The following is a 96,745-nucleotide window of genomic DNA, read 5'->3' as shown; positions in this document are numbered from 1 at the left end:
CCKGAGCACTGGGACGACATCCTCCTGGTGGTCACGGAACTGGCAGCCAACGCGGTCCAGTACGCGCCGGGCCCCTTCGAGATGCGGTTGCGCCGGACGTTCGACGGGGTGCATGTGGTGATGCACGACACAAGCACCACCACGCCCGCACCCCGGCCCTTCCGGCCCAGCCGCGGCGGGGGCGGGATCGGCTGGCATCTGATTCACACGCTGTGCGACCAGGTCAGCGTCGTCGGCACCGACCACGGCAAGGACATCCATGTCTTCCTGCCCTGGTGATCGCCGTCGGGCGAACCTGCGCGGCCACCGGCGTGCGCCGCGCAGGTTCGCCCGACGGCGATCAGGAGACCGGGCCGGTCAGCCCCCGGTAGTACTCGCCGACCGCCGTGAGGTACCCGGGGTCCATGGTCTCGCTGTCGGTCCTGAACCGGGGCGCCGCCTTCACTTCCGCCCTCGTGCAGGACACCGTTATCCTCCGCTCGCCGGTGTCGACGGCGGTGATGACGCCGACCGGCACGAGAAGGCTCCGGCCGAACACCCAGACGCCGGTGTCGACGACCAGGTGCCGCATGGAGTGGTGGTCGGCCTGCCGGTCCACATGGCCGATGGTGCCGTCGTTCGCGACGACGGTGTATCCCGTCAGGTCCAGATCCTGCCCCTGGGCGGGACCCAGCTCCGGCGCGTATGACCAGATGCTGTCTATGGGCACGCTGCTCCTTGCCTCCCCGGTGGACGACTCTCCCGGAGCGGGCGGGTTCGTCGTCGGCCCGACCGTCTCCACAGCAGCCAACTACCCGGCTGGAGCCGGTGCATTCGGCGGGCGCCGCCACAAAACCGGCCCCGGGCGGCGGGCCGGTGTGCGGGGCACCGCATGACACGGCGATGCGGGGGTAGGCGGCCGCACGTGCGGCCGTACCCGGCCGCCGGCTCGTCTGGAGGTATTCGTGTCCGTGGTTCCGAACCCGCTGTCCGTCGAGGTGACCGTGCCCCGGGAGGACGCCGTCCTCCTGGCGGTTCAGGGGTACCTGGACGCCGACACCGCGAAGGAGTTCCAGCATCACCTGGCCAACCAGTTCCACCACGGGCGCCGGCACTTCCTGCTGGACCTGTCGGCGGTCCCCTTCATGGACTCGTCCGGCATGAACATCGTCCTGCGTGTCTATCAGGAGGCCCGTGATCTGCCGGGAAGCGTGCACATCATCTCCCCTCCCCCCGCAGTGCGCCGCGTCCTGGACCTGACCGGCGTGAGCATCACGGTTCCGTTGTCCGAGAGCGTCGAGGAGGCGCTGGAGCGCGTCGATTCTCTGTCCGGCGCACCGCGGGAACCCGATTTTTGAGAGGCTCGGGGCGTCGTTAGAGTGGTCGCCCGGCAAGGTCACAGCACCGTCTCGGCACCTTCACGGGCTCGGTGCGGTAACGATGATGAGGAGACACAGGTGCCTGAGCGCGAAGCGGGCGAACCGCTCGGAACGCCGACGCTCGAGGTCAGGGACTTCCTGCGGCAACGGCGTGAGCAGATCGCCCAGCGGTGGGCGGACGAGCCTCTGTTCCGTGCGGTGTTCACCCTCTCGCGCGACGAGGCGGTGGAGGCCGGCAAGGCAGTCGTCGACGCCCTGGCCCAGGTCGCCGACGCACAGCGGGTCGAGGACTCCGACGCCGCCGGGTTCACCGGTGTCCGTGAGCAGCTGGCGCGGATGACCGCGGCCCGCAGCCGCGCGGGGCTGTCCGCCACGCAAGTGTCGAACGAGCTGGCCGCCCTGTGGCCGCCGGTCGAGAATCTCCTCGCCGCCGACCTGGAGCAGGCACCGTCCGAGGAGCTGCGGGCGTGCACGACCACGCTGAGCGTGCTCATGGGCACCCTGCGCGTGGTGGCCATGCAGACGGCCCTGAGCGAGGGGCAGGCACTCATCGACCGGCAGCGGCTGCAGCTGCTGGAGGTGGCGACGCCGGTCATCAGGCTCTGGGACGGAATCGTCGCGGTCCCGCTGATCGGGACGCTCGACAGTGCCCGCAGTCAGGTCGTGATGGAGACACTGCTGAACGCGGTGGTCGACCAGCACGCCCGGTTCGCGATCCTCGACATCACCGGGGTGCCGACGGTCGACTCGCTGGTGGCGCAGCATCTGATGAAGACGGTCGCGGCGGCCCGGCTGATGGGTGCGGAGTGCATCGTCTCCGGTATTCGTCCGGCGATCGCGCAGACCATGGTCCACCTGGGTCTCGACCTCGGCTCGGTGCTCACTCGGGCGAGCCTCGCCGACGCGCTGGGCTACTGTCTGCACGAGCTGGGGGTCGACGTCGTGAGCACGACGACCGGCAGTGCGGTCCGCCGGTGAGCGAGGCGTTCTCCCGCCCGGTCGCGGGACATGTGCCGGTACTGAGGCTCGGCGATGTGCTTCTGGTGACTCTCCAAGGAGACCTGCACGACAGCACGGCCCAGCAGCTCCAGCAGGACCTGTCGGAGACCATCGCGAGCAGCGGGGTCACGGGAGTGGTGATCGACATCTCCGGCGTGGAGATCGTCGACTCCTTCCTGGGACGGGTGCTCGCCGAGATCGCGGCACAGTCGTCGCTGCTGGCCGCGCGGACCGTCGTGGCCGGGATGCGACCGGCGGTCGCCATCACCCTGGTGGAGCTGGGGCTGACGTTGCCGGGGCTGCGCACCGCGCTCGACACCCAGGCGGCGATGGCACTGCTCGAGCAGCCCGTCGTGCTGTCCCGCGCGGGTGGTGCGCGCCGGGAGCACCGATGACGCCGACCGCCTCGGGGGTCGAGGCCTGCCTGCCCATCCGGTCGGACATGGACTTGATGTGGGTGCGCCAGCATGTGCGGCAGGCCGCCGCCGTGCTCGGCTTCGGACTGGTGGACCAGACGAAGCTGGTCACCGCCGCCAGCGAGCTGGCACGCAACACCCTGGTGCACGGCGGGGGCGGGCAGATGGACGTCTCCCGGGTGTCCGCCGGGTGCGGTGGCGGGCTGCGGCTGACGTTCACCGACTCCGGGCCGGGCATCCCCGACCTCGAGCGGGCGCTCAGCGACGGTTACACCTCCGGTGGCGGGCTGGGGATGGGGCTGGGCGGCGCGCGGCGCCTGGTGCACGATTTCGAGGTCGAGAGCGCAGTGGGATCGGGAACCACGGTGCGGGTGACCTCGTGGGTGAACCGGCCGCCCCGTGCGCGGGAGGAGGTCTGATGCCACGCCTCTGGGACGTGCCGGTGCGGGACTCCACCCGGGTACGGGATGCCCGGGTCGCCGCTGAGGAGGCGGCGGCCCTGGCCGGTCTCGACGAGCGGAGCACCGCCGCCGTGTCGCTGGTCGCGACGGAGCTCGCCACCAATCTCCTCAAGCACGCGCGGGACGGTCAGGTGCTCATCGACGTCGTGCAGCCGTCCGTGCTCCGCGAGGGCGACCGGGCGCGGGCCGTGCAGATCGCCGCGGTCGACCACGGGCCGGGCATCGCCGATGTGGCCGAGGCGCTGCGGGACGGGTTCAGCACGACCCGCTCACTGGGAGCGGGCCTCGGCACCTGCCGGCGGCTCTCGGACGAATTCGGTCTGCACAGCGTGCTCGGCCGGGGCACGGTCGTGGTGGCCCGTGTCGGTGGCGGGGCCCCGCCGTCGCCCGGCGGTGACGGCCCGCGCGGTGACAGCGGGCCGTCGGTGCCTGTGATCCGGGCCGGCGGGGTCAACGTCCCCTACGCCAGGGCCGACCACTCGGGGGACGCCTGGGTCTGGGCCAGGTCCGGGGACCGGTACACCCTGATGCTTGCCGACGGGCTGGGCCACGGCCCCGAGGCGGCACGTGCCTCCACCGCCGCGGCGGAGGCGGTACACCGCAGGCCCCACCTCTCCCCCGCCGAGGCACTGCACCGGCTGCACGAGGAGCTGGGCGCCACCCGGGGCGCGGCCGTCGTGGTGGCCCAGCTCGACGCCCGGACCGGGCGGCTGCGGTTCGCGGGGATCGGCAACATCGGGGCCCGGCTGCGCGAGGGCGACCGGTGGCGTGCCCTGCTCTCCCGGCCCGGCATAGTCGGTCACCACCGGCCCGGCACCGTGCGCGAGGACGATCTCGCGTGGTCCGCCGGGAGTGTGCTCATCCTGCACACCGACGGTCTGCCCAGCTCCTGGGCCCCTCCGTCGGACTCCTGCCTCACAGCGGCCGACCCGGCCGTGACGGCCGCGGTGACGATCCGCGACGCGGGCAGTGCCGCCCGCCCCGTGCGGGACGACACCGCGGTGGCCGTCCTGACCTCCGCACCACCGGACCGGCCATGACGCGCGTATGGCAGATCAGCAGCGTGAACGACGCGGCACGCGCGCGTGTCTCGCTGGCGCGGCTGGCCGCCCGCCACGGGGTGCCCGCCGTCGAGCGGGCCCGGCTGGCGGCGGCGCTCGGCATCCGGCTGCGGCAGTGCCTGGCCAAGGGCGGTACCTGGCGGCTCACCGTAAGCACACCCGGCTCGGACGACGGGGAGGGCGTGCTGCAGACCGTGCTGTTCCCCCCGCCGGACGCGAGCGCCGCCGGGGAGACTCCGTGGGAGGTGACGGTCCGCTGCCCGGACGCGGGCCGGCCGGACGACACAGGCACGGTGACGGACGACCCGGCCGAGCTGGCCCAGGCGCTGCTGAGCGCCGACGAGGACACGGCTCAGGTGCTGGACCGGCTCGCCGAGCAGGAGGCACTGGTCGCCTTCCACCGGGAGGAGCTGCACCAGACCAACCAGGGCGTCCTGGCCCTGCACGCCGAACTGGACGCGGCGGGACGCGCCCAGCGGGAGGCGTTCGCCGCCGAGCACCGGGCGCGCAACGAGGCGGAGAACGCCCGCCGCAGGCTGACCTTCCTGGCGGACGCCAGCGCGGTGCTCAATGCCTCGCTGAACCACGGCGAGATCGTGCGCCGGCTGCCCGAACTGCTGGTGCCGCGGTACGCGGCCCGGGTCGACATATGGCTGTTCGACGAGGACGACGATCCGCACCACCCCCCGACCCGTCCGGCCGCCGCGGTGCGCGCGGCCCGCACCGGGCGGCCGCAGTACGCCGCCGACCACCCCGGCGGGTTGCGCGGCGTGGACGACCGGCCGCCCTCCCTGCTCGATCCCGGCAGGCCGCTGCTGTGCGTGCCGCTGCTGACGCGCCAGGCGCCCCTGGGCGTGCTCACCCTGTCACCGCCCGGTGAGCGCTGGGATCCGGACGACGCGGTGATGCTGCTCGAACTCGCCCGCAGGGCCAGTATCGCCATCGGCAACGCCCGCCGCTTCGAGCACAACCGGGACATCGCCGAGACGCTGCAGCGCGCCCTGCTCACCGAACTGCCCACGGCCCCGGGGCTGAGCCTGGCCGCCCGGTACCTGCCGGCCACGCACGGCATGAACATCGGCGGCGACTGGTACGACGCCTTCCACCGGTCGGACGGAAGTCTGATCACGGTCATCGGCGACGTGACCGGGCACGGGCTGCACGCGGCGGTCATGATGAGCCAGTTGCGCACCGCGCTGCGCGCCTACGCCGTCGACGTCGGCAGTCCGGGCCGGCTGCTGACCCGGCTGCACAGGTTCCTGCACCAGCTCCAGCCGCATCTGTACGCAACGGCCGTGATCGCCCGCTTCCACCCGGACGGGCCCACACTGACGTGGGCCGCCGCGGGGCATCCGCCGCCGGTGCTGCGGCTGCCCGACGGGCGGGTGCGCACCCTGGACGCCAAGCCGGGCGCGATGCTCGGGATCCCGCTGGAGCAGAAGATCGCCGACCACACCGAACAGGTGGCGCCGGGCTCGACGCTGGCGCTCTACACGGACGGGCTGGTCGAGCGGCGCACCCAGGGCATCGATCCGGGCATCGGGCGGCTCGCGGCGGCGCTCGGCTCGTTCGCCCCCGCGGAGCTGGACACGGACCTGGAGGGCTCGGCGGACCGCCTGCTGCAGCCGATGCTCAGCGATTCCGAACGCGACGACGACGTCTGTCTGCTGCTCTGCCACCTGCACGGCTGAGCCCCCGCGCCCGCCGGGCGGCGGCCGGCCGGCGGGCACGTGTCACGGGCCTCCCGGTGCGTTCCGCCGCCGGTGCGGGCATCGTGGTGCTGAAGGTTCTCGCGTGCCGGGCCCCCTCGAAGCCGTTGTGACGCGTCGCGCGCTGCGATCGAGGAGGTGCAGGGCGGCATTCCCGGGGAACGCGAAGGGCGTCGACGTTCGAGGCAGACCGTGTGGAGCCGCAGGAAGGGATGAGCACCGTGACACGACCCAGGATCCTGGTGGTGGGCGGAGGCTTCGCCGGCGTGGCGTGCGTTCGCCGTCTGGAGCGGAAGCTCTCCCCGTGGGCAGCGGACATCACCCTCGTGACACCGACCTCCTATCAGCTCTACATGCCGCTGCTCCCCCAGGTCGCCTCCGGTGTGCTGACACCGCAGTCGGTCGCCGTCTCCCTGCGCCGCAGTGCGAAGTACCGCACCCGGATCATCCCGGGCGGAGCCATCGGAGTGGACCTGAGGTCCAAGGTCTGTGTCATCCGCATGATCACGGGCCGGACCGTCGCCGAACCCTACGACTACATCGTGCTGGCCCCCGGCAGTATCACCCGTACCTTCGACATCCCCGGACTCACCGATCACGCCTACGGCATGAAGACGCTGGCCGAGGCCGCCTACATCCGCGACCACGTGATCGCCCAGCTCGACCTCGCCGACGCCAGCGAGGACCCGGCCGAACGGGCCGCGCGGCTGCAGTTCGTGGTGGTCGGCGGCGGCTACGCGGGCACCGAGACCGCCGCCTGTCTGCAGCGGCTGACCCACGCCGCCGTCGAGCGCTACCCGCGTCTGGACCCGGGCCTGATCAAGTGGCACCTGATCGACATCGCGCCGAAGCTCATGCCCGAGCTGGGCGAGAAGCTCGGGCGCAGCGCGCAGGAGATCCTCACCCGGCGCGGCATCGAGATCTCGCTCGGTGTCTCCATCGCGAAGGCGGGCCCCGAGGAGGTCACCTTCACCAACGGCCGGGTGGTCCCCACCCACACCCTCATCTGGACGGCCGGCGTCGTCGCCAGCCCGCTGATCGCCACGCTCGGCGCGGAAACGGTCCGGGGGCGGCTCGCGGTCAACGCGGACATGCGTCTGCCCGGCCACGACGGGGTGTTCGCCCTGGGTGACTCCGCCGCGGTGCCCGACCTCGCCAAGGGCGAGGGCGCGGTGTGCCCGCCGACCGCGCAGCACGCCCTGCGGCAGGGCAAGCAGGTCGCCGACAACGTCATCGCGACGCTGACCGGCCGGCCGTCGCAGCCGTACCACCACAAGGACCTCGGGCTGGTCGTGGACCTGGGCGGCACCGACGCCGTGTCCAAGCCGCTCGGTGTGGAACTGCGGGGCCTGCCCGCCCAGATGGCGGCCCGCGGGTACCACTGGTCGGCGCTGCGCACCAACGTCGCCAAGACGCGGGTCATGACGAACTGGCTGCTCAACTCGATCGCCGGAAACGATTTCGTGCGTACCGGATTCCAGTCCCGCCAGCGCGCCAAGCTGGGGGACTTCGATTACACGCATGCCTATTTGACGCCTGAGCAGGTGCGGGCACACATCGAGGAGGCGGGCCGGCGGGTGCGGTGACCCCGTTCCCGCGGCCGCCCAGCCCGTTCGGTGCCCCGCCGTCCCGGTGATCCTGCCGGTGGGGGGCCTTGGCGGGTGCCGCCCGGGCACATGCCATGCTGGCATTCCGATCAACGCGAGCGACAGGAGCGTGTGCGGCGGCGTGAATGCGGCGGGGCACTCGGTGCGGACACGACTGCGGGACCGCCTGGCGGCGTCGGACCCCGGGCTGCTGCGGCTGACGGCCGGACTGCGGACGGTGGGCGCCATCGCGCTGACGCTGGCCGTGCTCGCCCTCGTGGGGGCGGGCGTCACCCAGTTGGTGGCGGGCGCGATGACCGCGACGGTCGCCACCTTCGCCATCCGGGAGAAGCAGCGCGGCGCCCAGGCCGTCACGCTCGCCCTCGGTCTGCCGGTGGCACTCGTGGCCGTGTCGCTCGGCGCGGTGCTGAGTGAGCGGGTCGTCGTCGGTGACGTCTTCTTCACCGTCCTCATCTTCTGCGCGGTCTACGCCCGCCGGTTCGGCGACCGCGGGACCGCCCTGGGGCTGATCGGTTTCCAGGTCTACTTCGTGTCCCTGTTCATCGGCGCCTCCCCCGGGAAACTGCCCGGGATGTGGGCCGCCCTGGCCACCGCGTTCGTGTGCAGTGCCGTCATGCGGTTCGCCGTCGTCCCCGTGACCCCGGCCGGGCTCCTCGCGCGGCTCCGGGAGGCCTTCCGTGTCCGGCTGGCCCAGCTCGTGACGGCGCACCTGATGCTGCTCGACGCCGCGCCGGACGAGGTCGACAAGGCACTGGAGGACGTCCGCGCGGGTACTGCCCGGCTGCACGAGACGGCTCTGATGATCCAGACGCGGTTGGAGCAGGGGACCCCCGACGAGTCGTCGGCGCGGCTGGTGCAGCGCCGGATCGCGGACGCCGAGATCGCCGCCGAGCGGCTGGGCCTGCTGCTGCTGTCCGCCCGCAGCGCCGAACGCGCGGACACGCTGACCCTGCACCTTCCGGGCGCGCCCGCTCCCGAGGCGGACCGGACGGCGGCGCCGGACGAGGCCACCGCCGGACTGCGCCGCGATCTGCTCGCGCTGCGTACGCTGGTCCTGCTCGCCGGGCCCGGGGTGCCGGGGACGGCGGTCACGTACGTGCGCAACCGCCTGCTCGCCTACCGGGACGAGGAGAACCTGCCGGTGTGTTCTCCGGCCCTCCAGGACGTGTTCCGGGCCATCGGCGAGTCGGCCCGTGCGGTGATGGGCCTGCGGATCGCCCTGGACGGTCCGCAGGACGAGTCGGACGACACCCCTGCCACGGCCCGCTCCCGGGAGGAGCTGGACGCCGAGGACGCCTCCATCGACGCCGGGGAGGAGGATCGGACGGCCGAGGAGGACACGGGGCTGCGACGGCCCACCACCCGGGCCGCCGTACAGGTCACCGTGGGCTCGTCGCTGGCCATCGCCGGCGGTGAGCTGCTGTCCTCCGAGCGCTGGTACTGGGCGGTCCTGACGTGCTGGATCGTCTTCATCAACACCTCGTCGACGGGCGAGATCCTGGTCAAGGGCTACCGGCGGCTGCTGGGTACGGTCCTCGGCGTGGTCGCCGGCATCGCGCTGGCCGCAGTGGTGGGCGGGCACACCTGGACGACGTTCGGCCTGATCCTGGTGATGATCTTCGCGATGTCCTACACGGCACCGCTCTCGTACACGCTGATGTCGTTCTTCGTGACGGCGATGGTGGGGCTGCTGTACACGCTGCTGCACACCTACAGCTGGGAGGTGCTGGTGCTGCGCGTGGAGGAGACCGCGCTGGGTGCCGCCTGCGGGGTGGTCGCCGCGGCCCTGGTCCTGCCGGTGCGCACGGACCGGCGCACGAACGAGCTGCTGGGCACCGTGCTGGAGCGGCTCACCGAGGTCACCGAGGCCGCCGTCGACCAGCTCAGCGGCGGACCCGCCGTCGATCTGCTGGACCGGGCGCGGGAGCTGGACCAGGCGCTGGGCGATCTGCGCTCCGCCACCCAGCCGCTCACCCATCCGGTCACTCCGCTGCGGGGCCGGCGGGACACCGCGCGGTACGTCGTCGCGCTCCTGGAGACCTGTGCGTACCACGCGCGCTCGCTGGCGGCCACGGCCGAGCTGCTGCAGACCCACCCCTCGATCGCGGCGGATCCACGACTGCGCGGGGCGACGGGGCGCACGGTGCGCAACATCGCGGCGATCGCGGCCCGGGTCGCGGGCGGGGACGTCACGGCCAGGATCGAGACGGGGCCGAGCTTCGCCTCGTTGCTGGGCGGTTCCGGTGACGGCGCCTCGCGCTACGGCCGGATCACCGGCCGGGTGCTGCGGCACCTGGAGCGGCTGGACGAAGCGGTGGTGGGTCTCGCGCGCCCGCTGGGCGTACCGCTGGCGACGCGCGAGCGGTGACGGACCTTCCGCGGCCGGCGGCCGGGCCCGCGACCTCGTGCGATCCGGTGGGCGGGTCCGCTCAGAAGTCGGTGGGCAGGCCGCTGGCCTCGGCGATGCCGCGCAGTTCGTCGTTCTGCCGGTGCCGTTCCCTGATGTAGCCGGCGATCTCGTCGAGACGGGACGGGTCGGCGGCCGTGGTCGCGTCGGTGACCACGCGGACCGGTCCGCTCTCGTCGACGTCCAGCTCGACCACTTCGTTGTCCATGCGGCCGGTGACGGCTGTGGCGATGACGAGGGCGGCCTCGTCGCGGATCTCCTGGGGGAGTTCGTCGTCGCCGCCGTCCAGGGCGACGTCGAGACCGGACAGGCGGTGTTCCTCGATCGCCCGGAGCACCGGCTCCACCACACGGAGCAGCAGGCGGTAGTCCTCGGTGTCCATCCGGATGCGCAGCAGGTCGAGGTAGACGTCCACGGGTCGGCCGTCCGGCGGGATCTCGGATTCACTCATCTGCACCGTGTTCCCTTCTTGCGGTCGCTCATACGACGGGGACGACTGGAGGCAGTACGGCTGAGGGCGGTACGGCCGGCGACGGCATGACGCTCAGGCATGCCCTCGGTGGGTGGTCGTCGTCCGTCGGCCCATCGCGTCGGCGCGCACGCGGGCGCAGCTGCGGCTGATGAGCCGGGAGACGTGCATCTGGGAGATGCCCAGCTGGTCGGCTATGCGGCTCTGGGTCATGTCCTCGAAGAAGCGCATGTACAGGATGGTGCGCTCACGCTCGGGCAGGCGGCGCAGTCCCTCCTTGGCGGACTCGCGGTCGACCACGACGTCGTAGGCCTCGTCCGAGGCGCCCAGGGTGTCGGCCAGGCTGTAGCCGTCGTCGTCGGGCGACATCTCCGCGTCCAGTGACAGGGTGCTGAAGCTCTCCAGCGCCTCCAGCCCGGCTCCGACCTCTTCCTCGGTCAGCCCCGTGTGCTCGGCCAGGGCGGCGGACGAGGGTTCGGGGCTGCCGGGCGTCTGGGTGAGGTCCCGCCGGGCGATCCGTACCTTGTTGCGCAGTTCCTGCACCCGGCGGGGCACCCGCAGGGCCCACATCCGGTCCCGGAAGTGCCGCTTGACCTCGCCGGTGATGGTGGGGACGGCGTAGCTCTCGAAGGCTCCGCGGGCCGGGTCGAAGCGGTCCACCGCCTTGACCAGTCCGAGTGCGGCCACCTGACGCAGGTCCTCGACGGATTCGCCGCGGTCGCGGAAGCGGCCGGCGATGCGGTGGGCCATGGGCAGCCACGCGGTGACGAGTTCGTCGCGGACGGCGTCCCGCTCGGGGCCGTCCTCCAGTGAGGCCAGCCGGGCGAACAGGGCCGCGGTGTCCGGAGCGTCTTCGTGGCGCCTGCGCGCGCCGCGGGCCGTGGGGGCGGCCGCCGTCGCGGTGGCGGCCGTGGGCGTTGTGGTGTCGGGGGTGTCGGGGCGGTCGGTGGGCGTGTCTGTGAGCATGCGATTTCGCTCCCGAACAGTGGATTTCAGGGTGGTCTACCGCGGGACGGCCGCTGCGGGGACGTCCGGAGGGAATTCCTCAGCAGCCATGGCTCTCCCGCTGGCGCGCCTCCGGTCCGAAGCACGACCCTCCGACTGCCCTCCCGCCGGTGGCGCAAACTCCGCTTCCCGGCACAATCTGCCGGACGGGCTCGGCGAGCCTTCAGGGCAGGGGGACCACGGCGGTGATGCACTTGCCGCCCGTCGGCAGGTCGGCCACCCGCACGTCGCGGCACAGCCTGCAGACGATGGGCCAGCCCCGGCCGCCGGGCGTGAAGCGCCCCTGCCGGTCGGTCGTCGGCCGCGCGACGGGCAGTTCCGCGCTGCGGTCGCTCACCGAGACGCGCACTCCGGGACCGGTGACGTCGACCCGGAAGTCGGTGATGCCGCCACCGTGCAGGATCGCGTTGGTGGTGAGTTCGGAGGTGACGAGCAGCGCGTCCGCGAGGGCCTCGGCGTCGCACGGGGTGTGCGTGGCGCGGCAGCGCTCGCACACGGCTCGCCACACGGCCTGGCGCGCCTCGGCCGGCCGCGGCCGGTACGGCTGCCGCACGTCGGCGCGGCGAGTGCCGGGCAGGGCGGTGTCGGTTCCGGCCATGCGCTCCTCGCACATTGTTCGACTCCCGGTTCGATGAGGAATGTCATCTCTTTCGGCTCACCTGCCCCGGCACCGGCAAACCTCCCGGCCTTTTTCCGAACGCCTGCCATTCCCGTGGCGCAACGGGGTAGGCGGACGTCATGACCGGTGTGGTGGACTCGGACGAACTGGTGCGGCGGATCCAGCGGGCGCGGGCCCGCGCCGCCCATGAGGAGCGGCTGTGGCGGGCGAGGAGCGCCGAACTCGAACGGGCCGATCCCGCGGAGAAGGGAGTCGCCGACATGCACAGGCTGGCGTACGAGGCCGTGCTGCGGGTACTGGACGAGATCCTGACTCCCGGCAGGTCCGATGTGCGGAGCTGACCGGCCGGTTCCGGGACCGCTCCCGGATCTGCAGAAGTGAAACAGGTCACGTGACCTGGTTCTGGCGGCGCACATCCGCACAGATGGTTTATCGTTCACCCATAAGTGGTGACGGAGTCGACGCCCGTCCTCCCTCCACCACCTTTTACCGCCCTGGCTGGCTTCCCCCGTCCAGCCAGGGCTTTTACATGCCGAAGTGCCCCGGACGGCGGCAGCGGCTCCAATGGACGTAGGCACCGGTACCGAACGCCCGGCGAGGAGCCCTGCCTCATGACCAACGCGATCAAACTCCTGACGGCCCTCCCCCCGCCTCAGCGCCGACGTCTGATGGAACTCGCGCGGGAGGTGGTCTTCCCGGAGGACACCCGGATCTTCGAGGCCGGGGGCACCGCCGACCGTTTCTGGGTCGTCCGTTCCGGTGCGGTCTCCCTCGACCAGCGGGTGAACGACCTGCGCCGGGTGACGGTCGCCACCCTCGGCGCGGGCGACCTGCTGGGCTGGTCCTGGCTGTTCCCGCCCCACCGGTGGGACTTCGGCGCCGAGGCGTTCAGTCCGGTCCGCGCCTACGAGTTCGACGCGGCGGCCGTGCTCCGGCTGTGCGAGGAGGACCCGGAGCTCGGGCTGACGCTGGTGCGCTGCGTCGCCGAGATCCTCGCGCACCGGCTGGAGGCGACGCGGGTGCGGCTGATGGAGCCGCACACGACGCGCGGGCACCGTGCACTGTAGCCCCCCTGGCGCCCCGTACGGCCCGGTCGTGCCTCACACGCGGTAGCGGCGCAGCGCCGGCATCGCGGCGGCCAGGGCGAGCATCACCACGACGACCAGGAGCCCGCCGCCCGCCACCGCCGTACGGGGGCCGAAGGCGGAACCGGCGGTACCGTGCAGGACGTCGGCGAGCCGGGGACCGCCCGCGACGACGACGGTGAAGACGCCCTGCATCCGGCCGCGCATCTCGTCGGTCGCGACGGAGAGCAGGATCGCCCCGCGGAAGACCATCGAGACCATGTCCGCGATCCCGGCGACGGCGAGGAAGGCCACGGCGATCCAGAGGCTGTCGCTGAGCCCGAACCCCGTGACGGCGACGCCCCACACCACCACGGATCCGATGACCATCCAGCCGTGCCGGCGGGCCCGGGAGAACGCGCCGGAGAACAGTCCGCCCGCCACCGCGCCGATCGGGATGGCGGCGAACAGCAGCCCCAGCGCGAACCCCTCGTCGTAGGACGCGTAGGTCTCGGCGGCGAGCTGCGGGAACAGGGCCCGGGGCATGCCGAGGACCATGGCGACGATGTCCGCCACGAACGACAGCAGCAGCACCGCGTGCCCGGAGATGTAGCGGAATCCGTCCAGGATCTCCCGGAGGCCCGCGCGCCGCGCCACCGTCGCGTCGAGCGGCGGCAGGGCGGGCAGACGGTGGACCGCCCACACCGTGACGCACAGCGCCAGCGCGTCGATCAGATAGAGCTCCGCCAGCCCGACCACCGGGATGAGCGCACCCGCGAGCAGCGGTCCGGCGATCTGGCCGGTCTGCATGACGGTGGAGCCCAGGGCGTTGGCGGCGGGCAGCTCCTCCTCGGGGACCAGGCGGGCGATGGAGGCGCTGCGGGCCGGGGCGTTCAGTCCCCAGAACGCCTGCTGCACCGCGAGCAGGACCATGAGCACGGCGACGGAGTCCAGGCCGGTGACGGCCTGCGCCCAGAACAGGACCGAGGTGACGGCGATCCCGGTGTTGGTGATCAGCAGGAGCTTGCGACGGTCCATGGCGTCGGCGATCGCGCCGCCCCACAGGGCGAACACGATCAGCGGCAGCAGACCCGCCAGGCTCGCGGCGCCGACCCAGGCGGAGGAGCCGGTGATGTCGTAGATCTGCTTGGGCACGGCCACGGCGGTGAGCTGGCTGCCGACCGCCGTGACGGCGGTGGACGCCCACAGCCGGCGGTAGGCCGGGCGGCGCAGGGGTCGGGTGTCCATGGCCCACCGGCGCAGGCCGCGCGGCCGGGACTGCCCGGAAGGGCCTGCCGTACGCGACGGATCCGACGGGCCTGACGGACCCGGCACGGCCCGCTCGGGGGCGGGCTCCTCGGCCTGGGGTTCGGTACTGCTCTCGCTGGTGTCCACGACCGTCCCGGTTGGTGACTACATCTTTTTGCCGGGGTTCACTATGGCAGGACCGGTGGCGGCACCCGCCCGCCGTATCAGCTGCCGGCGATGAGCGTGCCGCCGAGGACGATCATGGTGGTCGCGACCAGGCCGTCCAGGATCCGCCAGGCGGTGGGCCGGGCCAGGAAACGGCTCAGCAGCCTGGCCCCGAAGCCGAGGGCGGCGAACCAGCAGAGGCTGGCCAGCACGGCGCCGAGGCCGAACGTCCAGCGCAGCGGCCCGTGGTCGGCGGCGACCGAGCCCAGCAGGAACACGGTGTCGAGGTAGACGTGCGGGTTGAGCCAGGTCATCGCCAGGCAGGTGAGCACGGCGCGACGGCGCGAACTCACGGCCTCGCCCTCCGCCCGCAGCCCGGCCCCGCCCGGCCGGATCACCCGGCGCGCGGCCAGGAGGCCGTAGCCGAGCAGGAACAGGCCGCCGATCCAGCCGACCGCCGTCAGCGCGCCGGGCCACGCCACGACCAGCGCATCGACCCCGCCGACGCCGAGGGCGATGAGGGCCGCGTCGGACACGGCGCAGATGCCGACGACGGCGAGAACCGCCTCCCGGCGGACGCCCTGGCGCAGGACGAAGGCGTTCTGGGCGCCGATGGCGACGATCAGGGAGAGGCCGGTGCCGAATCCGGCGGCGGCCGTGGTCAGGGCGCTGTTCATGCCGAGGACGCTAGAGGCACCACCCGGCGCAGTACAGCTAATGATTCTTACGTACCCTTAGCCGATGTGATGGACGACCTCCCGCTCGACCAGGTACGGACCCTGCTCGCCGTGGTGGACGAGGGCACGTTCGACGCGGCCGCGGCAGCCCTGCACGTGACGCCCTCCGCGGTCAGCCAGCGGGTGAAGGCGCTGGAGCAGCGCACCGGACGGGTGCTGCTGCTGCGCACCAGGCCGGTGCGACCGACCGAGTCGGGAGAGGTGCTGGTGCGGCTCGCCCGCCAGGTGGCCCGGCTGGAGCGGGACGCGTACGCGGAGCTGGGGCTGGGCTCCGGCGGGGAGCCGACCCGGGTGTCGGTGGCGGTGAACGCGGACTCCCTGGCGACCTGGTTCCTCGGGGCCCTCACCCGGGTACCGGGCGAGCCGCGCCTCTCCTTCGAGTTGCGCCGCGAGGACGAGTCCCACACCGCGGCCCTGCTGCGCGAGGGAACGGTGATGGCCGCGGTGACCTCGTCGCCGGAGGCGGTACCGGGCTGCTCCGTGCGGCCCCTGGGGCGGATGCGCTATCTCCCCGCGGCCAACCCGGAGTTCGCCGCGCGGTACCTCGCCGGGCCGCTGGAGGAGACGCTGCCGCGGGCCCCCGTGGTGACCTTCGACCGGCGGGACGACTTCCAGGACGCCTTCGTGCGCCGGCTCACCCGCGGCCGCACCGGGGCGAGCACGAGCCGGCACCTCATTCCGACCTCGGAGGGGTTCGCCGAGGCGGTCGCCGCGGGCCTGGGCTGGGGCATGGTCCCCGAGACGCAGGCCGAGCCCCTGTTGCGGGCCGGCCGGCTCATCGTTTTCGCCCCGGACCACCCTGCCGACGCGCCCCTGTACTGGCAGCAGTGGAAGCTGGATTCCCCGGCCCTGGCGGCGGTGGCCGAGTCGGTGGCGGCGACTGCGGCGACTGCGCTGCGGAGTTGAGGGAGCGTCACGCCCGCCCGTCACCGGCCGGGCGGGCGTGGCCACGGTGACGTACGACACCGGAGCCGCTGTTTCATCGCGCACCGAGAGGTGACCCGTAAGGGACAGGGCACCCGCAGGGTGCGTATCCACTCCGATCACAGGTGGTTTCCCATGGACGACTGGCGGACCCGCGCGGCCTGCCGGGACGAGGATCCCGACCTCTTCTTCCCGATCGGGACCTCCGGCCCGGCCCTTCTCCAGACGGAGCAGGCGAAGGCGGTGTGCCGGCGCTGTCCCGTCCGGCAGCAGTGCCTCGACTGGGCGATGGATTCGGGCCAGTCCCTCGGGGTGTGGGGCGGCACGAGTGAGACGGAGCGGCGCGCGCTGAAGCGCCGACTGAAGGCGCGGCGCGCCTGAGGCGGGCGGGGCCCCGTTCCGGCCTGCCCGTCCGCCGTTCTGTCCGCCGTGCCCGGACCGGGGGGCGGCGTTAGGCTCGCCGAAAGACCACGGGAGGAGGCCGACCATGAGCGTACGCGTGCGCCGTGTCTACGAACCGCCTGAGCCGGACGACGGTGTCCGCGTCCTGGTCGACCGGTTGTGGCCGCGCGGCTTGGCGAAGGACATGGCACGCGTGGACGAATGGCCCAAGGGGCTGACTCCGTCGACGGAACTGCGCCGCTGGTACCACATGGGCGAGCGGCCGTACGAGGAGTTCCGCGGGCGCTACGAGGCGGAGCTCACCGCTCCCGAGGCGGTCGAACTCCTGGACCATGTGCGGGAGTTGGCGACGAAGGGCCAGGTGACCCTGCTGACCGCGGCCAGGGAGCCGGCCACCAGCCACGCCGAGGTGCTGGCCCGCCTCCTCGACGACTGACGCGCTCCCTGCCCCCGGTCGGCCGCGCCGGCTACGCCGTCTGCCGCGCCGCCGCCCGTCCCGCCGCGCGCCCCGAGAAGAGGCAGCCGCCGAGGAAGGTGCCCTCCAGGGCGTTGTAGCCGTGGACGCCGCCGCCGCCGAAGCCCGCGACCTCGCCCGCCGCGTACAGCCCCCCGATCGGCTGCCCCGCGCCGTCCAGCGCGCGGGAGTCGAGGTCGGTCTGGATGCCGCCGAGGGTCTTGCGGGTGAGGATGTGCAGCTTGACGCCGATCAGCGGGCCGGCCGCGGGGTCGAGGATGCGGTGCGGGGTGGCCACACGGCCGAGGCGGTCGCCGATGTAGCGGCGGGCGTTGCGGATGCCCTGCACCTGGGCGTCCTTGGCGTAGGGGTTGGCGATCTGCAGGTCGCGGGCCTCGATCTGCCGGCGGACGACGGCCGCGTCGAGCAGGGGCTTGTCGGTGAGGGCGTTCATCCTCTCGACGAGTTGCTCCAGGGTCGGGGCGGTCACGAAGTCCGCGCCCCGGCGCAGGAACGCGTCGACCGGGCCGGGGGCGCCCTTGCCCAGCACGCGTTCGCGCAGGAACCGGGCCCGGTCCTTGGCGGTGATGTCGGGGTTCTGTTCGGAGCCCGAGAGCGCGAACTCCTTCTCGATGATCTTCTGGGTGAGGATGAACCAGGAGTGGTCGTGGGCGGCGATGTCCTCGGTGGTGCGCAGGTGCTCGAGCGTGCCCAGGGTGTCGTAACCGGGCAGGCAGGGCTCGGGCAGCCGGCGGCCGAGGGCGTCGAACCACATCGAGGACGGTCCGGGCAGGATGCGGATGCCGTGACCGGGCCAGATCGGGTCCCAGTTCCGTACGCCCTCGGTGTAGTGCCACATGCGGTCCCGGTTGACCAGGCGCGCGCCCGCGCGGGCGCTGATGTCGAGCATCCGTCCGTCCACGTGGGCCGGGACTCCGGTGATCATCTCCCGGGGCGGGGTACCGAGCCGCTCGGGCCAGTGGCGGCGGACGATGTCGTGGTCGGCGCCTATGCCTCCGCTGGTGACGATCACGGCCTGGGCGGTGAGTTCGAAGTCGCCGACCGCCTCGCGGCTGGAGGCGACACCGCGCGGTGCGTCGTCCCGGGCCAACAGGGTGCCCCGCACTCCGCGCGCGGTGCCGTCCTGTACGACCAGTTCGTCGACCCGGTGACGGTGGTGGAAGGTGAGCAGCCCGTCGCGCGCGGCCTGCCGGGCGTGGCGTACGAAGGGGTCGACGACGCCGGTGCCGGTGCCCCAGGCGATGTGGAAGCGGGGCACGGTGTTGCCGTGGCCGTCCGCGCGGAGGTCGCCGCGCTCGGCCCAGCCGACGGTGGGCAGGAACGAGATGCCGTGCCCGGCCAGCCAGGACCGCTTCTCCCCCGCCGCCCACTCGACGTAGGCACGGGCCCAGCGCACCGCCCAGGAGTCCTCGTCCTGGAGCCGGTCGAATCCCGCGCTGCCCTGCCAGTCGTTCCAGGCGAGCTCGAAGGAGTCCTTGATGCCGAGACGCCGCTGCTCCGGGGAGCCGACGAGGAACAGCCCGCCGAAGGACCAGAAGGCCTGCCCACCGAGGTTGGCGGCGTTCTCCTGGTCGACGAGGGCGACCCTGCGGCCCCGGCTGGTCAGTTCGTGGGCGGCGACCAGGCCCGCGAGACCCGCTCCGACGACGATGACGTCGGCATCCATGGTGAGAAGTCCCTTCCTCATCCGCGTCGGTGCGCGGCCGGTTCGGTGCTGCCGTCGGTGAGCAGCGCGGTCAGCAGTTGTTTCAGCCAGGCGCGGGCGCCTGCGACGTCCCCGTCCAGCAGCAGTTGGACGGTGACTCCGTCGTAGGCGGCGACCACGGCGTGCGCGGCGTCCTCGGCGGTGCCGAGGACGCCGGGCAGTTCGGTGTGGCCGCGGGCCCGCGCCAGCCGGTCCGCGACGGCCCGGCGCAGCCGCGCGCGGTGTTCCAGCAGGCTGCGGGACACCTCGGGGTCGCGGGCGGCGTGCACCAGGAAGTCGGTCTTCACCAGCAGCCAGTCCCGGTCGAGCAGCAGCACCTCGGTGACGCGGTCCACGGCGGCGGGCACGTCGAGGTCGGGGCCGTCCAGGGCGAGGGCCGAGGAGACCTGCTCCGCGATGAGCTCGGCGCGCTCCGCGTACAGGGCGAAGAAGAGTTCGTCCAGGCCGGCGAAGTTCGAGTAGAAGGCGCCCCTGGTGTAGCCGGCGGCCTCGCAGACCTCCTCGATCGAGACGTGCCCGAAGCCCTTGGCCGCGAACACGGAGAACGCCGCCCTCAGGAGGTTCGCGCGCGTGCGGGCCCGGCGTCCGGTCACCCGTCGCCCGGTCGCCGCCCGCCCGGCCACGCCGTCCACGGTCATGCCGCCCCCTCCGTTCGATACGCGAACGTATCCGATGCACCGGCGTATCCAGAAGGGTCTCGCCGGAATCGGAGCACCCATGTGGACATCGACGTCCTGCCGGAAGCCTGTCGTCCCCCGCCCCGCTCCTCGCACACTGGACCGCACACCTGCGGGGAGGGCGGATGGGCGCGGACACCGGGCGGCCGGCCGGCACCGGCCGGCGCGGCGAACTGGACGCGCTGCGTGCCTTTGTCGTCCTCGGCCTGGTCTTCTTCCACACCGCCCTGGTGTTCTCCCCGGACGACGACTTCTACGTCAAGAACCCGCAGACCACCGGCGCGGTGACCGTCCTCGCCGGGTTCGGCGTGGTGTGGGCGATGCCCATGCTGTTCCTCGTCGCCGGTCTCGGCGCCCGGCACTCGATCCGCCGCCGGGGGGCCGCGGGGTTCGCCCGGGAGCGCCTGCTGCGCCTCGGCGTCCCGCTGGTCTTCGGCACCGTCGTCCTGTGTCCGCTCCCGCAGTGGCTGCGGCTGCGCGCGGCCGACCCCGGGTACGACGAGCCGTACGGGCGGTTCTGGCCACGCTTCCTGACGGTCCGTCCGGACCTCGCCGACTTTCCCTTCGTCCTGGAGGGGGACCACTTCGAGACCGGGCACCTGTGGTTCGTCGTGCTGCTGCTCGCCTTCTGCCTGCTGCTCGCACCGGTCGCGGGACCGCTGGCGTCCGCCGCCGGGCACATGGTTCCCGCGCTGGGCCGCCACCCGGTGCTGCTCCTGCTGCCCGCGCTGCCGCTCGCCGCCGTCAACGCCCTGCTGGGCATGGAGGAGGGCTTCGCGGGCTGGAACCGCTGGGCGTATCTCCTGTTCCTGCTGTACGGGTTCGGGCTCGGCGACGACGAGCGCGTCCGCGCCCTGACGCGCCGCGCGGTCGTCTCGGCCGGTGTGCTCGGGCTGCTCCTGTTCGCCGCGACGGCGCCCGGATTCGTCGCGGGGAACGACCCCTTCACCGCATGGACCCCTTTCGCGCTGTTCACCCGGGCGGCGTTCGGGGCGGCGGGCTGGTGCTGGGTGCTGGCCCTCCTCGGCCTGCTGGACCGGCCCCGGAACGGGACTTCGGGAGCACCGGACACGACCGCCGGTGCCCGTCGGTACGGCCGGTATCTGGCGCTCGCCGCGCTGCCGTTGTACGTGCTGCACCAGCCGGTCGTGGTCGCCTTCGCCTACGGCGTGGTCGGCTGGTCCGCGCCGATGGCCGTCAAGTACGTGGTGATCGTCGCCGCCTCACTGGCCGTCATCCTCGCCGTGTACGAGTACGGGGTGCGCAGAACGCGGCTGACGCGCTTTCTCTTCGGGATGCGCCCGCAGCCCCGGCCCCGCCCCACGACGGCTCCGACACGGCCGGGTCCGACCCGGCCGCCGGCGTCCTGATCTGCTTTGCTGGTGACCTCCAGACAGGACGCCAGGACGGCAGAACGCGGGGCGATCATGCGGGCAGATGTGCGGCACGTGGCCGACGGCACCCACCTGGTGCACGGCTCGAACACCAACTGGGTGATCCTCCAGGAGGGGGACGCCGTCACCCTGATCGACACCGGCTACCCCGGTGACCGCGAGCGACTCCTCGCGTCCCTGGCGGAGGTGGGCAGCGCACCGGAGGCAGTCGCGGCCGTGCTGATCACCCACGCACACACGGACCACCTGGGCTCCGCGGAGTACCTGCGGGCCACGTACGGCACCCCCGTGTACGCCCATGAGGCCGAAGTCCCGCACGTTCGCCGGGACTTCCTGCACCAGGTGACCGTCGGGCAGATCCTGCGCAACGGCTGGCGGCCGGGCGTGCTGCCCTGGGCCCTGCACGCGCTGCGCTCCGGCGGCACGGCGCACGTTCCGGTCACCGCCCCCGAGCCGTTCCCGCGGCCCGAACCCCGGTCCGACGCGCCGGATCCGCCCCGCCCGCTCGACCTGCCCGGCCGACCGGTCCCCGTGCACACACCCGGCCACACCGACGGGCACTGTGCCTTCCACCTCCCGGACACCGGGGCAGTGGTGTCCGGCGACGCCCTGGTGAGCGCTCACCCGACCTCCCGGGTGAGCGGACCGCAACTGCTGCCCGGCATGTTCCACCGCGAGCGGGCCACCGCCCTCGCCTCGCTGGACATCCTGGCCGAGTTGGAGAGCGACCTCCTGCTGCCCGGACACGGCCCCGCGCACGAGGGGTCCCTGCGGGACGCGGCGCGGCTGGCCCGCGAGCGCGCGCAATAGGCTGAGGGGGCGGTCACCGGTGTGACGACCGCCGGGAGACGGCCGCCCCTGAGACGAGGGCACCCGAGCCATGGCCCTGCAGATCAGTGCGACCGACCCGGAGCATCCCGCGCTCCTGCTGGAACTGCCCTGGCACCCGCCCCTCGAGGAGTGGCCCGAGGAGTATCTGGTGCCGCTGCCGCGCGGCATCTCCCGGCACGTGGTGCCTTACGCCCGCGCCGACGACGAAGTGATCGCCGTCAAGGAACTCGCCCAGCGACCCGCGCCGCGCGAGTACCGACTGCTGCGCGACCTGGACCGGATCGGCGTTCCGGCGGTGGACCCGCTCGCCGTGGTCACCGGCCGCACCGACACGGTCGGCGAGCCGCTGGAGAGCGTCCTGGTCACGCGGCATCTCGGGGGGCGATGCCGTACCGGTCGATGTTCGAGACGACGCTGCGCCCGGTGACCGTGCACCGGCTGATGGAGGCCCTCGCCGTGCTGCTGGTACGCCTGCACGTCGCCGGGTTCGCCTGGGGCGACTGCTCGCTGTCGAACACGTTGTTCCGGCGGGACGCGGGCGCCTACGCCGCCTGTCCGGTGGACGCCGGGACCGGTGATCTGCGCCCGCTACCGGGGCCTCCGGCGGGAACTGACCCGCACCTCCGTCCACCCGGCGGACGAGTACCACCACATCGAGCGCCGGATCCGCCGGCTGAACGAGCTGGGCTTCGACGTCGCCGAGATGCAGATCGAGCACGCCTCCACCGGCGACACGGTCACCTTCGTGCCGAAGGTCGTCGACGCCGGGCACCACCAGCGCCAACTGCTGCGCCTGACCGGGCTCGACACCGAGGAGAACCAGGCCGGGCGGCTGCTGAACGACCTGGAGAGCTGGATGGCCACCCAGGAGGACTTCGTCCCAGAGGGCCGCGGCGGCGCCTCGCGGCGGCGCACGGGCACCGGTGCCGGGCAGCCCCCGGGCGCCCGCCCCGAGGCCCTCGCCCACCGCTGGGTGCGGGAGGTGTTCCGCCCGGCCGTGCGCGCCGTGCCGCCCGAACTGCGCGGCGCGATGGACCAGACGGAGATCCACCACGAACTCCTCGAGCACCGCTGGTACCTGTCCGAGCGGGCCCAGCACGACATCGGTCTCGACACGGCGGTCGAGGACTACGTCAGGAACGTCCTGCCCAGGCCCCGGGAAGCACCGCGGCCCCCGGCCGGCTGGGTCAGGCCGGGGGTACCACCGCCACCGGGCAGTCGGCGTGGTGCAGGACGCCGTGGGCGACCGAGCCGATCCGGGCGCCGACGGCGGTGCGGCGCGCGCGACGGCCGACGACCATCAACTGGGCGGTGCCGGCCACCGACAGCAGCACCTGCCCGGCGCTGCCCATCTCCACGTGCTCGACGACGGGCACCTGCGGGTGACGCTCGCGGAACGGCGCGAGGGCCGTGGACAGAGCCTTCTGCTCGTACTGCTCCAGGCCCCCGGCCTCGTCGACCTGACGCAGCACTTCGGGGCTGTAGACGAACATCGGCGGCAGGGTCCAGGCCCGTACGGCGCGCACGGTGGCGCCCCGTGCGGCGGCCGCCTCGAAGGCGAAGTCCAGCGCGGCGGCGCTGTCCTCCGGATCGCCCTGCTGACCGACGACGATCTCCCGCCCGGCGGCCTCGCCCGACGCCCGCTCCCCGGCCCGCACGAAGACCACCGGCCGCGTGGCGTCGACGATCACCTGCTGGCCGACCGAGCCGACCAGGAAGCCGATGATCCGCCCGTGCCCGCGCGAGCCGAGCACCAGCATCTCCGCGTCCGCCGCGGCGCCGGCCAGGGTCTGTACGGCGTCCCCCTCCAGGACGTCGGTGGTCACCGCGAGATCCGGGTGCCGCTCGGTGATCCGGCGGACCGACTCGCCCACCGCGTCGCGCACCCGCTGCCCCTGGGTGGCGGCGTCGCCGGCGTCGACGCCCTCGTGTGTCTGGAAGCTCCAGGCGTGCACCACCCGCAGCGGCCGTCCCCGGCGGACCGCCTCCCTCGCCGCCCAGGCCAGTCCGGCGAGGCTCTCCTCGGTTCCGTCGACCCCTGCCGTGATCGGGCGCGTCATGCGGTTCCTCCTGTGTCGTGTCCATCAGACGCGGTCCAGTCTTCCTCAACCTGTCTCCGGTGCTCTCCTCGCGTCCCGCCTGAAGCAGCCCGTACCCGAGCGGACGGTCGCGATCCCGCATACGCTGGACCGACTGCCGGTGGAGTTCCGCGACGTCCTCGAGGAGTCGGCATGACCAGCGACCGCGCCATCGATCCCCGTGTTCCGCCGAGCGGCGCGGGGTGCGCCGAGTGCGACGCCGCGGGCGGCTGGTGGTTCCATCTGCGGCGCTGCGCGCAGTGCGGGCACGTCGGCTGCTGCGACAGTTCCCCCGGTCAGCACGCCACGGCGCACTTCAGGGCCTTTGGGCATCCCGTGGTCCGCAGCTACGAACCCGGCGAGGCCTGGTTCTGGAACTACGCCACCGACGAGATGTACGAGTCGGGCCCCGACCTGGCCCCGCCCGTGAGCCACCCAGCGGACCAGCCGTCCCCGGGCCCGGCCGAGCGCGTACCGGAGAACTGGGCGGAGCGCCTTCGCCGCTGAACGTTGCACGCGTCGGCGCCCGGCCGCCGAGGCCGTCCGGTGGTGGGGAGGAACAGTCCCGGCCGCCGCGCCGATGTCCCCAAGTTCGATTCCTGGCGGGATCTTGGCGGAGGCGGACCCTCCGGGCGAGGATGCCCTCATGAAGGGTGATCTGTTTTCCAGCCGGCACATGGTGCAGCCCGCCTCGGCTCCGGGCATGACGGTCGAGAACGCCAAGTGCATCCGGTACGTCGTCAACGGCGAGATGCACGCCCGGCAGGGTGCGATGATCGCCTACCGTGGCGGACTCCGGTTCGAGCGCAAGGGCCAGGGCGTGGGCGGCATGCTCAAACGCGCGGTGACGGGTGAAGGACTGCCGCTGATGGCGGTGCGGGGACAGGGCGAGGCCTGGTTCGCGCAGGAGGCGCAGAACTGCTTCATCGTCCAGCTCGAGCCGGGCGACGAGTTCACCGTCAACGGCCGCAACGTCCTGTGCTTCGACTCCACACTGTCGTACCGCATCTCGACCGTGAAGGGCGCCGGCATCACCGGCGGCGGCCTGTTCAACAGTGTCTTCACGGGGCACGGCCTGCTGGGCCTGGTCTGCGAGGGCGATCCGCTGGTCCTCCCGGTGTCGCCGCAGTCCCCGGTCCACGTCGACACGGACGCGATCGTCGGCTGGACCGCGGGCCTGGCGACTTCCCTGCACCGCTCGCAGTCGCTCGGTTCGATGCTGCGCGGCGGCTCGGGCGAGGCGGTGCAACTGATGCTGCAGGGCGAGGGACACGTCATCGTGCGGCCCAGCGAGGCCACGCCGCACAAGCCTCAGCAGCACTGAGGCCCGTACCGCCGGACGCATCCTGTTGACCTTGGCGGCCGGCCGGGTCAGGGTTCGTTACGGCGCGGATCACGCCCCGCGCCGGAAGGCGGTTGTCATGATCGGGATGCCGGAGATCGAGGCCGCGGCGGAGCGGATCGCCGGACACGTGGTACGGACGCCGACGGTGCCGAGCCCCGGGTTGTCGGCACTGCTCGGCGCCCCGGTCACGGCGAAGCTGGAACTGCTGCAGCGCACCGGATCGTTCAAGGCGCGCGGCGCGGTGGCGAAGCTGCTGTCGCTGAACGAGGCGGAGCGGGCCGCCGGGGTCGTGGCCGTGAGCGGCGGCAATCACGGGATCGCCGTCGCGGTCATGGCCTCCGCGCTCGACGTCAAGGCCACGGTGGTGATGCCCCGGTCGGCCCCCGCGCGGGCGGTCGAGGTGGCGGAGACGGCCGGCGCGTCGGTGCGGCTGGCCGACGACATGGACGGTGCCTTCGCCCTGATGACGCGGCTTCAGCAGGAAGGGCTGACCCTGGTCCACCCCTTCGACGATCCGGTGGTGATCGCCGGGCAGGGCACCGTGGGACTGGAGTTCGCCGACGACGCCGGTGACCTCACCGACGTACTGGTGAGCATCGGTGGCGGCGGGCTGATCTCCGGTGTGGCGGCGGCGCTCAGGGCCCGGCGGCCCGGAATCCGGATCTGGGGTGTGGAGACGGAGGGCGCCCAGGCCATGTCCGATGCGCTCGCGGCGGGCGGACCGGTGCCGGTCGCGCTGTCGTCGATCGTCTCCACGCTCAGTGCCCCGGCCGTGTCGCAGCTGACGTACGATCATGTGTCGGCGCTGGTCACCGAGGTGCTGGTGGTGCCGGACCGGGAGGCCGTACAGGGTTCGCTGGACCTCGCGGACCACGCCAAGGTGTGGACGGAGCCGGCTGCGGGCTGTCTGCTGCCGGCGGCGCGCCGGGTGCTGGAGCGGGTCGGCGAGGGGGCCCGGATCGGACTGGTGGTGTGCGGGGGCAACGCGACCACCGGCGACATGATCGCCTGGGCGTCCCGTTTCGGGCTGCGCTGAGCCCTCTCCCGGGTTCCGGAGGTCCGCATCCGCTCGCTCCTTCCTTCGAACGAACTCCTTTGAACGAAGGACGGGAATCCGTCGTCGCCGGGATTCGGGCGCCGCCCCTTGAACAAAGGGCGCCCGGTCACACGTACCTCTGGCAAAGGCGGAAGCAGCGGCTCGGACGAGGGATGGCCATGGGCAGGGCGCACGTCTCCACACACCAGCCGGTCGCCGGGAGGTACCGGCTGGCCGAGGTCATCCATCGCGAACCCCATCACGTCTGCTGGTACGCCGACGACATCGGGACGGGACGTCCCTGTCTGGTCACGCAGATCGCGCTCCCGGAGGATCCGTCCGAGCCCGTGCGCCGCGCCCCCTCCCGTGTCCTGCGCACGACCGAGAGCATGGCGCGGTTGTGTCCCGGACGGATCGCCACCGTCGTCGACGCCGTCGACGAGGCCGGCTTCCTGTGGACCGTCACCACCTGGGTCGACGGCACACCTCTGGGCGAACTCCTCAGCGAGGAGGGTCCGTTCAACTATGTGCGGGCCGCGCGCATCGGACTGGAGCTGCTCGACGTGCTGGACGCCGCGCACGCGGCGGGCATCACGCACGGCGAACTCAGCCCCGGTCAGGTGTTCGTGCGCGACACCGGTCCGGTCGTGGTCACCGGGTTCGGTCTGGCCGGCTCGACCCCGGCCCCCCGCCTCACGTCACCGTCGTACGCCTCCCCCGAACAGGCCCGCGACGAACGCGTCGGCCCCGCCGCGGACCTGTGGACGCTGGGCGCGATCCTCTACACGATGGTCGAGGGACGTCCCCCGTTCCGCGACCGGGGGCGACCCGAGTCCACGCTGAAGGCGGTGGACCGGCTGCCGCTGCGCACGCCCGTGCGCGCGGGGCCCCTGACCCAGGTCGTTCAGGGTCTGCTCCGCAAGGACGCGCGGGAGCGGCTGACCCGGCAGGTGGTCCGCGAGGCGCTCACCCGTGCTCTCAGCGAGGACCCCGACGCGGCCCTGGGCGCGGTGCCGAGCCCCCGGCTGCGCGGCACCCGCACCGTCATCCTCGGGAACACGGGCCGGGAGTGGAGCAGACGGACGACGGTCCTCGGCACGGCCCTGGCCGTCGTCACCGTGGCGGCCGTCGTGCTCGCCGCGGCCCGGGGGCTGCCCGGGACCGGCACCGGCTCCGCCGCCGACGCGCCGGACACGCCGCCGGCCTCCGCCTCCGCGCCGGCCCCCTCGGACCCGTCCGGGGCGGCCGAACCCGACAAGCCGGGCGGCCGGGACACCTCCCCGCCGTCCGCCGCACCCGCCCCGGACCCCTCGGGCACAGCGGGGCTCCCGGCGGGCTACCGCCTCTACCGTGCGCCGGAGGGCTTCTCCCTCGCGCTCCCCGAGGACTTCGAACGGCTGGACACCTCCCGCGTGTCCGACCTCGCCTACCGCGTCACCTTCGGCGTGGACGGGAACGCCCGCACCCTCGCGGTCACCTACAGCGAGCGGGTCGGCCCGGATCCGGTGGCCGTGTGGCGGGACGACGTGGAGCCGCCCCTGGAGCGGACGGACGCCTACGAGCGGATCGGCGTGATCCGCGCGACCACGTACCAGGGGCGCGAAGCCGCCGACATGGAGTGGCTGTCGGCGGCCGACGGCCTCCGGCTGCGTACCTTCGGCCGCGGGTTCCTCCTGGGCGGCGGGCGCGGCTTCTCGCTGCGCTGGACGGCCCCGGCCGCCGACTGGGAGAAGACGGAGAACCAGGAGGCACTACGGACGTTCCTGCGCACGTTCCGGCCGGGCTCCGGGTGAGGGTCCGGTCCGCGGGGGAACGTGCCCGCTCCTGGTCAGCCGACGGCCAGCAGGGTGCTGCGTTCGAGGGCGGTGGCGAAGCCGTCGACGACGCGCTCGAGGTGGCGGGCGGTCTCCGCTTCGATGTCCAGGGTGCCGTCGGGGGCGGTGGCCAGGTGCTTGTCGAGGACGAACCAGCCGGGGGTGATGTGCTCGGCGCCCATCGAGGCGAGGACCGGGCGCAGCGCGTAGTCGACGGCCAGGACATGGGCGGTGGAGCCGCCGGTGGCCAGCGGCAGTACGGTCCGGCCGGCCAGGGCGTACTGCGGGAGCAGGTCCAGCAGGGACTTGAGCAGGCCGGAGTAGGCGGCCTTGTAGACGGGGGTGCCGATCACGACGCCGTCGGCGCGTTCGAACAGGGCGGTGGCCTCGCGGACCGCGGGGTGGCCGAAGTCGCCGCCGAGCAGCGCCTCGGCGGGCAGGGTGCGTACGTCCAGCGGGATCACCTCGTGCCCCCTGGCGGTCAGTCGCGCGTCCAGGTGGCGCAGCAGTCGGGCGGTGCGGGATGCGGCGGAGGGGCTGCCGGAGACGGACAGGACGGTGGCCACGGTGATCACCTTCGGGTGTGCGTGCGGGGAGGGTGCGGGATGCGGTGGAGCGGGCCCGGGGGCCGGGGGCGGCCCCCGGGCTCACATGCCTGCCGTGCGGCGGGCCGAGTGCGGGGTTTCGGCGTGATTCGGCGCCGGGTCGGCCGGTTCCTCAGGCGGCGCCGGCGAGCGGTTCCTGCACCCGGGCGGCCACCTCGACGTGGCCGCCCCGGCGCAGGGTGTTGTAGATCGGGCAGCTGCCGGTGAAGAGCCCGACCAGGATGTCGGCCTCGCCCTGGTCGACTCCTTCGAGCAGCAGCTCGATCCGCAGGTAGGTGTAGCGGGTGGGGTCCTGCGGGTCCCGCTGGTAGCTGATCTCGGCCCGGCCACCGGTCAGGCCGGAGCCGCGTTCCTCGGCATGGAGCTGGATGTTGCTCAGGGAGCAGGAGGCCAGGGCGGACAGCAGCAGCTCTCCTGCCCCGACGGCCTCCCCCGGCCCTGTGCGGGCGTCGGAGACGAAGTGGTTCGTCCGGGCAGTCACCAGGAAGCGCCCCTGGGTGTCGGTGGTGCGGCCGGTGATGCTCGTGATGTCGCCTGTCGCTGTCATGCCGTGAGGTCCTTGGCGTCGCTGTGCGGGATCCGGTGTGGGGGGTGCGGTGCGGGTCAGCCGTTGTCGCCGTTCCCGTCCCGGCGGTTGCGCCACTGCCCGGTCTCGGGGCGCTCCAGGCCCAGGTGGTCGCGCAGGGTGGTGCCCTCGTACTCGGTGCGGAACAGGCCGCGGCGCTGCAGGTCGGGCACCACCTGGCGGACGAAGTCCTCGAAGGCGCCCGGCGTGTGGACGGCGCCCACGGTGAAGCCGTCGCAGGCGCCCTCGGTGAACCACTGCGCCATGCCGTCGGCGACCTCGGCCGCCGTGCCGACGAAGGAGCCCTCGGTACGGCCGCCGTACCGCTTGCCCAGCTCACGCAGGGTCAGCCCCTCGCGCCGGGTCATCTCCACGACCTCCTTGTAGTGCCCCTGGACACCGGGGACGTCGACGTCGGGCAGCGGCTCGTCGAGCGGCAGCTCCGAGAGGTCCACGTCCAGGTGGTAGGCGAGGGTCGACAGGCCGGCCAGCGGCGGGACCAGGTCCGCCAGGCGCTGCTCGGCCTCGCGCGCGGCCTCGGTGGTGGGACCGATGATGGGGGTGGCCATGGGGAGGATCTTGACGTCCTCGGCACGGCGGCCGTGGCGGACCGCCCGGGCCTTGATGTCCTGGTAGAAGTCCTTGGCCGATTCCAGGGAGGCGTGGCTGCAGAAGATGACGTCGGACCAGCGCGCCGCGAAGTCGCGGCCCTTGGGGGATGCCCCGGCCTGGATGATCACCGGGTAGCCCTGGGGCGGCCGGGGCGTGTTCAGCGGGCCGCGGACGTTGAACCACTCCCCCTTGTGGTCGATGGCGTGCACGCGGTCGGGGTCGGCGAAGAGGGGGGCCTCCGGGTCCGCCGCGAGGGCGTCGTCCTCCCAGCTGTCCCACAGCTTGCAGGTCACCTCGAGGAACTCGTCGGCCCGCTCGTAGCGCTGGTCGCGGTCGATGTGCCGGTCCTCGCCGAAGTTGCGGGCCTCGGAGTCCTGGAAGGAGGTCACCACGTTCCAGGCGGCGCGGCCGTCACTGAGGTGGTCGAGCGTGGCGAAGGAGCGCGCCACGGGGAAGGGCTCGAAGTAGCTGGTGGAGATCGTGGCGGCCACGCCGAGCCGGGTGGTGGCGGCGGCGACCGCCGACAGCACCGGCGTCGGATCGAGCCGCAGGGAGCCGAGCGCGCCGTAGCGCAGCTGGCTGTCCATGCTGCCGCCGAGGCGGTCGGGCACGGACAGGATGTCCGGGAGGAACATCAGGTCGAACTTGCCCTGCTCGAGCACGCGGCCGATGTGCTGGTAGTAGGAGGCCGACAGCCAGCCGGGCTCGGAGCCGGGGTGGCGCCAGCCGCCGGGCCGGCCGGGGCCCGCGGTCACGAAGGCCGCGAGGTGCATCTGGTTCTCGGGGGTGCTCACTGCGTGTTCTCTCTTCCGTGCTGTGGTGCTGTGTGTCCTGTGGTGCGCCCTGTCGGTCACTTGGCCAGTTCGGCGGCCACCGCCTTCTTGACCGTGTCGAACCGGGAGTCCTGCAGGAACCCGGTCACGTCGATCTTCGAGGGGTAGACGCCCAGGGCGTGGAAGCTGTCGGCGAGGTCCTGGGTGTTCTCGATCGCCTTGCGGTCCACCGGCGCGAGTTGGTCGGCGTTGGAGTCCGAGAGCCTCTTCTCCTTGGTCAGCTCGAGGAACACCTCGCGCTCGAGGTCCTCCGAGCCGAATCCGCCGATCTTGTCGAAGAACTCGACGCTCGCCTCGGGACGGGCGTTGACGCGGCGCTGGGTGTCCCGGATGACACGCACCACCTTCGCCGCGGCCTCGGGGTACTCCTCGGCGAAGGACTCGCTGGCCACGTAGAAGGAGTAGTCGTAGGTCCTGACGTTCGGCAGCCTGCGGGCCTTGTGCCGGGCCCGGCCCAGGCTGATGGCCGGCGTCCAGCTGATCCAGGCGTCCACCTTGCCGTTGGCGAAGGCCGACTCGGCGTCGGCGGCCGGCAGGTTGACGTACTCGACGTCGTCCAGTCGCAGGCCGGCGGTCTGCAGGTACTTGATGAGGCTGTAGGTGCCGGTGGTGCCCTGCTGGTCGGCGACCCGCTTGCCCTTGAGGTCGGCGGCGCCGCGGATGGAAGAGTTCTGGGGGACGAGGATCTCGACCTCGTTGGCGGGCAGCGGGTAGGCGGCGAGCGGCACGATGGGCACGCCCCCGCCGATCGCGTAGGCCACGGCGGTGGCGGTGGCGAAGGTGAGGTCGACGCTGCCGGCCTTGAGCGCCTCCATCACCGGCAGCGAGGCGGTGAACCCGGACGGCCAGGTGACGGTGGTGCCGCCGAGTTCCTTGCCCAGGTCCACGCCGTCGAACTTGTAGCGCAGGGCCGCCGGGGTACCGGTCCTGCCGCTGCCGATGACCGCGTAGCGGAGCTTCTGCGGCACGCCGTCGGCCAGCGCCGCGTTGCCCGGCCGCGCTCCGCCGCCGCAGGCGGCCAGCGCCGGGGCGAGGGCGGCGGCACCGCCGACGGCCAGGATGCGGCGGCGCGAGACGTTTTTGGACAGGAGCGGGGAGGCTCCCGTGGTCGAACGGGAGAACGGACGGTTCACGGTCACGGTCGGGTTCTTTCTCGGTGGCGCGTTGCTCGGGCGGGCGGAAGCGGGGGTGCGGGTGGCGGCGGTGGGGGGCGCGGGGTCAGGCGTCGACCGGGACGGAGGAGTGCGGTTCGAGGAGACCCTGGAGCAGTTCCTCCTTCCAGGCGACGAGGCGGGGGTGGCCGCGCCGCTCCCCGCGGGGCAGGTCGATGTGCAGGTCGCGGCCGACGGCGCCGTCGGCCAGCACCAGGACGCGGTCGGAGAGCACGAGCGCCTCCTCCACGTCATGGGTCACCAGCAGGACGGTGCGCGGCTGCTCCAGCCACAGGCGTTCCAGGAGCTGCTGCATGGCGATCCGGGTGATCGCGTCCAGAGCACCGAACGGCTCGTCCAGGAGCAGCAGTTCGGGGTGGTGGAGCAGGGCGCGGGCCAGGGCGACGCGCTGCCTCTGCCCACCGGAGAGCTCGGCCGGCCAGGCGCCGCCGCGGTCGGCCAGTCCCACGGCCTCCAGCAGGGTGCGTGCCTCATCCCTGCGGCCCTTGACACCCAGCAGCACGTTGTCCTCGACCGTGCGCCAGGGCAGCATCCGGTCCTCCTGGAACATCATCCGCACCATGGGCGGCTGTGGACCGGCACCGTGGAGCTGGACGGTTCCCGCGCTCGGCTCCTCCAGCCCGGCGACGATCCGCAGCAGGGTGCTCTTGCCCGCGCCGCTGGGACCGAGGAAGGAGACGAAGGAGCCGGCTTCGACGTCCAGGTCGAGGTTCTCCAGGACCCACCGGTCGCCGTACTGCCGGCCCAGGCCGTCCAGGGCGAGCCGGGCGCCCGCCCGCGCCGGGGTCACTGGGTCGCCCGCGGGCGGTAGTTGGGGTGCCACCGGAGCACCCTCCTTTCGATGAGCCTGGTCAGGAGGTCGGCGAGCAGGCCGGCCAGTGCGTACAGCACGATGGCGAGGACGATCTGGTCGGTGCGCAGCAACTCGCGGGCGTTCTGGGCGAGGTAGCCGATCCCGTCGCTGGCCGAGATGGTCTCGGCGACCACGAGGGTCATCCAGGCGACGCCGAGGGAGTACCGGATGCCGGACAGGATGGTGGGCATGGCCCCGGGGACGGCGATGTCGCGCACCAGGCGCCACCGTCCCAGTCCGTAGGAGCGGCCGAGCTGCAGCAGCTTGGGGTCGACCCCGCGGATGCCGGTCACGGTGTTCAGGTAGATGGGGAAGAAGGTGCCCAGCGCCACGAGGAGGATCTTGGGTTCCTCCCCGATGCCGAACCAGGCGATCATCAGCGGCACCAGAGCCAGGTGCGGGATGGTGCGCACCATCTGCAGGGACCGGTCGAGGAGGATCTCCGTCACCTTCGACATGCCGACCAGGAAGCCCAGGAGCAGGCCGGTGGCCGCGCCCAGGGCGAAGCCCTGCAGGATGCGCCGCAGACTGGTGAGGATGTGGAACTGGAGTTCTCCGGTGGCGGCCAGATCGCTTCCCGCCCGCAGAACCGCTTCGGGGGCGGGGAGGATGGACGGCGGCAGGATGCCGGCCGCGGCGGTCCACTGCCACACCACCAGGACCAGCAGGGGGACGGCCCAGGGGCCGGCCGTGCGGGCGGTGCGCAGCAGCGCCCGGCGGTTGCGTCCGGCGGAGGACGGCCCGGCCGCCCCCTTCCCCGGTGCGCCGGGTCGTCCGACAGGGCCGTCAGGACCGGGATGCGGTGGTCGGTCCTTGGCGAGCAGCGTCTGCTCGGGCATGGGAGATCCCCTTCAGGAGTGGTTCGGCCGCCCGTCCGACCGCTTGGCCGGTGTGGGGCGACAGCCGGGAAGGACTTCGGGGCCGTGTGGCGGTGAGGCCTTGGGGGCGGTGCCCGGAGCCGGCTCCCGGAGCCATGCCGAACAGTGGACTGGGCGGGGCGAGCTGGGGCGGGAGACGGGACGCGCCTGCGGTCGGGCCGGACACGGCCGCGCCCGCCGCTGTCTCAGCGGCCGGAACGCGGCAGGCGGAGTGCGCGTGCGATCAACAACAGCCCGTGCTGACGACGCGCATGAAGTCGATGTGCCGACGGCTCGTCAGGCTGTTGCAGAAGCGGGAGGTCGGCCCGGCTACCGGGTGCGCCGGGTGGGCGGCGTACCGCCCTGGCTGCGCGCCACGATGCATCAGAAGCTCCCGAAATCCCGTCAGGCGTGCATGGCTCATGCACTCGAACGTGGACCCGGACCTGAGGACGCGACGGTCCCCATGTCCGGATTCAACTGCAAGCAACTGTATACACATGTAGACAGTGGCAGACTATGGGCGTCTCGAATCGCGAGAACACCTGTCCGCCGAAAGCACCGCTTCGCGTGCGCCGACGACGGGCCGGTCCTCGGTACGGAAGGGGAGCGACCAGTTTGAGCACCGCACGGGGAGACCGGGGCGCCGATACGGGCGCGGGCAGCCACTACGCCCGGATCCGGCAGAGCATCCTCGACGGCCAGTCACCCCCCGGAACCGTCCTGATCCCGACTGGTCTCAGCACGCAGTTCAACGTCTCGCGCACTCCTGTCCGGGAGGCGCTGATCCGGCTCGAGCAGGAAGGCCTGGTGACCCGGGCCACTCGCGGCTATGTGGTACGCACCCGCACCCCCCAGGAGATCCTGGAGATCTGCGAGGCGCGCATCGCACTGGAATCGTCGGCCGCGCAGACGGCCGCGACCCGGCGGACCGAGCTCGACCTGGCCCGACTCGTCCACGTCCACGAGTCCGCCGCGGCGTCGACGGACCCCGCGGAGCTGCAGGAACTCAACCAACAGTGGCACCGGGCACTGCGCGAGGCCGGGCACAATGCGACGATCATCGAGCTGATGGACCGTCTGGACGCCCAGCTGAAGGTCTACGACTCCGGCACCACCACCCGGCCGGACAACCTCACCCTGATCCTCGAGGAGCACACCCGGATCCTGGACGCGATCCGCCGCGGCGACGCGTCGGCCGCCCGGCAGCACGTCATCGAGCACCAGAGCCGCACCCGCGACCTGCGCCTCGCGGCCCTCGCGCGGTCCTGAGCCCACCGGTGCATGATCCACCGTTATCGCGCTCTTCGACCGGGGACTCGGTCCTCATGACACATATCGGATACACGATGATGACCGAGCAGAGCGGGCCCCGTGAGCTGGTCGGCCATGTGGTGCGGGCCGAGGAGGCGGGCTTCGACTTCTCCGTGACCTCGGACCACTACTTCCCGTGGCTGCGGTCACAGGGTCACGCGCCGTACGCGTGGAGCGTGCTGGGTGCGGCGGCCCAGGCCACCTCGCGGATTCCGCTGATGACGTATGTGACGTGTCCCACGTTCCGGTATCACCCGGCGGTGGTGGCGCAGAAGGCCGCGACGATGCAGCTGCTCTCCGAGGGCCGGTTCCGGTTGGGACTCGGCTCGGGAGAGAACCTCAACGAGCATGTGGTGGGAGGCGGCTGGCCGTCGGTGGATGTGCGGCACGAGATGCTCGAGGAGGCGGTGGAGGTCATCCGTGCGCTGTTCGAGGGCGGGCATGTGAACCACCGCGGCACCCACTTCGACGTCGAGTCGGCCCGGCTGTGGGACCTGCCGGACCAACCGCCGCCGATCGGTGTCGCGGTCTCCGGGGAGCGGTCCTGCGCCCTTGCGGGCCGGCTCGCGGATCTGGTGATCGCCACGGAGCCGGAAGCCGGGCTGCTCGAGTCGTTCGACCGGCACGGCGGCGCGGGCAAGCCGCGGGTGGGACAGCTGCCCGTGTGCTACGACCCCGACCGCGCCACGGCCGTCGAACGCGCTCATTCCCAGTTCCGCTGGTTCGGCAACGGCTGGAAGGTCAACTCCGAGCTGCCGCACCCGGATTCCTTCGCGTCGGCCACCCGATTCGTGCGGCCCGAGGACGTCGCCGGCTCGATCCCCTGCGGCAGCGACCCGGCGGACTTCGTCGAGGCCGTCCGCGCCTACGTGGAGGCCGGTTTCACCGAGATCGCCCTCGTGCAGATCGGCGGCGACACACAGCCGGAGTACCTCGACTGGTCGGAGAAGACCCTGCTGCCGGCGCTGCGGAGCGCCTTCGGCTGAGCGGAACCCCGCCGGGGGCGGGCCGGGCGCGGCACCGAGGAATCGCCCGAAGGGATGAGCATCCGGCCCGGTTGCGGGGTACCAGAGGGTTCTGTGTCGGTACTTCCCGGAGGCCCTCTCGTGAACTCGTTCGTGCACAAGACCCTGGTGGTGGAGATCCAGGCGGGCGTCGCGGATCGCATTCCCGGGCTCGCCCACCTGAGCTACGACCCCGCGGATCCCTTCGCCGTCACCCTCGTGTTCAGCCACGGGGGCCGGGTCCTCGCACGCTGGCAGCTGGACCGGGACATGGTCTTCGACGGCCTCACCCGCCCGACCGGCACCGGTGATGTGCGGCTGCGTCCGGAGTCCCCGGGCGTGGGGCGGGAACTGCGGATGGAGTTCTTCGGTGCGGCCCACGCCGACGGCGGCAGGCACCACGCGGTGGTGTTCGCGTGGGCCGAGACCGTCGGGGACTTCCTGCGCGAGACGTACCGGACGGTCGCACCGGGACACGAGGAGGTCCACCTCGACGACTTCCTCGCGGACGTCCTCGCCGGCGGTTGAGGGATGACATCGGACAACAGACAACGGCGTCACCTCGCCGTGTGCCGGTGCCGGGTCCACAGCGGGAGCCCGAACCAGCACACCAGGTACCAGGTGACCACCCCGGCGACCAGGTACGGGACGAAGGCGTCGTGGGTCGCCACGCGCAGGATCAGCAGCAGTGCGGCGCTGGTGGTGGCGAGCAGCAGGACGAGGCCGAGCAGGGTCAGCCGGGACGCCCACCGCACCGCCTGCGGTTTGACGCGCCGCCCGGAGACGAGCCGGTGCAGCGAGACGGGGCCGATGAGCGCACCGGTGGCGCAGGCGCCGAGGACTACCGTGATGATGTAGATCATCTGGTCCGTGTCGGACAGTTGCGCGTACTTCGGGGTGAACACCACCGTCAGCAGGAAGCCGAAGAGGATCTGGACACCCGTCTGCGCGACGCGGACCTCCTGGATGACCTCCTGCCACATCCGGTCCGCCCGCTCCTCCTCGGTCTCGTTACGCCCCCTGCGCCTGCTCTCGCCCTGCTCCGGGTCCGGCACGATGCCTCCTGGGTTGAACGCCCTCGGTCCCTCTCCTCCCGCGTCTTCCCCGTCCGCGGCCGTTCTCCCCGGCTCCGGAGCCGGTTCCCGGGCCCGTTTCGGGTGCCGGACAGCCGGTTACACGGACGCCTACGACATCGAGACCGGGAGGTTGTGGGACGTATGCCCGATACCCAGCTCACCGTGACACTCAGCGGCGAGGGCGTCGGCGACGCACGTGTGGTCGTCCGGGCCCTCGAGCAGGCGTTCGGGGCGCCGGACGAGCTTCCCTCCGACGAGAAGGCGACGGTCCACATGGCGACCTTCACCGGGGAGGCCCGGGCCGAGGGCTCTCCCACGGCCCCCGGACATCTGTCCGCGCCGGTGGCCGTCACCGTACAGGGCGCCCCGGGTGCGGTGCGGCGGGCGAGCGAGACGCTCGCCCGGGCCTTCACCACGCGTGACGAGGGAGCCGCCTCCGGCGACCAGGAGCAGGAGAGGCAGCTGCTCCTGGAGCCATGACGGTTCCGGGCCGCTGCCGGCGGAGCCGCCGACCGACTCTGCCGGGGACTCCTACCAGCGGGACTCCACCTGGTCCTTGATCCGCCGTGCGTAGAGGTCGTCGATCGCGGTGAGCGTCCGTTCGGACAGCTCCGGGAGCCGGGCGGCGTGTGCGTTGGCGCGGGCCTGCTCGGGCGAGCGGGCACCGGGGATGACGGTGGTGACGCCGGGCTGCCGGACGATCCAGCGCAGGGCCAGCTGGGCCGGGGTGTAGCCCTCGGGGGCGAGCGCGGCGAACTCGGCGGCGGCCTCGACGCCGGTCGCGTAGTCCACACCGGAGAAGGTCTCGCCCTGGTCGAAGGACTCACCGTGCCGGTTGAAGGTGCGGTGGTCGTTCTCCGGGAAGACGGTGTCCTTGGTGTACCTGCCCGACAGCAGCCCCGAGGCCAGCGGGACGCGGGCGATGACGCCGACGCCCGCCGCGCGGGCCGCCGGGAGCACCTCGAGCAGGGGCTTCATGCGGAACGGGTTGAGGATGATCTGCACGCTCGCCACGTTCGGCCGGCTGATCGCGGTCAGTGCCTGGGCGCAGGTCTCCACGCTGACCCCGTAGGCGGCGACGCGCTCCTCCGCCACCAGGGTGTCGAGGGCGTCGAAGACCTCGTCGGAGGAGTAGACGGGCGTCGGCGGGCAGTGCAACTGCACCAGGTCGATGCGGTCGACGCCGAGGTTGCGTCGCGAACGGTCGTTCCACGCGCGGAAGTTGTCCAGCACGTAGTTCTCCGGGAGCTGTTCGGCCCGGCGGCCCATCTTGGTCGCGACCAGGACGTGCAGATCGGGCCGGCCGCTCAGGAACGACGCGATGGTCTGCTCGCTGCGCCCGTCGCCGTACACGTCGGCGGTGTCGAAGAAGGTGACCCCGGACTCGGCGGCGGCCTCCAGGACCGTGAGGGCCTGCTTGTCGTCGACCTCCCCCCAGTCCGCCCCGAGTTGCCAGGTGCCGAGACCGATCACGGAGGCGTGCTGACCCGACCTGTCGAATGTGCGCTCGTCCATGGCGTCAGTCTGTCATCCGTCGCGGCCCGGTGGGACGGCGAGACGAAGCGGTCCTGCTCAGACGCTCGCGGTCGTGCGGCATTCGGGGTGGCCCCAGCCGCTGTCGTTCTTGGCGATGGGCTCGCCCGCCGCGTAGGAGCGGCCGCAGAGGCAGCGGCCGGGGAACTTCGCCTTGATCGTGCGGGTCGAGGAGCCACCGCGCGGCCGGGAGGACGCCTTGGCGGCGGAGGCGCGGCGTTTCGCGGCGCCGGCCGACGGGGTGTCCGGGGAGGGCGGCGGCTCGGGCGAGCCCGCGTCGCTGCCCGCGTCCTGCTGGGCGGCGGCCGCCTGGCTGGCGGCCCGGTCGGCGAAGTCGTTGAGCCGGTCGCCGTCGACCTGGTGGGCCGGGACGTAGCGGAAATCGACGGAGCGGCCCTGCAGGAGTTCGTCGATGCTGACGACGAGTTCCTGGTTGGCGACCGGTTTCCCGGCCGCCGTGCGCCAGCCGTTGCGTTTCCAGCCGGGCAGCCAGGTGGTGACCGCCTTCATGGCGTACTGCGAGTCCATCCGGACCTCGAGCGGCACATCGGGGTCGGTCGCCGCCAACAGCCGCTCCAACGCGGTGAGTTCGGCGACGTTGTTGGTGGCTCTGCCGAGTGCGCCCGCCTGCCAGCGGACCGGGGTCTCGGAGGCGTCGGCGATCACCCAGGCCCAGGCGGCGGGTCCGGGGTTGCCCTTGGAGGCCCCGTCGCACGCGGCCACAACACGTTCACGCATGCGCCCGATCATGCCATGGCCGGGCGGTGCGCCGGTCCGGGCGGGCTCCTCAGGTGACGTCCGTCGTCCCGGGCATCCCGCCCGTCGTGGTCGTGATGTCGATCACCGAGAAGTTCGCGCCCTGCGGGTCGCTGAGCGCCGCGAAGCGCCCGAAGGGGGTGTTCGTCGGCCCGAAGCGCAGGATGCCGCCGCGCTCGGTGGCCAGGGCCACCGCCTCGTCGCAGTTCCGGACGGTGAAGTAGATGTTGATGTACGGCGGCACCTCGGGCGGGAAGTCCTCCGTCATCTTCATCCGGCCGAGCACGGAGCGCTCGCCCAGGTCGTAGATCCGGAAGTCGGCCTCGTCCTCGAGCTGCTTCGACCGGTAGGGGAAGACAGCGGGGAAGAACGCGTCGGTCTTCTCCGGGTCCCGGGTGAAGACCTCCGCCCAGCAGTACGCACCGGGAACGGCCGTCGCCTCGAAGCCTTCGTGGGTGCCGGCCTGCCAGAGGCCGAAGACGGCCCCGCCGGGTTCACGGGCCAGGCACATCGTGCCGAAGTCGCCGACCCGCATCGGTTCCATCAGCGGTTCGCCGCCGTTGTCCCCGATCCGGACGACGGTGGCGGCGGCGTCCCGGACCGCGAAGTAGAGGCACCACTGCGACGGGCCCTCCTGGCCCGGCATGGGCGGCACGACGGCCGCCACCGCCTTGCCGTCGGCGTACGCCTGGGTGTAGTCGCCGAACTCCGACGACGCGCCGAAGGTCCAGCCCAGGACGTCTCCGTAGAAAGCCTTGGCGGCCTCGACGTCGTTGAACATCGCGTCGGCCCAGCAGGGTGTCCCCTCGGGTTGTACGGCCATGGCGGCGTGCCCTCTCCGGACGGCTGGTCGGTCCTTCGCGTCACGCTAGTCACCGCTGCCCGGACCCGCGCGCCGGGCACGGCCCGCGCGCCCCCGGTGAACGGCCTTTCCCGAACCGTGTCTTCCCCCCTGGGCCCTGCTGTGCTTGCCTGGGGAGCCGTTTTCGCCGGGCGGGGCGGGAGTCGCCGTATGCGCAAGCCGTGGGTCGTGGGGGTGGCGCTGGCCGCCGTGCTGCTCGGCGCGTGCGGGGACCCGTCGTCCGGGCCCGGGGCCGAGCCGCCACCGCCCGCCTCGCCCGAGGCGTCGGCCACCACGCACCAAAGGCCCGCGGCCACACCCGGTCCCCCTTCGCCCGGTGCGGGCGGCTCCCGGGACGTCTCCCCCGGCGCAGCGTCCGGCGAGCCGCCCGAGCCGCCCGCCGTGCTGTACCTCGGCGACTCGCTCGCGATGGAGAGCCAGAAGGTCCTCGGTCGGGAACTGCGCAAGGACCTGCGCGCGCGGTACACGAGCGCGCCCTACTCGGGTACCACCCTGTGCGACTACCTGGAGGGTTCCGCGGAACGGTCCCTGGTCCCGGCGGCGGACAAGGCGGCGGCGCTGGTGCGCTCGCTGCGGCCGGACTACGTGGTGCTGCAGTTCTGGGGCAACGCCTGGGACTACACCCCCTGCATGGACGGAATCACCCACGCCGCCTCTCCGGAGAAGTACTTCGAGCGGTACGCGGCCGCCGCGCACCGGCTCACCGAGCAGATCCGCGCGGCCGGTGCGGCCCGACCGCCCCGGATCGTCTGGGTGTTGCAGGGCCCCGACCCGATCACCCCCGACCGGGTCCGCCGGGTGAACACGCTCTACGAGGACCACGCCGCCACCTCCGGCGGCCTGGTGGCCGACGCGGGCGGCGCGGTGAGTCCGGCCGGGGCACGCTACACCTGGTCGCAGTACCTGCCCTGCGACGCCTACGAGCGGGCCCATCCCGAGTACTGCACCCAGCAGGGCCGAGGCCGCACCGCCCTGCACCTGGACGACGACTACCTGCACTTCTGCCTGGCACCCACGACGTCGACGCCGAAACCCTGCCCGGTCCGCTCCCCCGGCATCCTGCGCATCGCGCGGGAGATCACCCGGGTGATCGCGGAGCATGTCCGCTCCCGCTGACGGGGCGCGTCAAAACCGTTAGGCAACAGGCGCGTTCACCGCTGGGACGGACGGCGTGTACGCCACGGGGATGCGTCCCGACGAACCGGATGAGGTGGACATCGACGCCGCTCCCGTCAGCCGGCTCATCGCCGGGCGGCTCCCCCGGTGGGCCGGACTGCCGGTGCGTCGCCTGCGGTCGATCCCGCTCGTCCGACTGCCGTACCGCTGGGACACCGACCCGGCACCCGCGGCGAACTCACGGCATGTGATCAAGGAGATCCTGGCCGAGCGGGCTCCACGGGGGCGGCGATCCGCTCGGGCCCGGCCGCCGTCGGCCGGGCGGGACCCGTCCGTGGTCCCGCCCGCCCGCGCCGGCGTCACTCGCCCGCGTACGCCTTCTCCAGGGCGGCGATGTCGAGCTTGCCCATCGACAGCATGGCCTTCATGGCGCGGTCCGCCTTCTCCTGGTCCGGGTCGCTGATCAGCTCGGTCAGCCGTACCGGGGTGACCTGCCAGGACACGCCGAACCGGTCCTTGAGCCAGCCGCAGGGGCCGTGCTCCCCACCGCCCTCGACGAGCTTGTCCCAGTAGTGGTCGACCTCCGCCTGGTCGGCGCAGTCGATCTGGAAGGAGATCGCCTCGCTGAAGGTGAACTCGGGTCCGCCGTTCAGCGCGACGAACCTCTGTCCGTTGGCCGTGAACTCCACGGTGAGGACGGAGCCCGTCGTGCCGTACCCGGACTCGGTGTACCGGAGGATCCGGCCGACGCTCGAGTCCTTGAACACGGAGACGTAGAAGTCCGCGGCCTCCTCGGCCTGCCCGTCGAACCAGAGACATGTGGTGAATCCGTCGGTGGTCACGGATACCTCCCGGGGTGTGGAAAGGGCGTGGAGAGCGGTCGTCAGTGTCGACCGGCCCGCCCCTCGGAACTCATCGGTCGGCGGCGCTCTGCCCCTGGCGAATCTGCCACGGGCAGAGAAAGCCCTGCGGGCCGCCGCAGCCGGTCAAGAGTGAGGGCACACGGTCGCACCGGCCGTGTGCCGAAGAGCAACTCGGCGAAAACACCGATAACACCGACAACACGGGAGCGCCGATGTCTCCACTCACCGCCGGCCGGCCGCCGGCTCCGCTGCCCCGGGCCGAGGAGGGCGACACCCCTTTGACCCGGTTCGACGACCATCTGGCCGCGCAGCTCCTCGCGCAGCGGATCGTGCTGCTCGGGACCCAGGTCGACGAGGTCTCCGCCAACCGGGTGTGCGCGCAGCTGCTGATCCTGTCCGCCGAGGACCCGCGCACCGACATCAGCCTGTACGTCAACAGCCCCGGCGGCTCCGTGCACGCGGGCCTGGCGATCTACGACACGATGCGGCTGATCCCCAACGACGTCTCGACGCTCGCCATGGGATTCGCGGCCAGCATGGGCCAGTTCCTGCTGAGCGTCGGCGCACCGGGCAAGCGGTACGCCCTGCCCCACGCGCGAATCATGATGCACCAGCCGTCCGCCGGGATCGGCGGCACCACCGCCGACATCGAGATCCAGGCGGAGAACCTGGAGTTCACCAAGCGGACCATCGAGCGGATCACCGCCGAGCACACCGGCCAGTCGGCGGAGACGATCTCCCGGGACGGCGATCGCGACCGCTGGTTCACGGCCGAGGAGGCCAGGGAGTACGGCATGGTGGACCGGGTGGTGGAGTCGCTGGACGATGTCCGGCCGGCCGCGACACGACGCCGGATGGGGCTGTGACGATGGGTACGTACACGATTCCGAACGTCGTCGAGCGCACCCCGCAGGGCGAGCGGTCCTACGACGTGTTCAGCCGGCTGCTGTCCGAGCGGATCATCTTCCTGGGCACCGAGATCGACGACGGGGTGGCCAACGTCGTCATCGCGCAGCTCCTCCATCTGGAGTCGTCGGCGCCGGAGAGCGAGATCGCGGTCTACATCAACTCCCCGGGCGGCTCGTTCACCTCGCTCATGGCGATCTACGACACCATGGCGTTCGTCCAGGCGCCGATCTCTACGTACTGCGTCGGTCAGGCGGCGTCCACGGCTGCGGTGCTGCTGGCCGGCGGGGACCCGGGGCGCCGGTTCGTGCTGGAGCACGCGCGGGTGCTGCTGGGCCAGCCGGCCACGGGCGGGCAGCGGGGCACGGTCTCCGATCTGTCGCTGCAGGCCAAGGAGATGCTGCGGATCCGTTCGCAGGTGGAGGAGGTCCTGTCCCGGCACACGCACCACGACGTGGCGACGCTGCGCGCGGACATGGACCGCGACAAGGTGTTCACCGCGCAGGAGGCCGTGTCCTACGGCCTGGCCGACGAGGTGCTGAGCCGGCGCCTCGTGGGTGTGTGAGGCGCCGGGCCCGGCACGGTCGCGTCAGGCGGCCAGGCACAGCCCGTCGTACGAGGCGCGGGGGGTGCCCCGGTTCGCGCCCCGACCGGCGGGAGCCCGCAGGCCGGTGACGCGGACGAGTTCTCCCTGCGCCCGCGACAACAGGTCGCCCAGGCCCAGTCCGAGGGCCTGGGCGGCGGCCGCGAGGACCTCCGACGATGCCTCCTTGCGGCCCCTCTCCACCTCCGACAGGTACGGCATGGAGATCCGGGCCGTGTCGGCGACGTCCTTCAGCGTCCGTTCCTGGGCGAGCCGTTCACGCCGCAGCACGTCGCCGACCAGGTCGCGCCACAGCGGCTCCCTGGGGGCCGGAGCGGAAGCCGGAGCGGGGGCGGGGACGGTGGGGGCCGGGCCCGGCGGAGCCGCGGCCCGGCGCGCGGGCTCCGGGCGTGCGGCCGCGGGCCGCAGGGGAATGACACGGACGTCAAGGGGCGCTTGATTGCTCACTCCTTCAGCCTAGGAATCCCCGCTCCGAGGGGAAGGGAGCGGCATTCCGCCCTGAGTGAAGGGGCGGAACACCGAGCCTCTGCGGGACCCTCGAAAAGTCGGGGGGAGTGTTCGGGAACGGGCTGGGTACCAGAACTTCCGAAGGACCGACGCACATCCGCCCGTGCACGTTCGTGGGGAGAGGTAGAGGTATGGAGACCGCCGTGATCCGGCCGCAGGCACAGGTCGTCGAGAAGAACGCCGAGGCCGGGACGGGTGGCGGGAGCCTGCCGGGGGTGGTGGATCCCCGAGCCGTCGCTCCGCGCGACGCCAAGGAACTGTCCCGGCAGTTCTTCCGTCGTCTGGCGGAGCTGGAGGAGGGCACACACGAATACCAGTACGCGCGCAACACTCTGATCGAGATGAACATGTCGCTGGTGCGGTTCGCGGCCGGACGGTTCCGCGGCCGCGGCGACGACATGGAGGACATCGTCCAGACCGGCATGATCGGTCTGATCAAGGCGATCGACCGGTTCGAGCTGTCGCGCGAGGTCGAGTTCACCTCCTTCGCGCTGCCGTACATCGTCGGCGAGATCAAGCGCTTCTTCCGTGACACCACGTGGGCGGTGCATGTGCCGCGGCGGCTCCAGGAGCTGCGGGTGGAACTGGCCAAGGCCCGCGAGGAGCTCTCCAGCCGGCTGGACCGCGACCCCACGGTCGCCGAGCTCGCCACACTGATGAACATCACCGAGGAGCAGGTCAACGAGGGGCAGCTCGCCGCGAACGGCTACAACTCCTCGTCGCTGGACGCCGCCCTCACCGGTGACGGCCCGGAGAACGGCGAGGCCGTCCTCGCCGACTTCATCGGTATGGAGGAGGAGGGACTGCGGCTCGTCGAGGACTTCCACTCACTCGCGCCGCTCATGGCCGAGCTGAGCGACCGCGACCGGGAGATCATCCGCATGCGGTTCGTGGAGGAGGCCACCCAGGCGGAGATCGGCGAGCGGCTCGGGTGCTCGCAGATGCACGTCTCCCGGCTGATCAAGCGGATCATCGGCCGTCTGCGGAAGGGCATGCTGGGCGAGCTGGGCTGCGCCTGACGCCCCGAGGGACGACGGACACCGTACGCGGCTGCCGGCCCACCTGTGAGGGTGGGCCGGCAGCCGCGTACTCGGTTCGTCGTCTCCCGGTGGATCCGGTGGGTGCAGGGCCGTCCGAAGGCGCTCTTGGGGAGTGGGAGCGGAGTTGAGCGCTTGTCCGGCGGGCGTTCTCCGTCAGGCGTTCTCAGCCTCAGCCGACGCCGGCCGGTGTCTCAGCCGGCGTCGAGGCTCAGCACCGCGCCGACGCGCTTGCCGACCGGTACCCGCTCCACGAAGAGGTCCCGCGCCAGGGCCCGGACTATCTCCAGTCCGTGGCAGCCGATGCGCTGGGGATCGCGGGGGAAGACCCGGGGCAGGGTGCCGCTGCTGTCGTACACGGCGACCGTGATCGCTTCGTCCGTGCCCTCCAGCTCCAGGATGTACGGGCCGCCGCTGTGCCGGTCGGCGTTGGTGACGAGTTCGCTCACCACCAGGAGTGCCGCGCCGTCGGTCCGCCGGCCGATGGTGGCGCACCACTCGGTCCTCAGCTGTTCCAGGAAGCGCGCGGCGAAGTCGCGCGCCTCGGCGATGCATCCCGGCTCGCCGGTGAAGTGTGCCGTCCGCCGCAGCGGTTCCACGGGCACGTCGAAACCAATCGGTATCACTGCCCCGTCCAGGTGATCGGTCATGCGTTTCTCTCTGGAAAGCCGGACTGGCCGGACGATCTGCACCGGTGCACCTACCCCGGGTCGGGCGGCGCAGTCCCCCGATCGGTGTTCGTCATGCCACACGGCGGGCACCCGGACAAGCGGGGGCGGAGTGGGGCCGCCTCCGGTGGGAAGGGCGAGCCATGAACGAACTGTTGGCGGTGCGGTGCCTGCGGACGCTGCCCGTGGTGACGCTGGGCGGCGATGCGGTGGCCCACGTCAAGGACACGGTCCTCGACGCCACGGCCGGGCGCGTCACCGGCTTCACGCTCACCGGCCGCACTCTGCTGTCGGGCCCCCTGCCCCGGGACCTGCCCTGGCCGGCGGTGCACTCCCTCGGCCGGCACGCGGTCATGGTCCGCGACGGGAGGGCACTGTGCGACGTGCCCCTGTCGGTGGCTCGCCGCGACGCCCTGCACGGGCGGCTGCTCAGCGCGCAGGTCCTCACCGACGAGGGCGACGCGGTCGGCACGGTGCTCGACGTCCTGGTCGAGGGCGGCACCAGTGGCCGGATCGTCGCCTTCCGGCTCGCCGCGCACCGGGAGTCGGTGCCGGGCTCGAGACACCGCCGGCACCGGGTGTACGTGCCGTGGGACGAGGCGGTGTCCGTCTCCGTCTCCGGCCGGTCGCTGGTCATCCCCACGCAAGCCACCACCTACGTCACCGACGACCTGTCGGACTTCGTGGCGCGGGTCGGCGCGTTCCACGCCCGGCGGACGGGCGCGCTGCCGTGATGCTGTTCTCCCGGGTGCGAGGGCTGCCGGTGCTGACCCCGGGGGACGGGCAACGGCTCGGCGTCGTGCGGGCGCTGACGGTCGACGCGGCGTCCGGCACGGTCACCCACGTGCGGATACGGAGCGGGCGCCTGCGCAGGGAGACCCTGCTGGCCTGGGACGACGTGGACGCCGCCGGTCCGGACATGCTGATCGCCCTCCCGCCCTCCTCCGCCTCGGCCGAGTCCCCACCGCATCACGATCTGCTCGGCAGCAGGGTCCTCACCGAGGAGGGCGAGGAGCGCGGCACCGTGCTCGACGCGGCCTTCGATCCGCTCACCGCCCGCATCGAGGCGGTCCTCACCACGCGCGGCGAACTCCCGGCCGACCACTTCCTGGGGCTGGGCGATTACGCCCTGGTGATCCGCGCTCGGGGTACGGGGCTCGGAACACCGGCACCGCACGACTGACCAGGCGACCGGCTGAGCGACGCCGCTCGCGACGTCGGCAGCGTCGGTGGCGGGGGCGGCCCTGAGGGCGGTCGGCCGGGAGGAGCCCGACAACGGCCCGGAGGGAGGACCGGTGGGCCGGCCGGAGGACGGTGGTTCGGCGCTCACGAGCCCCTCTTCCCGCGCGGCTGGTCCGCGACAGTCACACGTCGCACCGGCATCAGGCCTCTGCCGACTGTTTCCGCGGGTTCCTGCGGATACACGCCACCGCTTCCGTCACCCGTTCGTTGTGTGCTCCGGTGGCGCACCGGTCGCAAGCCGACGCGGACGGACCTTTCCGACAGGCGCCCGGTGCAAAAGCCCGCTTAGCGTGCAGGGGTGAGCTCACGTACCGTCTCCGACCGGGTGACCGCCCGCCACGGCTGGGCGCAGGCCCTGGTCACGGTGGTGGGCGGGCTGCTCGCCATGGGCGTCGTGGCCGCGCTCGGGCTGTGGGCGGCCGGTGCCACGAACCTCCCCGACGGTTCCTTCCCCAAGGTGGTCGCGGCGACGGTGGTCACCGCCGTGGGCGGCTCGGTGAGGCTGTCCGGGGACGCGGGCGAGCTGGCCGGCGCGGAGGGCGGCCTGACGGTCATGCCGCTGTCCGTCACGCTCACCGGGGCCCTGCTCATCGGCCGGGGCTTTCTGCACCCGTTGCGCCACCGGGCCGTCGCCGGGGCGCCCGAGCTGATCGGGTGGGCCGCGCGGATCGCCGCCCTGTGGCTGCTCGCCCTGCTCGGGCTGGCGTTCGCCGCCCGGCACACCTTCGAGGTCTCGCTCAGGGGCGGGCTCCTGAACGATCTCAGGGATCTGTTGGGGATTTCCCCCAAGGTCGGTTTCGCCGCCGAGGTGCCGCCGACCGTCCTCGTCGGCCTGCTCTGGCTGGCGGGTGTGCTGGTGCTGGCCCTGCTGGTGTCGCGGGGTGCTCCACTGCCGGGCCGGCTGCTCCGGTTCCAGACGGCGGTGCGGCCCGCGGCGCGCGCGATGCTGCGGCTGCTGCTCGCCTTCGTCGTCATCGGTGCCGTGATCGCGCTGGTCGTCGCCGCGACGCGGGGGCACCCGGCGGAGACGTTCGCCGTGATCCTGCTGGGTCTGCCCAACGTGACCTGGCTCGCGCTGACCATCGGGCTCGGCGCCACCTGGGACGGCAGGGTGCAGGGGCCCTTCGGGCTGCCCATGCCGCACGTGCTCGACGAGGTGCTGCGCACCGAGGACGTCTCGGCGCTGAACCTGAGCACGCTCGCCGAGCACGACGGCAGAGTGTGGTGGCTGCTGGTGGCCGACGCGGTGCTGCTGCTGGCCGTCGCGTTCGTGATGGCGGCCCTGTCACCGGCCCGGGTCCGGGTCTGGCAGCACGCCGTGCACCTGGCGGTGGCGCTCGCGCTGACGGTTCTGATGATCTGCCTGGTCGGCCGGATCTCCGCCCGGCTCGGCCTCTCCGTGCTCGGCATCGGCGACCTCGGCACCGGGCTCTCCGGTCAGGTGCTGCTCGAACCGCGTCTGGCGGGCGCGCTGGGTCTGGCCCTCCTGTGGGGCCTGGTCGCCGGTTTCGCGGGCGCGCTGCTGGCGCGGGGGAGGCGGCGCTGACGGGACCTGCCGGACCGCTGCCGGGTGTTCTACGTCCGCGGTCCACGGCGACGGTGAGGTCCTGCAGGTCGAGGGAGATCTCGCCGGTGTCGGCGTACTCCTGGAGTTCGTCGCCGACGAGGCAGCACGCGGAGTGACCGATGCCGGCGATGCCGCCGGGGCCGACCGGGGCGCGGGTGACGGGACGGCCGTTGAGGTACGCGCCGTTGTGGCTGCCGAGGTCGGCGATCTCGTGCGTCCCGTCGGGCAGCACCCGTGGTTCGGCGTGTCGGCGGGAGACCACGAGGTCGTCGATGACGAGGTCGTGATCGGCGGCGCGGCCGGTGCGGACGCCGCGGGTGGACAGCGGACGTACGGTGGTGGGCTGTGGGGACGGGACGGTCAGGCGACCGGGACGCCCAGCACCGGGGCGGCGCGCTGCATCCGCAGGGCGTCCACGGATTCGGCCAGCAGTTCGTACTCGGTGGTGTCGTCGCCGGTGGCGAGGCGCACCAGCTGTCCGGCGGCCAGCGCCTCCGCCGTCTCCTCCTGCCGGGCGGCGTCACCGCACCAGGCACGCAGCACGGCGGGTACGTCGGGCACGCCGTCCGCGACGGGGACGAGCGCGCCCGGAGGTAAGTGCTCGGCCTCGGGCTGCGGGTCGAGGCGCTCGGCGATCCACGAGGCGCGATCGCGCAGCCACCAGAGGGCCAGGGCCAGGGTGGGCGCGCGGTAGGTCCCGAGGGGTACGCCGATGCGCCGGCCGTCGCAGACCCCGTACGCCGTGACGTGGCACAGGAACTCGTCGTGCACGATTCTCCCCCCGTTGCGTTGCCCGGCGGCCGACCGCGCTCGCTCTCCGGTGGGTCGCGTGCTGTGCGTGAGGGCGCCGTCGCGCGGGGTGAAGCGCTCTCGTTGTCGAGTATGTTCACCACTGAATCACTGTCACCATGCCTTTCCGGCCACTCTCCTGGCATATTCGCCCCTCCCGTTGGCCGGAATGCGGCGCGCAGGGTGACCGGAAGTACGACGCCGCACCCGGCCGCGTCGTGCTGAGGACCACGACGCGGCCGGGTGGGCGGCCTGCCCGGGTGAGGGGCCTACTGCTTGACCACCGCGTCGATGCGGGCCAGTTCGTCCGCGTCGAAGTCGAGGTTGCGGGTGGCCGCGACGCTGTCCTCGAGTTGCCGCGGGCTGCTCGCCCCGACCAGGGCCGAGGTCACGCGCCCACCGCGCAGCACCCAGGCCAGCGCCATCTGCGCGAGGGTCTGGCCGCGGGACTCGGCGATGTCGTTCAGCGTGCGCAGCCGCTCCACCAGTTCGCCGGTGACCGCCTCGGTGTCCAGGAACGGGCTGTCGCTCGCGGCCCGCGAGTCCTCGGGGATGCCGTCGAGGTAGCGGGCGGTCAGCAGGCCCTGCTCCAGCGGGGAGTAGGCGATGGAGCCGACCCGGAGCTCGTCCAGGGCGTCCAGCAGGCCCTCGTCCTCCGGCCGCCGGTCGAGCATCGAGTAGCGCGGCTGGTGGATCAGCAGCGGGGTGCCCAGCTCGCCGAGGATGCGGGCGGCCTCACGGGTCTGCTCCGCGGAGTAGTTGGACACGCCGACGTAGAGCGCCTTGCCCTGCTGGACCGCGGAGTGCAGGGCCCCCATCGTCTCCTCCAGCGGAGTGTCGGGGTCGAAGCGGTGCGAGTAGAAGATGTCGACGTGGTCCAGGCCCATGCGGCTCAGGCTCTGGTCGAGGGAGGACAGCAGATACTTGCGCGAACCCCATTCGCCGTACGGGCCGGGCCACATCAGGTGGCCGGCCTTGGTGGAGATCACCAGCTCGTCGCGGTACGGCGCGAAGTCCGCGCGCAGCGCCTCGCCGAGGGCGGACTCGGCGGCGCCGGGCGGCGGGCCGTAGTTGTTGGCGAGGTCGAAGTGGGTGACGCCCAGGTCGAAGGCGCGGCGCAGGATGGCGCGTCGGGTCTCCGCCGGACGGTCGGGACCGAAGTTGTGCCACAGGCCGAGCGAGAGCGCGGGAAGCTTCAGGCCGCTGCGTCCGGTGCGCCGGTAGGGCAGGTCCGCGTAACGGTCGGGGTGCGGGGTGTACAACACGACTCCAGGGGGTTGGCACACGGGTGTCCGGTTCCGTCGAACCGTGGCTCCACTCTGGCGCGCACCGCGGGCAGCGGTCCAACAGAAGAATCCGATGGAATTCAGCGGATACGCTTCTCAATCATGGAACTGCGCCACCTCCAGCATTTCGTCGCCGTCGCCGAGGAGCAGCACTTCACCCGGGCGGCGGAGCGGCTGCTGGTCTCCCAGTCGGGCCTGTCGGCGTCGATCCGCGCACTGGAGCGCGAGCTGCAGACCCCGTTGTTCGTACGGACGACCCGGAGGGTGACGCTGACGGAGGCCGGACGGGCCCTGCTGGTGGAGGCCGAGCGCGTCCTGGCCCAGGTGCGGGCCGCGCACGAGGCGGTGGCCGCGGTGCAGGGCGTGCTGCGCGGCACGCTCGCGGTGGGCACCGAGCAGTGCATCGCCGGGGTGCACGTGGCGAAGCTGCTGGCCGCGTTCCGGCGGCGCCATCCGGACGTGGAGATCCGGCTGCGGCAGGGGGGCTCGGCGGCACTGGCCGAGGAGGTCGCGGCGGGACGCCTCGACCTGGCCTTCGCCTACCGGACCCAGGCGGACCCGGACCAGCTGCGGCCGGTGACGCTGGCCGGTGAGCCGATGACCGTGCTGTGCCATCCCGAGCACCGGCTCGCGCGGGCCGGTGCGCCGCTGACCCCGCACGACCTGGGCGGCGAGGTGTTCGTGGACTTCCATCCCGACTGGGGGCCGCGCCGGGCCACCGACACCGCGTTCGCCACCGCGGGGGTACGGCGCACGGTCGCACTGGAGGTGAACGACGTGCACAGCCTCCTGGACCTGGTCGACGAGAGCCTCGGCATCGCCGTCGTCCCCCAGCACTTCCGGCACAAGCGTGAGGCGCTGACCGCGCTGCCGCTCAAGGACACCGGTGAGCCGGTGTACGAGACCGTGGCGCTGCTCCCGCCGACGGCGGCCACCAGCCCCGCCGCGCGGGCGCTGATGGCCCTGCTGGACGACGCGGACGCGTGAACGCGGCCGCCCCCCATCGAGGGAACGGGGCGCGGGCGGGGGCGGGATGCGCGAGGGTGGACCCATGCATGCCAAGGACATCCTCATCGACGGCTTCGGCAGGATCCGCGAAGAAGTCCACGCCGCGGTGGCCGGGCTCGGCCCCGACGTCCTCAACGCCCGGCCCGCGCCCGGCACCAACTCCATCGCCTGGCTGGTCTGGCACCTCACCCGGATCCAGGACGACCACGTCGCGGACGCCTTCGGGCTCGACCAGGTGTGGCTCGCCCAGGACTTCGAGAAGCGGTTCGCGCTCGGTCTGCCCCGCCGTGACACCGGGTACGGCCACACCCCGGCGCGGGTCGCCGAGGTGCGGGTCGACTCGGCCGACCTGCTGACCGGCTATCACGACGCGGTGCACGCGCAGAGCCTGGAGGCGCTGCGCGCACTGCGGGCCAAGGACCTGGAGCGCATCGTGGACGAGCGCTGGGACCCACCGGTGAGCCTCGGGGTGCGGCTGGTCAGCGTCCTGTCCGACGACCTCCAGCACGCCGGACAGGCGGCCTATGTGCGCGGGCTCCTTCAGAGCACGGACTCGTAGCCGGGCAGCACCACGTCCCTCAGGAGGGCGTTGCGCTCGTCGAACGGGAGGAACGCGCTCTTGACGGCGTTGACCGTGACGGTCCGCAGGTCCCGGGCCGTCCATCCCGCCTGCTCCACCAGCAGGGACATCTCGCGGGTCATGGTGGTGCCGGACACCAGCCGGTTGTCGGTGTTGAGGGTGACCCGGAAGCCGAGGTCCTTCAGCGCGGTGATGGGGTGCGTGGCGATCGAGTCGGCGGCGCCGGTCTGGATGTTGGAGGTGGGGCACATCTCCAGCGCGACCCGGCGGTCACGGACCCAGCCCGCGAGTCGGCCGAGCTTGCCGGCCGCGAGGTCGGGGATGTCCTCGGTGATCCGCACACCGTGGCCGAGACGCTGCGCGCCGCACACCTGGAGGGCCTGGTGGATGCTGGGCAGGCCGTGGGCCTCGCCGGCGTGGATGGTGAACGGCACGCTCTCGCGGCGCAGGTGCTCGAAGGCGTCCAGGTGGTCGGCGGCGGGGAAGCCGTCCTCGGCGCCGGCGATGTCGAAGCCGACGACGCCCGCGTCCCGGAACGCCACCACCAGATCGGCGATCTCCCGCGTCCGGTCGAACATCCGCATGCCGCACAGCAGCGTCCCGACCCGCACCGGCGTCCCCCCGGCGGCGGCCTTGGCCATGCCGGCGGCGAGCCCCTCCTGCACGGCCTCGACCACCTCGGGCAGGGTCAGCCCGCCCTTGGTCATCAGCTCGGGGGCGTAGCGGACCTCGCCGTAGACGACACCGTCGGCGGCGAGGTCGAGCACGTACTCCTCGGCGGTGCGCAGCAGGCCCTCGCGGCTCTGCATGACGGCGAGGGTGTGCTCGAAGGTGGCTATGTAACGCACCAGGTCACCGGAGCCGGCGGCCTCGACGTACCAGGCGGCGAGCTCGTCGGCGTCGGTGGTGGGCAGGGTGTGGCCGACCGTGTCCGCCAGCTCCACCAGGGTGGCGGGGCGCAGGGCGCCGTCGAGGTGGTCGTGCAGTACGGCCTTGGGCAGCCGGCGGAGGGTGGCGGTGTCGAGGCGGGACGTGGTCATGGGCGATGCGTTCCTCAGTGGTTCTGTGGTGAAGTGCGGAGTCACCCGGCGGGGTGGGATCGATCGCAGAGGTTATACGTAAAACGTCAATGCGCGCCAGTCCCGCTCCCGGCGGCGCCCCGGACCTGGTCCCGAGGGCCTACGACGGAAGACCGAAGCGCCCGGGCGGGTCGCCCGGCTACCGTCCGTGTATGAAGATCACCGAGTTACCGCAGCGGAGTCGGGAGCAGCGCAGAAGGGATGTCCTGGACCGGCTGGAGCGGGAGATGGACATATGGGTGGCCTCGACGGATGCCGAGGGACTGCCCTGCCTGGTGCCGCTGTGGTTCGTGTGGGACGGCGAGGCCGTTTGGCTGGCGACCCGGCCGGCCAACCCCACCGGCCGCAATCTGCGGGAGGGCGGCCGGACCCGGCTGGCGTTCGGCGACACGCGGGACGTCGTCCTGATCGACGGCGAGGTGGAGACGTACGACGCGCGGGAGGTGCCGCGGGTGGCGGCGGAGGCGTTCCGGGAGAAGACCGGCTGGGATCCGCGTGCGGACCGGGCCGTCTACGCGTTCTTCCGGGTACGCCCCCGGGCGGTGCAGGCATGGCACGAGGTACGCGAAATGCCGAAGCGGCATCTCATGCGGGACGGGATCTGGCTGGTGTAGGGCGCCTCGCGGTGCCGGACCCGCACGGGGCTACGGGTACGTGTACGCGTTGAGGGCCGCGACGGCCGCTGCCGGGTCACCGAGGTCGTAGCGGTCCACGGCGAGGAAGTTGGGCTTCTTGCGGGCGGCCGGCTGGCAGAACCGGCGGGCGCGGTCGGCGAGTTTGGCGTTGTCCGTGCCGGCCGTGTTCGCGATCGGGGTGTCCCGGAAGTGGTCCATGACGAAGAGGGGCCGGAAGCCCGGCTCGGTGCGGGTGAGCGGGATGCCGGTGCCGGCGTCGTACCAGCGGCTGTAGCAGGACCAGTCGGAGGTGCCGACTCCGGAACCCATGGACCAGTGGTTCTCGACGGTCCACTCCCGCTGGTACATGACGCCGAAGCTGTCCCGGGTCAGTCCCGCGGCCTGGTCGGCGGAGCGGCTGTGGTCGCTGAAGATCAGCAGCCGCTTCCCGGTGGCGGTCAGCTCCGCCATCGTCGGCCAGCCGTTCTCGCGCACCCCGGTGCGGTCCGGCCGGTGGAGGACGTCCGACAGGCCGGTGACGCGGGCGAGTTCGGCGCGCAGTACGCCCGGGTCGACGTAGTCCTCGAGGAACACGGTGACGACCTGGTCGGGGTAGGCCTTGAGGAAGTCCACCATGCGCTGGAGGTCCACCCACAGCGCGACGGGCCTGCTGACCAGGGTGCAGCTGTTGTGGCAGAGGATCGCGCCGTCCGGGGTCTGGTGGATGTCCAGCATGAATCCGCGTACACCGTCGGCGAGTTGGCGTTCGATGCCGCGCGTCTGGTTGGGGAAGAGGTTGACGAACGGCGGGGCGAAGCCGCCGTCGACCCCGTTGGCGTACGCGTTGTGCGAGGTGAGGAAGGTGACCTGGTCCAGGGTGCGGGTGTCCTGGGGCGGCATGGGCCGGGTGGCGGGAGCGACCGGGGTGAGATACCAGTGGGCGAGGTCCCCGGAGCCGCCGGCGACGGCGAGTCGGGCGGGGTGGTCGGCCCCCGCGGGTCTGGGGGCGACGGTGAGGCGACGGTCGGTGCCGGGGACGCCGAGGGTGTACCGGTCGGCACCGACGGGAGTGATCTCCCAGGCGGCGTCCGCGCTCGCGCAGGGAACGGTCCTGGCCAGGTCGCCGCCACGGCCGAGGCAGCTGCCGGGGGTGTCGGTGTTCTCCAGGAGGTACGAGGCACCGTTCACCCGCAGCGTCCACTGCTGGCGGTCCTCGTTGCCGCGCGGCCGGTGCTGCTCGACCGCTCCGGCGCTGTCGGCCGCGTTGAGTCCGGTGGCGGCGCTCTGCACGTAGTGGGTGGTGCCGGGCGGTGGGACCGCGTCGGCCCCCGCCGCGGGCGTCGGCGTCACGACCGCCGCGACCAGCGCGGCGGTCGTGACGGCCGGGGCGAGCAGGGCGTGGGGGGTGCGCATGGTGGGTGCCCTTCGTCCGAAGGATGGCCGCGTGCGCGAGGGCACGCGGCCAGGTCACGGATGGTCAGGAGCATGACACCATGCCCCGCGGTCCCGCGTCAGCAGTACAGGTTGCCGCCGGGTGACGTCCCGAGGATCTGAGTGAACCGCTGATACGTGGTCACCCTGCTCTGCACCTGCGCCGGGTTGCGGCCGTCGCACTCCAGGGAGCCGTTGATGCTGCGGATCGTCTGGCCGAAACCGGCCTGGTTGACCATGGCGTTGTGCCCCGTCATGCTGCCGGGACCGGACTGGGTGTTCCAGTACCACAGGGCCGTCTTCCAGGCGACGGACGCGTCGTTCTGCACCAGCCAGGGGTTGTTCAGCAGATCGATGCCGAGCGCGTCGCCCGCGGCCTTGTAGTTGAAGTTCCAGCTCAGCTGGATCGGCCCGCGCCCGTAGTAACCGGACTGACCGGCCGGGCAGCCGTACGGCTGCCCCCAGTCGCAGTAGTGCGAGTAGTTGGCCGTGTTCTGCTCGACCACGTGCACCAGACCGCCGGTCTCGTGGCTGACGTTGGCCAGGAAGGCGGCGGCCTCCTGCTTCTTCACCGTGTCGCTGCCCGTGTTGGCGAAGCCGGGGTAGGCGCTCAGGGCCGCCTTCAGCCCGCTGTAGGTGTAGAAAGAGTTCCGGTTCGGGAACATCTGGTTGAACTGCGCCTCGGTCACGACGAAGTTCCCGACCGGTGTTCCGGGGCCGTTGTCACAGGAGTACGGCTCCCAGTACCAGGTACTGATGATCGGGTCGTAGCCCGGGTTGGCGTGCTCGGCGATGTAGGCGCGGCCGTCGGTGTAGCGGACGATGTCACCGGCGTTGTACCACTGCCCGGCCACCCAGTTCGGATAGCTGGAGCACGCGGCGGCGGCCGACGCGGGAGCGGCGGAAGCGGTCGCGGCGGAAGCGGTCGCGGCGGGAAGCAGCACCGGTGCGCTGCCGGCGATGACGACTGCGGCCAGCACGGCGGACATGCGGCGTCTCGACAAGGGATCAACTCCTCTGCGGGACACGGCCGCTCCCGGGCGGGGACATGCCTGAGCAAACCGTCGCCGCACGCGCGCCGGCGGAGCCGGCCACGGTGTGGGGGCGGCCGTGGTGGGGGGGGTCAGGCACACTTAACCGCATTGGTCTGTACCAGTCAAGCGGTGGACCGGCCAGACCCTTCGCCCCCATCATGCGTCAACTCCTGCTATGCAAAGGGAACTTGGTCGGAGACCGCGGGCTCCGCACCCTCCTGGAAGGGGTTGGGAACTGCCGGTCTTCGACTGCGCGTGAATGCGCCCTGGCGTGAATGAGTGAGCACGGAGGTGAGGCCGGAAGGCTCCGCATCCGAAGCGAGAACGGAAGTCCGCCTGTCGAATGCGCGACCTCCGGCAGGTGGTCATCGTCGGGTGAGGCGGGGGGGTCTTCACAGCCGATCGGGGGTGCGGGGTGAGTGGCCTGCGGGAGCTTGCGGCACTGTTCGCCGCACCGGACCCCTCGGGCGCGGCCGTCCGTACCCGGCTCAAGCAGCTCACCACCGCCGATGAGCGGGTGTTGCGGCGGTCGGGTGCCCGTCCGGGCACCCGACCGCCTCCCGCGGCCTGAAGGCGCGCGGCCGTGACGGCCTGGACCACGACGCCGGAGCGCGGGCGGTGCGCAAGCGCAAGCTGACGCCGGTTTCGTCGGCCCGGTGGGCGGGTGCTGCTCATGCTGCGAAGGCGCAGGGCGGAGTCTGCACCGCTGGCGGCCCGAGCCCTGCACGGCGCCTTCGCGCGCCGGGCCCGGCGACCGGGCGGCGGCATCGGCGCCGGGCCCGCGGTGCGGAGGCGGACGGGACAGAGCGGGCGGCCACCCCTCCCCGACCTCTACACATAAAGGATAAATAAGGGCAGAATGACCCCAAGCGAGGCTTGCCGCATATCGCCCATAAGCGGTCAGGCCCGCTAGTCGAAGGAGGCGACTCATGGCCAACGTCTCGCATCCCCGCGGTGACATCACCAGCCACCCCGATGCTTCAGAAATGCGGGCACGGTACGACCGCGTGCTCGGCGGTCGTGATGTGGTGCTGGTCGACGGACCGGTGTTCCTGCTCGGCCTCTACTGCGCGGTGTCCCCCTGGATACTCCACTACACGACGAGCCAGCCCGCGCTCGTGCCCCACAACCTGATCGTCGGCATCGCGATCGGCCTGCTCGGCCTCGGGTTCGCCGCAGCTCCGGCGCGCATGTACGGCCTCAGCGGAGCCATGTGCGCCCTCGGCGTGTGGATGATCATCTCGCCGTGGATCGTCGGCACCGGTCCGGACGCCGGCGTCATCTGGAACAACGTCGTCATCGGCGCGCTGACCCTGCTGCTCGGCGTCATGTGCGTCGCCACGGCGGCCAGGAACGCCCCCAGGACCTGATCGCGGCCGGAAAGGGAACCGCGAGGGCGGGGCCCGGTCCGCGTCCCCCGCAGGCCGGGCCCCGCCCTGTCCGTACCGGCCGTCCCCGGCGCGGGTGACTGCCGCCGCCGAGCGCGGGCACAAGTCCTTCAGCGGGGTTCCGAGAAGGAGGGGCGAAATGGAGATCGGCGGCATCATCAGTGCCATCGTCATCGGCATAGTCATCGGCGTCCTGGGCCGGCTCGTGGTTCCCGGGCGTCAGCGCATCGGGGTGCTGTGGACGATCCTCGTCGGCATCGTCGCCGCGCTGATCGGCTCGGCGATCGCCGCGGCGATCGGGGTGGCCGACACCAAGGGCGTCGACTGGATCGAGTGGCTCATCCAGATCGGCCTCGCCGCACTCGGGGTGGCCGCGCTGGACCGTGCGAAAGCCCCGCGCTGACTGGGCGGTGCGGCGGCCCGGGACGGCGTACGGGCGCAGGACGGGTCCGGCGGGAAGCACCGCAGGGGTGCGGCCCGCCGGACCCGTCCGTCCTCCCGGCGAAGGCCCCGGGCCGGGGACCGCAGGGAGAACCCGGGAGCCGGGCGGCCCTACGGGACGTACACGTACGGTGTCGTCGTGCCGAGCGGGACGAAGCCCAGGCGCTCGAGGATCGGACGGCTCTGCCCGGACGCGTCGACCTGGAGGTAACGGCAGCCGCGCTCGGCGGCGACGCGGGCCCGGTGGGCCACCAGCGCACGGTAGACGCCCCTGCCCCGCCAGGTCTCGACGGTGCCGCCGCCCCAGAGCCCGGCGAACCGGGTGCCCGGCACGTTTTCCATCCGGGCCGCGCTCACCGGCTCCCGGCCGGCCAGGGCCACCACCGCAATAACGGTGTCGGGTCCGGCGGCGAGCCGGGCGAGCAATTGGTGGCGCAGCCAGAACGCGTCGGCGTGGAAGGCCTTCTCGTGCACCTCGGCCATGAGATCGACACCGGCCCGGTCGGTGACGGGGACGACGCGGACACCCTCGGGCAGCGCAGCCTGCCGGGTGTCGAGGAGCAGCTCGGCGATCTCGCCGACCATCAGCGTCTCCTCCGGTCCGGGCGTGAACCCGGACGCCACGAGCCGCTGCCCGAGGTCCACCGGCAGATCATGGCCGTACAGCTTCCACTCGAACTCACGGCCCAGCCCGGTGAAGTGGGCGATCTGTCCGGCGATCGCCGCGTCCGCGTCCGTGTCGTCCAGGGCGGACCAGACGACGCCGTTCCAGCCGTGCCGCGGGGCGGTCTGCCGCACCACGTGGCCGGTGCGCTCGACGCGGGCTCCGGGGCCGTCGGGCCGCGCTCCTTCGCGCAGGTCACGGTCGAACAGGGCGAGTACCGCGGCGTGATCCATGCCGCTCACTCCAGCACCGTTCCGACGTTCGGGCAACGGGTTTACGGGGCGCCGGCACACCGGCTTCGCGTCCGTGATCGCGTGAGCCTAAGGTTGCCGTGACTGTTGATCGAGCCGTAGTCGTGAGAAGGGCGGCGCCCGTGACTGTCGAGGATTCCGAACTGCCCCACCTGCGTCGCTGTGTCGAGCTGGCGACCGAGGCGCTGGACGCCGGGGACGATCCGTTCGGTTCGGTCCTGGTGGCCGGCGACGGGTCGGTGCTCGCCGAGGACCGCAACCGGACGGCCGCCGGGGACCGCACCCGGCACCCCGAGTTCGAGCTGGCGCGCTGGTCGGCCGCCCACATGACGCCCGAGGAACGGGCCGCCGCCACGGTGTACACCTCCGGCGAGCACTGTCCGATGTGTGCGGCGGCGCATGCCTGGGTGGGCCTCGGCCGGATCGTCTACGTCGCCTCCTCTGCACAGCTGCTGACCTGGCTCGCCGAGCTGGCAGTGCCCGCCCCACCGGTGCGGCCACTGCCCGTCGGCGAGATCGCACCGGGCGTGACCGTGGACGGCCCGGTTCCCGAACTGACGGAGGCGGTGCGGGAATTGCACAGGAGGTTCCACAGCGCCCGCGGCTGAGCGGCGGGGCCCCGTCTTTCCCGGCCCCCCTTCCCGGCCTTCAGCCGGGAAGGGGGGCCGGCGGCTGCGGCGGTACAGGGCGACTCCGCCCAGGAGGAGCGCCGCCCCCGTGATGACGAACCCCGAAAGCTCCGGGCCCGCCACCGTACAGGGCCGTCCGGCCGACAGGCGGGGCCTCCGCAGCCCCCTTATGGTGATCGAGGGCGCCGGATCCGGTCCGCTCTGGGGCGTCCCTGGAGGCATCGATGCTGGCCAAGCTGTCAACGCGACCCCCGGTCCGGCGCCGCGTGGTCACCGGAGCAGTCGGACTGGCCCTGCTGAGCGCGGGTCTCCCGGCCGCCGTTGCCGCGGACGGGGACCTCGACCGGTTCTACGACCAGAAGATCAAGTGGTCGGCGTGCAAGAGCACGGACATGCCCAAGGACCTGCAGTGCGGGAAGATCACCGTCCCCGTCGACTACGCCGAGCCCGACAAGGGCTCCCTCGACCTGGCCCTCGCCCGCTACCGGGGCACCGGCGACCCGCGCGGCTCGGTGGTGCTGAACTTCGGCGGGCCGGGCGGTTCGGGCGTCCTCGGACTCGCCCATGCCGGCAAGGAGTTCATGGGTCTCACCGACGAGTACGACGTGGTGTCCTTCGACCCTCGCGGTGTCGGCCGCTCCTCACCGGTCAGCTGCGGCACCCAGGCCACCGGTCAGGCGCTGAAGGCGACCGGCGGCGAGGACATGTCCGATCCGCGGGAAGTACTCACCCGGTTGCGCGAGGTGGCCGCCGAGTGCGCCGCGCACTCGGGCCCGGTGCTCCCGCACATCGGCACCGTGAACGTCGCACGGGACCTGGACGTGCTGCGCGAGGTACTCGGCAACAAGAAGCTCAACTACCTGGGGTTCTCCTACGGAACCCGGCTGGCCTCGGTGTACGCTGCCCAGTTCCCCGAGAGGGTGGGCCGGTTGGTACTGGACGGGGTGGACACCCTGACCGAACCACTGGCCGAACAAGGGCTGGCGAGCGTCAGGGGGCAGCAGCTCGCACTCGAGCACTTCCTGACCTGGTGCACAAAGGACCTTGCCTGCCCGTTCGGCCGTGACCCGCGCGGGGCAAGGGAGTTGGCCGTGAAGCTGGTCGCCTCGCTCGACGAGAACCCGGTACCGACGGGCCTCGGCCACGAGTTCACCGGCCAGGACCTCGCGGGCGCCATGGCGCAGGGCCTCTACAGCAGGGAAATGTGGCCGTTGCTGCAACGGGCACTCTCGCAGCTGATGGAGGACGGGGAGACGCGCGGGGTGGAGGCCTTCGCCACCGGCGGGGTGACGCTCCCCGCGCCGCAGCGGGAGAACGACCCGCTCGTCGACGAGGAGGACGTCCCCCTGGACAACCTCCCCGCCGCACTGATGGCGGTGAACTGCGCGGACGACCCGGACCGTCCGGCCGCCGAGCAGGTGACCCGGGACCTCTCCCGGCTGCGCGCCGCCTACGAGAAGGCCTCACCGGTCTTCGGCCGCTACCGGCTCGCCCAGGTGCTGATGTGCCACGGCCGGCCCAAGGGGACCGACTACATCCGCGAGGAGGTCAAGAACGTCGACACTCCGAAGATGCTGCTGGTCGGCACGCGGGGCGACCCGGCCACGCCGTACCGGTGGACGGTGGAGACGGCCGAGCGGCTCGGCTCCTCGGCGGTGGTGCTGGACAACCGGGGTGAGGGCCACACCGGCTACGGATCGTCCGACTGCGTGCACCGCAAGGTCGACGACTTCCTGCTCTACGGTTCGTTGCCCTCCAGCGGCAGCTCGTGCGGTTCCGAGGAGGACTTTCGTGAGTGAGTCCGCTCGCGGGGCGACGACGGCGGGATTGCTCCAAATGCCCTCTCGGTGAATCCGCTCTATGGTGCTTTCATGGAGCACGATCTGAGTCCCGCGACCCTTGCCGAGCTTCGTCGCCCGCGCCCCTACCCCGCGGTGTCGGTGCTGACGCCGACACACCGGCGCGAGCCCCTCAACGCCCAGGATCCGGTGCGGCTGCGCAACGTGGTGGCCGAGGCCAAGAAACAGCTGGAGGCCGATCCCGCGGTCACCCGGGACCGGCGCAGCGAGGTCGCCCTGCAGCTCGACCGGGCGCTGGCCGAGGTCGATCTGGCGCACGCCGAGGACGGACTGGTCATCTTCGCCGCCCCGGGTGAGCACCAGGTGTGGTCGCTCGCCCGTTCCGTACCGGAGCGTGTGGTGCTCTCGGACACCTTCCTGACCCGCAACCTGGTGTCCGCCCACACGGCGGAGCGCCCCTTCTGGGCGCTGTCGCTCGCCCCCGACCGGGCCACGCTGTGGAGCGGCGGCGTGGACCGGGTCACCGAGGAGCACCTCGGCGCCTTCCCGCTGGTCCGGAGCATGGAGAACTTCGACCCCGAGCGCCTGGAGCAGGTCGGCGACCAGCCGAGCTCCTACCGGGACGAGGGCACCCGCCGGTTCCTGCGCGAGACCGACACCGCGATGCGCGCGGTGCTGCGCGAGCACCCCCGGCCTCTGTACGTCACCGGCGAGCCGGCCGCACTGTCCCTGCTGGGCGAGGTGGGCGGCGTGGCCCGGGAGGCGGTGCACGTCCAGCACGGCGGGCTCGCGCACGGCACGCCCGACGCGGTGTGGCAGGCCCTGCGTCCGGTACTCGAGAGCGAAGCGCGCAAGAGCACCGAGGAGGTCGTCCGGGCCCTGGAGACGGCCCGCGGACGCAAGGAGTTCGCGGGCGGCGTCGACGAGCTGTGGCAGAACGCCCGGGACGGCCGGGTCCGGCTGCTGGCCGTCGAGGAGAACTTCCGGGTGACGGTGCGCGACATGGGTGAGCATCTGGTCCTCGCCGAGACCGGCGACCTGGACGCCCGCGAGGACATCGTGGACGAGATCGTCGAGCAGTGCCTGGAGACCGGCGCCGAGGTCCGCTTCGTCCCGGACGGAACACTGGGGAGCGCGGACCGGATCGCGGGCGTGCTGCGGTACTGAGTACGGACGGACGCCCGTCCATCGAACAGGCGAGCGGGCGACGGGCGGGCACTGAACGCACCCTCAAGTAACCTGCGCACCAACGGAGTTGTTCCGACCGACGGGCATCCGGCACCTACCTCCGGGTAACTCCACGAAGACGGTGGCATATGCCATCGACATGACCTTGGGGCGTCTTGCCGAATCCCTTACAGGGCGTGGCGCGCTGTGCCACAGTCGTAACGGTCCCTCCGCCCGCCTCTGGCCCGAACCGTCCCACATCGGAGTGCGTCATGCCGCCCCACCTCTCCGCGGACCGCTCAGCCGCCCAGCCGCCAGGACGCGGCCCGGTCGACGCGCTCATCTCGCAGACCCGGCGGCTCAGGGGCGACGTGGACGCCGTACGGCGCGACACCGCGGCCGACGCCTCGGACCCGAAGGACCGCTGGCAACGCGCACTGTACGACCTGGCGCTGCACCAGCTCAACGACCTGGACGAGCACCTGGCCCAGCTGCGGGACGGCCCCCCGCCCTTACCGGCGCCGGCCGGGTCCGGGCCCGCCGCACCGCCCCGGCACGACTCCCTGCTCAGTCGGGTCGGCAGCGCCGAGTGGAACCTGCTGACGGACGAGGCCAGTTGGTCCGGGGAGCTGTACCGCATCCTGGACCGCGACCCGGCCGCTCCCCCGCTCACCCTCGACGAACTGCCGTCCCTCGTGCACGACGAGGACCGGCCGAAGCTCACCGCGATGGTCACGGGCTGTCTCGTCGACGCCCGGCCCATCGACGGGGAGTTCCGGCTGCTGCGTCCCGACGGCAGCGCCCGGACGGTGCACATGATGGGCGAACCGGTCCTCGGGGCCGACGGCAGCACCGCCTCGATGTGGGCCGTGCTGCGGGACGTCAGCGAACTGCGCCGCTGCCGACGGGCGGTCAGCGAGACCCGTGCATCGCTGCACCACCAGCGACAGGCCGCGGCGCGAACCGGGCACCGGCCCGCGATCGAGCCGCAGGAATCCGTGCCGTCCCCGTGGCACGGCTCCCTGCCCCTCCCTCACCGGGGCCCGCGAACCCTGGACCTCGCCGCCCGGCACCTCCCGTCGCCTGCCGGAGCACCGACCGGGGGCACCTGGTACGACACCCTCGAACTGCCCGACGGCACCGCCCTGCTCAGCGTCGGCGAGCTGACCGGGCAGGTCGCCGGCCCGTCGTCGGGCATGACGATGCTGCTCGGCGCGATGCGCGGCATGGCGATGGCCGGCACCGCACCGGGTCCGCTGCTGGCCTGCCTCGACCGGTTACTCGACGCCACCGGGCAACCGGCCCTCGGCAGTGGCCTCTGTATGTACTACCGGCCCGACACCCGCTCGCTGGTGTGGGCGCGGGCCGGACGCCCCGTCCCGCTGCTGTTCCGCGGCGGGACGGGGCGCGCCCTGGACGCCCCGGAGGGCGGTCGGCTCGGTGCCTCCCCGGCCCCCTGCTACGGGCAGGCCGAGGAGACCCTCGAAGTCGGCGATGTGCTGGTGCTGCACACCGGCGGGCCGGTACCCGGGCGGGCCGGGACCGCCACCGTCCCGCACCTCCTCAGGCTGGCCCCGCAGTTCACCGGGGACCGCACCGCGCGGGACTGCCTGCCGGTCGTTCTGCGGGAGTTCGGCGACACCGCGCGCGAGGAGGAGGCCTGCGTGCTGGTCGCCCGCGTGACCTCGTAGGAAGATCCTCCGCAACTCCGTTATGCCGGTGCGCTGTTGCCGCCCTTCCCCCTGGGCCTCGGCAGGGCCTGCCTGATCTCCTCCCGCAGTACCTGGATCCTCGGGTACGAGGAGTACTCGGCGGTGAGCCGGTACATCTGGCGCAGCCGGTCCCAAGTGCGGCGCGAGGAGTTGGAGCCCATCGACATCAGCGCGAGACGCGCGTACCGGTCGGCCTGCTCGGGGTCGTCCGCGATGAAGCAGGCGGAGGCCATGGAGAGATGGTCGAAGATCTTCGACCGTTCCCGGCCGTCGACGCGCAGGGACAGCGCCTTCTCCGCGTAGTGCTGGGCGTGCGCGGCCGCGCCCGGCTCGAACTCGGCCAGGGTGCGGTAGGCCAGGGCCTGCATGCCGTACAGATCCTCGTCCTTGAAGGTCTGCATCCAGTCCGGCTGCTCCAGATCGGCCCCCCGGTCGGAGACGAACAGGTCCTCGGCCCGGCCCAGTGTGCGACGCATCGCCTGCCCTTTGCCCATGGACGCCTGTGCCCAGGCCTCGATGGTGTGGAACATCGCGCGGGTGCGCGGCAGCAACTCCCCGCCCGACCCGGACTGGGCGAGCTTCAGCAGGTCCAGGGCGTCGTCGGGCCGGCCCAGGTGCACCATCTGGCGGGCCGCACGGGACAGCGCCTCACCCGCGCGCGGCCGGTCACCTCCCTCTCTGGCGGCGTGCGCCGCGATGACGAAGTACTTCTGGGCCGTGGGTTCCAGGCCGACGTCGTGCGACATCCAGCCCGCCAGGACGGCGAGGTTGGCGGCGACGCCCCACAGGCGCCGCTGGAGGTGGGGTGGGTGGTGGTAGGCGAGCATGCCGCCCACCTCGTTGAGCTGGCCGACCACCGCCTTGCGCTGGAGGCCGCCGCCCCGGGCGGCGTCCCAGGCGCGGAACACCTCCACGGAGCGCTCGAGTTCCTCGATCTCCTGAGACCCGATGGGAGCGGCCTCGTAGCGGTCGAACCCGACGGAGTCGGCGTGCAGCGGATGGTCGATTCGGGGAGCGTCGGTGGTCAGTGCCGGATCGGTGTGCAGCCAGTCGTGCATGGCGCTGCTGAGTGCGGAGCCGGCGGAGAGCGCGGCGCCCGCGCCCACCAAGCCGCGTCGGTTGAGCATGAGGTCCATTCCCGTGAATTCGGTGAGGACCTCGGCTGTCCGCTCGGGCGCCCACGGCACTCCGTCGGGATGTTCCGCACTCCCGCCGCGTGGCCGTTTCCCCGTACGCCCGTGCCGGACCAGACCGAGATCCTCGATGGTCACGACACGGCCGAGACGCTCGGTGAACAGGGCCGCCAGCACCCGCGGCACGGGATCGCGCGGGATCTCTCCCATGTCGATCCACCGCCGCACCCGGGAGGTGTCGGTCGCCAGCTGGGGGTGGCCCATGGCCGCCGCCTGCCGGTTGACCAGCCTCGCGAGTTCGCCCTTGGACCAGCCGGCCAGGCCGAACAGGTCCGAGAGCCGGGTGTTGGGTTGTCCGCTCACGTCAAGCCCCCAGGTTCTCGGCTGAGTTGACAGTAGCCCCGTGCGAGTTGCCGGGCGACTATTCGCCAGGGTTCGCCAGGGTTCGCCAGATGGTGTGCCAGGGGGCATCGGGTGTCGAGTAGGAACGCGCCACCACGACCCGGTCTCCGCCGGGGGCATTCCCCAGGGTGCGCCTGGGCGACCGGGCCGGGTGGCGCGATGACGTCGCAGGCACACGAAGGGATCTGTATCGCCCATGTACGCAGCATCGTCCTCCGTGTCCGCACCGCCCAGGCCACTGCGTCCGCGTCCGTCGGACAACGGCCCCTACCTCGCCCCCGCGCGCCCGGCGGCCACCGTGCCGGGCCCGGGCAAGGTGCGGCGCGCTCCGGGCGCCGGCCCCCAGCCGCTCAGCGGCAGGCTCGACCTGTCCGGGCCCCAGGGCGCCCAGTTACGCACGGCGATCGCGTCGGTGCACCGTATCTGTCCGGAGTTCGCACCGGTGCAGGTGCTGCGCCGCAGCGGCCGGTCCATCCTCCTGGTCGGGACGACCGGCCGGAGCACCGCGGTGGCCAAGTGCTTAACGGATCACTCCCCCGTCTGGTCCGAGCGGTTCCGGCACGAGATAGCGGCGTACCGCTCGTTCGTCCGGCATCGCCCACCCGTGCGGGCGCCCCGGCTGATCGCGGCGGACCCGGACAACTGCACCCTGGTGATCGAGCGGATGCCCGGCCGGGTGGCGGCGCTCCAGCGGCACCCGGCGGAGGCACCGCCGCGAGCGGACATCAAGGCGGCACTCGGCGCGATCTGCCGACTGAACGCGTGGCGCCCGCCGGCCGGTACCTTCGACGCCCCGCTGGACTACGCGGCGCGGATCGCCCGCTATCACGAGCTGGGCCTGCTCACCGACCGGGACATGGGCGATCTGCAGAAACTGCTGCACGGCATCGCGCACGCGGCCGGGCGTCACGGCATGGGCCAGTTCTGTCACGGCGACGCGCTGCTCTCCAACATCCTGATCTCACCGGCCGGTCCAGTGCTGGTGGACTGGGAACACGCGGGCTGGTACCTGCCGGGCTACGACCTGGCGACCCTGTGGGCGGTGCTCGGGGACGCGCCGACGGCCCGGCGGCAGATCAGCCAGATCGCGCAGTCGGCGGGCCCTGCCTCACGCGACGCGTTCCTGGTGAACCTGATGCTGGTGCTGACGCGTGAGATCCGTACCTACGAGACGGCCGTGCAGCGTTCGATGCGCGAGGTGGGCCCGGTGGGACCGGGCCCTGCCCAGCAGGGCGTTCTGCCGTCCGGTGAGGAGCAGCGGCTGCTGCTGCGGCGCCTGCACGACGACTGCCAGATGGCCCGCCGGGCCGTGCGCGCGGCGGTAGGCACTCGCTGACCGGGGTGCGTGAGAGGTCCGCGGTGTCTTCCCGAAGGGGAGCGCCGCGGACCTCTCACATGTCCCCGCACGTTCCCCGCGCTTCGACCGCGTCGCGGCACTGGCTCTCCGCCACGACCCGCGGCCCGGATTGCCGGGGAATTCCGCTCTTTCTGGGCATGATTGACGGATCATCGGCACGTCGGTAGCACCATCCGACCGCCGCCCCCGCACGGTTCGTCCCGACCGATCGTCCCCAGGAGACTGTGTTGCGAGGATCTCCCCCCACCGAACCCGGCCGTGCGGCGGCCGGGCATCGCCGTTCCCACCGCACCACCGGTGCCCTGGTCGCGGCTGCGCTCACGCTGCCGCTGCTCGGCGCGGCACCGTCCGGGGCCCGCCCGGACCCGACCCCACCGGACGCGACCCGGCTGCAGCAGGCGTTCAGTGCCGCGGCCGCCGCGTACGAGGTGCCGCGGAGCGTGCTGCTGGGCGTCTCCTACCTCCAGTCCCGCTGGGACACGCACGACGGAGCGCCGAGTGTGACCGGCGGCTACGGCCCGATGCACCTCACGGACGCCCGTACCGCGCTGGCCGCGGCGACGCCGCATCACGACGAGGGGACGGAGGATCCCCGGGGTGACGACGCCCGCCCCGCGCTGCGGCCCAGGAAACGGCGTGCCGAGGCACTGCGCTCCGACGCGCGGCCACCGCGCACCGGCGCGGTCCCGGACCGTCTGGCCACCCTGCCGAGGGCGTCCGGGCTGACCGGGCTCAGCGCCGCGCGGCTGCGTGAGGACCCGGCCGCGAATGTGGCGGGCGGCGCCGCGCTGCTGGCCGAGGCCCAGCGGGAGCTGGGCGAGCCGCCGAGCGAGGACCCGGCCGACTGGTACGGCGCGGTGGCCCGTTTCTCCGGGGCGGACGACACGGCGTCGGCGGCGGCGTACGCGAACGACGTCTACGAGGTGATCCGCGCCGGTGCGCGGCGCGTCACGGACGCGGGACAAGAGGTCGTCCTGGCCGCCCGTGCGGACCTCGCGCCGGACCGGTCCGCGCTGGCCCGCACCGGTCTGCGTACCGCCTCCACCGCCGCGACGGAGTGTCCCGAGACGGTGTCCTGCGAGTGGGTCCCGGCACCGTACGAGGAGTTCGGGGACGGCGACTACGGCAACCACGACCTGGGGAACCGACCTGTCTCGCAGCCCATCCGGTACATCGTCGTCCATGACACCGAGGGCGCCTGGGAGGGTGTTCTCGACATGGTGCGGGATCCCACCTATGTGTCGTGGAACTACAGTCTGCGCTCGACCGACGGTCACATCGCCCAGCATGTGAAGGCCAAGGACATCACCTGGCACGCGGGCAACTGGTACGTCAACGCCGGGTCGATCGGGCTGGAGCACGAGGGCTTCCTGGCGAAGCCCGACGCCTGGTACACCGAGGCGATGTACCGTTCCTCGGCCCGTCTGGTGCGGTATCTCGCCGAGAAGTACGACATCCCCCTGGACCGGCAGCACATCCTGGGCCACGACACCGTGCCCGGTCCGACCACGGAGGCCGTGTCCGGCATGCACACCGACCCCGGGCCCTACTGGGACTGGGCGCACTACTTCGCGCTGCTGGGCCGTCCCTTCGAGGCCACCGCCGGCGAGGACGGCGCACTGGTGACGATCCGTCCCGACTACGCCACCCACAGCCCGGTGTTCACGGGCTGCGGGAGCGCCGGCGAGCCGTGCGCGGCGCACGGGTCCAGCGCGGTGCGCCTGTACTCCGACCACGACGAGAAGTCCCCCCTGATCAGGGACAGCTCCCTGGGTTCGGCCCCGACGACCGGGGTGAACGACCTGTCCTCACGGGTGTCGACCGGCCAGCAGTACGCGGTGGCCGACCGGTGGGGCGACTGGACCGCCATCTGGTACCTGGGGCAGAAGGCCTGGTTCAGGAACCCTCAGGAGCGGCCCACCGCAGTGCCCGCCGCGGGCCGGGTCGTGACCCCGAGGAAGGGTCTGGACTCCGTGCCGGTGTACGGGCGCGCCTACCCGGAGGAGGCCGCCTACCCGGCGGAGGTGCCCGTGCAGAAGGTGTCCCCGCTGCCGTACAGGCTGCCGAAGGGCCAGGAGTACGTCACCGCGGGCAAGGTGCCCGGCGAGTATCTGTACGCGGTGACCTTCGACGAGGCCTCGCACCGGGTGGTCAGGGGCGAGGACCCGTACTACCAGATTCAGTACGGCCACCGGATCGCCTTCGTACGGGCGGCGGACGTGACGGTGAAGTCCTCGTAGCACCGACCGGTCCTGTCCCGTTCCCGGGCCGGGGACGGGGCCGGGCCGGGAAGGGGGGCGGAAACCAATCAGCCGGTCCGGGTCAGCCCTGCTGGAACAGTTCCGCGGGCAGCGGCTTGAGGAGGGCGTACAGGTCGTCGGTGATGGGGCGGTCCCAGGCGGCGATGGTGACCAGGACGTTGTCGCTGCGGTCGAACTGCACGCAGGAGATCCGGCTCTCGGAGAGCTTCACGCGGCGCACGATCAGCAGGTTGTCGCCCTGCATCACGGGCACGTCCTCGGTGCCGACGACGGTCACCTCCTCCTCGTTCTCCAGCGCCAGCAGCAGCTGTCCCACCTCGAAGGGGACCTCGCCCTCGGCGACCTCACGGGCCGCGGATCCCTCCGGCAGATTGCCGATGATCATGGCGGGGCCACGACCGCCGAACAGGTCGTAGCGCAGGAAGACGCCCTGGCACGTACCGTCGGGGGCGGGCAGCAGGCCGGCGCCCAGGTTTCCGGGCCAGTCGCCCGGGTCCATGGCCAGTACGTCGAAGTCGGGCCCGGCGGGAGTGGCGCTGCGGCGGCGGAGGAACGACATGCCGCAATGGTACGTGCCCGCACCCGCCGCCGGGCGGCCGGGCAACGCCCGCCACTCCCCCCGAGGCGGGCGCGCTCCGGGAGCTACTCCTCGGGGGGAGCCGGTGGGACGACCGCGACGGGGCCGGCCGCGTGCAGCAGGACGGCCTGGGTGACGGAGCCCATCATGCGGGCCGGTGCCAGCAGGCGTCGTCGGTGGCGCCCCACGACGACCAGCTCGGCGTTCTCGGAGGCCGCGACCAGGTGTCCGGCGGCATCACCGGGCAGTACCAGGATCTCGGCGACGACTCCGGGGTGCCGTTCGCGGTGCGGGGCGAGGCATCCGCGGGCGAGAGTCCGGGACTCGTGCTCGACGGCGCCCTGGTCGATCTGCGGCGACGGCATCTCCCCGGGCAGCATCCAGGTCTGCGGGGGCCACGGGTAGGCGGCGACGATCCGGAGCCGGATGTCCCGCAGGGCGGCCTCGTCGAAGGCGTGAGCGAGGGTGGCCTCGTCGGGGCTGTCGACGTTCAGTCCGACGACCACGAACGGGCCGGCCGTGTCGGTACCGGCGGGCGTGCCGGTGCCGGTCCCGGCCCCCCGCCCGGGCCGGGGCACCACGACGACGGGGCATTCGGCGTCCCTGGCCGCGGCCAGGGAGTTGGAGCCGAGCAGCAGACTGGCGAACCCTCCGCGGCCCCGGGAGCCGAGCACCAGCAGCTGCGCGGTGGCGCCGAGTTCGGGGAGGAGGGCGCCGGGAGCCCCGTCCAGGGCGACGAAATCGACGGCGGGGAGCCCGGTCCGTCCCGCCAGCCGTGCACGGACCAGATCGAGGACCGGGTCCTCCGCGGGGGCGGGCGGTCCGGCGGCCAGCACCTCGGGCTGGCCCCAGGCGGCGTACTGACGGACGTGCACCACCCTCAGCGGGGCCGCACGCCGGCGCGCGGCGTCGATGGCCCACTCCAGGGCGCGCAGACTGTCGTCCGAACCGTCGACCGCCGCGACGACCGGCTGGGTGCTCATGGGCTTCCTCACTTCCGGACCACGACCCGCACCTTCCCGGGCCGGCCTGGCTCAGGCCCGGTCCCGGAAGAGTATCCCCGGTCGTCTGTCCGGAAGTACCGGCGACCACACCCGGCGCCACGATCGTTCCGCTCTGCGGCGGGGCGTACGCGCCCGGCTCACGTCAGGTCGAACTCCCCCTCCCGGGCTCCCGACACGAATGCGCCCCACTCGGCCGGGGTGAAGATCAGGGAAGGGCTCTGCGGGCGGCCACTGTTCCGCATGGCGATGAAGCCTTCCACGAAGGCGATCTGGACATCCCCCAGGCCTCGGCTGCTGGACTGCCACTGCGCGTTGCTGAGGTCCAGGTCAGGCTTGTCCCAGCCGGTGAGCGGTCGCTGCTGGGTGGTGCTGTCGGCCACGTCCGTGCTCCTCCCGATTTCCGTCGTCCGCGGCCAGCCTAGCGACCGGTTCCGGCCCCCGACAGGCCACGTCGTCGTCCGTTTCCGGGTCGCGGCAGGCGGGTGGGTCCGGACGCGTGGATCCGGGCCGGCGAATCCACGCGGGCGCGATTGAACACGGAGTGACGTGCGAACGTACTGATGGCGGCAGGCCCGTCCACCGGGCCCGGTTTGCCATGCCACCGCAGTACCGCACGGAAGGACCCCCGGGTGCAGCTCTTCACTCGCTCCCGTCAGCTGTCGGACACCACCGGGAGCGGAGCGGACCCGGACGACGGCCCCACCGCCTCCGGCGAGGCCGCCGGGGAGGCGCCGGAGGGCACGGCACCCGCTCGGTGGGAGCGCCTGCGCCGGCGTCACCCGCGTGCGGCCCGCGGCGTCACGGTCGGGACGACCGTGACGGCCGGGGCGCTCCTGCTCTTCGCCCTCCTCGTGCCGAACCGCGTGGAGCGGCTCACGTTCGAGGCGTTCCTCCGTGTCCCGGCCGAGGGAATCCTGCTGGCGACCCTGCTGCTCGCGCTGCCGCCGAAACCCCGGCGGATCACCGCGGTGGTCTCGGGCGTCCTCCTCGGGCTGCTCACCGTCCTGAAGATGGTGGACATGGGCTTCTACCAGGTACTGGCCCGGCCGTTCGACCTGGTGCTCGACTGGATCCTGTTCGAGCACGCGGCGGAGTTCGTGCGGGAGTCGTTCGGCCGGGGCGGGCAGATCCTCGCCGTGATCGGGCTGATCATCCTGTTCATCACCCTGCTGGCACTGATGACACTGGCAGCGGTGCGGATCACGAACCTGATGGTGCGCCACCGTCCCGCCGCCGTCCGCACCACGCTGGTCCTCGGCGTCGCGTGGATCACCTGCGTCACGCTGGGCGTGCAGGTCACCGGCGTCCCACTGGCCACCAAGGGCACCGCGGAGATGCTGGGCAACCGGGTGGAGCAGATGCGCGCGGGCATCAAGGACGGGCGGGTCTTCAAACAGCAGGCCGCGGCCGACGCCTTCGCCGACACTCCGCCCGACCAGCTGTTCACGGAACTGCGCGGCAAGGACGTCCTGTTCACGTTCATCGAGAGCTACGGCCGGGTCGCGATCGACGACCCGGCGATGGCGGAGCCGATCGACGCGGTACTGAAGGAGGGCACCGACACCCTGGAGGCCGCCGGTTTCGAGTCGCGCAGCGGATGGCTCGAGTCACCGGTGACGGGCGCGGGCAGCTGGCTCGCCCACTCCACCTTCCTGTCCGGCCTGTGGATCAAGAACCAGCAGCGCTACCGCAGCCTCACCACCAGCGACCGCATGACCCTCACCAGCTACTTCCGCAAGGCCGGTGACTGGCGCACCGTCGGCATCGTGCCCGGGGTGCGGCGGGCCTGGCCGGAGGGCAAGTACTTTGGCCTGGACCACATCTACGACTCCGAGCACCTCGGCTACCGGGGACCGTACTTCAGCTGGACGCCGGTGCCCGACCAGTTCAGCATGGAGGCCTTCGAGCGCCTGGAGCACGGCAGGAAGGACCGCGAGCCGATCATGGCGGAGATCATCCTCGCCTCCAGCCACAACCCGTGGTCCCCCAATGCCCGTATGATCGACTGGGACGACCTCGGCGACGGCTCCGTGTTCCACCAGATCAAGAAGGAGGGCACCGATCCCAAGGAGGTCTGGCAGGACCCGGAGAGGGTACGCACCGAGTACCGCAAGTCCATCGAGTACTCGCTGCGGAGCCTGATCGAGTGGATGGAGCGGTACGGCGACGAGGACACGGTCCTGGTCTTCCTCGGCGACCACCAGCCGGTCCCGACCGTCACCGCCGGGAGCACCAGCAAGGACGTGCCGATCAGCATCGTCGCCAAGGACCCGGAGGTCCTGGACCGGGTGGCCGATTGGAACTGGACCGACGGCCTCAAACCCGCCCCGACCGCGCCCCGTTGGGGCATGGACACCTTCCGGGACCGCTTCATGACGGCGTACGGGCCCCAGGGCGGCAGCGGCGCCGCGCCGGGCCCCACCGGCTGAGCGGGCATCCCCGGTCACGGCCCACGCCGGCGCGGGCCGGACCACGCTCATCCGGTGAAGCGGTGGCGCAGCTCCCGTTTGAGGATCTTCCCACTGGCGTTGCGCGGCAGTTCGTCCACGAACAGGACCCTCTTCGGCGCTTTGAAGGACGAGAGCCGTTCGCGCGCGTGCGCGATCAGTTCCTCCTCCGTCGTCTCGCCGCGCGCCACGACGACCGCCGTGACGGCCTCCACCCAGCGCTCGTCGGGGAGGCCGATCACGGCGGCCTCGGCGACCGCCTCGTGCGTGTACAGCGCGTCCTCGACCTGCCGTGAGGCGACCAGGACGCCACCGGAATTGATGACGTCCTTCACCCGGTCGACGATCGTGAAGTAGCCGTGGGCGTCGCGCACCGCGAGGTCCCCGGAGTGGAACCAGCCGTCGCGGAAGGCCTCGGCGGTCTCCTCGGGCTTGTCCCAGTACCCCTCGCACAGCTGCGGCGACCGGTAGACGATCTCACCGGGTGTCCCGTCGGGCACGTCCTTGCCGTCCTCGTCGACCACCCGCGCGTCCACGAACAGCACGGGCCGCCCGCAGGAGTCCATGCGCCCCTTGTGCTCGTCGGGGCCGAGGACGGTGGCCAGCGGTCCGATCTCGCTCTGTCCGAAGCAGTTGTAGACCGCCAGGTCCGGCAGCCGCCGCGTCAGCCGCTCCAGGACCGGCACCGGCATGACGGACGCCCCGTAGTACGCCTTGCGCAGTCCGCTCAGGTCGCGGGTGGCGAAGTCGGGGCGGCCGGACAGGGCGATCCAGACCGTGGGCGGGGCGAACAGGCTGTCCGCGCGGCCCGCCTCGATCAGGTCGAAGATCCGGTCGCCGTCGGGCGCGTCGAGGATGACGCTGGTCGCGCCGACCGCGAGGTAGGGCAGCAGGAAGACGTGCATCTGCGCCGAGTGGTAGAGCGGGAGCGAGTGCACGGGGAGGTCGCCCGCGCCGAGGTCGAGGGCGGTGATGGCGCTCAGGTACTCGTGCACCAGTGCGCGGTGCGTCATCATCGCGCCCTTGGGCCGGGCGGTGGTGCCGGAGGTGTACAGCAGCTGCACCAGGTCCTCGGAGCGCGGCTCGGGGCCGTCGTACGCGGGTGCCCCGGCCAGCAGGTCGAGCAGCGAACCGTCGGCGTCGCGCAGGGGCAGCGCCCGTACACCGTCCGGGAGCCGTCCGGCGAGGTCGGGGTCGGTGAGGACGAGTGTGCTGCCGGACTGGCCGATCAGGTAGGCGAGGTCGTCGCCGGTCAGGTTCTGGTTGACCGGGACGTGCACCAGGCCCGCGCGGGCGCAGGCGAGGAAGCCGATCAGATAGGCGTCGGAGTTGTGGCCGTAGGCGCCGACCCGGTCCCCGGCGGACAGCCCCTCCGCCAGCAGGACGCTCGCCGCCGCCGAGACGGCGGTGTCGAGCGCGTCGTAGGTCCAGGTGCGATCGCCGTACTCGAGGGCGGTACGCGCCGGGGTGCGCCGGGCGCTGCGTCGCAGGAGTCCGTCGACCGTGCTTCTGTGTCCGGGCGTCATGACAGATGATCCTCGGTCGACCGGCCGGGGAGGTCAAGGACTTCGACTTCTCCCGCGACCGCGCACGCCCCATTGACACATCCCGCACCTGACAGGAAAGTTTCACCCCGCAAGGCGATCCCCGAAAGATTCTTTCAGGCCGCCCGCGGCCACGACACGGGAGGAACCCCCATGACGGACGCAGGGTCGAGCGGTCTCACCCGCCGGCAGCTCGGCGGACGCGCACTGGCTTTGGGCGGCGCCCTGGCCTTCGCCTCCCTCCCGGCCGGCCCCGCGGCAGCGGCCTCGCCGTCGGCGGCGGGCAGCGGACGCCCGACCCTGCGGCACGGATCGGCCCGGCAGGCCGGCCTGCTCGCGGAGCATCTGAGCCAACTCGTCACCGACGCCGAGGCGTTCCTCGGTCCGTCCCCCGAACACCCCTGGTACGCGGGCGCCGTGCTGCTCGCCGGACGCGGCGGCACCGTCGCACTCCACCGGCCCATCGGCATGGCCGTGCGCTACCAGGCGTACGACGAGAAGACCGACACCGGCGTCGAGTTCCCGGCGGACCGGCAGATCCCCATGGCCGAGGACACCGTCTTCGACCTGGCCTCGGTGTCGAAGCTGTTCACCTCGATCCTCGCCGTGCAGCAGATCGAACGGGGCGCCCTGGAGCTGGAGGCGACCGTCGCCTCGTACCTGCCGGACTTCGGCAACGCCGGCAAGGCGAATGTGACGGTTCGCCAACTTCTCACGCACACTTCGGGTTTCCGTCCCTGGATCCCGCTCTACAGCGCGCCCACGTACGAGGAGCGCGTCCGCCTCGTCCTCGACGAGGCGCCGGTCAGCCCTCCGGGCACGGCATACTCGTACTCGGACCTGAACCTGATCTCGCTCCAGCTGGTGCTGGAGAAGGTCACGGGCCGCCCCCTGGACGTCCTGCTCCATGACGAGGTCACCGGCCCGCTGGGCATGCGACGCACCCGCTACAACCCGCCCGCCTCCTGGAAGCCGCGGATCGCCGCCACCGAGGACGCCCGCCTGCCCTGGTCCGGTCTCGACCGGGGGCTGGTGTGGGGCGAGGTGCACGACGAGAACGCCTACAGCCTGGGCGGGGTCGCGGGCCACGCGGGCGTGTTCTCGTGCGCCTGGGACCTGGCCGTGCTCGGGCGGACCCTGCTCAACGGCGGCCGCTACGGCCGGGCTCGCGTGCTGAGACCGGAGTCGGTGGACCTGATGTTCACCGATTTCAACACCGACTTCCCCGGGGACGAGCACGGCCTGGGCTTCGAGCTGTACCAGCACTGGTACATGGGCGCGATGGCCACCCCGCGCACGGCGGGCCACACCGGCTTCACCGGCACCGCGCTGGTGCTCGATCCGACCACCGACTCGTTCCTCGTCTTGCTCGGCAACTCGGTTCATCCCGTACGCAGTTGGCGTTCGGGATCGGCTCCCCGCGTGGCCGCCGCGAACCGGTTGGCCCGCGCGGTCCCGGTCCGCCCGGCGCAGGGACGCACGGCCTGGTTCTCCGGGATGGCGAGTTCGGCGACGGCGACCCTCACCCTGCCCGCAGTCGACACGTCGTCCGGCGGCGCGCGGCTGCGCTGCGCCCTGTGGTGGGACACCGAACCGCGCTCCGACGTCCTCACCCTGGAGGCCACGGTGGACGGCGGCGCGAGCTGGCAGCCGGTGCCGTTCACCACGGAACGCCGGGGCGGGGAGCCGGAGCGGCATCCCTCGGGCGCCGCCACCGGCTGGTCGGGCCGTGTCTGGCACGGGCTCACCGCCGGCCTGCCCGCCGTACGGGGCCTCACCCTGCGCTGGCGCTACGCGACGGACCGGCTGTACGTCGGACGCGGTGCGTACGTCGACGGGATGCGCGTCGCGACCGGTGACGGCGTGCTCTTCGACGAGGCTCGCCCGGCGGACGCGGCACGCGTCCGGGCCGTGGGGTGGAGCCGGTCGGCCGACTGATACCCGGCCGCCCTCCGCCGGTCCTCCCCCTCGGCCCCGGCCCGTCAGCCCGCCTCCAGGACCGCCATGGCCGCGTTGTGCCCCGGCACCCCGCTCACCCCGCCGCCGCGCACCGCGCCCGCACCGCACAGCAGGACGTTGGCGTGCCGGGTCTCCACGCCCCACCGGCCGGTGCCGTCCTGGGCGTAGGGCCAGGACAGCTCGCGGTGGAAGATGTTCCCGCCGGGCAGCCCGAGGTCGCGGTCCAGGTCCAGCGGGGTCTTCGCCTCCAGACACGGACGCCCGTCCGCGTCGGTCGCCAGGCAGTCGGCGAGCGGTTCGGCCAGATGGGCGTCGAGCTGGGCGAGCGTCGACTTCAACAGCTCTTCCCGCACGGCGTCGTTGTCCCGTTCGAACAGCCGGGCCGGGGTGTGCAGGCCGAAGAGGGTGAGCGTCTGGTAGCCCTGTGCGGCGAGGTCCGGGCCGAGGATCGTCGGGTCGGTGAGCGAGTGGCAGTAGATCTCGGAGGGCGGCGCGGCGGGCAGTTCACCGGCGGCGGCCTGCGCGTGCGCGGCGGCCAGTTGCCCGTATCCCTCGGCGATGTGGAAGGTCCCGGCGAACGCCTCACGCGGGTCGACGGAACTGTCGCGCAGCCTGGGCAACCGCTTGAGCAGCATGTTCACCTTGAGCTGGGCGCCCTCGACCGGGGCGGGGGGTGTGTCGCCGGTCAGCGCCGCCAGTTCCCGCGGGGAGGCGTTCACCAGGACGTGCCGGGCGGCGGCGACCCCCTCGCCGTCGGCCGTGCGGTGGATGACCTCGGCCGTGCGTCCGTCCGTGTCGATCCGTACCGCCTCGTGACCGGTGGCGATGACGGCGCCCGCGTCGCGCGCGGCGGCGGCCAGCGCGTCGGTGAGGGCTCCCATGCCGCCGACCGGCACGTCCCAGTCGCCGGTGCCACCGCCGATGACGTGGTAGAGGAAGCAGCGGTTCTGCTGGAGCGTGGGGTCGTGGGCGTCGGCGAAGGTACCGATGAGGGCGTCGGTGAGGACCACACCCCGCACGAGGTCGTCGGTGAAGCGCTCCTCGACGGCGACACCGATCGGTTCCTCGAACAGGGTCCGCCAGGCCTCCTCGTCGTCGATCGCGTCACGCAGCTCCTCGCGGGTGGGCAGCGGCCCGGTGAGGGTGGGGAAGACCCGCTCGGCGACACGGCCGGTCATGCCGTAGAAACGCTGCCAGGCCCGGTACTCACGGTCGGATCCGGTGAGGCGGGCGAACGCCTCGCGGGTGCGCCGCTCGCCGCCGCCGACGAGCAGCCCGGTGGGCCGCCCGTCGCGTTCGACGGGGGTGTAGGAGGAGATGGTGCGGGAGCGTACCCGGAAGTCGAGCCCCAGGTCCTGGACGATCTTCCGGGGCAGCAGGCTGACCAGGTACGAGTACCGGGACAGCCGTGCGTCGACACCGGCGAACGGCCGGGTGGACACCGCTGCCCCGCCCGTGTGGTCCAGCCGCTCCAGCACCAGGACGGAGCGTCCCGCTCGGGCCAGATAGGCGGCGGCGACGAGACCGTTGTGGCCTCCGCCGACGATGACGGCGTCGTACGTCCGGGTTCCCTCGTCTGCGCTCATGTGGTTCTTCGTAGCACGTGCGGATCCGCGCCGACCAGGCAGCGGGCCCCTTCGGCCACGGCGTCGCGCCGCCCCGCCGTGCCGTCAGGCTCCGCCCGCGGCCCGCTGCCGTCGCAGTCCCGCCACCTCGCGGTGCAACGCGGCGGCCGCGGCGCCGTGGCCGAGCTGCTCCAGGCAGCGGGCCTCGTCGTCGCGGGCGGTGAGGGTGTCGGGGTGGTCCGCGCCGAGGACGCGTTCTCGGCCGGCGGCCACCCTGCGGTACTCGGTGAGCGCTTCCGCCCAGCGGCCCAGCCAGCCCAGACCGACGGCGACCTCGCGGCGGCTGACCAGGGTGTCCGGGTGGTCGGCGCCGAGCACCCCCTCGCGCAGGGCGCACACCGCGCGGGATTCGGCGAGGGCCTCCGCCCAGCGGCCGAGCCGGCCGAGGTTGACGCCCAGACCGTGCCGGGCGCGCAGGGTCTCGGGATGGGCGGGGCCCTGGACCCGGGTGCGGTCGTCGACCAGGCCGCGGTAGAGGTCGAGGGCCTGTGCGGTGTGGCCGAGCCGGCCCAGGCCGATGCCGGTCTCGTAGCGGGCGGCGAGCGTGTCGGGGTGGTCCGGGCCGAGAACCCGCGCGCGGGCTCCGGCGACCTCGCGGTAAGTCTCCAGAGCCTCCGCCCACCGGCCCAACTGCCCGAGCGTGTAGGCGACTTCGTAGCGGGTGACCAGGGTGTCCGGATGGTCGGGGCCGAGCACCCGGGCGCGGGCGGCGGCCACTTCGCACGCCATGCTGTACGAGTCCTCCAGGCGGCCGAGCCTGGAGAGGTTGAAGGCGAGGTTGTGCCGGCAGCGCAGGGTGTCGGGATGCTCGGCCCCCATGGTGCGCTCGCGGGCCGAGAGCACTGACAGATAGACCTGGTGGGCGTCGAAGGGCCGGCCCAACTGGGCCATGACGTACGCCATTTCCTGACGGGCGGCCAGGGTGTCGGGGTGGTCGGACCCGAGCGCGCGGATACGGGCCTCGGCCACGTGCTTGTACGCGCGCAGCGCGTCGGCGGCGCGGCCGGTGCGGCTGAGGGTGAAGGCGACCTCGTAGCGGCTGGCGAGGGTGTCGGGGTGGTCCGGGCCGAGGAGGTGTTCGCGTTCCGCGGCGACCGCGCGGTGCACCTCCCCCGCCTCCGTCCAGCGGTCGAGGCGGCCGAGGCTCAGGCCCGCGTTGTGCCGGCCGGCCAGGGCGGTCAGGGCTTCCGGCGACGGGGCGGGCCGCTCCCCCTGCGGGGGCGGCTCGGCACGGCCGGTCGCGGGGCGGGCGATCCACTCGCCGGACAGCCCGGCCGCCGGATCCGGGGGCGTGGTGCGCGCTCCGGCGGCGACCGCCTTGCGGCCGCCGGTCATGCCGCGGGTCCAGGACGGCAGCCGCGGCGCACCCGCCACCGGCTCGGGCGCCGGGTCCGCCGGGGGCGGCAGGGCCACACGTTCGCCCGCACCGGTCGGGCCCGCGGGCTCCGGCCAGGCCGTCACCGCGGCCGGCACCGGCAGCCGCGTCGGCGCGGCCCGCAGTGCGCCGATCCGGCGGGCCAGTTCGCGTGCGCTGTCGGGGCGCCGGCCCGGGTCCTTGGCCAGCAGGTCGAGGATGATCCGCTCCAGCCGCTCGGGCAGTTCGGCACGGTGGCCGCGCGGCGGCCGGGGCGGGGTGTCACGGTGGCCGACGAGGATCGCCCACGCGTCGTCGAGGTCGAACGGGGGCACCCCGGTGGCGATCTCGTAGAGCACGCAGCCGAAGGAGTACAGGTCGCTGCGCCGGTCGACCTCGGTGCCGCTGATCTGCTCCGGCGACATGTAGTGCGGCGTGCCCATCGCGACGCCGGTGCCGGTCAGCCGGGACGTGAATCCGATGTCGTGACCGAGGCGGGCTATGCCGAAGTCGCAGATCTTCACGGTGCCGTCGGCGATCCGCACGATGTTGGCGGGCTTCAGGTCCCGGTGCACGATGCCCTGGTCATGGGTGTACGCGAGGGCGGCGGCTACCTGCTCGGCGATCTCCACGACCTCGTCGACCGGCAGCGGGTGCTGCTTGTTGTCCTCCAGGAGCCGGCTGAGGTCACGTCCCTGCAGCAGCTCCATCACCAGATACAGCACTCCGTCGGACTCGCCGAAGTCGTGCACGACGGTGATCCCGCGGTGCTGCAGGGACGCCGCCACCCGGGCCTCCCGCCGGAACCGCTCACGCAGTACCCGGCTGAAGGCGTGGTCGTGGTGGGCGTTCAGTGGTTTGAGGCACTTCACGGCGACCTGTCTGCCGAGTGACTCGTCGCGTGCCCGCCACACCTCCCCCATGCCGCCCCGCCCGATCGGATCGAGCAGCCGGTACCGGCCATGGATCAGCCTGCTGTCCCCCATCTCCCGCCCCCGTCGATGTCCAACGCGCCCTCCCCTGGCCCGTCCAGTATGGCGATGTCTCGCCCGATTTTGTACGGTGCCCACCCCTCTTGCGGCGCGCCCCTCCTCCGGGGCGCCCGGTGCGGCGGCGGTCCCAGCGTCCTGCCGTCCCGAGAAGCGGGAGCCCGGCGACCGCAGCGGCCGCCGGGCTCCCGGCTCCGTCCACATCCGCCCCGGCCCCCTCTTCACGCGTCCGAGGGCATCCGCGCCGTACCGGCGGTGCGCACCGACACCCTGCCCGGGTCGCCGACCGTGGCGACGACCTCCGCCCCCGCGGTGAGCGGGGCGGCGGCCGTGGCCGCACCCGCCGGCACGACGGCACCCGCCGGCAGCGCGATCCCGTGCAGCCGGGCCATCCGCTTGATCGCTTCCAGCGCCCGTTCCGGGTGACCGAGGATGTCGGCCGACGAACCGGTCGCCACCGTCTCGCCGTCCACGTGCAGGCCTAACGCGAGATCGGCCGGATCGACCGGGCCCGGCTGCTGCCACGGCCCGATCACGAAGGCGCACGCCGAGGTGTTGTCGGCGACCACGTCGGCCAGGCTGAACCGGAAGTCGCGGTAGCGGCTGTCGATGATCTCCAGGGCCGGCTCCACCGCGTCCACGGCGGCCAGCGGGTCGCCGTGGACGCGGTGAGCTGAGGAATCGGCGCCGCGGTGCGCACCGCCTCGTCGAGGCGGGCGGCCGGCACCCTGCGGTCGGTCATGGTCTCTCCCGTCCCCGCCACGGTCACAGCTGAACGCAGACGCCGGTCGGTCGAGTGCGAAAGTGCCGCGGGTGCCGCCCGCCCTCGCGGCCGATACCGACAGGCCGGCGCCACCGAACGGCGAGCGCAGGTCGCGCAGGTACCAGGTGTTCACCCAGGACGTCCTCACCCGCATCGCCTGCGTCACTCCGGTGCCCGCGCTCGAGGTTCTGGGTCCGCACCGGCCCACAGGGTGGGCCCGATCCGGGAACCCCCGCCCACTCGGCGAACGCCCCGTAGGCGCCGGCGGCAAGAAGGCCGGCTTCCTCGACCCGACCGCCGAACAGCTCCTCCTCAGGGGAGACGCACAGCAGTACCTCGGCCGCTCACCCCCGGTAATTAGGAAGACCGAGGAGTGATCTCCAGAAGTCCGCCGGGCCGACCGCACCGGCAAACCCCGGAGATCACCCCACCGAGGCGCCCTCACCAGGTCTGCGCCCGATGAAGCAGCCCCTCGACGAAGAGCACGCTCCGTCGAGGGGCACGCTTCCTGGAGAGCGTCCTCGCCGTCAGTTCAACGTGGTGAGGAAGTCCGTGCAGGCACGCGCGCAGGCCCGGCACGCCTCGGCCGTGCGCTCCGCACCGGAGTGCCCGTCGAAGACGTGCGCGCCCTCCAGGCACACCTGCCGGCACCACTCCACCTGGAGCCGGATGGTCGTTTCGTCCACCTGACTGTCCTCGGACAGCACACGGCACGTCGCGTCGCACACCTCCGCGCACATGATGCCCCTGCGCCGCACGAGTTCCTGGTTGCTGCCGCTGTCCGGGTCCACGAGGCTCGCCCGCACCGCGCAGGCCCGCGCGCACTCCGTGCACGCCTGCGCACAGGCGAAACGGTCCTCGAGGAACTGGAACAGCTCCTGCTGCGATGTCGTCGTCACGCCGCGCGGGTAGCCCTGGCCGCGGGCGGTCAAACCCGCCGCACTCCAGGGTTCGTCGTCCGTCCCTCACCGCGGCCCCCACGGGGACGCCCCGTGGCCCGTCCGAAGGGTTCGGCGGGCGAGCCCTGGGCACTCGGGAGCCATGTTGAGTACTGCGGTGAACACCCTGATGCACACCTCCCGGGCCGAGTCGGCCGACCTCGCCGCGAGCCGCGGCACCATCGGCATCGGGCTGGTGGTGGCCGTGCTGGTCGTGGGCCTGCTGATCAGCCTGTTCACGGTCGGCAGCCGCCGGGTCAGGCGCGGGGACTCGCCCAGGCCGCGCCCCGATGAACAGCCCCGGATGCCCGAGGGCGGCCCGGTGCGTGAGGCCCGTGAACGCCGGGAGCCCGACGAGATGCCCCGGAGCGAGGACCGCCTGCTGCCGCACGACCTGCACGGCGGCAGCTCCGGCAGCCGCACCGGCACCTCCCAGGACCGGCCCCGCTGGGAGGAGGGCGGCAGCGGCGGGTTCGGCAGCGGCGGGCCGGGCCGCCACTGACGGCTCAGGTGCCGAGCCAGGCGAGGGCGGCCACGGTCAGGGCGCGGACGCCGGTGTCCAGGGTGGGCTGGACGAGGGGGGCGAAGGCGGGGCTGTGGTTGACGGGGATGTCCTGGTCGAGGGTGCCCCTGCGGGCGGCCTCGGCGTAGCGGGCGGGGTCGACGCATCCGATGCCCCAGTAGGTGAACGGCACGCCGAACGCCCCGGGGATCTCACTCATGTCCTCGCTCGCGGTCTGCAGGTCGATGGTGTGCGCGTCCTTTCCGAAGTGCGCGGCGAACGCCTCGGCGACCCTCCGGGTCGCCGCCTCGTCGTTGACGGTGGGCGGGAAGGAGGTGGTCCGCTCGATCTCGGGCTCCCCGGGCGAGCGGGACGCCGCGCACTCGGCACGGACGATCCGGGTGATCGCGTCCAGGACGTGGCGGCGCGTGGCGTCGTCGTAGGTGCGCACGTTGAGCTCGATGACGGCGCTGTCGGGAATGACGTTGGGGCCGGTGCCCGCGTGGATGCTGCCGACCGTGRCCACGGCCGGGGTCGTGGCGGCCAGTTCCCGGGAGACGACGGTCTGCAGGCGTACGACGATCATCGCGGCCAGCACGACGGGGTCCACCGCGGCCTGGGGCATGGAACCGTGCGCCCCCCGTCCGTGGACGGTGATGCGCAGGCTGTCGGCCGCCGACAGGAACGGCCCGGGGCGGGTGCCGACGTATCCGGCCGGATAGGGCAGCACGTGCTGGGCCAGCACCACGTCGGGCCGGGGCGACCTGGACGTCAGCCCGTCGGCGATCATGGCGTCGGCTCCGTCGCCGTTCTCCTCCGAGGGCTGGAAGAGCGCCACGAGGGTGCCCCGCCAGGTGTCGCGGCCCTCGGCCAGCAGCCGCGCGCAGCCGAGCAGGCAGGTCACGTGCATGTCGTGTCCGCAGGCGTGCATGACGGGCTGCTCGGTGCCGTCCGGGGCGGGCACGGTCGCGGTGGAGGCGTAGGGCAGGCCGGTCTGTTCCCGCACCGGGAGGGCGTCCATGTCGGCACGCGCCATGACGGTCGGGCCGTCCCCGTTCTCCAGGACCCCGATCACCCCGGTCCCGCCGACGCCGTCGGTGACCTCGTAGCCGAACGACCGCAGGGCCCCGGACACCTTCCCCGCGGTGCGGTGCTCCCGCAGTCCGAGTTCGGGGTGCCGGTGCAGGTCCTGGTAGACCTCCTCGAGGTGGGTGCGGATGCCGTCGAGGCCGGCCGGCGCGACGGGGGCGCGGTCACTCATGGGTGTCTCCTCGGCGCGGGTGGCACTGCTGTCACCGGTGGCCGCCCGGACCCCGGCCACCGCGAGGCGGGCGCGGTGCACGGTCGGCTCCGGGCCCACTCCGTGATCTCGTCATGCTCTCGGCATGTTCTAGTTTTCCCTCCACGAACGATTCGACCACACGGAGGCGGGCCGTGCCTCGGCCAGGCGTCCCGCCGCGGCACGTGCGGCTACGCGCCGCCGCGCAGGGTGCGGGAGAGGCCCAGGGCAGCCGTGCGCGCGGACCGCGGAGGCGAGTCGGGCGGGCCTGAAGCGCGCCACCGGAACCGCGCGCCGGACAGCGCGGCGACCGCCTCTCCCCCGGCGAAGACGGCCGCGGCAATGCAGTTCAGCGGCAGGAGGCGCCGACGTGAGAGGGCAACCGGAGCGCGCCGTGTCCGTGGACGCGTTCCACCCTGATGGGCCGGCACCACGGTTGCGAGTCGTTCCCGCTATGGACGCGGCCGACGACCTGGCACGGCCGCTGCAGGACCGCGAGGTCCGGGAGACGCTGAGCCTCGGGTACGCGGGCGTGCACTCCGGCTTCCTGCGCCACGCCGAGGCGGCGGCCGGAGGTTACGGGCTCGACACCCGCTCAATCCTGGTCGAGGTCGGCCGGCGTGGCATGATCGGCGGCCACGCGACGTTGAGCACGCACGCGACGTTGAGCACGGTGGTCACGTCCATGCCGTTGTCGGCGGCGTAGTGGTCGCGGCCGGCGTCGTCGTGAGGCCGATGGAGCCGGCGGGGACGGCGTCGGCGCCGGGCTCCGCCACCGGAGCCTCCGGCCGCACCCCGATACCGAGCTTCTCCAGGATCTTCTTCTCGATCTCGTTGGCGAGGTCGGGGTTGTCCTTGAGGAAGTTGCGGGCGTTCTCCTTGCCCTGGCCGAGCTGGTCGCCCTCGTAGGTGTACCAGGCACCGGCCTTGCGGACGAAGCCGTGCTCGATGCCCATGTCGATCAGGCCGCCCTCACGGCTGATGCCCTGGCCGTAGAGGATGTCGAACTCGGCCTGCTTGAAGGGCGGCGCGATCTTGTTCTTGACGACCTTGCAGCGGGTGCGGTTGCCGACCGCCTCGGTGCCGCTCTTGAGCGTCTCGATGCGGCGGATGTCGAGGCGCACCGAGGCGTAGAACTTCAGCGCCCGGCCACCGGTCGTGGTCTCCGGGGAGCCGAACATCACGCCGATCTTCTCGCGGAGCTGGTTGATGAAGATCATCGTGGTCCTCGACTGGCTGAGCGCACCGGCGATCTTCCGCAGCGCCTGGCTCATCAGCCGGGCCTGCAGACCCACGTGGGAGTCGCCCATCTCGCCCTCGATCTCCACACGCGGCACCAGCGCCGCGACGGAGTCGATCACGATGAGGTCGACAGCACCGGAGCGGACCAGCGTGTCGGCGATCTCCAGCGCCTGCTCACCGTTGTCCGGCTGGGACAGGATCAGGTGGTCGATGTCGACGCCGAGCCTTTTCGCGTATTCGATGTCGAGGCCGTACTCGGCGTCGATGAACACCGCGGTCCCGCCGGCCCGCTGCACGTTGGCTATGGCGTGCAGCGCGATGGTGGTTTTCCCGCTCATCTCCGGGCCGTAGATTTCCACGACCCGCCCGCGCGGCAGGCCACCCACGCCGAGAGCCACGTCTAGGGCGAGGGAGCTGGTCGGGATGACCTCGATGGGAGCCCAGGGATCGTCGCCGAGGCGCATGACCGAGCCCTGGCCGAACCGCTTCTCGATCTGGGCGAGGGCGATCTCGAGCGCCTGCTCGCGGTCCTGTTCTTTCATGGTCGCCACCCTGGGAGTCCTGTGCGCCCCCCTGCACACATATCGGATACTTGTTCGTTCACAGCAGCTCTCGGTCCACTCCTTCAAGGCCCCGTCCGGCACCGACGATCCGTCCCCGCATCACCGGGGAGGGCGGGACGGCAGCGATCCGCAAGGTCCCGCTGCCGACCGTCTCGCTCCCGTTGTCCGGCCAGACTTCGGAGGCGGTCCCCCGGTATTCGGGATGGCAGTCGGTGCAGGTCAGGCCAATGGCGGCGGCCGGGGTCCAGCTCTCGAGCCGTGCCTGGCCGCTTGACGGGAGGTCCTTCATGACGATCACCCGGCGGTGCTTCACCCGGATCAGAAAGGGAACGTGGGGCTGTTGTGCTCGCGGGAGGCGCTTTTGTCCCCGTCGGGAACCCCCGGCCCGTCGTTCGGCGCGGGCGGGGCGGTGTCGAAGAGGGTGCCGCCGGGCGCGCCCGCGCGCGGAATCCTGCTGACCGTCGCGGCGGCGTAGCGCAGGGAGGGGCCGATCTCCAAGGCCTCCAGTTCGATGACGGTCCGCTTCTCGCCTTCCCTGGTCTCGTACGTCCGCTGGTGCAGGCGCCCCTGGACGATGACGCGGGTGCCGCGCGCCAGGGACTGGGCGACGTGTTCCGCCGTCTGCCGCCAGGCCGAGCAGCGCAGGAACAGCGTGTCGGCGTCCTTCCACTCGTTGCTCTGCCGGTCGAAGGTGCGGGGCGTGGAGGCGACGGTGAAGTGTGTGACCGCGTCGCCGGACGGGGTGGTGCGGATTTCGGGGTCGTCGGTCAGGTTGCCGACGACGGTGACGACGGTCTCGCCGACCATGAGAGGTACTCCTAACGCACGAACGGACGGGGGAAGTTGGCTGTCCGACGACAACGCCGGCGTTCCGGGGTGTCCTCGGGCTCACTGCCCGGCCCCTTTTCGCCTTGTTCTCCACCTTGTTCTTCTCGTTCTCCTCGTTCCCCTCGTTCGACAGACCCCGCCGCGATGAGTCTCGAAGCGTGGGCCGGGGCGTTCTGCATCGGGATGCCGAGCCGGGGGACGGTGCAGGGACGGCCGGCGGCAGCCCCGCACCAGGGGCAGGGCACGCGGAGGGCGTGGACGCGGAGGTCGCTTTTCGAGCGGCCGACGGGGGCGGGCGGTGGCTGGGCCGGGACGGCGGGTGTCCGCTTGACGCGCTGTCCCGAGGCGATCGCGGTCACGATCGCGAGGAGTTCCGTGCGATAGCGGTGCGGGTCGTCCGGGTCGGTTTCCGGGAGTGGCAGTGGGTCGCGGGCGAGCCGCTCCTCCCGGATCGTGTGCACCTCGGCGCGGATGTCGGCGGCGTCGATGTGGGACTGCCTGCGGCCCAGCCGGATCACGGCCTCCCGCGTGTCGGCGATGTCCAGGTCGACGAGCAGGAGGTGCCAGGCGTCCGTCGCGGTCTCCTCCAGATGCATCGACGGGCACATCGCCGCGACCAGGCCGGCGAGCTCTGCGGTCTCGGTCGGCGTCATCCGTTCCTCCTTTCCGCGGGGGTGCGTCCCGGGTGAATCCGGTGCCCCGCTTCCCGCCCCGTCCGCCGACTGCCGGTACAGGTACAGGACTGTCCCGCAGGCGCAGCGCAGCCGCCCGTCGCTCCCGAGACTCCAGCGGCCGCAGCCGAGGTGACCGGCTTGTGAGATCAGGAACCACAGAGTGGCGGGCAGATCCCTGTCGGAGCGCGCCGTGGCGGTGGTCATCACGTCTCGCCACCGCCGAGGGCGAGCAGCCGGCGCAGGTCGATCTCGCCGGTGTGCCAGGCCCGGGCGACCCGTTCCGCTCCGCCGGGCACGGGCCGCAGGCTGAACGAACGCGGTTCGGAGGCCGGCGCCACCGCCAGTCCCGGGATCACCTCGCCGGTGTGCGGGTCGGCGACCGGGTCGAAGCAGGCGAGCCGACCGAAGAACTCCCGCTTCCAGGCGGGGCGCACCCGGACCAGGGTCTCCACCTCTCCGGGGTGGTTCGCGGCCACCCAGGCGGTGAAGGCTTCCTCGTCGGCGACCACGACCGCCGGCTGGGGGTCGATGAGCGTGAGGGTGGCGATCGGGATGTCGTCCGGCAGAGTCACCCGCATCGACTTGAGGGCGAGCTCGGCACGAGCCGCACGCAGCCCGTCGAGGACCGCGCGGCGCTCGGCCCGGTACTCGGCCTCCACCGCGTCGCGCAGCACCCTGAGCACGACGACCCGGGTGGCGCGGTCCCGGAGGTTCACGCTGCCTCACCCTTCCGCTCGGTCTGCTCGGTCTGCTCGGTCTGCTCGGTCCTCTTTCCGGCCTCTTTCCTCGCTTCGGTGCCGCGGCGCACGATGAGCTCGCCCAGCGTGGTCGAACCCCCGGCGGGATCCAGGACGGCGGCGGCGAGCAGGTTGTGCCGGCGCGCCTCCTCGTAGAGGCCGCGGAGTTCCTCGTAGGTGGTGTGCGGGGCGGTGGCGGTCGTGAGGTAGTCGGACGCGCTCGGGGTGGGCTTGCCGGCGTTGAGCCAATCCAGGACGGCCTCGGCGAACGCCGCATCCGGCTTGCGGACGACGAGCCCGGCGAGCGGCTTCGCCCGGGACTTGGAGATCACCAGGGTGTTCTCGTGGTCGAGGTCGCCGACGATGTCGAACTCGTACTCGATGCCCTCTCGCTGCTCGGGCTTGAGCCCGACCTTGCGCGGCACCTTGCGCCCGCGCTCGTCCGCCTCCACGACGTACTCGGTCTTGGTACGCATGGTGGCGATGAGATGGCCGGGGTAGGCGAGCAGGGCGTCGATCATCGCCCGCTCCAGGGGGCGGGCCTCCCTCCAGCCGGCGAAGGTGTTGCCTCCCGCGACGCGCTTCGCGGCGTTGTCGACCTGCTCCAGCATCCCGCCCGAGCCGGACCAGAAGTGCGTGAGCGAGTCGACGATCACGACGTCGTAGCCCTCGTGGGCGGCCACCGCGAGCGCCTCGACGAGCGCGGGGGGCTCGAACGTCGCGAGCGGGAGGGTGTCGAAAGCGAACTCATCGGCGTACTTGGAAGCGCTGCCGTGCTCGGTGTCGATCAGGGCGATCCGGTCGCCGATCCCGGTGCCGATGACGAGCGCGCTGTAGGTCTTGCCCGACCCGGTGGGCCCGGTGAGCGCGATGCGGGCCTTGGCCTGCTCCTTGGTTGCGGGGGTGAAGGTGAAGCTGTTCACGCCGTTCTCCTCTGGCGCATCCGACGGCGGTTCGGGGTGGGCTTGGGGAGGGACTGGACACGGTCCTCATCCGGCAAGACGTACACCCGCACGGCCGATGCCTCAGTTCGAATACCTGTTCGAAACCGATTGGAATCCCACGCTAGGCACGACCGGAGGGGAAAATCAACACTTCATCCACAAAAAATAGCCAAGAGACCATATGGCCGTTCCGAGTCCCGGAATGAGTGCGCCTGCGTCAGCGACACGGCGGCACGAGGCCGAAGTGCTCCCACGCGGCGGGCGTGGCGATCCGGCCGCGCGGGGTACGGGCGAGCAGGCCCTCCCTCACCAGGAACGGCTCGGCCACCTCCGCGACGGTCTCACGTTCCTCGCCCACCGCGACGGCGAGCGTGGACAGGCCGACCGGGCCGCCGCCGAACAGCCTGAGCAGCGCGCCGAGCACCGCGCGGTCGAGCCGGTCCAGGCCGCGGCCGTCGACCTCGTAGACCGCCAGGGCCGCCGTGGCGATCTCCCGGGTGATCCTCCCGTCGGCCCTGACCTGGGCGTAGTCGCGGACCCGGCGCAGCAGGCGGTTGGCGATGCGGGGCGTGCCGCGCGAGCGGCCGGCGATCTCGGCGGCGCCGTCGGCCTCTATCCCGACCTCCAAAAGGCCCGCCGAGCGGTGCACGACCCGCTCCAGCTCGGTGGGCTCGTAGAACTCCATGTGCGCGGTGAAGCCGAAGCGGTCGCGCAGCGGGGGCGGCAGCAGGCCCGCCCGSRYGGTGGCGCCGACCAGGGTGAACGGGGGCAGCTCGAGGGGGATGGCGGTCGCGCCSRGGCCCTTGCCGACGATGACGTCGACGCGGAAGTCCTCCATCGCCATGTACAGCATCTCCTCGGCGGGCCGGGACATCCGGTGGATCTCGTCGAGGAACAGCACCTCGCCCTCCTGGAGGGAGGACAGGACCGCCGCCAGGTCGCCGGCGTGCTGGATGGCGGGCCCGGAGGTGATCCGGATGGGGGCCTCCATCTCCGCCGCGATGATCATCGAGAGGGTGGTCTTGCCCAGGCCGGGGGCCCCGGACAGCAGCACGTGGTCGGCGGTGGCGCCCCGCGCGCGGGCGGCGCGCAGCACCAGGTCGAGCTGCTCGCGGACCTTCTCCTGGCCGATGAACTCGTCCAGGTCCTTGGGCCGCAGGGCGGCCTCGACGGCCTGGTCCTCCCCGTCGGCGACAGATCCCACCAGCCGCTCCGCGGCGGCGGGGCTGACGAGCCGCCCGATGAGGGCTGCGGTTTCGGCTTCGTCCCGGGTCATGCGGTCCACTCCTCTCAACGGGCGCGGTTCAGGGTGCGCAGGGCGGCGCGCAGCAGCTGCGACACCTTCGGGGCGGCGCCGTCGGCCGCGGCGGCCTCGGCGGCGGGGGTGACGGCCGCGATCGCCCCCTCGGCCTCGTGCGCGGAGTACCCGAGGCCGACGAGCGCCGCGCGCAGTTGTTCGCTCCAGGGCGCGGGAGCGGCGGCACCGGCCGGGTGGCCGGTCTCGGCGGCTCCGGTCGGCTCGCCGAGCCGGCCGGCGAGCTCCAGGAACAGCTTCTGGGCGCCCTTCTTGCCGATGCCGGGCACGGCGGTGAGCGCCTTCTCGTCGCCCTGGGCGACCGCGCGCCGCAGCGCGTCCGGGGTGTGCACGGCGAGCATGGCCTGGGCCAGGCGCGGCCCGACGCCGCTGGCGGTCTGCAGCAGCTCGAAGACCTGCCGCTCGTCGTCGTCCGCGAAGCCGTAGAGGGTGAGCGAGTCCTCGCGCACGACCAGGGAGACGGCGAGCCTGGCGTGCGCGCCGACGCGCAGCGCGGACAGCGTGTTGGGCGTGCACTGGACGGCCATGCCGACGCCGCCGACCTCGACGACCGCGGCGTCGGGGGCGAGCGCGGCGACCGGGCCGCTGACGAAGGCGAGCATCAGATCGTGTCCTTCCGAAGTCGTGCGAGTGCCGGAACGGGGCGGGCGGCGGCGTGCGCCCGCTGCGGGCGGTTCAGCGCCGGGGCGCGGCAGATGTGGCAGATGGCGAGAGCCAGGGCGTCGGCCGCCTCGACCGGCTCGGGCGGGGCGTCGAGCCACAGCAGCCGGGTGACCATGGCGCCGACCCGGGTCTCGCCGGCGTCTCCGCTGCCGGTGGCCGCCTTCACCTCGCTGGGGGTGTGCCAGGTGACGGGCAGGCCGCGCCGGGCCACGCACAGGATCGCGACCGCGCTCGCCTGCGCGGTGCCCCTCACGGTGCGCACGTCGTTCCGGCTGAACACCCGCTCCACAGCGACGGCTCCGGGCCGGTACTCGTCCAGCCACCGCTCGATGCCGTGCTCGATGAGGAGGAGGCGGTGGCCGAGGTCCGTGTCCGCCGGGGTGCGGAGGACGCCGGCGGCCGTCACCATGAGCGGCCGTCCGGGGGTGCCGTCGACCACCCCGAGGCCGCACCGGGTCAGTCCGGGGTCCACGCCGAGCACCCGCACGGCGCCCTCCCCGACGGGTGGAGTCTTCATGATCGAGCCAAGCCTGTGCCATTGGGTCGTGTTGGCGCTGGTCGAGCGGCGAGCCCGTCCCGCGGATGCGGGACGGACCCTCCGGGCGCATCACGCGACGCAGACGGAGCGCCTGCGAAGCCCGATGCGGACATGGGGAGATCTTCCGTGGGCTCCGGCCGGCGAAATGCGAATTTCTGCATATGTCCGGCCAAGCTTGGACTTCATAATAACTCGAACAGGTGTACGAAGAAAGGTCGTGACGGTCACAAGCCGCTGCAGTGGAGAGGCCATGGCCGCCAAGAGCCGTACGACCGTGCATCGCCCGCCCTACCGCTGCACCGGGTGCGGCCGGTGCCCCGAACCCACCGGACCCGCCGGACCGGCCGCCTCGGAACCGCTCCGGTGGACTCGAGAAGGACCCGGCGTAGGGTCGGAATATGCCTCCGTCCGAGAGTTCCGCCGCATCGGACGCGGCCCCGCCCCCGGCCTCTCGCCCCGCCCCGAGGAGGCCGTCGTCGCTGTCGCCGTCGCGTGCGGACGACTTCATGACCTGCCCGCTGCGCTACCGGCTGCGGGTGATCGACAAGCTGCCGGAGCCACCGAGCGAGGCGGCGGCCCGGGGCGCCGTGGTGCACGCGGTACTGGAGCGGCTCTTCGACGTGCCGGCCGGGCAGCGCACTCCGGACCGTGCCCGCGCGTTGCTGCGCCCGGAGTGGGAACGTCTGCTGGGCAGGCGGCCCGAGCTGGCCGGCCTCTTCCCCGAGGACGCGGACGGCGCGTCGCTGGCCGCCTGGCTGGCCGAGGCGGAACAGCTGCTCGACCAGTACTTCCGGATGGAGGACCCGAACCGGTTGGAGCCCGCCGGGCGCGAGCTGCACGTGGAGACGGTGCTCGAGTCGGGTCTCAAGCTGCGCGGGATCATCGACCGGGTGGACATCGCCCCGACCGGCGAGGTCCGCGTGGTGGACTACAAGACCGGCAGGGCGCCCCCGCCGGACTTCGAGTACCGGGCCATGTTCCAGATGAAGTTCTACGCCCTGGTGCTGTGGAGGAGGCGCGGGGTGGTCCCGCGCCGCCTCCAACTGGTCTACCTGGGCAGCGGCGACGTGGTGACGTATGACCCGGACGAGGCGGACCTGCGGGCGGTGGAGCGGAAGCTGCGGGCGCTGTGGGCGGCGATCCAGCGTGCGGTGGCGACGGGCGAGTGGCAACCCAGCCCGAGCCGACTCTGTGACTGGTGCGGCTATCAGGCCTTCTGTCCCGCGTTCGGCGGCACCCCGCCGCCCTACCCCCTGGCCTGACGCCCGCGGGCCGTTCGGCGTCGGCGTCTGTGTCGATGCGGTACGGGAGGTGAGGGCACCGATCCATGCGGTGCGCCTGGCGGCGGCTCGCACGGGCTGCCCCCGGCGTACCGTCGACGATCAACGGGGAGAGCGTGCGCCGGATCGACGTACCCGGGCGTCGGACGGTCGAACCGTCCGGTCACACGAGTACCTGGTCGACGAAGCACCAGCGCCAGTTCTCTCCGGGCTCATGGGTCCGTATCACGGGGTGGCCTGTTTCCCGGTGGTGCCCCGTCGCGTGCCGTCCCAGCGACGAGTCGCAGCAGCCGACGTGGCCGCAGCTGAGACACAGGCGCAACTGCACCGGATCCGTGCCGTCCCGCAGACACTCCGGACACGTCTCGGTGAGTGGTGCGGGTTCCGGGAGCGGCAGCGCGTCGGCGTGCGTGCACTGTTTCATGATGGCCAGATTACGACTGTTGCACGGATCACAGCACGGAGATTCGGGGTGGGCACGACATGGACGTGATGTCGCTGCTGTTGCTGGTGGCGGGCAGTGCCGCGGTCTCCGCCGCCGCCAGACGTACTCCGGTGCCGGCCCCGCTGCTGGTGGTCGCCGCCGGTCTCGCGGTCAGCTACGTGCCCGGTGTGCCCGTCTACACGCTCGACCCGCACATCGTCCTTCCGCTCATCCTGCCCCCGCTGCTGTACACGGCTGCCATCGACAGTTCCTACCTCGGTCTGCGGGCGCAGCTGCGGCCGATCGCGCTGCTGTCGGTGGGGTACGTACTGTTCGCGACCTTCGTCGTCGGCTGGGCCCTGTACCTGCTCGTACCGGGACTGTCGCTCACCGCGGCTCTGGTGTTCGGTGCCGTGGTGGCCCCGCCGGACGCGGTCGCGGCGACGGCGGTGGCGCGCCGGGTCGGACTGCCGTCCCGGATCACCACGATCCTCCAGGGCGAGTCCCTGCTGAACGACGCCACCGCGATCACCGCGTTCCGGGTGGCCTTGGCGGCGGCCGTCGGCGAGGGCGCGACCTGGGCCGGGGGGATCGGCGAGTTCCTGCTCGCGGCGTTCGGCGGCCTCGTGTTCGGTCTGGTGCTGATGATTCCGCTGCACTGGCTGCGCACCCATGTGAAGGAGGCGTTGCTGCAGAACACGCTCTCCCTGCTGATCCCGTTCGTCGCCTACGCCGCCGCCGAGCAGGTGCACGCCTCCGGGGTCATCGCGGTCGTGGTCGTCGCGCTCTGTCTGGGACACCGCGCGTGGGAGGTCGATTTCGCCACCCGGCTCCAGGAGGGGGCGGTGTGGAAGATGGTCGCGTTCGTCCTGGAGGCCGCGGTGTTCGCGCTCATCGGACTGCAACTGCCGATCGTCCTCAGGGGGCTCGGGGAGTACGCGGGCGCCGAGGCCGTCTGGTACGCGCTGGCCGTCTTCGCGGTGGTCGTCGTCGCGCGGTTCGTGTGGGTGTACCCGGGCGCCCTTCTGCCCCCGCTGCTGTCGGCCCGGATCCGGGAACGCGAAGGGAGCCCCGGCTGGAAGCCTCCGTTCGTCATCGCATGGGCCGGCATGCGCGGCGTGGTCTCGCTGGCCATCGCCTTCTCGATCCCGCTCAGCGCCGGCGGCACCGACTTCCCGCAGCGCAACCTGCTGCTCTTCCTGACCTTCACCACGGTCATCGGCACGCTGGTGGTGCAGGGTCTGACGCTGCCCCCGCTGATCCGTCTGCTGAAGATCCCCGGGCGCGACATCCAGGCCGAGACCCTCGCGGAGGCCAACGCCCAGGCGCAGGCCTCGCGGGCCGCCGAGCAGCGGCTGGAAGAGCTCCTGTCAGACGAGCGCAACGCCCTTCCGGCCCCGCTCGCCGACCGTCTGCGCACCGTCCTGGAGCGCCGCCGCAACGCCGTCTGGGAACGTCTGGGCCAGGCCAACCCGGTCACCGGGGAGTCCGTGGACGACACCTACCGGCGGCTGTCGCGGGAGATGATCAGCGCGGAGCGTGACGTGTTCGTCAGACTCCGCGACGCCCGCTACCTCGACGACGAGATGCTGCGCACCCTGCTGCGGCGGCTGGACCTGGAGGAGGCGGCGGCGTATCGGGAGACGGCATAGAACGGCTTCTCGTGCTCGCGGGAAGGGGCGGCCCTGTGACGACCCCCGTGACCACGCTCCCGTGCGGGAACGCGGTCTCCTCGGCCAGGGAGACAAACAGGACGTTGTCGACCTGGGCAGTCCAGGCGCACTCGGTCGAGCACGACGGGGATCTCGGCCCCAAGCCTGAGCGGCTCGTCACCGTCCCGGCGATGTCGCCGTGCGGCGGGCGGATGGCGTCCGCGGGCACCGGCGCTGTCCGGCCGGGGGGAACCAGCCTGGCAGAAGATCTCCGCGGACGTCGGCGCCAAGGGCCACCGCTACTACGACTGGGCCCTGCTCGACCTGGCGCCCGACGGCCGGCCAGGGCAGCGTTCCCTGCTCATCCGCCGCAGCCGACACACCGGTGAACTCGCCTTCCACCACTGCTGCATGCCGACGCCGGTGCCCCTGCACGAGCTGGTCCGGGTGGCCGGACGCCGCTGGAGCGTGGAGGAGTCCTTCCAGACCAGCAAGGCCCTGGCCGGACTGGACGAACACCAGGTCCGCCTCTGGCACTCCTGGAAGCGCTGGGTCACCCTCGCCATGCCGGCCCACGCCTTCCTCACCGTCACCGCGGCCCGCGAACGCATTCAACACGTCACCCCCCGACGAGTTGACCCCGATCACCTGCCACGACATCCAGCGCCTGTTCACCACGCAAATCCGACAACCGGACCCTGACCTGGGCCGATGTCTCCGCTGGACCCTTCGGCGGCGTCGTCACCGAGCCCGCGCACGAACCAGCCACCACCGGCGCCAGGCAACCCGACGAGCATGAAGATCGCGATCCATGGGCGGAGCATCAAGGCCCCGCAGGCCTTCGGGAGCGCTCCACGTCGTCCCGCGAACCCCTCCTTCCCGGGGCCGCAAAAATCCTTGGACGGACCCGCGGAAGAGCACATACGGTGTGGCTCCACGCCCTGAGACGGACGGAAGGAGGCGAGTGCCGTGCGGTTCACACCTTTCCAGCGCTCCCCCTTTCCACTGTCCCGGCGTGGTTCACGAGTTCTGACCGGGAGCGCGCCGAGCAGCCTGTATCCCGGAGGAATCCATGACCGATCCGGTCATCCGCGCGCTCACCGCGAGCGACACCCGTCTCTTCGACGCTCTCCCCGACCCCCTGGGCGCCCGGGACGGCCACCGGCGCACCCRRTTCCGCCCCGACTGGAAGCGCGTCGCCCTGCGCGACGGCGAGGTCGTCGCACGCGGCGCGTGGTGGGGCGGCCCCGACGACCCGGAGCCCCTCAACATCAACTGGTTCGACGTGGCCGAGGGCGAGGAGGAGGCGGGGGCCGAACTC

General features: G+C 72.4%; 97 protein-coding genes and 5 pseudogenes. 52 read left to right on the top strand and 50 right to left on the bottom strand.

Features of this window, described 5'->3' with window-relative positions; translation table 11 throughout:
• Positions 1-279: ATP-binding protein (locus DIZ27_RS26535; RefSeq protein ID WP_146228993.1), on the top strand; the 279-nt coding region annotated here is incomplete at its 5' end.
• Between the two features lie 61 nt (positions 280-340).
• Here the strand turns inward: DIZ27_RS26535 and DIZ27_RS26530 are convergent.
• Positions 341-709 carry a PRC-barrel domain-containing protein gene (locus DIZ27_RS26530; protein WP_109380969.1) on the bottom strand — a complete coding sequence of 123 codons (369 nt, stop codon included), beginning with the start codon at positions 707-709 and terminating at the stop codon, positions 341-343.
• Positions 710-944: 235 nt separating this feature from the next.
• On the opposite strand from DIZ27_RS26530, the gene DIZ27_RS26525 reads away from it, so the two are divergent.
• The 8 genes from DIZ27_RS26525 to DIZ27_RS26490 all read left to right on the top strand — a co-directional run bounded on the left by DIZ27_RS26525 (position 945) and on the right by DIZ27_RS26490 (position 9,979).
• Positions 945-1,337 carry an STAS domain-containing protein gene (locus DIZ27_RS26525; RefSeq protein WP_109380968.1) on the top strand — a complete coding sequence of 131 codons (393 nt, stop codon included), beginning with the start codon at positions 945-947 and terminating at the stop codon, positions 1,335-1,337.
• 99 nt (positions 1,338-1,436) lie between these two features.
• On the top strand, positions 1,437-2,336 hold the full coding sequence (locus tag DIZ27_RS26520) for an STAS domain-containing protein (protein ID WP_109380967.1): 900 nt from the start codon (positions 1,437-1,439) through the stop codon (positions 2,334-2,336).
• Positions 2,333-2,752 carry an STAS domain-containing protein gene (locus tag DIZ27_RS26515; protein WP_109380966.1) on the top strand — a complete coding sequence of 140 codons (420 nt, stop codon included), beginning with the start codon at positions 2,333-2,335 and terminating at the stop codon, positions 2,750-2,752. Before DIZ27_RS26520 ends, DIZ27_RS26515 begins: the two co-directional genes overlap by 4 nt.
• Positions 2,749-3,192, top strand: a complete 444-nt coding sequence (locus DIZ27_RS26510) for an anti-sigma regulatory factor (protein WP_109380965.1) — start codon at positions 2,749-2,751, stop codon at positions 3,190-3,192. Before DIZ27_RS26515 ends, DIZ27_RS26510 begins: the two co-directional genes overlap by 4 nt.
• Positions 3,192-4,274 carry an ATP-binding SpoIIE family protein phosphatase gene (locus DIZ27_RS26505; protein WP_109380964.1) on the top strand — a complete coding sequence of 361 codons (1,083 nt, stop codon included), beginning with the start codon at positions 3,192-3,194 and terminating at the stop codon, positions 4,272-4,274. The genes DIZ27_RS26510 and DIZ27_RS26505 overlap by 1 nt, the downstream gene beginning before the upstream one ends.
• Complete coding sequence (locus tag DIZ27_RS26500; protein WP_109380963.1) at positions 4,271-5,986, top strand: PP2C family protein-serine/threonine phosphatase; 1,716 nt, start codon at positions 4,271-4,273, stop codon at positions 5,984-5,986. Before DIZ27_RS26505 ends, DIZ27_RS26500 begins: the two co-directional genes overlap by 4 nt.
• 230 nt (positions 5,987-6,216) lie before the next feature.
• Positions 6,217-7,590: an NAD(P)/FAD-dependent oxidoreductase gene (locus tag DIZ27_RS26495; protein ID WP_109380962.1), complete on the top strand. Its 1,374-nt coding sequence runs from the start codon at positions 6,217-6,219 to the stop codon at positions 7,588-7,590.
• A 142-nt stretch (positions 7,591-7,732) separates the two neighbouring features.
• Positions 7,733-9,979, top strand: a complete 2,247-nt coding sequence (locus DIZ27_RS26490) for an FUSC family protein (protein ID WP_181383703.1) — start codon at positions 7,733-7,735, stop codon at positions 9,977-9,979.
• A 61-nt stretch (positions 9,980-10,040) separates the two neighbouring features.
• Here the strand turns inward: DIZ27_RS26490 and DIZ27_RS26485 are convergent, their stop codons facing one another.
• From DIZ27_RS26485 to DIZ27_RS26475, 3 genes are all read right to left on the bottom strand, one after another.
• Positions 10,041-10,469 carry a hypothetical protein gene (locus tag DIZ27_RS26485; RefSeq protein WP_109380960.1) on the bottom strand — a complete coding sequence of 143 codons (429 nt, stop codon included), beginning with the start codon at positions 10,467-10,469 and terminating at the stop codon, positions 10,041-10,043.
• A 93-nt stretch (positions 10,470-10,562) separates the two neighbouring features.
• Positions 10,563-11,453 carry a SigB/SigF/SigG family RNA polymerase sigma factor gene (locus DIZ27_RS26480; RefSeq protein WP_109380959.1) on the bottom strand — a complete coding sequence of 297 codons (891 nt, stop codon included), beginning with the start codon at positions 11,451-11,453 and terminating at the stop codon, positions 10,563-10,565.
• Between the two features lie 202 nt (positions 11,454-11,655).
• Entirely contained in the window at positions 11,656-12,105 is a 450-nt protein-coding gene (locus DIZ27_RS26475) for an ATP-binding protein (protein ID WP_109380958.1), read from the bottom strand.
• A gap of 125 nt (positions 12,106-12,230) precedes the next feature.
• On the opposite strand from DIZ27_RS26475, the gene DIZ27_RS26470 reads away from it, so the two are divergent.
• The gene (locus DIZ27_RS26470; RefSeq protein ID WP_109380957.1) at positions 12,231-12,452 is read left to right on the top strand and encodes a hypothetical protein; all 222 of its coding nucleotides are present in this window, start codon (positions 12,231-12,233) and stop codon (positions 12,450-12,452) included.
• A 270-nt stretch (positions 12,453-12,722) separates the two neighbouring features.
• Positions 12,723-13,178 (top strand): cyclic nucleotide-binding domain-containing protein, encoded by a 456-nt coding sequence (locus DIZ27_RS26465; protein WP_109380956.1) that lies wholly within the window; start codon positions 12,723-12,725, stop codon positions 13,176-13,178.
• A 33-nt stretch (positions 13,179-13,211) separates the two neighbouring features.
• Here the strand turns inward: DIZ27_RS26465 and DIZ27_RS26460 are convergent, their stop codons facing one another.
• Positions 13,212-14,570: an MFS transporter gene (locus tag DIZ27_RS26460; RefSeq protein WP_109380955.1), complete on the bottom strand. Its 1,359-nt coding sequence runs from the start codon at positions 14,568-14,570 to the stop codon at positions 13,212-13,214.
• Between the two features lie 77 nt (positions 14,571-14,647).
• Complete coding sequence (locus DIZ27_RS26455; protein ID WP_109380954.1) at positions 14,648-15,265, bottom strand: LysE/ArgO family amino acid transporter; 618 nt, start codon at positions 15,263-15,265, stop codon at positions 14,648-14,650.
• Between the two features lie 69 nt (positions 15,266-15,334).
• On the opposite strand from DIZ27_RS26455, the gene DIZ27_RS26450 reads away from it, so the two are divergent.
• The 3 genes from DIZ27_RS26450 to DIZ27_RS26440 all read left to right on the top strand — a co-directional run bounded on the left by DIZ27_RS26450 (position 15,335) and on the right by DIZ27_RS26440 (position 17,087).
• Complete coding sequence (locus tag DIZ27_RS26450; RefSeq protein WP_109380953.1) at positions 15,335-16,231, top strand: LysR family transcriptional regulator ArgP; 897 nt, start codon at positions 15,335-15,337, stop codon at positions 16,229-16,231.
• A gap of 153 nt (positions 16,232-16,384) precedes the next feature.
• On the top strand, positions 16,385-16,630 hold the full coding sequence (locus DIZ27_RS26445) for a WhiB family transcriptional regulator (RefSeq protein ID WP_109380952.1): 246 nt from the start codon (positions 16,385-16,387) through the stop codon (positions 16,628-16,630).
• Positions 16,631-16,736: 106 nt separating this feature from the next.
• Complete coding sequence (locus DIZ27_RS26440; RefSeq protein WP_109380951.1) at positions 16,737-17,087, top strand: DUF488 domain-containing protein; 351 nt, start codon at positions 16,737-16,739, stop codon at positions 17,085-17,087.
• A 31-nt stretch (positions 17,088-17,118) separates the two neighbouring features.
• Here the strand turns inward: DIZ27_RS26440 and DIZ27_RS26435 are convergent, their stop codons facing one another.
• Positions 17,119-18,792, bottom strand: a complete 1,674-nt coding sequence (locus DIZ27_RS26435) for an FAD-binding dehydrogenase (RefSeq protein ID WP_109380950.1) — start codon at positions 18,790-18,792, stop codon at positions 17,119-17,121.
• A 17-nt stretch (positions 18,793-18,809) separates the two neighbouring features.
• On the bottom strand, positions 18,810-19,469 hold the full coding sequence (locus tag DIZ27_RS26430; RefSeq protein ID WP_109380949.1) for a TetR/AcrR family transcriptional regulator: 660 nt from the start codon (positions 19,467-19,469) through the stop codon (positions 18,810-18,812).
• 164 nt (positions 19,470-19,633) lie between these two features.
• Between DIZ27_RS26430 and DIZ27_RS26425 the strand changes: the two genes are divergently transcribed.
• The 3 genes and pseudogenes from DIZ27_RS26425 to DIZ27_RS26415 form a co-directional block, all read left to right on the top strand.
• Entirely contained in the window at positions 19,634-20,878 is a 1,245-nt protein-coding gene (locus tag DIZ27_RS26425; protein ID WP_109380948.1) for an acyltransferase family protein, read from the top strand.
• Between the two features lie 57 nt (positions 20,879-20,935).
• Positions 20,936-21,712 carry an MBL fold metallo-hydrolase gene (locus DIZ27_RS26420; RefSeq protein WP_109380947.1) on the top strand — a complete coding sequence of 259 codons (777 nt, stop codon included), beginning with the start codon at positions 20,936-20,938 and terminating at the stop codon, positions 21,710-21,712.
• Between the two features lie 70 nt (positions 21,713-21,782).
• A pseudogene (locus tag DIZ27_RS26415) lies at positions 21,783-22,913 on the top strand (DUF4032 domain-containing protein); the annotation flags it as partial.
• Between the two features lie 7 nt (positions 22,914-22,920).
• On the opposite strand, the gene DIZ27_RS26410 reads toward DIZ27_RS26415, so the two are convergent.
• The gene (locus tag DIZ27_RS26410) at positions 22,921-23,793 is read right to left on the bottom strand and encodes a universal stress protein (protein ID WP_109380946.1); all 873 of its coding nucleotides are present in this window, start codon (positions 23,791-23,793) and stop codon (positions 22,921-22,923) included.
• 171 nt (positions 23,794-23,964) lie between these two features.
• Between DIZ27_RS26410 and DIZ27_RS26405 the strand changes: the two genes are divergently transcribed.
• The 4 genes from DIZ27_RS26405 (at position 23,965) to DIZ27_RS26390 (ending at position 27,985) form a co-directional block, all read left to right on the top strand.
• A complete protein-coding gene (locus tag DIZ27_RS26405; RefSeq protein WP_109380945.1) occupies positions 23,965-24,318 on the top strand; it encodes a UBP-type zinc finger domain-containing protein in 354 nt (117 codons plus the stop codon).
• 139 nt (positions 24,319-24,457) lie between these two features.
• On the top strand, positions 24,458-25,135 hold the full coding sequence (locus DIZ27_RS26400; RefSeq protein WP_109380944.1) for an AIM24 family protein: 678 nt from the start codon (positions 24,458-24,460) through the stop codon (positions 25,133-25,135).
• 97 nt (positions 25,136-25,232) lie between these two features.
• Positions 25,233-26,192 (top strand): threonine/serine dehydratase, encoded by a 960-nt coding sequence (locus DIZ27_RS26395; RefSeq protein WP_109380943.1) that lies wholly within the window; start codon positions 25,233-25,235, stop codon positions 26,190-26,192.
• 179 nt (positions 26,193-26,371) lie between these two features.
• Entirely contained in the window at positions 26,372-27,985 is a 1,614-nt protein-coding gene (locus tag DIZ27_RS26390) for a serine/threonine-protein kinase (protein ID WP_109380942.1), read from the top strand.
• A gap of 35 nt (positions 27,986-28,020) precedes the next feature.
• Here DIZ27_RS26390 and ssuE read toward each other — a convergent pair whose 3' ends face one another.
• The 6 genes from ssuE to DIZ27_RS26360 form a co-directional block, all read right to left on the bottom strand.
• The gene (gene ssuE, locus DIZ27_RS26385) at positions 28,021-28,572 is read right to left on the bottom strand and encodes an NADPH-dependent FMN reductase (protein WP_109380978.1); all 552 of its coding nucleotides are present in this window, start codon (positions 28,570-28,572) and stop codon (positions 28,021-28,023) included.
• A gap of 151 nt (positions 28,573-28,723) precedes the next feature.
• Positions 28,724-29,158, bottom strand: a complete 435-nt coding sequence (locus DIZ27_RS26380) for an OsmC family protein (RefSeq protein WP_109380941.1) — start codon at positions 29,156-29,158, stop codon at positions 28,724-28,726.
• A 56-nt stretch (positions 29,159-29,214) separates the two neighbouring features.
• Complete coding sequence (locus DIZ27_RS26375; RefSeq protein WP_258308549.1) at positions 29,215-30,582, bottom strand: LLM class flavin-dependent oxidoreductase; 1,368 nt, start codon at positions 30,580-30,582, stop codon at positions 29,215-29,217.
• A gap of 56 nt (positions 30,583-30,638) precedes the next feature.
• Positions 30,639-31,760 (bottom strand): NrtA/SsuA/CpmA family ABC transporter substrate-binding protein, encoded by a 1,122-nt coding sequence (locus DIZ27_RS26370; protein WP_219933649.1) that lies wholly within the window; start codon positions 31,758-31,760, stop codon positions 30,639-30,641.
• A 79-nt stretch (positions 31,761-31,839) separates the two neighbouring features.
• Positions 31,840-32,616, bottom strand: coding sequence for an ABC transporter ATP-binding protein (locus tag DIZ27_RS26365; RefSeq protein WP_258308548.1), 777 nt, complete (start codon positions 32,614-32,616; stop codon positions 31,840-31,842).
• Positions 32,580-33,485: an ABC transporter permease gene (locus DIZ27_RS26360; RefSeq protein ID WP_109380939.1), complete on the bottom strand. Its 906-nt coding sequence runs from the start codon at positions 33,483-33,485 to the stop codon at positions 32,580-32,582. Before DIZ27_RS26360 ends, DIZ27_RS26365 begins: the two co-directional genes overlap by 37 nt.
• 636 nt (positions 33,486-34,121) lie before the next feature.
• Between DIZ27_RS26360 and DIZ27_RS26355 the strand changes: the two genes are divergently transcribed.
• The 3 genes from DIZ27_RS26355 to DIZ27_RS26345 all read left to right on the top strand — a co-directional run bounded on the left by DIZ27_RS26355 (position 34,122) and on the right by DIZ27_RS26345 (position 36,349).
• Positions 34,122-34,775, top strand: a complete 654-nt coding sequence (locus DIZ27_RS26355; RefSeq protein WP_219933648.1) for a GntR family transcriptional regulator — start codon at positions 34,122-34,124, stop codon at positions 34,773-34,775.
• A gap of 56 nt (positions 34,776-34,831) precedes the next feature.
• Positions 34,832-35,803, top strand: coding sequence for an LLM class F420-dependent oxidoreductase (locus tag DIZ27_RS26350; protein ID WP_109380937.1), 972 nt, complete (start codon positions 34,832-34,834; stop codon positions 35,801-35,803).
• Between the two features lie 120 nt (positions 35,804-35,923).
• Positions 35,924-36,349 (top strand): SsgA family sporulation/cell division regulator, encoded by a 426-nt coding sequence (locus tag DIZ27_RS26345; protein ID WP_109380936.1) that lies wholly within the window; start codon positions 35,924-35,926, stop codon positions 36,347-36,349.
• Between the two features lie 29 nt (positions 36,350-36,378).
• Here the strand turns inward: DIZ27_RS26345 and DIZ27_RS26340 are convergent, their stop codons facing one another.
• A complete protein-coding gene (locus tag DIZ27_RS26340) occupies positions 36,379-36,876 on the bottom strand; it encodes a DUF6328 family protein (protein WP_109380935.1) in 498 nt (165 codons plus the stop codon).
• Positions 36,877-37,038: 162 nt separating this feature from the next.
• On the opposite strand from DIZ27_RS26340, the gene DIZ27_RS26335 reads away from it, so the two are divergent.
• Positions 37,039-37,377 (top strand): hypothetical protein, encoded by a 339-nt coding sequence (locus DIZ27_RS26335; protein ID WP_109380934.1) that lies wholly within the window; start codon positions 37,039-37,041, stop codon positions 37,375-37,377.
• 51 nt (positions 37,378-37,428) lie between these two features.
• Here the strand turns inward: DIZ27_RS26335 and DIZ27_RS26330 are convergent, their stop codons facing one another.
• From DIZ27_RS26330 to DIZ27_RS26320, 3 genes are read right to left on the bottom strand one after another with little or no spacing between them, the layout of a single operon-like run.
• Positions 37,429-38,412, bottom strand: a complete 984-nt coding sequence (locus tag DIZ27_RS26330) for an aldo/keto reductase (protein ID WP_109380933.1) — start codon at positions 38,410-38,412, stop codon at positions 37,429-37,431.
• A gap of 57 nt (positions 38,413-38,469) precedes the next feature.
• Positions 38,470-39,180: a ribonuclease H gene (locus DIZ27_RS26325; protein WP_109380932.1), complete on the bottom strand. Its 711-nt coding sequence runs from the start codon at positions 39,178-39,180 to the stop codon at positions 38,470-38,472.
• A 37-nt stretch (positions 39,181-39,217) separates the two neighbouring features.
• Complete coding sequence (locus tag DIZ27_RS26320; protein ID WP_109380931.1) at positions 39,218-40,009, bottom strand: VOC family protein; 792 nt, start codon at positions 40,007-40,009, stop codon at positions 39,218-39,220.
• Between the two features lie 189 nt (positions 40,010-40,198).
• Between DIZ27_RS26320 and DIZ27_RS26315 the strand changes: the two genes are divergently transcribed.
• Positions 40,199-41,164: an SGNH/GDSL hydrolase family protein gene (locus DIZ27_RS26315; RefSeq protein ID WP_109380930.1), complete on the top strand. Its 966-nt coding sequence runs from the start codon at positions 40,199-40,201 to the stop codon at positions 41,162-41,164.
• Positions 41,165-41,523: 359 nt separating this feature from the next.
• Here DIZ27_RS26315 and DIZ27_RS26305 read toward each other — a convergent pair whose 3' ends face one another.
• On the bottom strand, positions 41,524-42,006 hold the full coding sequence (locus DIZ27_RS26305) for a VOC family protein (RefSeq protein WP_109380928.1): 483 nt from the start codon (positions 42,004-42,006) through the stop codon (positions 41,524-41,526).
• Between the two features lie 233 nt (positions 42,007-42,239).
• On the opposite strand from DIZ27_RS26305, the gene DIZ27_RS26300 reads away from it, so the two are divergent.
• The gene (locus tag DIZ27_RS26300; RefSeq protein ID WP_109380927.1) at positions 42,240-42,893 is read left to right on the top strand and encodes an ATP-dependent Clp protease proteolytic subunit; all 654 of its coding nucleotides are present in this window, start codon (positions 42,240-42,242) and stop codon (positions 42,891-42,893) included.
• A gap of 2 nt (positions 42,894-42,895) precedes the next feature.
• The gene (locus DIZ27_RS26295) at positions 42,896-43,498 is read left to right on the top strand and encodes a ClpP family protease (RefSeq protein WP_109380926.1); all 603 of its coding nucleotides are present in this window, start codon (positions 42,896-42,898) and stop codon (positions 43,496-43,498) included.
• 24 nt (positions 43,499-43,522) lie between these two features.
• Here DIZ27_RS26295 and DIZ27_RS26290 read toward each other — a convergent pair whose 3' ends face one another.
• Complete coding sequence (locus tag DIZ27_RS26290) at positions 43,523-43,984, bottom strand: helix-turn-helix domain-containing protein (protein ID WP_109380925.1); 462 nt, start codon at positions 43,982-43,984, stop codon at positions 43,523-43,525.
• Between the two features lie 191 nt (positions 43,985-44,175).
• Between DIZ27_RS26290 and DIZ27_RS26285 the strand changes: the two genes are divergently transcribed.
• Positions 44,176-45,063, top strand: coding sequence for an RNA polymerase sigma factor SigF (locus tag DIZ27_RS26285; RefSeq protein ID WP_109380924.1), 888 nt, complete (start codon positions 44,176-44,178; stop codon positions 45,061-45,063).
• A 212-nt stretch (positions 45,064-45,275) separates the two neighbouring features.
• On the opposite strand, the gene DIZ27_RS26280 is transcribed toward DIZ27_RS26285, so the two are convergent.
• On the bottom strand, positions 45,276-45,731 hold the full coding sequence (locus DIZ27_RS26280) for an ATP-binding protein (protein ID WP_109380923.1): 456 nt from the start codon (positions 45,729-45,731) through the stop codon (positions 45,276-45,278).
• A 161-nt stretch (positions 45,732-45,892) separates the two neighbouring features.
• Here DIZ27_RS26280 and DIZ27_RS26275 point away from each other — a divergent pair, with 161 nt between their 5' ends.
• The 3 genes from DIZ27_RS26275 (at position 45,893) to DIZ27_RS26265 (ending at position 48,537) form a co-directional block, all read left to right on the top strand.
• Positions 45,893-46,483, top strand: coding sequence for a PRC-barrel domain-containing protein (locus DIZ27_RS26275; protein WP_109380922.1), 591 nt, complete (start codon positions 45,893-45,895; stop codon positions 46,481-46,483).
• Entirely contained in the window at positions 46,483-46,932 is a 450-nt protein-coding gene (locus DIZ27_RS26270; RefSeq protein WP_109380975.1) for a PRC-barrel domain-containing protein, read from the top strand. Before DIZ27_RS26275 ends, DIZ27_RS26270 begins: the two co-directional genes overlap by 1 nt.
• A 357-nt stretch (positions 46,933-47,289) precedes the next feature.
• Positions 47,290-48,537 (top strand): streptophobe family protein, encoded by a 1,248-nt coding sequence (locus DIZ27_RS26265; RefSeq protein WP_109380921.1) that lies wholly within the window; start codon positions 47,290-47,292, stop codon positions 48,535-48,537.
• 25 nt (positions 48,538-48,562) lie between these two features.
• Here DIZ27_RS26265 and DIZ27_RS26260 read toward each other — a convergent pair.
• From DIZ27_RS26260 to mgrA, 3 genes and pseudogenes are all read right to left on the bottom strand, one after another.
• Positions 48,563-48,973, bottom strand: a pseudogene (locus DIZ27_RS26260) (FHA domain-containing protein); the annotation flags it as partial.
• Positions 48,919-49,329 (bottom strand): hypothetical protein, encoded by a 411-nt coding sequence (locus DIZ27_RS26255; RefSeq protein ID WP_109380920.1) that lies wholly within the window; start codon positions 49,327-49,329, stop codon positions 48,919-48,921. The gene DIZ27_RS26255 and the pseudogene DIZ27_RS26260, both read right to left, overlap by 55 nt.
• Positions 49,330-49,616: 287 nt before the next feature.
• Entirely contained in the window at positions 49,617-50,609 is a 993-nt protein-coding gene (gene mgrA, locus DIZ27_RS26250) for an L-glyceraldehyde 3-phosphate reductase (RefSeq protein WP_109380919.1), read from the bottom strand.
• Positions 50,610-50,735: 126 nt separating this feature from the next.
• Between mgrA and DIZ27_RS26245 the strand changes: the two genes are divergently transcribed.
• Complete coding sequence (locus DIZ27_RS26245) at positions 50,736-51,620, top strand: LysR family transcriptional regulator (protein ID WP_109380918.1); 885 nt, start codon at positions 50,736-50,738, stop codon at positions 51,618-51,620.
• A 64-nt stretch (positions 51,621-51,684) separates the two neighbouring features.
• The gene (locus DIZ27_RS26240) at positions 51,685-52,200 is read left to right on the top strand and encodes a DinB family protein (RefSeq protein WP_109380974.1); all 516 of its coding nucleotides are present in this window, start codon (positions 51,685-51,687) and stop codon (positions 52,198-52,200) included.
• On the opposite strand, the gene DIZ27_RS26235 is transcribed toward DIZ27_RS26240, so the two are convergent.
• The gene (locus tag DIZ27_RS26235; protein WP_109380917.1) at positions 52,182-53,261 is read right to left on the bottom strand and encodes an adenosine deaminase; all 1,080 of its coding nucleotides are present in this window, start codon (positions 53,259-53,261) and stop codon (positions 52,182-52,184) included. The genes DIZ27_RS26240 and DIZ27_RS26235 overlap by 19 nt on opposite strands.
• A 191-nt stretch (positions 53,262-53,452) precedes the next feature.
• Between DIZ27_RS26235 and DIZ27_RS26230 the strand changes: the two genes are divergently transcribed.
• A complete protein-coding gene (locus tag DIZ27_RS26230) occupies positions 53,453-53,914 on the top strand; it encodes a pyridoxamine 5'-phosphate oxidase family protein (RefSeq protein ID WP_109380916.1) in 462 nt (153 codons plus the stop codon).
• Positions 53,915-53,944: 30 nt separating this feature from the next.
• Here the strand turns inward: DIZ27_RS26230 and DIZ27_RS26225 are convergent, their stop codons facing one another.
• Both DIZ27_RS26225 and DIZ27_RS26220 read right to left on the bottom strand, forming a co-directional pair.
• Positions 53,945-55,327 (bottom strand): PI-PLC domain-containing protein, encoded by a 1,383-nt coding sequence (locus DIZ27_RS26225; RefSeq protein ID WP_109380915.1) that lies wholly within the window; start codon positions 55,325-55,327, stop codon positions 53,945-53,947.
• A gap of 98 nt (positions 55,328-55,425) precedes the next feature.
• Entirely contained in the window at positions 55,426-56,349 is a 924-nt protein-coding gene (locus DIZ27_RS26220) for a glycoside hydrolase family 19 protein (RefSeq protein ID WP_109380914.1), read from the bottom strand.
• A 959-nt stretch (positions 56,350-57,308) separates the two neighbouring features.
• Here DIZ27_RS26220 and DIZ27_RS26205 point away from each other — a divergent pair.
• Positions 57,309-57,749 carry an SPW repeat protein gene (locus DIZ27_RS26205; RefSeq protein ID WP_109380913.1) on the top strand — a complete coding sequence of 147 codons (441 nt, stop codon included), beginning with the start codon at positions 57,309-57,311 and terminating at the stop codon, positions 57,747-57,749.
• Between the two features lie 157 nt (positions 57,750-57,906).
• Positions 57,907-58,170, top strand: a complete 264-nt coding sequence (locus DIZ27_RS26200) for a GlsB/YeaQ/YmgE family stress response membrane protein (RefSeq protein ID WP_109380912.1) — start codon at positions 57,907-57,909, stop codon at positions 58,168-58,170.
• A 149-nt stretch (positions 58,171-58,319) separates the two neighbouring features.
• Here DIZ27_RS26200 and DIZ27_RS26195 read toward each other — a convergent pair whose 3' ends face one another.
• The gene (locus DIZ27_RS26195) at positions 58,320-59,105 is read right to left on the bottom strand and encodes a GNAT family N-acetyltransferase (protein ID WP_109380911.1); all 786 of its coding nucleotides are present in this window, start codon (positions 59,103-59,105) and stop codon (positions 58,320-58,322) included.
• Between the two features lie 140 nt (positions 59,106-59,245).
• Between DIZ27_RS26195 and DIZ27_RS26190 the strand changes: the two genes are divergently transcribed.
• The 4 genes from DIZ27_RS26190 (at position 59,246) to DIZ27_RS26175 (ending at position 64,409) form a co-directional block, all read left to right on the top strand.
• Positions 59,246-59,731 carry a nucleoside deaminase gene (locus DIZ27_RS26190; RefSeq protein WP_109380910.1) on the top strand — a complete coding sequence of 162 codons (486 nt, stop codon included), beginning with the start codon at positions 59,246-59,248 and terminating at the stop codon, positions 59,729-59,731.
• A gap of 245 nt (positions 59,732-59,976) precedes the next feature.
• Positions 59,977-61,551 (top strand): alpha/beta hydrolase, encoded by a 1,575-nt coding sequence (locus tag DIZ27_RS26185; RefSeq protein WP_109380909.1) that lies wholly within the window; start codon positions 59,977-59,979, stop codon positions 61,549-61,551.
• A gap of 72 nt (positions 61,552-61,623) precedes the next feature.
• Positions 61,624-62,718, top strand: a complete 1,095-nt coding sequence (locus tag DIZ27_RS26180; protein ID WP_109380908.1) for a chemotaxis protein — start codon at positions 61,624-61,626, stop codon at positions 62,716-62,718.
• A 272-nt stretch (positions 62,719-62,990) separates the two neighbouring features.
• Positions 62,991-64,409: a PP2C family protein-serine/threonine phosphatase gene (locus DIZ27_RS26175; RefSeq protein ID WP_109380907.1), complete on the top strand. Its 1,419-nt coding sequence runs from the start codon at positions 62,991-62,993 to the stop codon at positions 64,407-64,409.
• Positions 64,410-64,429: 20 nt separating this feature from the next.
• Here the strand turns inward: DIZ27_RS26175 and DIZ27_RS26170 are convergent, their stop codons facing one another.
• On the bottom strand, positions 64,430-65,926 hold the full coding sequence (locus tag DIZ27_RS26170; protein WP_109380906.1) for a hypothetical protein: 1,497 nt from the start codon (positions 65,924-65,926) through the stop codon (positions 64,430-64,432).
• Positions 65,927-66,161: 235 nt separating this feature from the next.
• On the opposite strand from DIZ27_RS26170, the gene DIZ27_RS26165 reads away from it, so the two are divergent.
• Positions 66,162-67,301: an aminoglycoside phosphotransferase family protein gene (locus DIZ27_RS26165; RefSeq protein WP_109380905.1), complete on the top strand. Its 1,140-nt coding sequence runs from the start codon at positions 66,162-66,164 to the stop codon at positions 67,299-67,301.
• A 248-nt stretch (positions 67,302-67,549) separates the two neighbouring features.
• A complete protein-coding gene (locus tag DIZ27_RS26160) occupies positions 67,550-69,562 on the top strand; it encodes an N-acetylmuramoyl-L-alanine amidase (protein WP_109380904.1) in 2,013 nt (670 codons plus the stop codon).
• Between the two features lie 82 nt (positions 69,563-69,644).
• Here DIZ27_RS26160 and DIZ27_RS26155 read toward each other — a convergent pair whose 3' ends face one another.
• From DIZ27_RS26155 to DIZ27_RS26145, 3 genes are all read right to left on the bottom strand, one after another.
• Positions 69,645-70,142 (bottom strand): hypothetical protein, encoded by a 498-nt coding sequence (locus DIZ27_RS26155; protein WP_109380903.1) that lies wholly within the window; start codon positions 70,140-70,142, stop codon positions 69,645-69,647.
• Positions 70,143-70,225: 83 nt separating this feature from the next.
• Positions 70,226-71,143, bottom strand: a complete 918-nt coding sequence (locus tag DIZ27_RS26150; RefSeq protein ID WP_109380902.1) for a universal stress protein — start codon at positions 71,141-71,143, stop codon at positions 70,226-70,228.
• Between the two features lie 158 nt (positions 71,144-71,301).
• Complete coding sequence (locus DIZ27_RS26145; RefSeq protein WP_109380901.1) at positions 71,302-71,544, bottom strand: DUF397 domain-containing protein; 243 nt, start codon at positions 71,542-71,544, stop codon at positions 71,302-71,304.
• Positions 71,545-71,793: 249 nt separating this feature from the next.
• Here DIZ27_RS26145 and DIZ27_RS26140 point away from each other — a divergent pair, with 249 nt between their 5' ends.
• A complete protein-coding gene (locus tag DIZ27_RS26140; protein WP_109380900.1) occupies positions 71,794-73,593 on the top strand; it encodes a sulfatase in 1,800 nt (599 codons plus the stop codon).
• A gap of 47 nt (positions 73,594-73,640) precedes the next feature.
• Here DIZ27_RS26140 and DIZ27_RS26135 read toward each other — a convergent pair whose 3' ends face one another.
• The gene (locus DIZ27_RS26135) at positions 73,641-75,137 is read right to left on the bottom strand and encodes an acyl-CoA synthetase (protein WP_109380899.1); all 1,497 of its coding nucleotides are present in this window, start codon (positions 75,135-75,137) and stop codon (positions 73,641-73,643) included.
• A 171-nt stretch (positions 75,138-75,308) separates the two neighbouring features.
• Here DIZ27_RS26135 and DIZ27_RS26130 point away from each other — a divergent pair, with 171 nt between their 5' ends.
• Positions 75,309-77,093: a serine hydrolase domain-containing protein gene (locus DIZ27_RS26130; protein WP_109380898.1), complete on the top strand. Its 1,785-nt coding sequence runs from the start codon at positions 75,309-75,311 to the stop codon at positions 77,091-77,093.
• Positions 77,094-77,137: 44 nt separating this feature from the next.
• Here the strand turns inward: DIZ27_RS26130 and DIZ27_RS26125 are convergent, their stop codons facing one another.
• From DIZ27_RS26125 to DIZ27_RS26110, 3 genes are all read right to left on the bottom strand, one after another.
• Positions 77,138-78,700, bottom strand: a complete 1,563-nt coding sequence (locus DIZ27_RS26125; protein ID WP_109380897.1) for an NAD(P)/FAD-dependent oxidoreductase — start codon at positions 78,698-78,700, stop codon at positions 77,138-77,140.
• Positions 78,701-78,784: 84 nt separating this feature from the next.
• Positions 78,785-81,079 (bottom strand): serine/threonine-protein kinase, encoded by a 2,295-nt coding sequence (locus tag DIZ27_RS26120; RefSeq protein ID WP_109380896.1) that lies wholly within the window; start codon positions 81,077-81,079, stop codon positions 78,785-78,787.
• 224 nt (positions 81,080-81,303) lie between these two features.
• Positions 81,304-81,723, bottom strand: a complete 420-nt coding sequence (locus DIZ27_RS26110; RefSeq protein ID WP_109380895.1) for a fumarylacetoacetate hydrolase family protein — start codon at positions 81,721-81,723, stop codon at positions 81,304-81,306.
• Positions 81,724-81,970: 247 nt separating this feature from the next.
• On the opposite strand from DIZ27_RS26110, the gene DIZ27_RS45920 reads away from it, so the two are divergent.
• Positions 81,971-82,222: a hypothetical protein gene (locus DIZ27_RS45920; protein ID WP_181383701.1), complete on the top strand. Its 252-nt coding sequence runs from the start codon at positions 81,971-81,973 to the stop codon at positions 82,220-82,222.
• A gap of 150 nt (positions 82,223-82,372) precedes the next feature.
• Here DIZ27_RS45920 and DIZ27_RS26100 read toward each other — a convergent pair whose 3' ends face one another.
• Positions 82,373-82,744 (bottom strand): ferredoxin, encoded by a 372-nt coding sequence (locus DIZ27_RS26100; RefSeq protein ID WP_109380973.1) that lies wholly within the window; start codon positions 82,742-82,744, stop codon positions 82,373-82,375.
• Positions 82,745-82,913: 169 nt separating this feature from the next.
• Here DIZ27_RS26100 and DIZ27_RS26095 point away from each other — a divergent pair, with 169 nt between their 5' ends.
• Positions 82,914-83,285: a DUF6479 family protein gene (locus DIZ27_RS26095; RefSeq protein ID WP_109380972.1), complete on the top strand. Its 372-nt coding sequence runs from the start codon at positions 82,914-82,916 to the stop codon at positions 83,283-83,285.
• A 4-nt stretch (positions 83,286-83,289) separates the two neighbouring features.
• Here the strand turns inward: DIZ27_RS26095 and DIZ27_RS26090 are convergent, their stop codons facing one another.
• Both DIZ27_RS26090 and DIZ27_RS48820 read right to left on the bottom strand, forming a co-directional pair.
• On the bottom strand, positions 83,290-84,546 hold the full coding sequence (locus DIZ27_RS26090) for a M20 family metallopeptidase (protein WP_109380971.1): 1,257 nt from the start codon (positions 84,544-84,546) through the stop codon (positions 83,290-83,292).
• Positions 84,547-84,755: 209 nt separating this feature from the next.
• Positions 84,756-84,917: pseudogene (locus DIZ27_RS48820) on the bottom strand (IclR family transcriptional regulator); the annotation flags it as partial.
• 63 nt (positions 84,918-84,980) lie between these two features.
• Between DIZ27_RS48820 and DIZ27_RS26080 the strand changes: the two are divergent.
• Positions 84,981-85,270: pseudogene (locus tag DIZ27_RS26080) on the top strand (4-hydroxy-2-oxovalerate aldolase); the annotation flags it as partial.
• Here DIZ27_RS26080 and recA read toward each other — a convergent pair.
• The 9 genes from recA to DIZ27_RS26035 all read right to left on the bottom strand — a co-directional run bounded on the left by recA (position 85,242) and on the right by DIZ27_RS26035 (position 92,017).
• Positions 85,242-86,348, bottom strand: a complete 1,107-nt coding sequence (gene recA / locus DIZ27_RS26075; RefSeq protein ID WP_109380970.1) for a recombinase RecA — start codon at positions 86,346-86,348, stop codon at positions 85,242-85,244. The pseudogene DIZ27_RS26080 and the gene recA overlap by 29 nt on opposite strands.
• 58 nt (positions 86,349-86,406) lie before the next feature.
• Positions 86,407-86,658, bottom strand: coding sequence for a hypothetical protein (locus DIZ27_RS26070; protein WP_146228991.1), 252 nt, complete (start codon positions 86,656-86,658; stop codon positions 86,407-86,409).
• A 29-nt stretch (positions 86,659-86,687) separates the two neighbouring features.
• The gene (locus DIZ27_RS26065; protein ID WP_109380893.1) at positions 86,688-87,176 is read right to left on the bottom strand and encodes a single-stranded DNA-binding protein; all 489 of its coding nucleotides are present in this window, start codon (positions 87,174-87,176) and stop codon (positions 86,688-86,690) included.
• A gap of 11 nt (positions 87,177-87,187) precedes the next feature.
• On the bottom strand, positions 87,188-87,850 hold the full coding sequence (locus DIZ27_RS26060) for a hypothetical protein (RefSeq protein WP_109380892.1): 663 nt from the start codon (positions 87,848-87,850) through the stop codon (positions 87,188-87,190).
• A gap of 224 nt (positions 87,851-88,074) precedes the next feature.
• On the bottom strand, positions 88,075-88,587 hold the full coding sequence (locus DIZ27_RS26055; protein ID WP_109380891.1) for a hypothetical protein: 513 nt from the start codon (positions 88,585-88,587) through the stop codon (positions 88,075-88,077).
• Positions 88,584-89,531, bottom strand: a complete 948-nt coding sequence (locus DIZ27_RS26050) for an ATP-binding protein (protein ID WP_109380890.1) — start codon at positions 89,529-89,531, stop codon at positions 88,584-88,586. The genes DIZ27_RS26055 and DIZ27_RS26050 overlap by 4 nt, the downstream gene beginning before the upstream one ends.
• Positions 89,532-89,769: 238 nt before the next feature.
• Positions 89,770-90,828, bottom strand: coding sequence for a Holliday junction branch migration DNA helicase RuvB (ruvB, locus tag DIZ27_RS26045; protein ID WP_109380889.1), 1,059 nt, complete (start codon positions 90,826-90,828; stop codon positions 89,770-89,772).
• Between the two features lie 14 nt (positions 90,829-90,842).
• Entirely contained in the window at positions 90,843-91,469 is a 627-nt protein-coding gene (ruvA, locus tag DIZ27_RS26040; RefSeq protein WP_109380888.1) for a Holliday junction branch migration protein RuvA, read from the bottom strand.
• The gene (locus tag DIZ27_RS26035; RefSeq protein ID WP_109380887.1) at positions 91,469-92,017 is read right to left on the bottom strand and encodes a crossover junction endodeoxyribonuclease RuvC; all 549 of its coding nucleotides are present in this window, start codon (positions 92,015-92,017) and stop codon (positions 91,469-91,471) included. The genes ruvA and DIZ27_RS26035 overlap by 1 nt, the downstream gene beginning before the upstream one ends.
• 449 nt (positions 92,018-92,466) lie before the next feature.
• Here DIZ27_RS26035 and DIZ27_RS26030 point away from each other — a divergent pair, with 449 nt between their 5' ends.
• On the top strand, positions 92,467-93,330 hold the full coding sequence (locus DIZ27_RS26030; protein WP_109380886.1) for a RecB family exonuclease: 864 nt from the start codon (positions 92,467-92,469) through the stop codon (positions 93,328-93,330).
• A gap of 181 nt (positions 93,331-93,511) precedes the next feature.
• On the opposite strand, the gene DIZ27_RS26025 is transcribed toward DIZ27_RS26030, so the two are convergent.
• Positions 93,512-93,772 (bottom strand): UBP-type zinc finger domain-containing protein, encoded by a 261-nt coding sequence (locus DIZ27_RS26025; protein WP_109380885.1) that lies wholly within the window; start codon positions 93,770-93,772, stop codon positions 93,512-93,514.
• 59 nt (positions 93,773-93,831) lie between these two features.
• On the opposite strand from DIZ27_RS26025, the gene DIZ27_RS26020 reads away from it, so the two are divergent.
• From DIZ27_RS26020 to DIZ27_RS26010, 3 genes and pseudogenes are all read left to right on the top strand, one after another.
• Entirely contained in the window at positions 93,832-95,424 is a 1,593-nt protein-coding gene (locus DIZ27_RS26020; RefSeq protein ID WP_109380884.1) for a Na+/H+ antiporter, read from the top strand.
• Between the two features lie 411 nt (positions 95,425-95,835).
• Positions 95,836-96,126, top strand: a complete 291-nt coding sequence (locus tag DIZ27_RS48815) for a hypothetical protein (RefSeq protein ID WP_181383700.1) — start codon at positions 95,836-95,838, stop codon at positions 96,124-96,126.
• 370 nt (positions 96,127-96,496) lie between these two features.
• Positions 96,497-96,745 (top strand): annotated as a pseudogene (locus DIZ27_RS26010) (GNAT family N-acetyltransferase); the annotation flags it as partial.

It is taken from the genome of Streptomyces sp. NWU339, assembly GCF_003143855.1.
Classification (GTDB): Bacteria; Actinomycetota; Actinomycetes; order Streptomycetales; family Streptomycetaceae; genus Streptomyces.
Note: the sequence above shows the minus strand (reverse complement) of the source record. Positions and strands in the feature narration are given on the sequence as shown.

What these genes read in the sequence shown, in the direction of transcription:
- DIZ27_RS26440 (WP_109380951.1), top strand. Translation starts at nt 16,737, where the DNA reads ATGAGCGTACGCGTGCGCCGTGTCTACGAACCGCCTGAGCCGGACGAC.
- DIZ27_RS26445 (WP_109380952.1), top strand. Translation starts at nt 16,385, where the DNA reads ATGGACGACTGGCGGACCCGCGCGGCCTGCCGGGACGAGGATCCCGAC.
- DIZ27_RS26390 (WP_109380942.1), top strand. Translation starts at nt 26,372, where the DNA reads ATGGGCAGGGCGCACGTCTCCACACACCAGCCGGTCGCCGGGAGGTAC.
- DIZ27_RS26315 (WP_109380930.1), top strand. Translation starts at nt 40,199, where the DNA reads ATGCGCAAGCCGTGGGTCGTGGGGGTGGCGCTGGCCGCCGTGCTGCTC.
- DIZ27_RS26225 (WP_109380915.1), bottom strand. Translation starts at nt 55,327, where the DNA reads ATGCGCACCCCCCACGCCCTGCTCGCCCCGGCCGTCACGACCGCCGCG.
- DIZ27_RS26230 (WP_109380916.1), top strand. Translation starts at nt 53,453, where the DNA reads ATGAAGATCACCGAGTTACCGCAGCGGAGTCGGGAGCAGCGCAGAAGG.
- DIZ27_RS26285 (WP_109380924.1), top strand. Translation starts at nt 44,176, where the DNA reads ATGGAGACCGCCGTGATCCGGCCGCAGGCACAGGTCGTCGAGAAGAAC.
- DIZ27_RS26510 (WP_109380965.1), top strand. Translation starts at nt 2,749, where the DNA reads ATGACGCCGACCGCCTCGGGGGTCGAGGCCTGCCTGCCCATCCGGTCG.
- DIZ27_RS26095 (WP_109380972.1), top strand. Translation starts at nt 82,914, where the DNA reads ATGCACACCTCCCGGGCCGAGTCGGCCGACCTCGCCGCGAGCCGCGGC.
- DIZ27_RS26130 (WP_109380898.1), top strand. Translation starts at nt 75,309, where the DNA reads ATGACGGACGCAGGGTCGAGCGGTCTCACCCGCCGGCAGCTCGGCGGA.
- DIZ27_RS26500 (WP_109380963.1), top strand. Translation starts at nt 4,271, where the DNA reads ATGACGCGCGTATGGCAGATCAGCAGCGTGAACGACGCGGCACGCGCG.
- DIZ27_RS26135 (WP_109380899.1), bottom strand. Translation starts at nt 75,137, where the DNA reads ATGACGCCCGGACACAGAAGCACGGTCGACGGACTCCTGCGACGCAGC.
- DIZ27_RS26030 (WP_109380886.1), top strand. Translation starts at nt 92,467, where the DNA reads ATGCCTCCGTCCGAGAGTTCCGCCGCATCGGACGCGGCCCCGCCCCCG.
- DIZ27_RS26360 (WP_109380939.1), bottom strand. Translation starts at nt 33,485, where the DNA reads ATGCCCGAGCAGACGCTGCTCGCCAAGGACCGACCACCGCATCCCGGT.
- DIZ27_RS26450 (WP_109380953.1), top strand. Translation starts at nt 15,335, where the DNA reads ATGGACGACCTCCCGCTCGACCAGGTACGGACCCTGCTCGCCGTGGTG.
- DIZ27_RS26320 (WP_109380931.1), bottom strand. Translation starts at nt 40,009, where the DNA reads ATGGCCGTACAACCCGAGGGGACACCCTGCTGGGCCGACGCGATGTTC.
- DIZ27_RS48815 (WP_181383700.1), top strand. Translation starts at nt 95,836, where the DNA reads ATGCCGACGCCGGTGCCCCTGCACGAGCTGGTCCGGGTGGCCGGACGC.
- DIZ27_RS26330 (WP_109380933.1), bottom strand. Translation starts at nt 38,412, where the DNA reads ATGGACGAGCGCACATTCGACAGGTCGGGTCAGCACGCCTCCGTGATC.
- DIZ27_RS26430 (WP_109380949.1), bottom strand. Translation starts at nt 19,469, where the DNA reads ATGACCGTGGACGGCGTGGCCGGGCGGGCGGCGACCGGGCGACGGGTG.
- DIZ27_RS26150 (WP_109380902.1), bottom strand. Translation starts at nt 71,143, where the DNA reads ATGAGCACCCAGCCGGTCGTCGCGGCGGTCGACGGTTCGGACGACAGT.
- DIZ27_RS26465 (WP_109380956.1), top strand. Translation starts at nt 12,723, where the DNA reads ATGACCAACGCGATCAAACTCCTGACGGCCCTCCCCCCGCCTCAGCGC.
- DIZ27_RS26485 (WP_109380960.1), bottom strand. Translation starts at nt 10,469, where the DNA reads ATGAGTGAATCCGAGATCCCGCCGGACGGCCGACCCGTGGACGTCTAC.
- DIZ27_RS26235 (WP_109380917.1), bottom strand. Translation starts at nt 53,261, where the DNA reads ATGACCACGTCCCGCCTCGACACCGCCACCCTCCGCCGGCTGCCCAAG.
- DIZ27_RS26175 (WP_109380907.1), top strand. Translation starts at nt 62,991, where the DNA reads ATGCCGCCCCACCTCTCCGCGGACCGCTCAGCCGCCCAGCCGCCAGGA.
- DIZ27_RS26165 (WP_109380905.1), top strand. Translation starts at nt 66,162, where the DNA reads ATGTACGCAGCATCGTCCTCCGTGTCCGCACCGCCCAGGCCACTGCGT.
- DIZ27_RS26470 (WP_109380957.1), top strand. Translation starts at nt 12,231, where the DNA reads ATGACCGGTGTGGTGGACTCGGACGAACTGGTGCGGCGGATCCAGCGG.
- DIZ27_RS26195 (WP_109380911.1), bottom strand. Translation starts at nt 59,105, where the DNA reads ATGGATCACGCCGCGGTACTCGCCCTGTTCGACCGTGACCTGCGCGAA.
- DIZ27_RS26380 (WP_109380941.1), bottom strand. Translation starts at nt 29,158, where the DNA reads ATGACAGCGACAGGCGACATCACGAGCATCACCGGCCGCACCACCGAC.
- DIZ27_RS26300 (WP_109380927.1), top strand. Translation starts at nt 42,240, where the DNA reads ATGTCTCCACTCACCGCCGGCCGGCCGCCGGCTCCGCTGCCCCGGGCC.
- recA (WP_109380970.1), bottom strand. Translation starts at nt 86,348, where the DNA reads ATGAAAGAACAGGACCGCGAGCAGGCGCTCGAGATCGCCCTCGCCCAG.
- DIZ27_RS26505 (WP_109380964.1), top strand. Translation starts at nt 3,192, where the DNA reads ATGCCACGCCTCTGGGACGTGCCGGTGCGGGACTCCACCCGGGTACGG.
- DIZ27_RS26420 (WP_109380947.1), top strand. Translation starts at nt 20,936, where the DNA reads ATGCGGGCAGATGTGCGGCACGTGGCCGACGGCACCCACCTGGTGCAC.
- DIZ27_RS26060 (WP_109380892.1), bottom strand. Translation starts at nt 87,850, where the DNA reads ATGACGCCGACCGAGACCGCAGAGCTCGCCGGCCTGGTCGCGGCGATG.
- DIZ27_RS26410 (WP_109380946.1), bottom strand. Translation starts at nt 23,793, where the DNA reads ATGACGCGCCCGATCACGGCAGGGGTCGACGGAACCGAGGAGAGCCTC.
- DIZ27_RS26475 (WP_109380958.1), bottom strand. Translation starts at nt 12,105, where the DNA reads ATGTGCGAGGAGCGCATGGCCGGAACCGACACCGCCCTGCCCGGCACT.
- DIZ27_RS26480 (WP_109380959.1), bottom strand. Translation starts at nt 11,453, where the DNA reads ATGCTCACAGACACGCCCACCGACCGCCCCGACACCCCCGACACCACA.
- DIZ27_RS26335 (WP_109380934.1), top strand. Translation starts at nt 37,039, where the DNA reads ATGCCCGATACCCAGCTCACCGTGACACTCAGCGGCGAGGGCGTCGGC.
- DIZ27_RS26295 (WP_109380926.1), top strand. Translation starts at nt 42,896, where the DNA reads ATGGGTACGTACACGATTCCGAACGTCGTCGAGCGCACCCCGCAGGGC.
- DIZ27_RS26400 (WP_109380944.1), top strand. Translation starts at nt 24,458, where the DNA reads ATGAAGGGTGATCTGTTTTCCAGCCGGCACATGGTGCAGCCCGCCTCG.
- DIZ27_RS26405 (WP_109380945.1), top strand. Translation starts at nt 23,965, where the DNA reads ATGACCAGCGACCGCGCCATCGATCCCCGTGTTCCGCCGAGCGGCGCG.
- DIZ27_RS26240 (WP_109380974.1), top strand. Translation starts at nt 51,685, where the DNA reads ATGCATGCCAAGGACATCCTCATCGACGGCTTCGGCAGGATCCGCGAA.
- DIZ27_RS26270 (WP_109380975.1), top strand. Translation starts at nt 46,483, where the DNA reads ATGCTGTTCTCCCGGGTGCGAGGGCTGCCGGTGCTGACCCCGGGGGAC.
- DIZ27_RS26325 (WP_109380932.1), bottom strand. Translation starts at nt 39,180, where the DNA reads ATGATCGGGCGCATGCGTGAACGTGTTGTGGCCGCGTGCGACGGGGCC.
- DIZ27_RS26425 (WP_109380948.1), top strand. Translation starts at nt 19,634, where the DNA reads ATGGGCGCGGACACCGGGCGGCCGGCCGGCACCGGCCGGCGCGGCGAA.
- DIZ27_RS26275 (WP_109380922.1), top strand. Translation starts at nt 45,893, where the DNA reads ATGAACGAACTGTTGGCGGTGCGGTGCCTGCGGACGCTGCCCGTGGTG.
- DIZ27_RS26020 (WP_109380884.1), top strand. Translation starts at nt 93,832, where the DNA reads ATGGACGTGATGTCGCTGCTGTTGCTGGTGGCGGGCAGTGCCGCGGTC.
- DIZ27_RS26495 (WP_109380962.1), top strand. Translation starts at nt 6,217, where the DNA reads ATGAGCACCGTGACACGACCCAGGATCCTGGTGGTGGGCGGAGGCTTC.
- DIZ27_RS26180 (WP_109380908.1), top strand. Translation starts at nt 61,624, where the DNA reads ATGGAGCACGATCTGAGTCCCGCGACCCTTGCCGAGCTTCGTCGCCCG.
- DIZ27_RS26395 (WP_109380943.1), top strand. Translation starts at nt 25,233, where the DNA reads ATGATCGGGATGCCGGAGATCGAGGCCGCGGCGGAGCGGATCGCCGGA.
- DIZ27_RS26245 (WP_109380918.1), top strand. Translation starts at nt 50,736, where the DNA reads ATGGAACTGCGCCACCTCCAGCATTTCGTCGCCGTCGCCGAGGAGCAG.
- DIZ27_RS26065 (WP_109380893.1), bottom strand. Translation starts at nt 87,176, where the DNA reads ATGGTCGGCGAGACCGTCGTCACCGTCGTCGGCAACCTGACCGACGAC.
- DIZ27_RS26350 (WP_109380937.1), top strand. Translation starts at nt 34,832, where the DNA reads ATGACACATATCGGATACACGATGATGACCGAGCAGAGCGGGCCCCGT.
- DIZ27_RS26455 (WP_109380954.1), bottom strand. Translation starts at nt 15,265, where the DNA reads ATGAACAGCGCCCTGACCACGGCCGCCGCCGGATTCGGCACCGGCCTC.
- DIZ27_RS26070 (WP_146228991.1), bottom strand. Translation starts at nt 86,658, where the DNA reads ATGAAGGACCTCCCGTCAAGCGGCCAGGCACGGCTCGAGAGCTGGACC.
- ruvA (WP_109380888.1), bottom strand. Translation starts at nt 91,469, where the DNA reads ATGCTCGCCTTCGTCAGCGGCCCGGTCGCCGCGCTCGCCCCCGACGCC.
- DIZ27_RS26185 (WP_109380909.1), top strand. Translation starts at nt 59,977, where the DNA reads ATGCTGGCCAAGCTGTCAACGCGACCCCCGGTCCGGCGCCGCGTGGTC.
- DIZ27_RS26200 (WP_109380912.1), top strand. Translation starts at nt 57,907, where the DNA reads ATGGAGATCGGCGGCATCATCAGTGCCATCGTCATCGGCATAGTCATC.
- DIZ27_RS26025 (WP_109380885.1), bottom strand. Translation starts at nt 93,772, where the DNA reads ATGAAACAGTGCACGCACGCCGACGCGCTGCCGCTCCCGGAACCCGCA.
- DIZ27_RS26120 (WP_109380896.1), bottom strand. Translation starts at nt 81,079, where the DNA reads ATGGGGGACAGCAGGCTGATCCATGGCCGGTACCGGCTGCTCGATCCG.
- DIZ27_RS26435 (WP_109380950.1), bottom strand. Translation starts at nt 18,792, where the DNA reads ATGGATGCCGACGTCATCGTCGTCGGAGCGGGTCTCGCGGGCCTGGTC.
- DIZ27_RS26155 (WP_109380903.1), bottom strand. Translation starts at nt 70,142, where the DNA reads ATGTCGTTCCTCCGCCGCCGCAGCGCCACTCCCGCCGGGCCCGACTTC.
- DIZ27_RS26280 (WP_109380923.1), bottom strand. Translation starts at nt 45,731, where the DNA reads ATGACCGATCACCTGGACGGGGCAGTGATACCGATTGGTTTCGACGTG.
- DIZ27_RS26125 (WP_109380897.1), bottom strand. Translation starts at nt 78,700, where the DNA reads ATGAGCGCAGACGAGGGAACCCGGACGTACGACGCCGTCATCGTCGGC.
- DIZ27_RS26205 (WP_109380913.1), top strand. Translation starts at nt 57,309, where the DNA reads ATGGCCAACGTCTCGCATCCCCGCGGTGACATCACCAGCCACCCCGAT.